Source organism: Pigmentiphaga sp. YJ18 (assembly GCF_038066655.1).
Taxonomy (GTDB): domain Bacteria; phylum Pseudomonadota; class Gammaproteobacteria; order Burkholderiales; family Burkholderiaceae_B; genus Pigmentiphaga.
The window spans coordinates 779949-893989 of the sequence record NZ_JBBUKU010000002.1 but is presented as its reverse complement, the minus strand read 5'-3'; the positions used below and the strand labels follow the sequence as shown (position 1 = coordinate 893989).

The window sequence follows — 114041 nt, the reverse complement described above, 5'->3', positions numbered from 1 at the left end:
GCAGGCCGACCAGGCGGACGTGGTCTTCCTGACGCGCGACGTCGTCTGGCCTTCGACCGACGACTGGCTGGCGCCGGCGACCGCGGCGTTCTACGACGCGATGCTGGCCGCCCCCAGGCTGCGCTGGGTCCACACCTATGCCTCGGGCGCCGACCGGCGCATCTACCACGACCTGCGCGCGCGCGGCGTCCAGGTCACCAACTCCGCCGGCGCCAACGCCGGCGCGGTGGCCCAGACGGCGCTGGCGGGGTTCCTGTATTTCGCCCGCCGGCTGCACACGGCGCGCCGCCAGCAACTGGAGAAGCGCTGGCAGCCGATGGCGCACGACGAGGTCCGCGCGCTGCGCAGCACCGAGGCGATGGTGGTGGGGTGGGGCGAGATCGGCAGCCGCATCGGGCAATACCTGGCCACGCTCGGCATGCCGCTGCGGGTGCTGCGCCAGAGCGCGGAACCGGTGGCGGGCGTGGGCGCCACCGGCGGCTACGAACGCTTTCACGAATGGGTCGGGCAGGTGGATTGGGTGTTCTTCGCCTGCCCGCTGTCGCCGGCCACGCGGGGGCTGTTCAACATGCGCACGCTGGACGTGCTGCGGGCCGAGCGGCCGCTGGGCGTGGTCAACGTGGCGCGCGGGCCCCTGATCGACACGCGGGCGCTGCTGACGGCCCATGAGCGCGGGCTGGTGCGCCATGCTCACCTGGACGTCTTCGACACCGAGCCGCTGCCGCCGGATCATCCATTGTGGGACTGCGACGATTTCCTCGTGACGCCCCACATGGCGGGGACCTCGGACGGCAATCGCGAGGAGGTCGTGGAGCGTTTCCTGGGGCTGTTCGCCCGCTACCTGGAGGCGGGCGGAAGCTGAGGCCGGCGGCCCGGTTCAGGAAAAGAACTGGCGCCGCGCCTCGGCCGACACGTCCACGCCGGCGGCATGGGCGCGTCGCAGCACGTCCCAGTAGTAGCGGTAGCTGGCGCGGTCGTGCAGCCGGCCGGCCTGCGGGTCGCCGTCGCGGATGGGCCCCCAGTCGGCGCGCGCGGCGGCCAGCAGGATGCGCTCGGCATCGGCGACGTCGGCCGCGGTGGGCGACAGGGCCTCGACGATGGGGTCGATCTGCGAGGGATGGATGCTCCACATGCGCGTGTAGCCGAATTCGCGTCCGGCGTGCAGGGCGGCGTGCGAGATGACCTCGGGCGCGTTCAGTTCGGTGACGACGTTATGCGAGGGCACCTTGCCATAGGCGTGGCAGGCCGCGGCGATCTCGAGCTTGGCGCGGGCGATCAGCGGATGGTCGAACTGGCCTTCGGCGGTCAGCGCGTGCGCGGGGATGGCGCCGTGGTGCGAGGACACGAAGTCCATCAGCCCGAAGGACAGGCATTCGATGGCGGGATGGGCGGCGATGCGGAAGACTTCGCGCAGCGCGCCGTGGGTCTCGATCAGGACGTGGACGGGGATCTTGCGGTCCAGTCCCATTTCCATGCCTATGCGTTCGATGGATTCGGCGGCGTTGAGGGCGTCGTTGGCGGAGTTGACCTTGGGGACGGTGATGTAGGCCAGCCTGGCGCCGGCGATGCTGATGAGGATGTCGAGGTCGCTGATGAAGGAGGGGTGGTTGACGTCGTGGACACGGACGCCGACGCGGCCGTGGCGGTTGGCGTCGCTGGCGGCCAGGCGGGCAGCCATTTCGGCATGTTCGGCTTCGCGGCCGACGGCGGCGCCGTCTTCGCAGTCCAGGGTGACGTCGAAGACGGGGCCGGACCGGGCCTGGCGTTCCAGGCTTTTCTGCATCAGCTTTTCGGAGCCGGCATAGTGATCGCAGACGGGAAGCACCGCGGGGGGCTTGGCGGACTGGTGCAGGACTTCGGAGGGGTGTTTCATGGGGCGCTGTTCTGTCTGAGTTCTTGAGACGGCCGTGTCCGGGGCAAAAAAAAAGCACGCGAGACGATATCGTACTCGCGTGCTTCCGCTGCCGCAGCGCCCCCTTCGGGGACGCCAGCGCGCAGAGGGATCAGAGCAGATGCTTGACGCCGTCGCGCTCTTCGGTCAGCTCTTTCAGCGTCAGGTCCATGCGCTCGCGCGAGAAGGCGTCGATCTCGAGGTCCTTGACGACCGCGTATTCGCCGTTCTTCGTGATGACGGGAACGCCGTAGATGATGCCTTCGGGGATGCCGTACGAGCCGTCCGAGGGAACGCCCATCGTGACCCACTTGCCGTTGCTGCCCAGGATCCAGTCGCGGACGTGGTCGATGGCGGCGTTGGCGGCGGAGGCGGCGGAGGACAGGCCGCGAGCGTCGATGATGGCGGCGCCGCGCTTGCCCACGGTCGGGATGAAGGTGTTGCGGTTCCACTCGTCGTCATTGACCACCGACAGGGCGGGCTTGCCGGCCAGGGTGGCGAAGCGGAAGTCGGGGTACATCGTGGGCGAGTGGTTGCCCCAGACGATCAGCTTTTCGATGTCGCCGACGGCGACGCCGGCCTTGGCGGCCAGTTGCGACAGGGCGCGGTTGTGGTCCAGGCGCAGCATGGCGGTGAAGTTGCGGGCGGGCAGGTCCGGGGCCGACTTCATCGCGATGTAGGCGTTGGTGTTGGCGGGGTTGCCCACGACCAGCACCTTGACGTTGCGGCTGGCGACGGCGTTCAGGGCCTTGCCCTGGGCCGTGAAGATCTGGGCGTTGACCGTCAGCAGGTCCTTGCGCTCCATGCCGGGGCCGCGGGGGCGGGCGCCGACCAGCAGGGCCACGTCGGCGTCCTTGAAGGCGGTCATGGGATCGCTGTGGGCGGTGACTTCCTTCAGCAGCGGGAAGGCGCAGTCCTCGAGCTCCATGATGACGCCCTTGAGTGCCTTCTGCGCCTTTTCATCGGGGATTTCCAGCAGCTGCAGGATGACCGGCTGGTCCTTGCCGAGCATTTCGCCGGAAGCGATGCGGAACAACAGGGCGTAGCCGATCTGGCCGGCGGCGCCGGTGACGGCAACACGCATTGCGGGCTTGGTCATATGAGTCTCCGAAGAGGATGGGGGTGAGTGAGAATGACGCGACGCGCAGTGTAACTCCGCAGGGGAAGGTCACGGCGCGATGCACGAAGGGGGATCGGGGATGGGAAGTCGACGGCCACGGCCAGGGAAGGGCGGCTGGGCGCCAGGGTGCTGCGGGCGGCGCGGCAAGCGTGGGTCGGCATGATCGTGGGAGTGTAGAAAAATCGCCGTTGACCGTCAATAAACATATCTTATGTTTTATATAAGACATAAGATTTTTTTACGGGTTGCGTTGGACATCGCGGGTTACGCTGTGACACAATCCCGGCCATGCCGTTCAAGCCCCACCCGCCCTGCCTGTCCGCTTCGACCGACGCGCCCGCGACGGCCGGCCCGGCCGTGGCTCCGGAGCCGGGTGCCCCGGGCGCGGCATTCAGTCCTTTATACAGGCAAATCAAGGGCCTGATCCTGCAAAGCCTGGATCGCGGCGAATGGAAGCCGGGCGAGGCCATTCCTAGCGAACTGGACCTGGCCGCCCGCTTCAAGGTCAGCCAGGGCACGGTGCGCAAGGCCATCGACGAGCTGGCCGCCGACAACATCCTGCTGCGCCGCCAGGGCAAGGGCACCTTCGTCGCCACCCATCACGAGGACCGCGTCCGGTTCCGCTTCCTGCGCCTGGCGCCCGACGACGGGCAGCACGCCCGCTCGCGCAGCCGCTTCCTGGAATGCCGCCGCCTGCGCGCGCCGGCCGAAGTGGCCAAGGCGCTGGAGCTGCGCGCGGGCGACAGCGTGGTGCTGGTGCGCCGCGTGCTGTCGTTCGGCCAAGTCCCCACGGTCATCGACGAGATCTGGCTGCCGGGCTCCCTGTTCCGGGGGCTGACGGCCGAGCGCCTGGCGGAATACAAGGGGCCGATGTACGGCCTGTTCGAAAGCGAGTTCGGCGTGCGCATGATCCGCGCCGACGAGAAGATCCGCGCGGTGCCGGCCGGAGTGCCGGAGGCCGAGCTACTGGATATCGAGGCGGGAACGCCTCTGCTGCAGGTCGAGCGTATCTCGTTCACCTACGGCGATCGCCCGGTCGAGATGCGCCGCGGGCTGTATCTGACTTCGCGCTACCACTACCGGAACAGCCTCAATTGATGCCGTTTTGGGACACGATTTGATACGGTGGCGCTGAATGGGCGAAAATAGCAGGGTTTGCCTTACTCGGCGGCTTTCGGGCGGCTCCACGACGCCGGCTCCTGGAACCCCGACGAAAGCCTGGCCCGCCGGCCCGGCTTTCCTGGACGACTCCTGACGCCCTGTCACGCAACAATGGTTTTTTTCATGGTTCGCTTACTTTACCCGAGGTCGTGATGTCCGACTCTGCCGCAAAACCCCGCCCACAGTTCAGAAATATCAATATCACGCAGATCGCGCGCTACCGCCTGCCGCTGGCCGGCAAGGTGTCGATCCTGCACCGCATTTCCGGCTTCGCGCTGTTCCTGGCGCTGCCGCTGGTGCTGCTGCCGCTGTTCGAGCGCAGCCTGATTTCTGAGATCGGCTTCGCGCAGTTCCACGATTTCGCTTCGCATCCCTTGGTCAAGATCGTCCTGCTGGGCCTGATCTGGGCATACCTGCATCACTTCTGTGCGGGCATCCGGTTCCTGGCGCTGGATCTGCACAAGGGACTGGAAAAGCACGCCGCCCAGCGTAGCGCGGGCATCGTGCTGGTCGTCAGCCTGGCGCTGACCGTCGTCTTCGGTTTGAAACTGTTCGGAGTATTCTGATGTCGGCCCCGCAAAATATCGGTCCCAAGCGCCTGGTCGTCGGCGCGCACTACGGCGTGAAGGACTGGGTCCTCCAGCGCGTCACCGCCGTCATCCTCGTCATCTACACGCTGGTGCTGGGCATCGGCGCGCTGGTCACTCCGGAATTCACCTACGAAAACTGGGTGCGCCTGTTCAATTTCGAAGTGCTCAGCTTCCCCCTGGGCAAGCTGCTGGCCATGCTGGCCTTCATATCGCTTGCCTATCACGCCTGGATCGGCGTGCGTGACATCTGGATGGACTACGTCAAGCCGACGGGCATCCGCCTGGCGCTGGAAGTCCTGACCGTTCTGTGGCTGGTCGGCTCCGTCGTCTATGCCGCTCAAATTCTGTGGAGAATCTAAGTCGTGGCCGCCGTTAAATCTTCTCTTCCGCGCCGCCAGTTCGATGTGGTGGTCGTCGGCGCCGGTGGATCCGGCATGCGTTGCTCGCTGCAGCTGGCCCAGGCCGGCCTGAGCGTCGCCGTTTTCTCCAAGGTGTTCCCGACCCGCTCGCACACCGTCGCGGCGCAGGGCGGCATCGGCGCCTCGCTGGGCAACATGAGCGAGGACAACTGGTTCTGGCACATGTACGACACCGTCAAGGGGTCGGATTGGCTGGGCGACCAGGACGCCATCGAATTCATGTGCCGCGAGGCCACCAACGCGGTCTACGAGCTCGAGCACTTCGGCATGCCGTTCGACCGCAACCCCAACGGCACGATCTACCAGCGTCCGTTCGGCGGCCATACCGCCAACTTCGGCGAAAAGCCGGTGCAGCGCGCCTGTGCCGCGGCCGACCGGACCGGCCATGCGCTGCTGCATACGCTCTACCAGCGCAACGTCGCCGCCCGTACCCAGTTCTTCGTCGAGTGGATGACGCTGGACCTCGTCCGTGACTCCGAGGGCGACGTGGTGGGCGTGACCGCGCTGGAAATGGAAACCGGCGAAATCTACATCTTCGAAGCCAAGACCACCGTGCTGGCCACGGGCGGCGCGGGCCGCATCTGGGCCGCCTCGACCAACGCCTTCATCAACACCGGCGACGGCCTGGGCATGGCGGCGCGCGCGGGCCTGCCGCTGGAAGACATGGAGTTCTGGCAATTCCACCCCACCGGCGTGGCCGGTGCCGGCGTGCTGATCACCGAGGGCGTGCGCGGCGAGGGCGGTATCCTGCTGAACAAGGACGGCGAGCGCTTCATGGAGCGCTATGCCCCGACGCTGAAGGATCTGGCGCCGCGCGACTTCGTGTCGCGCTCGATGGACCAGGAAATCAAGGAAGGCCGCGGTGCGGGCCCCCACGGCGACTACGTGCTGCTCAAGCTCGATCACCTGGGCGCCGATACGATCAACAAGCGCCTGCCGTCGATCCGCGAGATCGCGATCAAGTTCGCGAACGTCGATCCCATCAAGGAACCGATCCCGGTCGTGCCGACCATCCACTACCAGATGGGCGGCATCCCGACCAACTATCACGGCCAGGTGGTCGTGCCCAAGGACGGCAACCCGAACACGGTGGTCAACGGCCTGTACGCCATCGGCGAATGCGCCTGCGTGTCGGTACACGGCGCCAACCGCCTGGGCACGAACTCGCTGCTCGACCTGGTGGTGTTCGGCCGCGCGGCCGGCAACCACATCGTCGGCGCCGATCTCAAGCGCCGCAGCCACAAGGACCTGCCGGCCGACGCCGCGGACTTCACGCTGGGCCGTGTCGACGCGCTGGAAAGCCGCAAGCAGGGCGAGCGCGTGCAGAACGTCGCCAATGACATCCGCAATTCCATGCAGCGCCACTGCGGCGTGTTCCGCACCCAGACGCTGCTGGACGAAGGCGTGGGGCAGATCCTGGAACTGGCCGAGCGCGCCAAGAGCGTCGCCTTCCAGGACCATTCCAAGGTCTTCAACATGGCCCGCGTGGAAGCGCTGGAGCTGGAGAACCTGATCGAAGTGGCCAAGGCGACCATCGTGTCGGCCGCCGCCCGCAACGAGAGCCGCGGCGCCCATGCGCACAGCGACTTCCCCGAGCGCGACGACCAGAACTGGCTGCGCCACTCGCTGTGGTACGCGGAAGGCAACCGCCTCGATTACAAGCCCGTGACGATGAAGCCGCTGACCGTCGACAGCTTCCCGCCCAAGGCAAGAACGTTCTAACCGATATGACCACCCCTTCCCAGGGCGCCGCGGATCCGGCTCCGCCGGTCCGCCAGCGCCGCCCCCTGGGGGGCGCGCGAAGCGCGTAGGGGGGGGACCCCAACTTTTTTGGAGTGCTCTGATGAGTGCTAAACGTGTTGTGAAGTTCGAGATCTACCGCTACGACCCCGACAAGGACCAGCGTCCCTACATGCAGAAGCTCGAGGTCGAGCTGGGTCCCAACGACAAGATGCTGCTTGACGCGCTGGTGCGCATCAAGAACGACGTCGACGACAGCCTGTCCTTCCGCCGCTCGTGCCGCGAGGGCGTGTGCGGGTCCGACGCCATGAACATCAACGGCAAGAACGGCCTGTCGTGCACGACCAACCTGCTCGACCTGAAGCAGCCCATCGTGCTCAAGCCGCTGCCCGGCCTGCCGGTCATCCGCGACCTGATCGTGGACATGACCCACTTCTTCAACCAGTACCACTCGGTCAAGCCGTTCCTGATCAACGACACGCCGCCGCCCGAGAAGGAGCGCCTGCAGTCGCCCGAGGCCCGCGAAGAGCTGGACGGCCTGTATGAGTGTATTCTGTGTGCTTGCTGCTCGACGTCGTGCCCGTCGTTCTGGTGGAACCCCGACAAGTTCGTGGGCCCGGCCGGGCTGCTGCAGGCATACCGCTTCCTCGCGGACAGCCGCGACGAAGCGACCGGGGAACGTTTGGATAACCTCGAGGATCCATACCGTTTGTTCCGTTGCCACACCATCATGAACTGCGTCGATGTCTGTCCCAAGGGGCTGAACCCCACCCGGGCAATAGGCAAGATCAAGGAAATGATGGCCCGGCGGGCGATCTGACGCCGTGGTGCCGGAGTTTTCCCTGCATGACCGGACGCGCCTGCGTTGGCGCGCCCGGCGCGGACTGCTCGAGAATGACCTGATACTGACGCGTTTCCTGGACGCGTACGAATCCCGGCTTACCGACGCCGACGTGGCGGAGTTGACCCGGTTGCTCGAGCTGTCCGACAACGAGCTGATGGACTATCTGTTGGCTCGCAAGGAACCCGAGGGAGACCTTGCTACGCCAGCCATGCGGGACTTGCTGAAGCGGCTGCGCTCGGTGTGAGCGGCCGGAGTCCATGTGAATTGATTTTGATGGAAGAGGAACATCCGATGAAACTGTCCGACAAGAAAGCGACCCTGACGTTCTCCGATGGGAGCCAGGGTGCCGAGTTTCCGGTTTATGAAGGCACGATCGGCCCGTCGGTCGTGGATATCCGCAAGCTGTACGCGCAAACCGGGATGTTCACTCTCGATCCTGGTTTCATGTCGACGGCCGCTTGCTCGTCCAGCATCACCTACATCGACGGCGACAAGGGCGAACTGCTGTACCGCGGCTATCCGATCGAGCAACTGGCGGTCAAGTGCGACTTCCTGGAAACCAGCTACCTGATCCTGAACGGCGAACTGCCCAACGCCAAGCAGAAGGCTGACTTCGACCATCTCGTGACCCATCACACCATGGTCAACGAGCAGCTGCAGTTCTTCCTGCGCGGCTTCCGCCGCGACGCCCACCCGATGGCCGTGCTGACCGGCCTGGTGGGCGCGCTGTCGGCGTTCTACCATGACTCGATCGACATCACCCAGCCCAAGCACCGCGAGATCTCGGCCATCCGCCTGATCGCCAAGATGCCCACGCTGGTCGCCATGGCCTACAAGTACTCGGTCGGCCAGCCCTACGTCTATCCGAAGAACGACCTGTCCTACACCGGCAACTTCCTGCGCATGATGTTCGCCACGCCGTGCGAGGAATACCAGGTGAACCCGGTCATCGAGCGCGCGCTCGACCGCATCTTCATCCTGCACGCCGACCACGAGCAGAACGCCTCGACCTCGACCGTGCGCCTGTGCGGTTCGTCGGGCACCAACCCGTTCGCGGCCATCGCGGCGGGCGTGGCTTGCCTGTGGGGCCCGGCCCACGGCGGCGCCAACGAAGCGGCGCTGCAGATGCTGGAAGACCTGCTGGCCGCCGGCGGCGTCGACAAGCTGGGCGAGTTCGTCGCCAAGGTCAAGGACAAGGATTCGGGCGTGCGCCTGATGGGCTTCGGCCACCGCGTCTACAAGAACTACGACCCCCGCGCCAAGCTGATGCAGGAAACCTGCCGCGAAGTGCTGGAAGCCATGGGCCTGCAGGACGATCCGCTGTTCAAGCTGGCCATGGCCCTGGAAAAGATCGCCCTGGAAGACGACTACTTCGTCCAGCGCAAGCTGTACCCGAACGTCGACTTCTACTCGGGTATCGTCCAGCGCGCCATCGGCATCCCGACCCAGCTGTTCACGGCCATCTTCGCGCTGGCCCGCACCGTGGGCTGGATCGCGCAGTGGGACGAAATGATCTCCGATCCCGACTACAAGATCGGCCGTCCCCGCCAGCTGTTCACCGGCTCGCCCGCGCGCGACGTGCCGGACCTGGGCAAGCGTTGATTCCTCGGCCGGCGGCTTGCCGCCGGTGAGTAAGCGTCATCCCTGAAAACCCGCCTGCTTGCAGGCGGGTTTTTTATTCTCCGATGTTTTACTGTCAACAGTTAAGGAAAGGAAATCTAGGGAAAACCTAGATATGGATACATTGTAAAGCCAGGGTCTATCCATTAATGTGTCAACACATTGGCATGTTGATGGTGATTCAGGACATGGCGTTGGCTACCCCCTCGGCCGCGGAGCGGCCAGAGCAGATCTTTTTCAACGATCCGGTGCTCGATCGCCTCATGGGGGTGACGCTGGCGCTGGCCGCCGAGGTGCACATGCTGCGCGAGCGCGTGCGCGACCTGGAGGAGGCGAGGGGCCCGGGCCTGCCCGATGCCGCCGCGCGGCGGGACGATGCGGCGGCCTTCGCCGCCCATGTGCTGGAGCCGCTGCTGGGACGGCAGTCGGCCAGGGGGCCGCTATGAAGGAAACCAGGCAGGGCCCGGCCGACAGGGACGACGAACGGGACCGGGCCGCCTACCAGCGCTTCGTCGCGGCGGCGCGAGGCTATTGGGCCCGCGAAATGTTCGCCTCGCTGCTCGATCAGGTGGAACGCGACATCCCCGCCTGGAACGCCGCTCGGGCTACCTCCGCCGGGTTCCGCGCCCGGGTCGAGGAACATCCCACGCACCAGGTCTTCGCCTGGATGGAGCGGCACCTGCAGCGGATGCGCTACTCCGGACCGTACGGCCTGGTCGCCGGCGTCGAGGCCTGCCGCGATGCGCTGGGCCGGGTGTTGGACGAACCCCTGCCGCCGGGGCTGCTGAGCCTGGATCCGGACCTGCGGCCGCCCGCCTACTATGCCGAATGGGACATCCACCAGCATCCGGGCGGCCTGGGCGGCGATGCCCTGGCGGCCTTCGTCTACCAGGACGCGGTGGGAGGCGGCGTCGTCGGCAAGCCGGCGCTGCATGAACGTTTCGCGCAGGCGGTGCTCGCCGCCTGCCACCCCAAGCGGGTGCTGGATCTCGGCTGTGGATTCGGCCGCAGCAGCGTGGCGTTCGGCCGGGCGGCGCCCGGCGCCCACGTGCATGGCATCGACCTGTCGGCCAGTTGCGTATCGCTCGCGGCGCACGATGCGCCGCCCGTGCTGCGGTCACGGCTCAGTTTCGCCCAGGCCGATGCGCTGGCCAGCGGGTTGCCGGACGCAGGCTTCGACCTGGTCACGTCCACGATGCTGCTGCACGAGATGCCCGAAGGCGCCGTTCGCGCCTTGATCCGCGAGACGGGCCGCCTGACGGCGGCGGGCGGGATGGTCGCGCACCTGGATTTCCTGCCGCCGGACGATCCGCTGCTGGCGATGCTTTACGCGGGCCATGCGCGGCGCAACAACGAACCCTATCTGCTCGAGCACAGCCGGATCGATCTCGCGCAGGCCTATCGCGAAGCGGGGTTCGAGCGCGTAGAAGTCACCGATTTCGCGGAAGAAGCGGGCGCGCTGTCGCATCCGCCGCACGCCTGGCGCCTGCCGTGGAAGATGATCGTGGCCCGCAAGCCGGCTGCAACCGGCGCGCAAGGAAGGCCGCAATGACGCCCCGCCAGCAGGACATGCAGGCCGCCATCGACGTGGTGGGCGATTACCTGGCCGCGCTGGAAGCGCGCGAGGTGGATCGGGCCCAGGCCCGACTGCACGAAGGGGCGCGCATCGTCGGTCCCGGGGGCAATCCGGCCACGTCGGTGGCCGGGATCGTGGCGAATTCCTCCCGCCGCTATCAGTGGGTGGGCAAGCATATCGAGCGCTACGACGCGATGCCGGCGGACGACGGGAGCGTCATCGTTTACTGCCTGGGCACGCTGCATGGCCGCTGGCCCGACGGCACGGCCTTCGACGGTATCCGCTTCATCGACCGCTTCGAGCTGCGCGCGGGCCGCATCCTCAGCCAGCAGGTCTGGAACGACGCGGCCGAGCACCGGCTCAGGCGCGCGGCGGCCGCCGCCGGCGCCGCGTAGCCGCGCCCACATTTCCCCCCAACTACCGCACGAGTCCCCGCTATGCCGCTCACCCGTTCTCCGAAGTTGCTTGCCCTGTGCCTGGTTCCCGTTCTTGCCGTCGCGGGCCTGCGCGCGGCCGGCGCCCAGCCTTTTCCGTCGAAGCCGATCACCATCGTCGTACCTTACGCGCCGGGCGCCACCGACGGCCAGGCGCGCCAGTTGGCCGAGGTGGCCTCGCGCGAGCTGGGGCAGCCGATCGTCGTCGAGAGCCGGGATGGCGCCGGCGGTGCCATCGGCGCGGGCTTCGTGGCCAAGTCCAGGCCGGACGGCTACACGATTCTTTATGCCGCGCCGGCCGTGGTCACGGTCGCGCCGCTGGTCGGCAACGCACCGTATCGCTACGAGGACCTGCGCGGGCTGGCCCGCGCCAGCGTGACGCCGCATCTGCTGGCGGCCCGCGTCGATGCGCCGTTCAAGACGTTGCCGGAGCTGCTGGCCTACGCGAAGGCCAATCCCGGCAAGGTGACCTTCGGCAGCCCGGGCAACGGCACCGCCGTGCACCTGGCGGGCGAGGCGTTCGCCGACGCCGCGGGCATCAAGCTCAGCCACGTGCCGTACCGAGGGCTGGCGCCGGCGGTAACAGCGGCATCGGGGGGCTTCGTCGACCTGGTCCTGGGCGCGCCGGGAACGATCAATACGCAGATCCAGGGCGGCCGCCTGCGGGCGCTGGCGCAGTTCGGCGCGACGCGCACGGACGAGCTGGCGGCGATCCCGACCTTGAAGGAAGCCGGCGTGGACTTGTCCCTGCGCGCGGATTTCGGCCTGTTCGTGCCCAAGGGCACGCCCGACGACGTCATGAAGAAACTGAGCACGGCTTTCGCCGCGGCCGTCCAGTCCGACTCCTTCCGCAATTTCGTGACGCGCGACCTGGTCGCGCCGGCCTATCTGCCGCCGGCCGAGTACCAGCGCGTGGTGGATGAAGAGCGCGACATCTACGCCCGGGTCGTACCCAAGCTGTCGCTGGGCGCCAAATAGGCCTCAGGCGGCCAGGCCGCGTCGGTTCCACGGCAGCCTGGCCAGAACGCGGGCCAGGCCGCAGAAGCCGGACACGCCGGCGAAAACCAGGCCGCCGCCCACCAGCCCCGACAGCAGGTGAAACCAGGGGCTGACCGCCAGGCCCAGGACCACGCCCAACGTGACCAGCGTGCCGGCAACGATCTGGACCTGCCGCTGGAGTTCCAGCGGCTGGGAGCGGTCCTGCACGACGGGCAGGCCGGCGCGTTTCCAGGCATCGAGTCCGCCTTCCAGGATACGAGCATCGCCAGGGGCGCGAGCGGCCAGCGCCTGCGCATGCATGCGGGTGCGGTTGCCGGACCGGCAGTGAAAGACGACGGGCGTGCCCGAACCGGCCAGCGGCCCGACATCCGCCAGCCGGGCGAACGGAATGTGGCGCGCCCCCGGAATGCGTTCCCGCGCGTGCTCGTCGGCATCGCGGATGTCGACCAGCAGGGCACCCTGGTCGAGCAGGGCGGAGACGGCGTGGGGTTCGAGCAGTCGTGGCGTCATGTCGTGCTGTCCTTGGGCGAGGGGCAGAAGATTCCCTTGAGCGTGGCGATCAGCCGTTCCACGTCGGGATTGGCGATGCGGTAGTGCAGGGTCTGGGATGTCCTGCGGAACGAGATCAGTCCTTCGTCGCGCATCCGGGCCAGGTGCTGGGACAGCGCGGACTGGCTGAGCGGCACCTGCGCCAGCAGTTGGCCCACCGTGAGTTCGCCGTGTTCGATCAGCAGGCACAGCACCAGCAGCCGCGATTCGTTGCCCACCGAGCGCAGCAGCGCCGCGGCCCGGGCGGCTCCTTCCCGCATGAAGCGCTGGTCTTCCGGAGATGAAGGCATGGATGCATAATATTAGAAAATACTAATTTAGAAAATTCTAATTAAATACCCGATGCTTGTCCATCGATGGGGGCAATTCTCGTATCTTGGATCGATTCCGCACATCGCAAAATCGCATTCGCCCAATGGTTGCTCCGCAAAAAAACCGGCTTTCACAAGCCGGTTTTTTGTTTCTCATCATGGAATTTTAATTTCAACTTATTGATTTTATTAAATAAAAAATAATTCTTGTAGAAGACTAAAAGCGTTGATTGCGTTGCAGCATATCTATAGATTGTTTCTTACCCGGCACCGCGGCCGCCAGGATTTCCAACCGTCGTTCACTACCCTTGAAGGAGACATCCATGTCCCAACGCAACGCCGAAATCGAGAAGCTGGAGCAGGAGTGGCGCGAGAACCCGCGCTGGAAGGGCATACGCCGGGGCTACGACGCCGAACGGGTCGTCGCGCTGCGCGGCTCGGTGCAACCCGAGCACACCCTGGCGCGCCGGGGTGCCGAGAAGCTCTGGAAAATGCTGAACGAGGAACCCTTCGTCAATTCGCTGGGCGCGATGACGGGCAACCAGGCCATGCAGCAGGTGAAGGCGGGGCTGCGCGCCATCTACCTGTCGGGTTGGCAGGTCGCGGGGGATGCCAACCTGGCGGGCGAGATGTACCCCGACCAGTCCCTGTATCCGGCCAATTCCGTCCCGTCGGTCGTGCGCCGCATCAACAATGCCTTGCAGCGCTGCGACCAGGTCCAGTGGATGGAGGGAGGCCGGCCGGGCGCGTCGGACTACATCGATTATTTCGCCCCCATCGTGGCCGATGCCGAGGCGGGCTTCGGCGGCGTCCTGAACGCCTTCGAGCTGATGAAGGCCATGATCGACGCGGGCGCCGCCGGCGTGCATTTCGAGGATCAACTGGCCTCGGTCAAGAAGTGCGGCCACATGGGCGGCAAGGTCCTGGTGCCCACGCGCGAGGCCGTCTCCAAGCTGGTCGCCGCGCGGCTGGCCGCCGATACGCTGGGCGTGCCGACGCTGTTGCTGGCCCGCACGGATGCCGACGCGGCCGACCTGATCACCAGCGACGTCGACGAGAACGACCGGCCGTTCATCACCGGCGACCGGACCGTCGAAGGCTTCTTCCGCACGCGGGCGGGCATCGACCAGGCCATTTCCCGCGGGCTGGCCTATGCGGCCTATGCCGACCTGATCTGGTGCGAGACCTCGACCCCCAACCTGGACTATGCGCGCCGCTTCGCCGAGGCCGTCCATAAGCAGTACCCGGGCAAGCTGCTGGCCTACAACTGCTCGCCGTCGTTCAACTGGAAGAAGAACCTGGACGACGCCACGATCGCCAGGTTCCAGCGCGAGCTGGGCGCCATGGGCTACAAGTTCCAGTTCATCACGCTGGCCGGCTTCCATGCGCTGAACTACGGCATGTTCGACCTGGCCTATGGCTACGCCCGCGAGCAGATGACGGCCTTCGTGGCCCTCCAGCAGAAGGAGTTCGCCGCGGCCGAACGCGGCTTCACGGCGGTCAAGCACCAGCGCGAGGTCGGCACCGGCTATTTCGATGCGGTGACCCAGGCGGTGGAGGGCGGCCGTTCGTCCACCACGGCGCTGCACGGCTCGACCGAGGCCGAGCAGTTCGAGGAGCATGCCGAGCAGAAAGTGGCGTGAGCGTGAAGAGGGCGTGATGGCGTCTCCCGATGTGGTGCATGCACCGCATCGGGAGCGGGAGGGCGCTGCGTTGCAGCACCGGAACTTAAGGACATGCGCGGGGTCATCCAGTACAGTGGTTGTCGTCCAAACCGCCACACTGGCTCGGCTTTTCCGAGCAAGGGAATTCCCCAAGTGCTATGCTTTACAGGTTTATTGATTTAATTCCTTCCAACCGAAAGGTTCCATCAACCGCCTTCTGCACTAGCTATCCGCTAATCGGCCAAGCCGTGTCGCGGAAGGTCCGTCCTGCATCGAACGGGTGAAACACCCGGCAAGGTGAAGCGCAAATCATGTCCAGCATCCAAGAATCCAGCACCTCGTATCTGTTCGGGGGTAATGCGCCGTACGTGGAAGAACTCTACGAGGCCTACCTCGACAATCCGGGTTCCGTTCCCGACAACTGGCGCAATTACTTCGACCAGTTGCAGCACACGCCGGCGGTTGACGGCCAGGAATCCACCCGCGACCAGGCCCATGCGCCGGTCATCGAATCCTTCGCCCAGCGCGCGCGTGCCAATGCCTTCCTGCCGCGTACCGCCGAAAGCGACCTGTCGGTCGCGGGCAAGCAAGTCCACGTCCAGTCTATCATCGCCGCCTACCGCTACCTCGGTGCGCGCTGGGCCGATCTCGACCCGCTGCAGCGCCAGGAACGCCCGGCCATCCCCGAACTGGAGCCCAGCTTCTACGGCCTGACCGAATCCGACATGGACAAGGTCTACTCCGCCACCAACACCTACTTCACGACCGCCGAGCACATGACGCTGCGCGAGATCGTGAAGGCGCTGCGCGACACGTATTGCCGCAGCATCGGCGTCGAGTTCATGCACGTGTCCGACCCGGTCATCAAGCGCTGGATCCAGCAACGCCTGGAAAGCACGCAAGCCACGCCCAGCCTGTCGGCCGACCAGAAGAAGCACGTGCTGGACCGCCTGACCGCGGCCGAGGGCCTGGAGCGCTACCTGCACACCAAGTATGTCGGCCAGAAGCGCTTCTCGCTGGAAGGCGGCGAAAGCTTCATCGCGGCCATCGACGAGCTGATCCAGCATGCCGGGGAAGTCGGCATCCAGGAAGTGGTGCTGGGCATGGCCCACCGCGGCCGCCTGAACGTGCTGGTCAACACCCTGGGCAAGATGCCCAAGGACCTGTTCGCCGAATTCGAAGGCAAGTACGACGACGGCGGCCTGGCTGCCGGCGACGTGAAGTACCACAAGGGCTTCTCGAGCGACGTCTCGACCCGTGGCGGCCCCGTCCACGTGTCGCTGGCGTTCAACCCCTCGCACCTGGAAATCGTCAACCCCGTGGTCGAAGGCAGCGCCCGTGCGCGCCAGGAACGCCGCGGCATGGAAGGCGGCAAGCAGGTGCTGCCGGTGCTGGTCCACGGCGACGCCGCCTTCATCGGCCAGGGCGTCGTGATGGAAACCCTGAACCTGGCGCAGACCCGCGGCTACGGCACGGGCGGCACGGTCCACCTGGTCATCAACAACCAGATCGGCTTCACCACCTCCGATCCGCGCGACACCCGCTCCACGCTGTATTGCACCGACGTGGTCAAGATGATCGAGGCGCCGGTGCTGCACGTGAACGGCGACGATCCCGAAGCCGTCGTGTTCGCCACCCGCCTGGCCCTGGACTTCCGCGTCGAGTTCCAGAAGGACATCGTGGTCGACATCGTCTGCTTCCGCAAGCTGGGCCACAACGAGCAGGACACCCCCGCGCTGACCCAGCCGCTGATGTACAAGCGCATCGGCCAGCACCCCGGCACGCGCAAGCTGTACGCCGACAAGCTGGCGGTGCAGGGCGTGATCGGCGCCGACGAGGGCGACGAATTCGTCAAGCGCTTCCGCTCGGCGATGGACGAAGGCCGCCATACGGTCGACCCCGTCCTGACCGACTACAAGAACAAGTACGCCGTCGACTGGTCGCCCTTCCTGGGCCGCAAGTGGACGGACGCCGCCGACACCTCGATGCCGCAGGCCGAGTTGAAGCGCCTGGGCGAGCGCATCACCACGGTGCCGGAAGGCTTCAAGGTCCACCCCATCGTCGAGAAGGTCCTGGCCGACCGCCGTGCCATGGCGCGCGGTGAAATGAACCTGGACTGGGGCATGGGCGAGCACCTGGCCTTCGCCAGCCTGGTGGCCGCGGGCTACCCCGTGCGGCTGACCGGGCAGGATTCGGGCCGCGGCACCTTCACCCACCGCCATGCCGTGCTGCACGACCAGAAGCGCGAGCGCTGGGATTCGGGCGTGTACGTGCCGCTGCAGAACGTGTCCGAGGCGCAGGCGCCGTTCCGCGTCATCGATTCGCTGCTGTCCGAGGAAGCCGTCATGGGCTTCGAATACGGCTACTCGACCGCCGAACCCAATTCGATGGTGATCTGGGAAGGCCAGTTCGGCGACTTCGCCAACGGCGCCCAGGTCGTGATCGACCAGTTCATCAGCTCGGGCGAAGCCAAGTGGGGCCGCCAGTCGGGCCTGGTGCTGATGCTGCCGCACGGCTACGAAGGGCAGGGCCCGGAGCACTCGTCGGGCCGCATCGAGCGCTTCCTGCAACTGTGCGCCGATACCAACATGCAAGTGGTGCAGCCGACCACCGCCGCGCAGATCTTCCACCTGCTGCGCCGCCAGATGATCCGCCAGTTCCGCAAGCCGCTGGTCATCTTCACGCCCAAGTCGCTGCTGCGCAACAAGGATGCCACCTCGCCGCTGTCCGACCTGAGCAAGGGTTCGTTCCAGACGCTGATCGGCGAAGTCGACGAGACCATCGACGCTTCCAAGGTCAAGCGCCTGCTGGTCTGCTCGGGCAAGGTCTACTACGACCTGGTCAACGCCCGCAGGGAGCGAGGCGCCAACGACGTGGCCATCGCCCGCGCCGAACAGCTGTATCCGTTCCCGCACAAGAGCCTGACCGCCGAGCTCAAGAAGTACCCGAACGCCACCGAGGTGGTCTGGGTGCAGGACGAGCCGCAGAACCAGGGCCCGTGGTTCTACGTGCAGCATCACCTGTACGAGAACATGAACGAAGGCCAGAAGCTCGCCTATGCCGGCCGTCCGGCCTCGGCGTCGCCGGCCGTCGGCTACTACTCCAAGCACATGGAGCAGTTGAAGGCGCTGCTCGACCAGTCCTTCGGCCGTCTCAAGGGCGTCGTGCTGACCAAGTGATCCTTACGTCCGGGACCGCCGCTTGCAGGCGGTCCCGGCTCCCGGCCGCCTGGCGCCGGACCCAGAAGAAACTCCCCATACTTGCGGAATAACTGACATGGCCATAGTCGACGTAAAAGTCCCCCAATTTTCTGAATCGGTGTCGGAAGGCACCCTGCTGACCTGGAAGAAGAAGCCGGGCGAAGCCATCTCGCGCGACGAAATCGTGATCGAGATCGAGACCGACAAGGTCGTGCTGGAAGTGCCGGCGCCCGCCGACGGCGTGCTGGCCGAGATCGTCAAGGCCGACGGCAGCACCGTCGTCTCGGAAGAAGTGATCGCCAAGATCGACACGGAAGGCAAGGCCGCCGCCGCTCCCGCCGCCGCTGCTCCGGCGCCTGCCGCCGCCGCCCCGGCTCCTGCCGCCGCACCCGCCGCCGCCCCGGCCGCCGCGCCCGCGACCTCGATCCCGTCGCCCGCCGCCGCCAAGCTGCTGGCCGAGCAGGGCATCTCGCCCGAGTCGGTGCAAGGCACGGGCCGCGGTGGCCGCATCACCAAGGGCGACGCCCTGGGCGCCGCCGCCGCGCCGGCCGCCAAGCCCGCTGCCGCGCCCGTCGTGAACGACGCCGCGACCCTGGTCAACGGCCGTCCCGAGCAGCGCGTGCCGATGAGCCGCCTGCGCGCCCGCGTGGCCGAGCGCCTGCTGCAGTCGCAATCGGAAAACGCCATCCTGACCACGTTCAACGAGGTCAACATGCAGGCCGTGATGGACCTGCGCGCCAAGTACAAGGACAAGTTCGAGAAGGAACACGGCGTCAAGCTGGGCTTCATGTCCTTCTTCGTGAAGGCCGCCGTGGCCGCGCTCAAGCGCTATCCCGTCATCAACGCCTCGGTCGACGGCAAGGACATCGTCTACCACGGCTACTTCGACATCGGCATCGCCGTCGGCAGCCCGCGCGGCCTGGTGGTGCCCATCCTGCGCAACGCCGACCAGCTCAGCCTGGCCGACATCGAGAAGAAGATCGCCGAATTCGGCCAGAAGGCCAAGGAAGGCAAGCTCAGCCTGGACGACCTGACCGGCGGCACGTTCTCGATCTCGAACGGCGGCACCTTCGGCTCGATGCTGTCGACCCCCATCATCAACCCGCCGCAGTCGGCCATCCTGGGCGTGCACGCCACCAAGGACCGCGCCGTGGTGGAAAACGGCCAGATCGTCGTCCGTCCGATGAACTACCTGGCGATGTCCTACGACCACCGCATCATCGACGGCCGCGAAGCCGTGCTGGGCCTGGTCGCGATGAAGGAAGCCCTGGAAGACCCGCAGCGCCTGCTGCTAGACATTTAACCCCCCCTACGCGCTTACGCGCGCCCCCCAGGGGGCGGTACTGGCCGACCGGCGGAGCCGGATCGGCGGTGCCCTGGGTCAATACCCGCGTTGGCACTTGGGGGAGTTGGGTCCTTCTAACTGGAAGAATGAAATGAGTAAGCAATTCGACGTCGTCGTCATCGGTGCCGGTCCTGGCGGGTACATCGCCGCGATCCGCGCCGCACAACTGGGTATGTCGGTGGCCTGCATCGACGCCTGGAGCAACGCCAAGGGCGGTCCCGCCCCCGGCGGCACCTGCACCAACGTGGGCTGCATCCCCTCGAAGGCGCTGCTGCAATCGTCCGAATACTACGAGCACGCCGGCCACCACTTTGCCGACCATGGCATCGAGGTCAAGGGCCTGGGCCTGGACCTGGGCAAGCTGATCAGCCGCAAGGACACCGTCGTCAAGCAGAACAACGACGGCATCCTGTTCCTGTTCAAGAAGAACAAGGTCACCTTCTTCCACGGCACGGGCGCGTTCTCGGGCCAGGTCGACGGCGGCTGGTCGATCAAGGTTTCCGGCCCGGCCGAGGAAGAGCTCGTCGCCAAGCACGTGATCGTGGCGACCGGTTCCAGCCCGCGCGCGCTGCCCGACCTGCCGTTCGATGAAAAGCAGGTGCTGTCCAACGACGGCGCGCTGGCCATCGGCGGCGTGCCCAAGCGCCTGGGCGTGATCGGCGCCGGCGTGATCGGCCTGGAGCTGGGCAGCGTGTGGCGCCGCCTGGGTTCGGACGTGACCATCCTGGAAGCCATGCCCAACTTCCTGCCGGCCGCCGACGAGCAGATCGCCAAGGAAGCCCTGAAGGTCCTGACCAAGCAGGGCCTGAAGATCAATCTGGGCGTGAAGATCGCCGAGGTCAAGGCCGCGGCCAAGACCGTCACGGTCAAGTACACCGACGCCGCCGGCGCCGAGCAGTCGCTGGTCGTCGACAAGCTGATCGTGTCCATCGGCCGGGTGCCCAACACCCAGGGCCTGAACGCCGAAGGCGTGGGCCTGAAGCTGGACGAGCGCGGCTTCGTGGCGGTCGACGAAGACTGCCGCACCGGCCTGCCCAACGTCTGGGCCATCGGCGACGTCGTGCGCGGCCCCATGCTGGCGCACAAGGCCGAGGAAGAGGGCGTTGCCGTGGCCGAGCGTATCGCCGGCCAGCATGGCCACGTCAACTTCAATACGATCCCGTCGGTCATCTACACCTCGCCCGAGATCTCCTGGGTGGGCCAGACCGAGCAGGCGCTCAAGACCGAAGGCCGCGCCTACAAGACCGGCACCTTCCCGTTCCTGGCCAACGGCCGCGCCCGCGCGCTGGGCGACACGACCGGCATGGTCAAGGTCATCGCCGACGCCAAGACGGACGAGATCCTGGGCGTGCACATCATCGGCCCGCAGGCCTCCGAACTGATCTCGGAATGCGTGGTGGCCATGGAGTTCCGCGCGGCGTCGGAAGACATCGCCCGCATCTGCCATGCGCACCCGTCGCTGTCCGAGGCGGTGAAGGAAGCCGCGCTGGCGGTGGACAAGCGTTCCCTGAACTTTTGACCTCTTGAACACTGCCTGAGCAAAAAGAAAACGGCCGCAAGGCCGTTTTCTTTTGCGTGGTGGTCAGGCCGTGGCGCCGCGGTGGGCGGCCACGACGCGGTCCACGAAGGTGCCGGCGGCGCCGGTGTAGGCCTGGGGATCCAGCATGCGGTCGATGTCCTCGGGCTTGAGGTGGCGGGCGATGGTCGGGTTGGCCAGCAGGCCGTCCTTGAAGGTGCCGCCTTGCTCGAACACGTCCATGCAGATCTCGTAGACCAGTTCGTGGGCTTCCTGCCTGCCCAGGTGGTCGCCCAGCTTCATCATGACGGCTTCCGACAGCAGCAGGCCCTTCTGCACGGACAGGTTGCGTTCCATGTTGTTGCCCCGGACGGTCAGGCCGGCGGTGACGTAGGCCAGCTTGGCGAAGGCCGCGTCGGCCATGCAGCACAGGCGGGTGACGAATTCGCGTTCGGTCTGCAGCACGATCTTGTCGCGTTCGTGCTCGGCCATCATCCCTTCCAGTCCCAGCGCCACGGTGCTGCGGACGACGCGCGAGATCGCCACGATGCCCTCGCAGGCGGGCGGATTGCGCTTGTGGGGCATGGTGCTGCTGCCGACCTTGCCCAGGGTGAAGGGCTCTTCAAGCTCGGCGGTCTCGGTTTTCTGCAGGCTGTAGATTTCGTGGGCGATCTTGCCGGCGGTGCTGGTGCAGATCGCCAGCACGCAGGCCAGTTCGGCGATGCCGTCGCGCGCCACGTGCCAGCAGATCTCGGGGCAGGCCAGGCCCAGTTCCTGGAACAGCGCTTCCTGGACCGCGATGCCTTGGTCGCCCAGGGCGGCCAGCGTCCCGACCGCGCCGGAGAACTGGCCGACCAGCACCCGTTCCTTCATCTGCCGAAGGCGTTCCAGGTTGCGGCCGATCTCGGCGGCCCACACCGCGGCCTTGAAGCCGAAGGTGATGGGCAGGGCCTGCTGGCCGTGGCTGCGCCCGGCCATGGTCTGGTCGCGATGCCGTTCGGCCAGCGCGACGACGTGGGCTTGTGCCCGGCGGTAGTTGTTCTCGATCTGCTCCAGCGCTTCCTTGACTTGCAGGATGGTGCCGGTGTCGACGATGTCCTGCGTCGTCGCGCCCCAGTGGATGAATTCCCCGGTGTCGCCGTCGCACACTTTTTTCATGGCCCGCAGCAGCGGAACGATGGGGTGGCTGGTGCGGTCCATTTCCTGCTTCAGCTGCGCCAGGTCGATAAGCTCCACCCTGGCCTTGGCCTGGATTTCGTCGGCGGCGTGCTGGGGAATGATGCCCATGCCGGCTTGCACGCGGGCGAGTGCCGCTTCCACGTCCAGCCATTTCTGGACGGTCTGTTCGTCGCTGAAAATGCTCCGGGTGGCGGCGGTGCTGAACTGGTCTCGGAACAGCGCGCTGTCGATGACGTAGGCGCTCATGGGGCTGGTCTCCTGTCTGGGGGCGTGAATGGACGATGCGTGGCGGGAGCCGCTTTCACGCCGAGGCGTTCTGCTGGAAGGCTTCCATCGCATGCAGCGAATAGACGTAGGCCGCGCCGGCGTTCAGCGCGATGGCCGTTCCCAGCGCGTCGCTTACTTCGGCCTCGGTGGCGCCGGCCTTGACCGCCGCCGCGGCATGCGAGGAAATGCAGCCGTCGCAGCGCGTGGTGACGGCCACGGCCAGGGCGATCAGTTCGCGCGTCTTGGCATCCAGCGCGCCGTTGGTGCCCAGGGCGGCATTCAGGCCCCGATAGGCGTCCAGTACCTTGGGGTTGGTGTTGCCCAGCTTGCCGGACGACTGGCGCAGCGTGCCCAGCAGTTCCTTCCAGTTCTCGAACATGTGTTGCTCCTGTTTAAGGGGATGAGGGGACATCAATCGACTTTGGTGCCGGCGGCGCTGATCACCTTCTTCCAGAGGGCGATGTCGTCGGCAAGGAAAGAGGCGAAGAATTCGGGCGTGCTGTTCATGGGCTCCACGCCCGCCTGCACCAGCTGGGTGCGGAATTTCTCGTCGGCCAGCGCGTCGTTCACCGCCTGGTTCAGGCGCTTGACGATGGCCGGCGGGGTGCCGGCCGGCGCCAGCAGGCCGTACCAGGCGGCCACGTCCATGCCTTGCACGCCGGATTCGGCCAGCGTGGGCACGTCGGGCACGGCCGCCGACCGCTTCGAGCTGGTCAGCCCGACGACCTTGACCTTGTCGCTGCCCATCAGCGCCGACATGGACGGGATGTTGATGAAGGTGAACTGGACTTCGCCCGTCTGCACGCCATTGATGGAGGGCCCGGATCCCTTGTAGGGGACGTGCGTGGCCGAGATGCCGGTGCGCAGCTTGAACAGCTCGGCGGACAGGTGCTGGGTACTGCCGTGCCCCGACGAGGAGAAGTTCAGCGCCCCGGGATGCTGCTTGCCGTAGGCGATGAGCTGCTTGACGTCTTTCACCGGCAGCTTGCTGGACACCACGAGCAGGTTGGGACTTTGTCCGAAGACCGCGATGGGCGCGAAGCTCTTGATGGGGTCGTAGTCGAGCTTGGGAAACAGGCTGACGTTGATCGCCAGCGCCGAGGAACTCAGGAACAGCGTGTAGCCGTCGGGGTCGGCCCGGGACACGTAGGTGGCGCCGATGTTCTGGCCCGCGCCCGGCCGGTTCTCGACGATCACCGATTGGCCGAGTTTTTCCCCCAGCTGCTGTGCGAGCAGGCGGGCCGTCATGTCGGTACCGCCGCCGGGCGTGTAGCCGACCACGATCTTGACCGCGCGGCTCGGAAAGGCCGCGGTGTCGGCGGCCGCCTGGGACAACGGGCTCAGCAATACCAGTGCCGCGCCTGCGGCAAGACGATGAAACATGGAAGTCTCCTGTCGGGCGCCTCTGAGGACGCTTGTTGTGGAAGGGGGTTACTGCTGCCTGGCCGCGCGCACGCGCGCGGCGTACTGCTGGATGCGTTGCTTGAGCCCCGGCCGGGCCGCCGAGCGGGTCAGCAGGGCCAGGTCGAGATCGGCGGCCCGTGGATCCCGCATCGCGAGGTCGAGCAAGGCCTGGGTGCGGGCATCGGGGGTATGCACGGAAGGCGCATCCAGGTTGTCCGCCGCGTCGATGCGCGCCTGGGCAAGGCCGCAGGCCAGGGCCTCGTCGGCGTCGATCCAGCGGCCGGACCGTATCCAGGTCTGGGCCGTGTCGCCGCCCACCAGCGTGGCCAGGCGGCGCGTGCCGAGCACGAGGCCGAAGCCGGCGGCGCCCGGGAAGGCGAACGAGGCGTCGCCGCGCATCAGGCGCCGGCGGCAGGCGGCGAAGAGATCGGCGCCGGCGCCGGCGACGCGGCCGTGGGCGATGGCGATCGTCTCGAAGGGCGCCTGGTGCACGGCCTGCAACAGCAATTCGATGCGGACGAAGCGCGCCAGCAGGGAGTCGTCGGTTTCCTCGTCCAGCGCCGACAGGTCCACGCCGGTGCAGAAGTGGCGGCCCGCGCCTTCGATCACGAGGCGGCGCACGTCGTCGCGGACGCAGGCATCGATGGCCTGGGCCAGCGCGGCGACGAGATCGGCCGACAGGGCGTTGCCGCAGGCCGGGCGGTCGAGCAGGAGGCGACGCACACCCTGGCCGGCATCGGTCTCGATCTGGAGCACGGCCTCAGGCATTGGCGTATCCGGAAACGAAGGACTTGGCGGCGCCCGTTTCGGCGTCGTAGACATGGCGCGACTGCTTGCCGATGTCCGTGCCGTAGACGTGGATGCTGATCGAGACCCGGTCGTCGTAGGCATTGCGCACGAGATGGATGTCGCCGATGGACGGGGACACGCAGGTCGTCTGTCCGGGTTCGATGCGTTCTTCGGTGGAAGAAGGGATCAGGCGCCCATCCTCCCTGGCATAGGCGCGCGAGTATTCGGCGCCGCGCAGCATGCCGATCACGCCCCAGGTGCGATGGTCGTGGACGGGGGTGCGCTGTCCCGGACCCCAGACGAAGCTGACCACCGAGTAGCGGTCGGCGGGATCCCGGTGCAGCAGGTACTGCTGGTAGTGGACCGGGTGGGGACGCGAGCAGTCCTCGGGCAGCCAGTCGTCGTGGGCCACGAGCTCGCGCAGCAGCGCCGCGCAGGTCTCGACGGCGCGAGGCTCGTCCGGTGCGGCATCGAGCGCGGCGTCCATGCCCTGGACGAAGGCGGCCAGCCGGCCGGGAAGGGGGGTCGTGGCCGTCATGCCTGGGTCTCCTGGTTCAAGGTGCCGCGGATTTCATCGCCGTGCTCGCCCAGCGCGGGCGGGGTGCGCCGTATCGGCGGCGATAGTCCGTCCAGCCGGACCGGCGAAGCAAAGGTGCGCGTTTCGCGCCCGCCGGGCAGGCGCAGTCCGCGCACCCAATCCATGTGCTCGACCTGGGGATCGGCCAGCGCCGAGGCATAGTCGTTGATGCGGGCATGGGGGACGCCGGCCTGCCGGAAGACGTCGATCCAATGATCCACGCCGTGCAGCGCGAAGCGGGTCTCCAGCAGGTCCTTCAGCGCCACCTGGTTGCGCGCCCGGTCCAGGATGGTGCCGAAGCGCGGGTCGTGCGCCAGTTCGGGCAGCTCGACGGCGCGCACCACCGCGCGCCACAGATTGTCGTTGCCGGCCGCGATCGCGAAATGGCCGTCCGCGGCGCGATAGGCCTGGTAGGGGGCGTTGCGGGGGTGGGCCGAGCCCAGTTTGCGCGGATTCACGCCGGTGCCGAAATATTCGCTGGTCTGCAGCGCGCCAATGGCGAGCGTGCAGCCGAACATGGGAATGTCCAGGTGCGCGCCACGGCCGGTCCGGACCGCCTTCAGCAACGACGAGGCCACGGTGAAGGCCGCGTACAGGCCCGACGAGAAGTCGGAGATCGGGACGCCGCACTTGACCGGCGCGTCCGAATCGCCGGTCACGCTCATCACGCCGGCGGCCGCCTGCATGGTCAGGTCGAAGCCGCCTTCCTGGGCGCGCGGACCGCTTTGTCCGTAGGCGGAGATCGAGCAATAGACCAGGGCCGGGTTGCGTGCCGACAGCGCGGCGTAGCCCAGCCCCAGGCGGTCCATGACGCCGGGCCGGTTGTTTTCGATCAGGACGTCGGCCCGGTCCACCAGCGACCGGGCGGTGGCGAGGTCGGCGGGATCCTTCAGGTCCAGCACCACCGAGCGCTTGTTGCGGTTCAACGAGGCGAAGTTCTCGCTGTATCCCTCGTTCAGCGGCGGCCAGGCGCGCATCGCGTCGCCCCCGGGCGCCTCCACCTTGACGACCTCGGCGCCCAGGTCGGCCAGCAGCATGCCGCAGAACGGGCCGGCCGCGATCGAGCAGAACTCGATGACGGTGATGCCGGCCAACGGCAGTTCGCGGGGTTCGATGTCGCTCATGAGGGCTATGTCTCCTTGTCGAGTTGGAGAGAGCTTATGGGCGTTCTCAGAAGAGGTACAACTGTTCTAGAATATGGAACGATCTAACGAGATACCGCCATGAACAACACCTTGCTCAAGGGGCTGGCCGTCATCGAATTGCTGGCGCGCAGCCAGGGCGCGATGGGGGTCACCGACATCGCGCGCGCGCTGGGCCTGCCCAAGAGCAACGCGCACCGGCTGTTGCAGGCGCTGGCCGGGCAGCGCTACGTGATCCGCCACGAAGGCGGTTCGTACAGCATCTCGATCAAGCTCTGGGAGCTGGGTTCGGCGGCCTTGTCGGGGTTCGACCTGCGCCGCCATGCCGAAGGCGTCATGGACGCCCTCATGGACGCCACCGGCGAGTCCGTGCACCTGTCGGTCCTGGACCAGAAGGAGGTCGTCTACGTCCACAAGGTCGAAAGCCTGAATCCGGTCCGGGCCTATTCGCAGATAGGCGGGCGCGCGGCCGCCCACTGCGTGGCGACGGGCAAGGCGATGATCGCGTTTCGCACCCAGCAGTGGCTGGCGGCGATGTCCCAGGAGCTGACCGCCTACACGCCCCATACCATCGTCGATCCGGCCGCCTTCACGGCCGAGATGGCGCAGATCCGCAAGCGCGGCTATGCCGTCAATCGCTGCGAGTGGCGCGAGGCGGTCAGCGGCGTGGCGGCGCCGATACGCGACGGCATGGGCCACGTCATCGCGGCCATCGGCGTCTCCGGGCCCGACGCCAGGTTCAAGCCGCGACGGCTGCGCGAGTTCTCCGAGCGCGTGCTGCTGGCCGCCCGCGAGCTGTCGGAGGGACTGTCGGGCGGGCCGCATCACGGCCTGTCCCACGTGGCCAGCGCCTGGCGGCCCTAGCGTCCCCGCGTTCGGCGTTCAGCCGGCGCTGCCGGCCCAGTGGCCGCTGATCAGGCCGTCCGGCCGCTGCCGGGCCTGGATGCGGGCGCTGTCGGCCCAGGCGTCGCGCCTGACCTGGAGTCCGGCATAGATGCCGTAGCCCGCGCCGCAACCGATGTCGCCCCCGGCCTCGACGCCTTCGCCGGCGCGGATCGCGCCCTGGGCCAGGATGTCGCCCAGGGCCTTGATGCCCCATGCCGACTCGATGTGATTGCCGGCCGTGACGTTGCCCCCGGCCAGGATGCCCTGGACGGCCACCAGGTCGTGCCCGGCGCTGATGTCGGTGCCCGCCTTGATGCCGCGGCCGCTGCGCAGCGCGTGGCCGGCCTGGATGCCGCCGTCGGCCTGGAGCATGAGCCCGGCCACGATGTCGCCGCCGGCCTGGATGTCCCACTTGGCGCGGCAGTGTCCGCCCGCGTCGAGCTGGGTGGCCGCTTCGATGCCCCAGCCGGCCGAGACGTCGCCGCCGGCCCGGATGTGGCCGCCGCTGGCCAGGTTGCCGGCCGCCTCGATGTCGCTGCCGGCCACGATGGCGGTGCCGGCCCGTATGCCGCCGCCGGTGCAGAGATGGCGGCCGGCGCGCACCAGGGTGTCGACATTGATGCCGCTGCGGACCTCGAGCGTGCCCGCGAACACGATGGCGTGGGCATCCACGGTATCCAGTCGCAGGACCGTGTCCACCGGCCCGAACTGGTCCAGCAGCCAGCACGCATCGTCGACCCGGCCGTCGGCCACCAGGGCATCCAGGATGGCTTGATAGTCTCCGTGTCCGTTATGGTCGCGAATGAACCAGCGGTAGCCGCCGGTGCAGGGGTTCTTGGCTTTGACGAATTGCTTGGTGAGTTCCATGGTGCCATCCAGGCTGAACGAACGAGCCGGCACGCGCGCGCGAAGGGCAGCGACGTGTCGAGGCGGTGCCGCGGCGCGGCCATGGGGGCGCGCGCCGGTCGGCGTCCGAAGGGGCGGGAGCGGCGCACGGCGCCGCGAGGCCTGGAGTTAGCCCGGTTTGGACCGGGCGTAGGCGCAACGGGCGGCGGCTTCCTGCGCGTCGAGGAAGGTGGCGCGCAGCGGCCTGGAGAATCCTGAAGGCGCGAAATCGCCGTGCATGGCCGTACCTGGCGCAAAGCACCATAGGCGCAGCCCCGTCGGCAGGGGGCCCGGCGGAATCAGGCGGGCGATCTGGGCGGACAACACGGTATCGTCGTGGCAAGGGTTCCGGCCATCCCGGGCCCGGCGGAGCGGGGAAGGATGGCCGACGCGCGGGATGCTACCAGTTATGGGGAATGCGTCAAGTCGGCGGCGTTTCAGGCGTCTTCGCCCGGATCGAAATCCAGGCGCCGCATGGCGTCCGCCAGCGAGATCCGCGACCGTTCGTAGTCGGCCCAGGGCGTGTTGCCCGTGGCCAGCCGGTCGCCCAGGGTGTGCAGCGTCCAATGGGCCGAACCCGACAAGTCGTCCAGTTCCTCCCAGGCCACCGGCACCGACACGGCCAGCCCCGGCCGGGCGCGCACCGACCAGGCCGATACCGTGGTGGCGCCGAAGCCGTTGCGCAGGTAGTCGATGAAGATCCTGCCGACCCGGTTCTTCGGCCCGCTCTTGGCCACGAAATGGCTGGGCAGGGTCTGCGCCAGGTGCTGGACGATGGCGCGCGAGAAGGCTTTGACGGTGTCCCAATCGTATTGCGGCCGCAGCGGCACGATGATGTGCATGCCCTTGCCGCCGCTGGTCTTCAGGAAGGCGGGCAGCCCCAGCTCTTGCAGGAAGGCATGCACGAGCTGAGTGCCTTCGCGGATGCGCGGCCAGTCCACGCCTTCGCCCGGGTCCAGGTCGAAGGTCATGCGGTCGGGCGTGCCGATGGCATCGTCCGTGCCGTTCCAGGTGTGCAGTTCGATGGTGTTCATCTGCGCCGCGGACAACAGGCCCTGCGGGTCGTCGATCTTCATCAGCGGCGGATGGCCGGGATCGATCTCGCGCGGCAGCCGGACCACGCCGGGCAGCGCGGCGCGGTCGGCATGCTTCTGGAAGAAGAGTTCCCCGCCCACACCGTCGGGCGCCCGCACCAGAGCCACGGGCCGGTTCTTCAGGTGCGGCAGCAGCAAGGGGGCCATGGCAGCGTAGCACTGGACCAGTTGCAGCTTGGTGATGCCGCTCTGCTTGTCGATCACGCGTCCCGGATGCGTCACGCGGAAAGAGGCGGGCAGGCCGTTGCTTTGCATGGTGTCGGACTCCTTGGGCGGCGCGGCCGCCTGTTCGCGGGTGACGGCGCCGGCGGGCTTGTCCGTGCGCAGCCCGCGGAAGACGCCCTGGCGGATGTGGCCGCCGCCGGTCCATTCGGCGAAGGAAACCTCGGCCAGCAGTTCGGGACGCACCCAGTGCGCCTTGCCCAGCCCCTTCGTGTTGCGCTCGAACGGCGAGGCGGTCGCGGCCAGTTCGTCCAGGTGCTTCTTCAGGGACAGCAGGGTGCGCTGATCGAATCCCGAGCCGACGTTGCCCGCGTAGCGCAGCCGCCCGTCCTCGTCGTGCACGCCCAGCAGCAGCGAGCCCAGTCCCGCGCGCGAGCCCTGGGGATCGGTATAGCCGCCGATGACGAATTCCTGGCGGTTCTGGCACTTGAGCTTGATCCAGTCGGTGGAGCGGCCCGAGCGGTAGCCGCCGTCCTTGCGCTTGCCGATCACGCCTTCGAAGCCCAACTGACAGGCCGAGGCAACCAGGTCGCGCGGCGCGGCCTCGAACGCGTCGCTGAAACGCACGCGCGCCGGGTCGGCGTCTTCCAGCAGGCTGCGCAGCGTCGTGCGCCGTTCGGTCAGCGGCAGGCGGCGCAGGTCGCGGCCGGCGTAGAAAGGCAGGTCGAACAGGTAGTAGACGGCATGGCGCGCGGAGCCCGTCTCGAAAGCGTTCTGCAAGGCCTGGAAGTCGGGGATGCCGTGGTCGTCGGGCACGATGATCTCGCCGTCCAGCCAGGCGTCGGCCAGGTTCATGGCCGCGATGGCGGCGCGCAGTTCCTCCAGCTTGCGCGTCCAGTCCTTGCCGGTGCGGGTGTACAGGCGCACCTGGCCGCCTTCGATGCGGGCCAGGATCCGGTAGCCGTCGAACTTCAGTTCGTATTGCCAGTGTTCGGGATCGGGCGGCGGCGCGTTCACCAGCGTCGCCAATTGCGGTTCCAGCGTGGCGGGCAGCCTGGCGTAGGCCGGCGCCGGGGCGGACGCCTCCTCGGCATCGGCCTCGGGACCGGTGACCGCGTAGTCGTCCTTTTCCTTGATCAACAGCCAGGCCGGCTGCTTCTCGGCCTTGCGCATCCGCACCAGCGCCCACTGGCCGTGCAGCTTGGCGCCGCGCAGCTCGAACTTGAGCTTGCCGGCCCGATAGCCCTTGCGCGGATCCTCGAGCGGAATCCAGGTCCCGGCATCCCAGATGGCGACGTCGCCGGCGCCATAGTGGCCCTCGGGGATGCGGCCTTCGAAGCTGCCGTAGGACAGCGGGTGGTCCTCGACCTGGACCGCCATGCGTTTGACGCCAGGATCCAGGCTTGGTCCCTTGGGCACGGCCCAGCTCTTGAGCGTGCCGTCCAGTTCCAGCCGGAAGTCGTAGTGCAGGCGCCGCGCCGCATGGCGCTGGACGACGAAGGACAGGGCGTGCGCGCCGGGCTTGCCCCCTTGGGCGGGTTCGGGCGTGTGGGCGAAATCGCGCTTGGCGCGGTAGATCCGCAGGGCATCGTTCCTGGCCATGTCGGGCTCCGGTGGCCGAGGTTAGGCGCTGCGCCGGGACTTGCCGCCGCGGCCGTGCCCGCCGCCGGCGCCCGTGCCGCCCTTGTGCTTGTCCAGGCTGCGCTTGAGCAGTTCCGTCAGATCCACGATGTCGGCGGTGGGGCGGGCTTCCTCCATGGACTCGATGGAGGTGACGGCCTGGGTTTCATCGGCTTCGATCTTGGTCTGCACCAGTTGCAGGATCTTCTCCTTGAACTCGTCGTGGAACTGCTGCGGATCCCAATCGCCCGCCATGTCCTCGATCAACTGGACGGCCATCTTCATCTCGCGCGCCGAGATGCCTTCGGCGTGGCTGCCTTCCTCGGGCAGGTCGAGGTTTTCCCACGACCGGATCTCGTCGCCCCAGCGCAGCAGGTTCAGGACCAGGCCGGGCCCGGCGGGAATCAGCGCGGCCAGGTGCTGCTTGGTCTGGATGACCACGCGCGCCACGCCTATCCGCCCGGTCTTGAACAGCGCCTCGCGCAGCAGCGCGTAGACCTTGGCACCCTTGCCCAGGGGGGCCAGGTAATAGGGGCGTTCGAGATAGATGAACGGAATGGCGTCGGCCGCCACGAAGGTCTCGATCTCTATGGTTTGCGTGGATTCGGGATAGGCGGCGCGGATCTCGTCGTCGGACAGCACGACGTAGCGACCGTCTTCATAAGCGATGCCCTTGACGATGTTCTCGCGCGCGATCTCGCGGCCGGTGCGCTTGTTGACGCGCTTGTAGCCCACCGGGTCCATGCTGCGCTTGTCCAGCCAGTCGAAGTCCAGGTCGTTTTCCTGGGTGGCGGTGTACAGCGCCACCGGAATGTGGACCAGGCCGAAACTGATGGCGCCTTTCCAGAGTGTGCGTGCCGTGGTGGCCATGGCCGTTCCCCTTGTGGTGCGGAATCGTCACGTCCAGCATATCCGAGCCCGGGGCCGGAGGCGGTGAAAATCCTGGGCGAACTGGTAGCAGAGTGTTATCGGGCGGCCCAGGGGCGCGGGGCAGGGCGTCCGCCCGCTGGACGTATACTTTCGTCTTTTGCCCGACCGTAATGAACGTCCGCGAATACTATGAACAAGCCCTGGCCGAGCGCGGGTTCGCCCCGGATTCGGCCCAGCGTGCCGCCATCGAGCGCCTGCAGCGCTATTACGATGATTGGGTGGAGTTCAAGTCGCTGCGTTCCAATGCCCTGAAGCGCCTGTTGAACCGGCCGGGCGTGCCGCGCGGCGTCTACATGTGGGGCGGCGTCGGGCGCGGCAAGAGCTTCCTGATGGACGCCTTCTATGCCACGGTGCCGGTCCAGCGCAAGACGCGGCTGCATTTCCACGAGTTCATGCGCGGCGTGCATCGCGAGCTGGACGAGGTCAAGGGCATGGCCGATCCGCTGGACGAGGTGGCGCGCCGCATCTCGCGCCGCTACCGGCTGATCTGCTTCGACGAGTTCCACGTCTCGGACGTGGCCGACGCCATGATCCTGTACCGGCTGCTGCTGGCGCTGTTCGCCAACGGGACGTCGTTCGTGATGACGTCCAACTACGAACCCTCGACGCTGTACCCCGACGGCCTGCATCGCGACCGCATCCTGCCGGCCATCGCGCTGATCCAGGAAAAAATGGACGTGATGAACGTCGATTCCGGCGTGGACTATCGCCGGCGGGCGCTGGAGCAGGTCGAGATCTACCACAATCCGCTGGGTCCGGAGGCGGACGAGGCGCTGGAGAAGGCCTTCGCCGCGCTGGCCGACACCCCGCCCATCGAGCCGCCGGTGCTGTCGGTCGAGAACCGGCAGATCAAGGCCCGCAAGCTGAGCGGGACGGTGGTGTGGTTCGACTTCGCGACGCTGTGCGGCGGGCCGCGGTCGCAGAACGACTACCTGGAACTGGCCAGCCGTTTCCACGCGGTGATCCTATCGGACGTGCCCAGCATGGGACCGCGGCAGGCGTCCGAAGCCCGGCGCTTTACCTGGCTGGTGGACGTGTTCTACGACCACAAGATCAAGCTGATCATGTCGGCGGCCTGCGAGCCCGAGGAGCTTTACACCGAGGGTGCGCTGGCCAACGAGTTCCACCGGACGGTGTCGCGCTTGCTGGAGATGCAGTCCCGGGAATACCTGGATGCCGAGCGGCGGGAGACGGTGCTCTTGTAGCCGCCCGGAGCCGGCTCAATGGCCGGCTTCCAGTGATCCCAGCGAGGACTCGAGCCCGTCGAGCAGGTTGGCGGCGCTCTCGGGAAGCGCCGGGTCGCGGGCCAGCGACTGCAACAGCAGGAGCAGGCTGCCCGCCGTTGCCGCTTCATAGCCCGCATGCGCGAAATGCGGATCGAGCGACCCGTCGCGCGCATATTTCCCGTGCAGGAAATCGAGCAGGTCGATCTCGAAGTCGGCAACGGTGACGTTGCCGATGCCCATCACGCACGAGCACGGCCCGCCGCGCAGCGGCAGGTGGCGCTGCACCAGGCCCTGCCAGCGGCCGGCCAGGGCAACGGCCTTGAGCCGCGAGGAGGTGGCGCGCGGCGTGTTCACTCGAGCTTGATACCGATTTTCTGCGTCAGGGCGCGGAATTTCTCGACCTCGGCTTTCCTGAAGTCGCCGTATCCGGCCGGAGTCGAGGGCAGCGGCACCTTCGCGGTTTCGGCGAAGGCCTTGAGCAGGTCCGGGTCCTTCAGGATCTTCTGCACCGTGGCGTTGATCGCCGTGACGATGGCGGGAGGCGTGCCCGCCGGCGCTTCCAGTCCCACCCATGACGACAGCGCGAAACCCGGAATGGTCTCGGACATGGCGGGCACGTCGGGCAGGGCCGGGCTGCGATCACGGGTCGTGACGGCCAGTGCCTTGACCTTGCCGGCCTGCACGCTGGGCAGCACCGAGGTGTCGCCGAACAGGTAATCGATCTGTTCCCCCAGCAGCGCGGTGAACGCCGGCGCCGTACCGGGGAAGGGGATGTGCGTGGCCTTGGCCCCCGTGGCCTGGTTCAGCATCTCGCCGGCCAGATGGGGCACGCTGGCTGGGCCCGACGAGCCGAAGTTCATGGAACTGCCCTTGCGCTGGAGCGCCGTCAGCAGGTCGGACAGGCTGCCGTACGGCGAGCGTTCGGGCACGGTCAGGATGAAGGGGCTGTCGGACAGCAGCGCCACGGGGGCCAGGTCCTTGAGATAGTCGTAGGGCAGTTGCTTGAACAGCGATGGCGCGATGGCGTGCTGGGTCACGCTGATCAGGAGCGTGTAGCCGTCGGGTTTGGCCCGCGCGACGTAGCTGGCGCCTATCGTGGTGCCTCCGCCGGCGCGCGATTCGACGACGACGGGCTGGTTCCATTCACGGCCCAGGTACTTGGCGACGGTGCGGGCAAGAATGTCGGCGCCGCCGCCCGGGGCGTAGGGAACGACCAGGATGACCGGCCGTGAGGGAAAGGCGTCGGCGGCCAGGGCCTGGGCCGGGCCGGCAGCCAGGACGGCGCAGGCCGCGGCGCCTATGGCGGCCATGCGGGCCGCTTGCAACGAATCGAGTCTTTCGGACGTCATGGTGTCTCCTCTGGGGTGGAACGGTCAGCCGCGGGCGTCTTGCCTGAGCCGCCTTGTTGCCGTGACGTCGATTCTGTCGTCGTCGATCACGACCTGGTAGATGTCACGCGCGTTGCCGGCGCTGACGTAGCCTTGCCGTACGTCGTCGAGCACGGACTCGGGATCTCTTTCGGCGGGCGGGCCGAAGCCGCCGCCGCCGCCCGCGCGCAGGTGCAGCGTGTCGCCGGCCTTGAGGCGTTCGTTGCGTATCTTGCCGGCCACGGTCTGGGGCTGGCCCGAGCCGTGGCGGGTCACGATGACCTCGTTGGGCAGGCCGGCGTGGCCGCCGTGCAGCCCCCAGGGCGCGCATTGCATGCGGTCGGCCTGGACGTCGACGGACAGGGTCGAGCGCGCCCGGACGACGACCTCGGTGCCCAGCCCGCCCCGGTACTTGCCGGCGCCGCCGGAGTCGGGACGCAGGGCGTGGCGTTCGATCAGGATGGGGTACTTGGACTCGAGCTGTTCGCAGGGGCTGTTGTGGGTGTCGCCGTCGTTGGAACAGACCACGCCGCTCATGCCGTCGGCCGACTGCTTGGCGCCCCAGCCGCCGCCGGTCGGGCCGATGAAGCCGATGAAGAACTGGCCATCCGCCGGGGCGATGCCATGGAACATCGCGATCACGAGATCGGCGTGGTGCGCGGCGATGGTGCGGTCGGGAATCGCGCTTGCCAGCGCCTTGAAGATCGTGTCGACCACGGTCATGGGGAAGGTCATCCACTTGCGCATGGCCGCGGGCTTGATGGCGCTGACCACCGTTCCCTGCGGCACGATCACTTTCAGCGGCCGGAAGCTGCCCTCGTTGATGGGGTAGTCCGTGGGCGAGGTCAGGCACTTGTAGGCGACCTGCGCGCAGGAGTAGCCGGTGCTGGGGCCCGAGTTGAAGAAGCCGCGCACCTGGGGGCTGATGTCGGACAGATCGACGGTAAGCTCGTCGCCTTGCTTGATCACGCGCACCTTGATGGGCACGGGCCTGCCGATGTCCAGGCCGTCGTCGTCCATGAAGGACTCCGCTTCGTAGACGCCGTCGGGAATCGACAGCGTCCGCTGCCGGGCCGCGGCCTCGGACTGGTCCATGATGTTCAGGATGGCGCCCAGGACGGGCCCGCGGCCGTATCGCTCCAGCAGTTCGGAGAATCGCCGCGCGCCGGTGGTGACCGCCACGATCTGCGCGCGCAGGTCGCCCATCGCCCGTTCGGGCAGGCGGACGTTGGTGCGGATGATCTCGACCAGGTCCTCGTTGACGACGCCCGCTCGCTGGTATTTGAGCACCGGGATCTGGATCCCTTCGGCGTAGATGTCCGAAGTGACGCCGCCCAGCGCGCCACCGACGTCGGGCCAGTGCGCCATGCAGCAGGCCCAGGCCGTGAGCCGGCCGTCGAAGAAGATGGGTTGGCTGAAGGTGAAGTGGTTGAGGTGGCTGCCGGTGATGTAGGCGTCGTTGGTCACCAGGATGTCGCCGGGTTCGATGCCGTCGCTGCCGTACCGGTCCAGGTTGGCCTTGATCGTGTTGGCCATGCCGCGGATGAAGCTGGGAAGGCCGATGCCGATGGAGACGGTTTGTCCGTCGGCGGTGAACAGGCCCACGGTGAAGTCCAGCGCTTCATAGATGATCATGTTGTAGGCCGTGCGCATGAGGTTGGTCTTCATTTCCTCGGTCACGGCCAGGACGCCGTTGCGGACGATCTCGGTCAGGACGGCGTCCGGGCGCGGAATGTCCATGTCGGGCAGCGCGGAAGGGGCGGGCATGGTCAGCAGGCTCCAAGTTCGATATGCAGGTTGCCGTAGGCGTCCACGGCAAGGCGGTCGCCGGGAAACACGACCGTGGTGGAGGCGTGTTCCTCGATCAGGGCGGGGCCGTCGATGCCGGCCCCCGCGGGCAGGGCGTCGCGCTGGAACACCGGAGTCTCGACGTCGCGGGCCTCGGCCGAGAAATAGACGCGGCGATATCCCGCGCGCGCGGCTTCGATCGATCTGCCGGGGGACGCGGAGAGCTCCTCCATGGGGGGCTTGGGCATGACGCCGGTGGTGGCGGCGCGCAGCGTCACGATCTCGACGGGTTCGCCGGGCGCGCAGGTGCCGTACCGCTGCTGGTGGACGAGATCGAACTGGGCCTTGATGGCGGGCTTGTCGCCGGATCGCAGCGCGGATTCGTCCAGATCGACCGTCACGGAATGCTCCTGTCCCACATAGCGCATGTCGGCGGAATAGGAGACGGAGGTCGATCGGGGCCGGACGGTGCTGCTTTCCAGGGCCGCGCGGCCTTGGCTGGCGAGTTGGTCGAGCTGTTCCATGACGTCGTCCAGGCCGACGTCGGCCAGCTTCGCGAAACTGGTGCGGACGTAGTCGTAGCGCAGATCGGAGTGCAGCATGCCGAAGGCGCAGAAATGGCCCGGCGCCCGGGGGATGATCACGTGACGCATGCCTATTTCGCGCGCCACGGCGGCGGCGTGCAGGGGGCCGGCGCCGCCGTAGGCGACCAGCGTGAACGAGGCGGCGTCCAGGCCGCGCTCCGTCGATACGCCCTTGACCGCGTAGGACATCTTCGTCGCCGCGATGCGCAGGATGCCTTCGGCCGCCTGTTGCACGTCCAGGCCCAGGGGCGAGGCGACACGGGCGTCGATCGCCCGGCGGGCCGCGTCGATGTCCAGCGGCATCTGTCCGCCCAGGAAGCGGTCGGCGCCCAGGCGGCCCAGGACCAGGTTGGCATCGGTGACGGTGGGGGCCTGGCCGCCGCGGCCATAGCAGGCCGGCCCCGGCGCCGCGCCGGCGCTGCGGGGGCCGACGCGCAGGGCGCCGCCATGATCGAGTTCGGCGATGCTGCCGCCGCCCGTGCCGACCTCGAAGACATCCACCAGCGGGATCTGCACGGGCAAGCCTTCGTTGTAGCCGCCTACCAGCGCCAGGTTGCCGGTCAGGATGCGACCGTCCAGGATGACGCCGGCCTTGGCCGTCGTGCCGCCCATGTCGAAGGCCACGGCATTGGCGATGCCCAGGCGGGCGCACAGCGCGTGGGTGCCGACGACGCCGGCAGCCGGCCCAGATTCCAGCATGCGCACGCATTGCTGCCGGGCCTGGTCGGGGACATACAGGCCGCCGGTCGACTGGACCAGCAGGAACGAGCCGGCGAAGCCCTGGGCTTGCAGATGGCCCTCGATTTCGCCGATGTAGCGGCTGACCGTGGGGCCGACATAGGCATTGGCGACAGCGGTCGAGCAGCGTTCGAACTCGCGGTACTCCTGCGACAGTTCGTGCGACGCGGTCACGAAGGCCTGGGGCAGGCGGGACTGCACGATGGCCTTGACCCGGGCCTCGTGGGCCGGATTGGCATAGCAATGCAGCAGCAGGATGGCAACGGCTTCGACGCCCTGGGCAACCAGGTCGTCGCAGATGCGATGCACCTGGGCCTCGTCAAGCGCGGCATGGACGGTGCCGTCGGCGGTCATGCGCTCGGCGACCTCGAAGCGCAGCGCGCGTTCGACCAGCGGGACATGCTTGGAGAAGAAGAGGTTGTAGGCATCAGGGCGGTTGATGCGGCCGATCTCGTAGATGTCGCGGAAGCCTTCCGTGATCAGCAGCGCCGTGCGCGCGCCCTTGCGCTCGAGCAGGGCGTTGATCGCCACCGTCGAGCCATGCAGGAATATCTCGGCATCCTCGAAGCGTGTGTCCGCCTGGCCGACGCCGCTGGCGATGCCTTCGACCAGATGGTCGGGGGTGCTCAGGGATTTGCCCAGCGACAGATTGCCGGTTCCGGCGTCGAAATAAGCCACGTCGGTGAAGGTGCCCCCGATGTCCGCGGCCAGCCTGCTGCCTGTTCTCATGAAATCCAGCCCTCGTGATGAATCGTTGTCTTTTTTATAAGGTAACCTAGGTTACCTGTAATCGTCAAAGAGATGGATATAAGAAATTAATTCCATTAAAATCAAAAACTTAATGGAGAGTAACTATGGTTTTCATGAAAATTCGAACGGTTGCGAACCATGGATGAACCCCAGCAGGCGCCGGCCCTTAACGACGCGGCGGACGCCGGCGAATCGGCCAAGGTCGAGCAGATCGCCGCCGTACAGCGCGCGTTCGAGGTCGTGGAGGCCCTGGCGGACGCCAGGGACGGGTTGTCGTTCACGGACATCGTCGGCCTGCTGGCGGTGAACAAGGCCATCGCCTTCAAGCTGCTCAACACGCTCGTCGCCTGCCGCTATGTCTTCCGCGATCCCGCGTCCGGGCGGTATTGCCTGACGTTCAAGCTCAGCAACCTGGGCCTGCGGAAGATGTCCCGATCGCTGTTGCTGGACCAGAGCAATTCCATCCTGCGCGAACTGGCGGATGCCACCGGTGAGCTGATCCGGCTGGCCGTGGCCGAAGGCGACAGCATCACCTGGGTCTCTTCCATCCTGGCGCAAAGCCGGCTGTTGCAGCTCAATCCCAGCTATGGCTTCGAAGTGCGGCTGCACCTGCATGCGGCCGGCAAGGCCTGGTTGTCCACCATGAGCAGCGAGCGCGCGTTGGGGCTCGTGCTGCAACGCGGCCTGGAGCCCGCTACCGAGCATTCGCTCGCCACGGTCGAAGCGATCCTGGACGACCTGAAGCTGTCTGCCCAGCGGGGCTATTCGATTTCCTACGAAGAACATTCCCTGGGCGTGGGCGCGATCGGCGTACCCGTGATGGTGCGCCGGTTCGGCGACCACAAGGAATGCGTGGGCGTGGTGACGCTGGCGGCGCCGTGCGCCCGGATGAACCGCCAGGCGCTGGAGGACATCGCCCCGCGGGTCAAGGAAACGGTGGCGCGGCTTGCGGCGATCTGGCCGGTGGGGGACGGCCGCACTTACTCGTGATCTGACAAAAAATGCCCCCACGCTTGCCGCTACGCGGCGGCGCTGCCCCCCGAGGGGGTGCTTTTTGCCTTGGGGCGGCCCGGCGGCAAAAAATGCCCCCACGCTTGCCGCTACGCGGCGGCGCTGCCCCCCGAGGGGGTGCTTTTTTGCCTTGGGGCGGTCCGGCGGCAAAAAAAGGGGAAGCGTGTTCGCTTCCCCTTGGTGAGCCGTCCGGCGTTGCCGTCTACCGCTTCAGCTTCGCGAAGGCCGCGGCCATCGCGCTTTCTCCCGGCGGAGGCGAGCTCATGCCGCGATCGCGCCCGCGACCGCCGCCTCCCGGGCGGCCGGCGCCGGCGCTACCGCCGTCGCCACGGCGCGCGGGGACCGAGTCGTCGTTCAGGCGCATGGTCAGTGCGATGCGCTGGCGCTGCAGGTCGACTTCCTGCACCTTGACCTTCACCGTCTGGCCCACGCGCACCACGTCGCGCGGGTCCTTGACGAATTTCTCGGACAGCGCCGAGATGTGGACCAGGCCGTCCTGGTGGACGCCGATGTCGACGAAGGCGCCGAAGTTGGCGACGTTGGTGACCACGCCTTCCAGGATCATGCCCTGGCGCAGGTCGTTCAGCGTCTCCACGCCGTCCTGGAAGGTGGCGGTCTTGAACTCGGGACGGGGATCGCGGCCGGGTTTTTCGAGTTCGCTGAAGATGTCCTGGACGGTGGGCAGGCCGAAGCGTTCGTCGGTGAACTGCGCGGGCGAGACGCCCTTGAGCGCGGCGCGGTTGCCGATGACTTCGCGGATCTCGGTCTGGAGCTTGGCCAGGATGCGTTCGACCACCGGATAGGCTTCCGGGTGGACGGACGAGCAGTCGAGCGGGTTGTCGCCGTCGGCCACGCGCAGGAAGCCGGCGGCCTGTTCGAAGGCCTTGTCGCCGAAGCGCGGCACGTCCATGAGCTTCGCGCGCGAGGGGAAGGCGCCGTTCTGGTCGCGCCAGGACACGATGTTCTTGGCCAGCGCGGCGTTCAGGCCGGAGACGCGGGTCAGCAGCGGCGCCGAGGCGGTGTTCACGTCCACGCCCACGGCGTTCACGCAGTCCTCGACCACGCTGTCCAGCATGCGGGCCAGTTCGCGCTGGTTGACGTCGTGCTGGTACTGGCCGACGCCGATGGACTTGGGATCGATCTTGACCAGCTCGGCCAGCGGATCCTGCAGGCGGCGAGCGATGGAGACGGCGCCGCGCAGGCTGACGTCGAGATCGGGGAATTCGGTGGCGGCCAGTTCCGAGGCCGAATAGACGGACGCACCGGCCTCGGACACGACGATGCGGGTCAGGTTCAGGTCGGGGTAGCGCTTCATCAGGTCGGCGGCCAGCTTCTCGGTCTCGCGCGAGGCGGTGCCGTTGCCGATGGCGATCAGCTCGATCTGGTGGCGGCGGGCGATGCGGGCCAGGGTCTCGATCGAGCCGTCCCAGTCGCGGCGGGGCTCGTGCGGGTAGACGGTGGCGGTGTCCAGCAGCTTGCCGGTGCGGTCGATGGCGGCCACCTTGACGCCCGTGCGGATGCCGGGGTCCAGGCCCAGCACGGATTTCGGGCCGGCGGGCGCCGCCAGCAGCAGGTCCTTGAGGTTCAGGGCGAAGACGCGGATGGCCTCGGCTTCCGCCTCTTCCCGCAGGCGGGCCAGGTTCTCGGTCTCGAACGAGGGCAGCAGCTTGACGCGCCAGGTCCAGCGGCAGACTTCGCCCAGCCATTTCTGGCGCGGGCTGACGTCCAGGGCGAATACGCCGTCCAGGCCGACCAGTTTGGCGACGCGCGCCACGCAAGGGTGGGGAAGCTGTTCTTCCAGTTCGGGTTCCAGGCCCAGGCGCAGTTCGAGCACGCCTTGCTGGCGGCCGCGCAGCATGGCCAGCACGCGGTGCGAGGGCAGGGTGCGCAGCGGTTCGTTGAAGTCGAACCAGTCGCGGAAATTGGCGCCTTCGGCTTCCTTGCCCTCGGCCACCTTGGAGTAGACCAGGCCGGTGCTCCACAGGTAGCCGCGCAGGTTCTCCAGCACCTCGGCGTTCTCGGAGAAGCGCTCGGTCAGGATGTCGCGGGCGCCGTCCAGGGCGGCCTTGGCGTCGGCCACGCCGGCCTCGGCGTTGACGTAGGTGGCGGCGGCGGTTTGCGGATCGATGGCCGGATCGGCGAGAATGGCATCGGCCAGGGGCTCCAGGCCCGCTTCCCGGGCGATCTGGGCGCGGGTCCGGCGCTTGGGCTTGTACGGGGCGTAAAGATCTTCCAGGCGCTGCTTGGTGTCGGCGGTGGTCAGCGCATCCTTGAGTTCCGGCGTCAGCTTGCCCTGCTGGTCGATCGAGGCCAGGATGGCCGCGCGGCGGGTTTCCATGTCGCGCAGGTATTCCAGCCGCACTTCCAGGTTGCGCAGGACGGTGTCGTCCAGGCCGCCGGTCACTTCCTTCCGGTAGCGGGCGATGAACGGCACGGTCGCGCCGTCATCCAGGAGTTCCACCGCGGCGGAGACCTGCGCCGGGCGCGCGCCGAGTTCTTCGGCAAGCTGGGCGATAATGCGGGATTGGGCCTGGGTGTCGAGTGCCTCGCCCCGGTCGGTGACCATAGCCATCGAGTCCGTCCTACCTTGGAAAATGAAGCCGCGGATTTTGCCACAGTCTGAGAATATGTCCTTAATTGCTTTCCGCCCGGGCGTTACGCAATGTGTCGATGGCCCGCCGGCCACGGGCCGCTGGGCCGCCCGGCTGGCGCGCTGGCTGCTGCCCGCCGCCGTGACGCTTGCCGCCGTGCCGGCGCTGGCGGCCGGGGAGGACGGGCAGTCCGTTCCCGCGCAGGCCTATGCCTCGAAAGAGGCCGCCCAGGCGGCCGCCGACGCCGCCAAGGCCGAGTCCGACCGCATCAAGCGGCAGTACGACATCGATGCCGCCGAGTGCATGCACAAGTTCTTCGCCAATCGCTGCGCCGAAAAAGCCAGGCTCGAGCGCAATGCCGGCGTGACGCGCACGGATTCGGACCGCCGCGCGGCCGAACTGTACATCCGGCGCGAAGAGGCCCGCGAGCGGCACGAGAAGCGCGATCGCGACAATGCCGAGCGCGACGCCAAGGCAACCGACCGCGCCGCACGCAAGGCGGAGGAAGCGGCCAGCCGTCCGCCGCCCAAGGCGGAACCGGCCCCGCCGCCGCGCCCGTCGGCCCCCGCCGCCGCGCCGGCGCCGCGTCCGCCCCGCGACGTGGACGACCCCGCCGTCCGTGCCCGCAACCGCGCCGAGTTCGAGCGCAAGCAGGCCGAGGCGCGCGAATATGCCGAGAAGCAGGCCCGCGATCGCCAGGAAGCCGAGGCCAAGCGCGCCCGGCGCCGGGCCGACCGCGAGGAAGAGGCCGAGCGCCTGAAGGCGCGGCAGCAGGAAGAGGGCGCCCCGGCGCCCGCCGGGAAGCCGTGATGGATGACAGGACCCAGGTGCTGACCGCGCGCATCGTCGAGTTGCAGCTCGAGCACCGCGACCTCGACGCCGCCATCGAGCGGCTGGCGGTCGATACCGCGGTGGACGAACTGCGCCTCAAGCGCATGAAGAAGCGCAAGCTCCAGCTCAAGGACCACATCGTGGCCTTGCAGATGCAACTGATTCCGGACATTCCTGCATGACGGCTTCGATCATGGACATCGGCGCCGACGTGGCCGCCGTGTTCGCTGCCGATGGTCCGCTGGCCGGCAAGCTCAAGGGCTACCGGCCCCGGATCCAGCAGATCGAACTGGCGCAGGCCATCGCGCAGGCCATCGGCGATCGCGGCACCCTCGTGGCCGAGGCCGGCACCGGGACCGGCAAGACCTTCGCCTATCTCGTGCCGGTGCTGATGCATGGCGGCAAGGTGCTGGTCTCGACCGGGACCAAGACGCTGCAGGACCAGTTGTTCGCCCGCGACCTGCCGGCCGTGCGGGATGCGCTGGGGCTGCCCGTCGTCATCGCGCTGCTCAAGGGGCGCTCCAACTACCTGTGCCACTATCACCTGGAACGCACCGTGGGCGACGGCCGGCTGGCCTCGCGCGCGGAGGTCGCGCAACTGCGCAAGATCGAGTCGTTCGCCAAGCACACCCGCAGCGGCGACAAGGCCGAGCTGGCCGAGGTGCCCGAGAACGCGGACATCTGGCACAAGGTCACGTCCACCCGCGACAACTGCCTGGGCTCGGACTGTCCGGCCTTCCGCGAGTGCTTCGTGATGCAGGCCCGCAAGCGCGCGGTCGAGGCCGACGTGGTGGTGGTGAACCATGCATTGTTCCTGGCCGACCTCGCGCTCAAGGACGAAGGCATCACCGACCTGCTGCCGGCCGCCGATACGGTGGTGTTCGACGAGGCCCACCAGTTGCCGGCCGCCGCCACGCGCTTCCTGGGCGAGTCGGTGTCGTCGCACCAGTTGCTGGACTTCGCGCGCGACGCCACGGTCGCCGGCCTGTCCCATGCGCGCGAAAGCGCGGACTGGCCGGTACTGGGGCAGGCCGTCGAACAGGCCACGCGCGAGCTTCGGCTGTCGTGCGCGGCGGTCGAGAAAATGCCGGGCCAGCGCAGCACCTTCGACACGCTGCCCAATCCCCGGGATTTCGGCAAGGCGGTGCAGCAGGTGATCGATACGGTCCACACCCTGGGCCGCATCCTGATGGCCGTGGGCGAACGCCATCCCGACCTGGACATGGTGGCCAAGCGCGGCCCGGACCTGATCGCGCGGCTGGCGCGCTGGACCGAGGCCCATGGCGTGCCGCCGGCGCATGCGGAACAGGCCGCCAAGCCGGCCGAATCCGCCTGGCCGGAACCGGCGCCGGCGTCGTCCTCCGAACCTTCCACCGAGCCGCCCGCGCAACGGGCGGACGACGGCTGGGTGCGCTGGGTGGAAACCGGCGCCAGCCACATCCGCCTGCATACGGCGCCCTTGTCCGTCGCGCAGGCGTTTTCGCAGTATCGGCCGGCGGGGCAGGCCTGGATACTGACCTCGGCCACCTTGTCGGTGCGCGAGGATTTCTCGCATTTCACGCGCCAGCTCGGCCTGTACGAGGCCACGACCGGCCGCTGGGAATCGCCGTTCGACTACGGGGTCAACGGCCGCCTGTTCGTGCCGCACGGCATCCCCGCGCCCCAGGATCCGCGCTTCACCGAAGGCTTCGTCGAGGCGCTGCTGCCCGTGCTGGCGGCCAGCCGGGGCTCGGCGCTGGTCCTGTGCACGACCCTGCGCGCGGTGGACCGGGTGGCCGAGCTGCTGCAGGAAGCCTTCCGCGCGCGAGGGTGGGAATGGCCCCTGTTCAGACAGGGCGACCGTTCCCGCCGGGAACTGCTGGAACGCTTCCGCACCAGCGCGCACGCGGTGCTGGTGGGCAGCGCCAGTTTCTGGGAAGGCATAGACGTGCCGGGCGACGCGCTGACCCTGGTGGCCATCGACAAGCTGCCGTTCGCGCCGCCGGACGATCCGGTGCTGGACGCGCGCATCCGCGCCAGCCGCGAGCGGGGCGGCAATCCTTTCTTCGAATACCAGTTGCCCGAGGCTGCCATCGCGCTCAAGCAGGGAACGGGGCGGCTGATCCGCACCGAAACCGACTGGGGCGTGTTGATGGTGGGCGACCGCCGGCTGGTCGAGAAGCCCTACGGCAAGCTGCTGTGGCGCGGCCTGCCGCCGTTCACGCGCACGCGCAACGTGGCCGACGTCGAAGCCTTCTACGCCGAGCGGGCCGAGGCGGTCTCGCCCGCGGCCTGAGGCCGCTAGCGGACGACCACCGATACGCTGGTCCGGGGCGGGACGGTAATGGTTTCCTCGTACACGTCGCGGATCGCGGGTCGAACGAAAGGAAAGAAGCCGCGCGGCTGCAGATACATCGGCACGCCCGCGGGCAGCCCGTAGTCCGCGTACAGAGAACCGTCCATCGGCACGAGTTCGTAGCCGGCGTCGCTTCTGGCGCCCAGCCCGAAGTTCGGCGGCGAGGCCGCCGGCAGCAGCACGATGGCCGTGCCTATGCGGCGCAGCGTCGTCTGGACGCCGGGGCCGCCCACGTCGCGGATGGCCTTGTCCAGGATGCCCCAGGAATCCGGCGCGCCGGTCTCGTCCAGCAGCCGTCGATAAAGGGCCATGCCGTAGTGGCGCAGCAGGTAGGCGCCCAGGGTCGAGTTGATGTTGTAGCTGTCGCAGCGGTCCACGGCCAGGATGGGGATGGACAGGATGTCGCAGTTGAAGCCCTGGTCGCGCAGCCAGTAGCGGACGAAGAAATCCCGGTTCTCGTGGTGGCGGTTCAGTCCGGGCAGGTAGAGCGCGTCCTCGGCCATCAGCGCCATCAGTTCGACGAACCAGGATTGGTGGAAGTATTCCTGGCCCGGCTCCTGGGCGATGACCTGCCGGTAGCGGGTGGCAAGGTGAGTCAGTTCATGGGCGAAGGTAGCCAGTTCGTCCAGCACCGGATTGTAGAAATTGTCGTCGGAGATGAAGACGACCAGCGCCTCGTTGCTGAGATTGTCCTCCGGCGGGCCGGCCGGGTCGTTCAGCCCGACGTCGTTCCAGTGCACCATCCCGGCCGCCATCATGTCGCGGATGAAGGCCACGTGCAGGTCCTGATCAGGGGCAAGGGCCGGCAACCCGACGTCGGGATACGGCCCCCATGGCGGTCCGGACAGTGCAACGGTTCGATCGTAGACCGCGGTTTCTCCCTGGACCAGGTCGCGGATGAAACCGTCCAGCATCGCGTCCGTCACGCTGCCCGCCGCCTGGGTTTGCGCATCGACCCAGACGTGGATGCCGCGCCCGTCGCGGGCCACGGCCTGGCGGACCAGGGTCGAGCGGCGGAACGCGTCCTCCTCCGTGCCCATCCCGTATCCGGACACCCGCCAGGTGCGCACGTCTCCGAGCCGGGGCGCGGGGCGGCCGCGCGCGGCGCGATGATCCTGGCCGAGGGCGAGGGCTTGCGGCTTTTCAACGCTTGCATCGGATCGGCCGCCATCGGCGGCAGGCCGGGCCGTCGATGGCGGCGCGGGCCTTCGGTCCTGGCCGCGTCCGCGCCGGCCGAAGGGGGCTCCGGCGGCGCGGCGGGCTCGCTGTCGCCGCCGCATCCCGACAGAAGGATCAGGCCGGCGGCCGACAGCAAGGCAGGCACGCGCATGGCGAGGCTCATGGCGGCTCCTAGCGCACGACGACCGACAGGCTGGCATGCGGTGGCACGACGATGTTTTCCCGGTAGGTGTCCCGTACGGCCGGCCGGGCAAAGGGGAAGAAGGCGCGCGGCATCAGGGTCATGATCGTATCGGTCGGCAGGGCCAGTTCGCTCGCGTAGGTAGCGCCGTCGATGGCGGCCAGCGTGTAGGCGCCGTCGGTCCGTTCCGGCAGCCCGTAGCCCTTGGGCGAAGCGGCCGCCGGCAGCAGGGCGATGTTGGTGGCGAAGCGGCGCAGGGCGGCATCCGCGCCTTCTCCGCCCGCCTGCTTGATGGCGTCGTCCAGGATGGCCCAGGAATCGGCAGAGCTGGTGTTGCGCAGCAGTTGCCGATAGAAGCCGATGCCGTACTGCCGCAGCAGGTAGGCGCCGAAGGTCGCCTGTGCGCCAAGGACATAGCAACTGTTGTCGGCTGCGTCCCGCGCGGTCTTCAGGCCGCAGTTGAAGCCGCCCGTGGCGCCCATCGACAGCCAGTACCAGCGGTAGATGTCGCCGACGGGTTGATACGCATCGCTGCCGGGCAGATACAGGATGTCCTGCATCATCAGGGCCGTCATCATGTCGAGCCAGGGTTCGAAGGACTGGTCGTTGGCGGGTAGCGCCGAGCGGTGATAGATGTTGGCCAACTGTGTCAGCAACAGCGCCATGGCTGCGGGCGGTTCGCCGGAATCGTAGTAGTCGTCCGGCTGATAGAAGCGCTCCGTGGTCAGGTACACGGCAAGTGCCTCGTTGCTGGTGCGGACGTATTCGTCGAAGTCGGGATTGCCCGTCTGCTGGCGGATGCGCAAGTCCCGGCTGCCCGGGTAGGACACGTAGGCCAGCTCCTTGCCCAGCACGATGTTCAGGTCCTGCGCCGGTGGTATCGCTCCGGCTGTTTCATGTTGTCCCCACGGTTCGCCAGCGAGTTCCGTGGCTCGTGTGTAGACGGACCGCGGGCCGGCCGCGACGCGTTGCAGGAGGGTGTCCAGCATCGCGTCGTCGACCAACCCGTCGCCGTATTGATCGTCCTCCAGCCAGATGTTGACCCGGCGCGAGCCATCCGGTCCCTGGGCCTGGCCCTGGCGATGCAGTGTGAAGGGACGTTCGACCCGGCCCTCGGTCCACGTATCGACCCACCACAGGCGCGTGGCGCCCACGACGGAGGCAGGGGCGACGGCCCGGCTGGCGGTGGCCTGTTTTTCCGTGGCCAGATTCTCCGCAGCCTGTTTCGAGGCGACCGGCATGGCCAGGGAAAAGGCGGGGGCGCGCCGCGCGGCCGCGGGCACATCCGCCGGATAAGGCGAGCGCTCGAACAATTCGATGCCGGGCATCTTCAGCGGCGCGTCGTCGTGGTTCGTCATGATCAACTGCACGTCCTTGCCGGCCAGGCCCGAGATGTCGATTTCCACCTCGCGCCGTTCGCCCGTCGTGTTCGTGTATTGCCAGATGCCGACGCCGGAGCCCAGGTAGCGATGGGCGTCGACCGCGCCGCAATGGGGGCCGCTGCAATCGACGGCCAGCCGGGCGACGGCCGGGGGCGGCGGCTCGGGGGTGTCGGGCGTCACGGCGCCGTCGCCGCCGCAGGCCGACAGCACGAGCGCCGGACCGAGCAAGGCCAGCCGGAGGGGAAGGGTACGCATGCGTAGCGAAAAGGAGAGCATGGCTTTTCCTTGAGACGATTGCCGGTGATGTCCGGGCCTATCGGATGACCACCGACAGGCTGGTGTGGGGCGGTACGGTCACGGTTTCCCGGTAGGTGTCCTGGATACCCGGGCGCACGAAGGGAAAGATGCCGTAGGGGGCGAGCTGCATGGGCGTGGCCGTGGGGAGTTCGCTGACGGCGGCGTAGCGGGCGCCGTCCATGGGGACCAGCGCATAGCCGCTCTCGTTGCGCGCCGGCATGCCAAAGCCCGCCGGCACGGCCGAGGCGGGCAGCAGGGCGGCGGTCGTCGAGAACCGCTGCCAGGCCTGGGCGAACCCGGCTCCGCCCGCCTGCCGGATGGCATCGTCCAGGACCTCGAACGAATCCTGCGAACTCGTGTTGTGCAGCAGCCCGTGGAAGAACTGCACGCCGAACTGGCGCAGCAGGAAGCCGCCAAAGCTTCCCACCCGGTCATAGCCGTAACAGGCCTGGGTGTAGTCCTGGGCCGAGACGGAACGCAGATCGCAGTTCAGGGAGCCCCATCTGACCAGCCGGAGCCAGCTCGCGAGCCGGTCGTCCCGTATCGGGTGCGCCGGATCGAGATCTTCCCGGTATTGCACGTCCTGCATCATGGTGGCGACCATTTCTTCCAGCCATGTGTCGTTGGTGTAGGAAGTCGTGCGGCTGAAGTCGCGCCCATAGGCGGTGGCCATGTGGGTCAGTTCGTGCATCAGCATCGAAGGTCCGTAGCCGGAAATGCCGAGCGGGTCGTACAGCGCGGCGGCGTGGAGGACGACAACGAGGGCTTCGTTGCTGAAGCGCAGCAGGCTGTCTAACTCCGGAATGCCGGTGGGTACGTCGCGCTTGAGCAGGTTGATCTGGCCGAAGTAGCCGCCGCTGTCGAATCCGCCGGCAATGACGATGTGGAGATCCTGGTCGGGCGGGATGGCGTTTTCGTACGGGCTGGGACCCCAAAGCGGTCCGGCCAGCGCGGACAGCCGGGCGTAGGGTGCATCGTCCCCGGCCAGGACGCGGTCGGCCAACTGGTCCAGCATGGCATCGGTGATGCGATCCGGACCTTCCACCGGATCGGCGACCCACAGGTTCACGCGGCGAGGATCCGTACCCGAGGCCATGACCTGCTTGCGCAAGGTGGCAGGGCGCAAGAGGGGAGGATTCTGTTCGCTGAAGCGGTTGCCTATCCACCATTCCCGTCGGTCTCCGGTCCGGGGCGGGACATAGGCATCGGGAACGGTCCGCAGTTGCGGCGAGACGCGTGGCTGCGCACGCAGTTTTCGCCAGGCAGCCGCCGGAATGCGCTCGTGGTCGAGGGAGCGGGACGGAAGGGGCTTGCCGGGATCTGGAGGGGGGCCGCTCAGGGCTGCCATGGGCGCCTCCAACGGATAGGGCGAGCGGACGAAGAGTTCGAGCGCCGGCAGTTTTTGCGGCACGTCGGAATGGCTGGCGTAGATCAACTGGACATCCTTGCCCGGGATGCCGGCTATCCGTATGGGCAGCGCCACCCGTTCGTCCGTGTCGTTCGTGTATTGCCACAGGCCGATGCCTTGGCCGTCGTAGCGGTCGGAGGCGATCGCGCCGCAATGAGGGCCCGCGCAGTCCACCGCCAGGCTGGCCGCGGGAGGCTCGACGGGCGGGGCCGGCAGGGCTTGGTCGCCATCCCCGCCACAGGCGGCCAGGAGCAGCCACACGCCATGGATGGCCAAAGAACTGATCGGGGCGCGTGTTCGTGCAGAGGTGGTTGTCATGGCGGATCCTTGCTATCGGATGACGATGCTCAGGCTGGAGCGCGGCGGAACGAGCAGGGTCTCGCGGTAGCTGCCCTGGATGCGGGGCCGCACGAACGGGAAGAAGCCGTAGGGTTCCAGGTAAAGCGGCACGCTGTTGGGCAATGCGGTGGTGTCGGCATACCGCGCGCCGTCCAGCGGAATGAGCGAAATCTCTCCTTCATGCCTCTCGGGATAGCCGAAGCCCGAGGGCGAAGCCGCCGCGGGAAACAGGGCCGCGCTGCTGCCGAAACGGCGCAGCATGGCCTGGAAGCCGTCGCCCCCCACCTGCCGGATAGAGTGGTCGAGGACCTCGAAAGAGTTGGTCGAGCTGAAATCGTTCAATAGCGAGACGAACAGATCGGCGCCGTGCTGGCGCATCAGATAGGCCGCCAGCGTATTGACCGTGTTGTAGCCATAGCAGGCCCGGTCCGGCGACGGGATCGGATACATGTCGCGCAGATCGCAGTTGAAGCCACCGCGCTGGCCCCAGATCATCCAGTCTCGGAAACGCGACGCGGTGTCGGAGGGCGCCGGGTCGTCGGGATGGTAGACCAGGTCCTTCATCGCTTCGGCGACCGTTTCGTTCAGCCAGGAGTCGAGGGTGTACTCGTTGCCGCCGAGAATGCCTCGATAGAACCAGAATACGATGTGTGTGAGTTCGTGCGAGAAATTCTGGATGAAGTCGGTGTAGACGTCATCGGGGGCGTAGATGGTCCGGGCGTGCATGTACACCGCCAGGGCTTCGTTGGACTGCTGGATGCGGGGAAGGTCCGGATAGTAGTGACGCACGTAGGAGTCGGTATAGCTGACGTAGCCCAGGACCTCCATCCGCTCGACGATCACCACGTTCAGGTCTTCGCCGGCGCCGATGATGTCTTCGTAGGGATTCTCGTTCCAGATCGGCCCGGCGATCCTGGTCACCCGGTCGTAGGTGGATCGGATCCCTTGCTGTAGTTGGTCCAGGGCTTCGTCGGTCAGCACGCCGGCGTCCGTGACCGCGTCCTCGACCCAGATGTTCAGGGTCCTGGGATCGGCGCCATCGACGCGGAAAGTGCGTCGCAGCGTGGTCGGACGCAGCGCCTTGGCGTCGTCCCGGTACGAAAAGTCATTCACCCACCATTCCTTCGTGTCGCCCACCCGATGGGACGCCGCGGCGGCCATGCGGGTCAGGGCCGGTCCGGAGGCGGTTTTCACGCGCGGGCGGGGCAAGGCACGCATGTCGTAGGGCGCATGAGGCGCACGAGGGAGCCGGCTTTCCGCCGGATTCGAGGCGGGGCCCGCCGCGCGCAGCAGCGCGGTCGATGCGGCCGCGTCGACGTAGGGCGAGCGCGGGAACAATTCCAGCGGTGGCAGCTTCTGCCGCGCATCCGACTGGTTCACGTAGGAAAGGTGCACGTCCTTGCCCGGTATGCCGTCGATGCTGACAGGTACTTCCACGCGTTCGTCGGTGTCGTTGGTGTACTGCCAGACGCCTACGCCGGAGCCGGCATAGCGATGGGCGTCGATCGCGCCGCAGCGTGGCCCGCTGCAATCGACGGTCAGCCGCGGGCCGGTCTCGGGAGGCGGCGGCACGGGGGCGGCGCCGTCTTCCCCTCCGCCGCAGGCGGCCAGGGCCAGGATGGAAAGCAGCGACAGCACGCGCGGCAGCCGGGCGCGGAGTCGTGGGAGCATGGGCGATACCTGTCGGGTGGGGAACTTGGCCGCAAGCGTATCGGAGTGTCCCGCAGCGCGCATTGGCCTAAGGTCCAATGCCTGGGTCTTCCGTCCGTGATAGCGTTGTGCCAGTTTCCGGAATTCCGAGCCCGATGTCCGCCTCCCGCCTTCCCCTTGCCGAACAGCTCCAGGCCGAACAGGCGGCGATACTTCGCCGCAACCTGCCGTTTTCGCTGTGCGGCGCGCTATTGACGGTGGGCCTGGTGTGGGCGGCGCTGCGCGATGCGGTGCCCGTGGGCCAGTTGCTGGCCTGGTTCCTGGCGCAGGCAGCCTGGACGCTGGTTCGTGCCTGGGGCGTGTCGCGGTACAAGCGGGCGGCCGGCAGCGCGGCGGGCCTGGCGCGCTGGCGCCGGGCCGCCATCGCCACGACCGGGGTGGCCGGACTGCTGTGGGGAATTCCCTTCGCCTACTGGATGCTGCACGTGGATCTGCCGCATCAGATGTTCCTGATCGTCGCGCTGCTGACCCTGGGCACGGGGGCGATCTATGCCTATTGCATCGACCTGCCGCTGCTGTATGCCTTCGAACTGCCGTATTTCTCGCTGCCTTTCGTCGCCATCCTGGCGATTCCGGGCACCATGCATACCGTGCTGGCGCTGGCGGCGGCGCTGTACCTGGCCGTGACGCTGGTGTTCGCGCAGCGCATGTCGCGCACGCAGATCGATTCGCTGCGACTGCGCTTCGAGAATCTTTCCCTGGTCGAGAGCCTGCAACGCGAGAAGGAAGCGGCCGAACGCAGCGACCTGGCCAAGTCGCGCTTCCTGGCCGCGGCCAGCCACGATCTGCGCCAGCCGGTCCATGCGCTCAGCCTGTTCATCGGCGTGCTGAAGGAACAACCGCTGCCCGACGAGAGCCGGCGCCTGGTGGACAGCGTGGGCAAGGCCGCCTCGGCGCTGGGAACGCTGTTCGAGGCGCTGCTGAACATCTCGCGCCTGGACGCCGGCGTGGTGCGTGTCAACCGGCGGACCTTCGCGTTGACCGCGCTGTTCGACCAGTTGCTGCTGGAGTTCACGCCGCAGGCCGATGCCAAGTCGCTGGTCCTGCGCGTGCGGCCCACGCGGGCGGTGGTCTACACCGATCCGGCGCTGCTGGACCGCATCCTGCGCAACCTGGTCGAGAACGCCATCCGCAACACCTCGCGCGGCGGGGTGCTGCTGGCGTGCCGGCCGCGGCGGGGGGCTTGGCGCATCGAGGTCTGGGACACCGGGGCGGGCATCCCCGCATCCGAACAGGACAAAGTGTTCTGGGAGTTCCATCAGTTGAACAATCCCGAGCGGGACCGGAGCAAGGGGCTGGGCCTGGGGCTGGCCATCGTGCGGCGTACGGCCAAGCTGCTCGGGCATGCCGTCGGGCTGCGCTCGCGCCCGGGGCGGGGCAGCGTGTTTGCCATTACCGTGCCCCGGATGGCGGAACAGCTCGGCGGCCAGCCCGTCGCGGCGCCGGCCGGCCGCACCGCCGGCGCGCTGCGGGACCGGCTGGTGTTCGTGATCGACGACGACACCGAGAACCGCCAGGGATTGCAGCTGCTGCTGGAGGCCTGGGGCTGCCGGGTCGTGGCCGGCGGCAGCGGCCGCGAGATCCTGCTGGCCGCGGCCCGTCACGACCAGCGGCCGGACCTGATCATCAGCGACTACCGGCTGCGCAACCATGAGACGGGAATCGAGGTGATCGACGCCCTGCACGAGGAATACAACGACGAGAACATCCCCGCGATGCTGGTCAGCGGCGACACCGATCCCCAGCGCCTGGCGGAGGCGTCGGCGCGGACCTGGCCGCTGATGCACAAGCCGGTCGAGCCCGCCGAGCTGCGGGAAGTCATGGTACGGCTACTGGGTTAGCGTCGGCAGGCCCGAGGCTTTACCTGGGTTTGCCGAACAGGCCGGCGCGGCGCGCGGCCAGCACCGCCTGGGTGCGGTTGACCACGCCCAGCGCGGCGAAGATGGCCGAGATGTGGGCCTTGACGGTTTTCTCGGTGGTGGCCAGCCGCTCGGCGATCTCGCCGTTGCGCAGGCCCTCGCACAGCAGGCACAGCACCTCGGTCTGGCGCGGCGTCAGGCGGCCCGGCGGCTGCTCGGACAGCACGGCCAGCGAGGCGGGCAGGGGGCTTTCCGGGGGCCGCACGACCTGTCCGGCCAGCACCCGCCGCATGGCGTCCAGCAACTGCCCGACGTCGGCCGACTTGTGCAGGAAGCCGTGGGCACCGGCGGCCAGCGCCGCCTCGGCGTCCTCCTGGTCCTCGGAGGCGGACAGCACCATGACCCGCAGGCCGGCGCCCGCGCGTCGCAACTGGCGCACCAGCGCCGCCCCACCGAGATCGGGCAGGTAGTAATCCATCAGCGCGATGTCGGCCGTGGCGTCTCTGAGCAGGGCCAGGGCCTCGGCGCCGTCGGCGGCGGTGCGCAGATGCAGCGAGGGGCCGGCCGCTTGCCGCAGGGCAAGCGCCAGCCCCTCCCGGAACATGGCGTGATCGTCGATCAGCAGGGCACTGGTCACGGGCGCGGTGCCCTTACCAGATCTTCCACCACGGGCCGCTTTCCTTCTGGAAGCCGCTCTTGACGAAGGTGCTGTCGGGATAGTTCATGCTTAGCACGCGCGAGGCATCGTCGCGCAGGTCGGTCATGCCCATCTTGTCGTAGGCCAGCACCATGATGTAGAGGGCTTCCTCGACCGCGGGGGCGCCCTGGAAGTCGCGTACGGCGGTCTGCGCGCGGTTGACCGCGGCCACGTAGGCGCCGCGATCCAGGTACAGCCGGGCGACGTGGACCTCGTTCATCGCGATGGAGTTGACGAGGTAGTTCAGCCGCAGGCGGGCGTCGGGCGCGTACTTGCTGTCGGGGAAGCGGGCGACCAGGGTCTTGAACGCGTCGAACGACTCGCGCGCGCCCTTGGGGTCGCGCTCGCTGGGGTCCTGCCGCGTCAGGTTGGCCAGGAAGGCGCTGTCCTGGTAGAAGTTGATCAGCCCCTTCAGGTAGAGCATGTAGTCCAGGCTGGGGTGGTTGGGGTGCAGGCGCTCGAAGCGGTCGATCGCGGCCAGGGCCTGGGCGTTCGAGCCGTCCTTCCAGTAGACGTAGGCGATGTCGATCTGCGCCTGCTGGGCAAAGACGCCGAACGGATAGCGCGATTCGAGCTTTTCCAGCAACTTGGCCGCCTGGGTCCAGTTGCCGGTGTCCATCTCGTCCTTGGCCTCCTTGTACAATCTTTCGGCAGTCCAGCCCACCGTGGGGTCGGGTTCCTTGCCGGTATTGGCGCAACCCGCCAGGACGAAAAAGGCCAGCAGGCAGGCCAGGGCCAGGCCCAGGCCCAGCCGCGTAACGAGGCTCTGCCGCCGGGCCGGGGCCGGATGCCCGCAGGCTGCTTGCATTGCCAGGGAATTCAACTGCATGGTGGTGTCCCTCACCAATAGACTATCCATGATTATATTCGGGCTTCGCGGCCACGCCCTCCAGAAACATGTCATCTTCGCTGCCGTCCCAAGATATCGAAACCCAGGAAGCCGAACCGCGCCTGCTGGACCTGCCTCCCGGCACCCGCGCCGGCCGCCTGGACAAGGTCCTGGCGCAACTGCTGCCCGAGCATTCCCGCAGCCGCCTGCAAGGCTGGATCGAGCGCGGCGGCGTGCTGGTCAACGGCAAGGAAGCGTCCGTGCGGCAGGTCGTCGGGCCGGGTGACCAGCTTACGGTCTGGGAGGAAGCGGCGCCCGAGTCGCTGGCCTTCACGCCGGAAGCCATCGATTTTCCGGTCGTGGCCGATAGCGCCGACTGGATCGTGGTCGACAAGCCGGTCGGCCTGGTCGTGCACCCGGGGGCGGGCAACTGGCACGGAACGCTGCTGAACGGCCTCCTGCACCGCTACCCCGAACTGGCCCAGGTGCCGCGTGCCGGCATCGTACACCGGCTGGACAAGGATACCTCGGGGCTGATGGTGGTGGCGCGCACCATCACGGCGCAGACCTCGCTGGTGCGGCAGCTGCAGGCCCGCACCGTCGGGCGGCGCTATCTGGCGCTGGTGTCGGGCCACGTGCGGCGCGGCGGCACCGTCGACCGGCCCATCGGCCGGGATCCGCGCGTGCCGGTGCGCATGAGCGTGGAGCGGCCCATCGCCGCCAAGCCGGCCATCACCCATTTCGAGCCCCTGCGCCTGGGCCGCTCGCCCGGCGGCATGCCGGTGACCGAGGTCGAGTGCCGCCTGGAAACCGGCCGCACCCACCAGATACGGGTGCACATGGCCAGCATCGGCCATCCGCTGCTGGCCGACACGCTGTACGGCGGCAAGGCGGTGGAGCCCGCCGCGCGGCAGATGCTGCACGCGGCCCGGCTGCAGTTCGACGATCCGGTCCTGGGCCTGTCCCGCGTATTCCGCGCGCCGGTGCCGGACGACATGCAGGCCGTCGTGCGCGTGATCGCCTGGGACGATGACGGACAGGACGCGGACGACTACCTGGACGAGGAGGACGAGGAATGAATGCCGCCGAGCCGTTCGTGCAGGAAGGTCCGGCCTGGCCCGGGCTGCGCATCGTCGCCACCACCCGCGGCGGTGGCGTCAGTACCGGGCCGTACGCTTCGTTCAACCTGGGCGCCCACGTGGGCGACGCACCCGAGGCCGTGGCCGCGAACCGCGCGCGCCTGCGCGCGGTACTGCCGTCCGATCCGCTGTGGCTGGAGCAGGTGCATGGCACGCGGGTGGCCGACGCCGACCGCGAAACGGATCCCGCGCCGGCCGACGCCGCCGTCACGCGCGCGCCAGGCAGGGTGCTGGCCATCATGACGGCCGACTGCCTGCCGGTCGTGATCGCGGCGCCCGGCGCCGGCGTTCTGGCCGTGGCCCATGCCGGCTGGCGCGGGCTGGCGGCCGGTGTGCTCGAGAACGCCGTGGCGGCGATGGCCGTGGCGCCGGGCACGGACCTGCGGGCGTGGATAGGGCCGGCCATCGGCCCGGCGGCATTCGAGGTGGGGGACGAGGTCCGGGCCGCCTTCGCGCGCATGGCCGAACCGCCGGCGCATGCCTTCGTCCCGACGGGCGGGCGCGACGCGGCGGGGGCGCCCAAGTGGCTGGCCGACCTGCCGGCGCTGGCCGAGCAGCGGCTGCGTGCCGCGGGCGTGGCCACGGTCGCGCGCAGCAATCTGTGCACGGTGGCCGGCAACGACCGCTTCTACTCCTACCGGAAGGAAGGCGTCACCGGACGCTTCGCGACGCTGGCCTGGCTCGTCCCCTGACCGCCAGGCGCTCAGGGCGGCGCATGGCCGCCATCTCCATCAGGGTTTCTCTTGATCAGGGTTTTCCGGGGTGTCGCGCGCCGCTTCGCGCGCGCGGCGCAGCCGCTTGCGCATGGGCGCGGTGAAGATGTACAGCAGGATCGCGACCGGCAGCAGGCCGTAGAACAGCAGGGTCGCGATACCCGCCAGAATCGTGGGCTGCGCCAGGGACATCAGCAGTGTCACGTAAAGCCAGCCGATGGCGACGAGGAAGGAAAAATGCATGGGTCGGCGAAGATGAAATATGAGTGAAACGTCGGTCCGATCGGCGCGCCGCGCAGGCATTGGCGCGGGTCTTGCGCGATTTGACAGCCGCAGGCGCGCTATGCACTATGGCATCTAGCGTAATCGAATCAACAAGGTGTTCTAGTGAGTCAGTCCAGGCAGGATTCTACGAACCCCTTGGCGTGGCTGGAAGCATGGCAGCAGATGTTGGATCAGAGGGTCGACATGCCTGGGTCGTCGGCGCCTTCGAGTCGCATGCTGTCGGGCGGGCACGCCATGGCCCCCGAGAAGCTGCTGGAGATCCAGCAGGAGTTCGCGCAGGAATGGGCCGATCTGTGGCGGGCCGCCAGCGCCGGCGAGCTCGAACCGTTGTCCGATCAGCGCTTCGCCGGTGAAGCCTGGGGTGCCAGCCCCGGACATGCCTTCATGGCGCATGCCTACCTGCTGTCCGCGCGCACCATGCTCAAGATGGCCGACAGCATCGAGGCGCCCGAGCACGTCCTGAACCGGCTGCGCTTCGCCACCATGCAATGGGTCGAGGCCATGTCGCCCTCGAACTTCCTGGCGCTTAATCCCGACGCGCAGCGCCGGCTGCTCGAATCCGGCGGCGAAAGCCTGCAGCAGGGCATCGCCAACCTGATGGCCGACCTGCAGAAGGGGCGCATTTCCCATACCGACGAATCCTCGTTCGAGGTCGGGCGCAACCTGGCCACCACCGAAGGTTCGGTGGTGTTCGAGAACCGGCTGTTCCAGCTTATCCAGTACAAGCCGCTCGCGCCGCGCACCTATGCGCGCCCGCTGCTGATCGTGCCGCCCTGCATCAACAAGTTTTACATCCTGGACCTGCAGCCGCACAACTCCTTCGTGCGCTTCGCGCTCGAACAGGGCATGCAGGTGTTCATGGTGTCGTGGCGCAATCCGCTGTCGGCCGACGCCGACGGCGTGCAGCATGCCGACTGGGACGCCTACCTGCAGGAAGGCGTGCTCGAGGCGATCGGCGCGGTCTCGTCCATCTCGCGGCAGCCGCAGATCAATGCGCTGGGATTCTGCGTGGGCGGCACGCTGCTGTCGTCGGCGCTGGCCGTGGCGAAGGCGCGCGGCCAGGACCCGGTGGCCTCGCTCACGCTGCTGACGACGCTGCTGGATTTCGCCGACACCGGCGTGCTCGACGTGTTCATCGACGAAGCCCAGGTGCTGATGCGCGAACAGCAGTTCGCCGCGGGCGGCGTGCTGGCGGCGCGCGAACTGGCCACCACCTTCGCCTTCCTGCGCCCCAACGACCTGGTCTGGAACTACGTCGTCAACAACTACCTGAAGGGACAGGCGCCGTCGGCCTTCGACCTTCTGTACTGGAACGCCGACAGCACCAACCTGCCGGGACCGTTCTACGCCTGGTACCTGCGCAACACCTATCTCGAGAACAACCTGCGGGTGCCCGGCAAGGTGCGCGCCTGCGGGGTGGGACTGGACCTGAGCGCGCTCGACATGCCGGCCTACGTGTACGGCTCGCGCGAGGACCACATCGTGCCCTGGACCTCGGCCTACGCGTCGACCGCGCTGCTGCGCGGGCGGATGCGCTTCGTGCTGGGGGCCTCGGGCCATATCGCGGGCGTCATCAATCCGGCCTCGCGCAACCGGCGCAGCTACTGGGTGCGCGAGGACGGCAAGCTGCCGGCCGACGCCGCCGCGTGGATGGGCGGGGCGCGCGAAGTGCCGGGCAGCTGGTGGAACGACTGGGCAACCTGGATCAAGGAGCACGGAGGGCGCCAGGGCAAGGCGCCGGGCGCGCTGGGCGGCGCCGATCATCCCGTCATCGAACCCGCACCGGGCAAGTACGTGCGGACCAGGGCGGTATGACAGGAGACATACGTATTCTGCGGGTCAAACGGCGGGGGGTTCCGCCGTTTCATAAGGAGGCATCATGAGCGGAAAGATAGCGTACGTGACGGGCGGCATGGGCGGCATAGGCACCGTCATCTGCCAGCGGCTGGCCAAGGCGGGGTTCACCGTCATCGCCGGCTGCGGGCCCAATCGCGATTCTCAGCAGTGGCTGAACGAACAATCGGCGCTCGGTTATACGTTCCACGCCTCCGTGGGCAACGTGGCGGACTGGGATTCCACCGTGACCGCGTTCGCCAAGGTGCGAGAGGAATTCGGTCCGGTCGACGTGCTGGTCAACAACGCGGGCATCACCCGCGACGGCGTCTTTCGCAAGATGACGCTGGAGGACTGGCGGGCCGTCATCGACACCAACCTCAACAGCCTGTTCAACGTCACCAAGCAGGTCATCGGCGACATGACCGAGCGCAAGTGGGGGCGCATCATCAACATCAGTTCGGTCAACGGCCAGAAAGGGCAGTTCGGGCAGACCAACTATTCCACGGCCAAGGCCGGCATCCACGGCTTCACGATGGCGCTGGCGCAGGAAGTGGCGTCCAAGGGCGTGACGGTCAACACGGTCTCGCCCGGCTACATCGGTACCGACATGGTGCGCGCCATCCGTCCCGACGTCCTCCAGAGCATCGTCGACACCATCCCGGTGAAGCGGCTGGGCACGCCGGACGAGATCGGCTCCATCGTGACCTGGCTGGCCTCCGACGACGCGGGATTCTCCACCGGCGCGGATTTCTCGCTGAACGGCGGCCTGCACATGGGGTAAGCCCCGATCCGGCCCGAGGCGTTCCACGCCGGGTTGGACTAAACTTGATGGCTGGTGCGGTCGGCGGACCGCACCGGTTTCATACAAATCTAAGTTGGGGGCAAGCATGGCGCAGCAAGCGGGAGCCGGCAACGCGTTGCGGTTGATAAAAAAATATCCCAATCGCCGGTTATACGATACGCAGACCAGCACCTACATCACCTTGGCCGACGTCAAGCAGCTCGTGCTGGACAACGAGACCTTCGAGGTCGTCGATGCCAAGTCCGGCGAGGACCTGACCCGCAGCATCCTGCTGCAGATCATCCTGGAAGAGGAAACCGCCGGCGCGCCCATGTTCACGTCCACCATGCTGGCCCAGATCATCCGTTTCTACGGCCATGCGATGCAGGGCATCATGGGTTCGTACCTGGAAAAGAACATCCAGGCCTTCATGGAGATCCAGAACAAGCTGGGCGAGCAGTCCAAGGGCCTGTACGGCGGCCAGTTCGGCCCCGAGGCCTGGGCGCAGTTCATGAACGTCCAGACGCCGATGATCCAGAGCATGATGAGCAACTACATCGAGCAGAGCAAGAACCTGTTCGTGCAGATGCAGGACCAGATGCAGAACCAGACCCGGTCCATGTTCACCACTTTTCCCTTCACCTCCGCGTCCAAGGACGACGAGCGCAAGTAGCGCGGGGGGCGGCTGCCGTAACCCGGTAAAATGCCCCCATTCCGCTAATTCCGGCCGCGAGTCGCGCTCGCGGTGCGCCCGATGTCCATCCATTCATCCGATTCCCCGATCAACACCGCCATTCCCCGCGTGGCCTTCGCCAGTCTGGGCTGTCCGAAGGCGGCCTCGGACTCCGAGCAGATCCTGACCCAACTGCGCGCCGAAGGCTACGAGACCTCCAAGACCTACGAGGACGCGGACCTGGTCATCGTCAATACCTGTGGCTTCATCGACGATGCGGTCAAGGAAAGCTTGGACACCATAGGCGAGGCCTTGCAGGCCAACGGCAAGGTCATCGTGACCGGCTGCCTGGGCGCCAAGAAGGAGTCCGACGGCGAGGGCGTGGTGCAGAAGATGCATCCCAAGGTCCTGGCCGTGACGGGGCCGCACGCGACCCACGAGGTCATGCAGGCGGTGCACCAGCACCTGCCCAAGCCCCACGATCCCTTCAGCGACCTCGTGCCGCCGCAGGGCGTGCGCCTGACGCCCAAGCACTACGCCTACCTGAAGATATCCGAGGGCTGCAACCATCGCTGCAGCTTCTGCATCATCCCGTCCATGCGCGGCGACCTGGTGTCGCGGCCCATCCACGAGGTCATGCGCGAGGCCGAGAACCTGGTCAAGGCCGGCGTCAAGGAAATCCTGGTCATTTCGCAGGACACCAGCGCCTATGGCGTGGACGTGAAGTACCGCACCGGCTTCGTCGACGGCCGCGCGGTGCGTACCCGGATGACCGAGCTGGTGCGCGAACTGTCCAAGCTGGGCGCCTGGATCCGCCTGCACTACGTGTATCCCTATCCGCACGTGGACGAAGTCCTGCCGCTGATGAACGAGGTCCACGAGAACGGCGGCCGCGTGCTGCCGTACCTGGACGTGCCGTTCCAGCATGCCAGCCAGCGCATCCTGAAGCTGATGAAGCGTCCGGCCTCGTCCGAACGCAACCTGGACCGCATTCGCGCCTGGCGCGCGATCTGTCCGGACCTGACGATACGCAGCACCTTCATCGCCGGCTTCCCAGGCGAGACCGAGGCCGAGTTCGAGGAAATGCTGGACTTCCTGCGCGAGGCCGAGCTCGACCGCGTGGGCTGTTTCGCCTATTCGCCGGTCGAAGGCGCGGCCGCCAACGAACTGCCCGATCCCGTGCCCGACGACGTCCGGCAGGAGCGCCAGGCCCGCTTCATGCAGGTCCAGGAAGCGGTGTCCCGCAAGCGCCTGGCGCGCCGCGTCGGCAAGGTCATCAAGTGCGTGGTGGACGAGGTGGGCCCCGAAGGCGGCATTGCCCGCTCCATGGGCGATGCGCCCGACATCGATGGCAAGGTCTATGTGGCGCCCGTGGACAAGCCCTGGAAGCGCTACAAGGTGGGCGACATCATTTCCGTCCGCATCGCCCGCTCCGACGATCACGACCTCTGGGGAAGTGTAGGGTAGCCCCGGTTTATCGCTTTATCAGCAGCGGGGCGATTTCCGCCGCCAGGCGTTTCAGCGTGGGCGCGACGGTGGCGGCGACGTGGGCGTCGGTGAACAAGGCGTCCGAGGCGCCGCAGGTCAGCACCAGCGTGCGGTGCCGGTCGGCGGGTTGGACCGGGACGCCGATGGCGGTGAAATGCTCTTGCGGATAGCGCATGAGCACCGCGCCATGCCGTTCGTAGTCGTCCAGCGCCGCCCGCAGCCGGCCGGGGGCCTGGCCGGCATCCCATCGCCCGTCCGCCTGCAACCCGGCAATGATGCGTTCGCGCTCGGCCGGCGGCTGGGCCGCCAGGTATGCCAAGCCCAACGATGAATCGGTCAGGCCCACGGTCGAGCCGATGTGCAGCATCACGCGCCGCACCTGGGCGGGCTCGCAACGCTGGATGACCACCATGCTGGCTTCGTGCCGCTCGGCCAGCAGCACCGTGGTGCCCAGGGTATCGGCGGCGGCCTTCATGAGCGGCACGGCATAGTCATTGATCCCGGTCTGCGCGACCACGGCATAGCCCAGCAGCAGGGCGGCCGCGCCCACGCGCAGCTTGTCGTTGGCGGTGGGCACCAGATAGCCCAGCGCCGCCAGCGTCTTGCACAGCCGCCAGACGGTGGGCTGCGGCAGACCGGTCAGCCGGGCGATTTCCGTGGTGCCCAGTTCGCCGCGCGCGGGCGTGAAGCAGCGCAGGATTTCCAGGCCCCGGGCCAGCGCGGTAACGAACAGCGGATCGGTTTCTTTCATGGCGCGGGCGGGCCTTGACACCCTTCAAGGTGAAGCCCAGAATAAATTCATAAAACGAATTATCAATTCATATAATGAATTATTCAAGCCCCATGCAGCAAGATTGCACGCCGGAGCTGGCCGAAATGCGTCCCGCCATCCGCCGTTTCGTCGGTGAACGGCTGGAGCCCCTGGCCCGCCAGATGGACCAGGACGGCCAACTGGCGCCTTCCGCGCTGGCCGAGATGCGCCAACAGGGCTACCTGGGCATGCGCCTGCCGGCCGAATACGGCGGAGGGGGATTCGACCTGGCCACCTATTGCCTGGTGATGGAGGAAGTGGCGCGCTCGCACCGCGTCTTCACGGTCATGCTCGATTGCACCAGCGGGCTGACGCCTATCGGCATCGCGCGCCATGGGACGCCGGCGCAGCGCGGCAAATACGTCGCCCGGCTGGCCAGCGGCGAATGGCTGGGCAGCTTCGCGCTGACCGAGCCCGAGGCGGGGTCGGACGCGGCCGCCTTGCGCACCACGGCGGAGAAAACGGCGGGGGGGTGGGTGATCAACGGGCTGAAGCAGTTCATCAGCGCCGCGCATCGTGCGCAGGTGGTCATGGTGCTGGCCGTGACCGATGCGGCGCGGCGCGCGCGGGGCGGCATCACGGCCTTCCTGGTGGACCAGGGCACGCCGGGCATGCACATCGCGCGAGTGGACAAGACCATCGGCTCCGATCCCATCGAACTGGCCGAGATCCGCTTCGACGACTGTTTCGTACCCGACGAGGCGGTGCTGGGCGAGGTCGGCGGCGGATTCGGCATCGCCATGGGGTCGCTGGCCAGCGGCCGCATGGGAGTGTCGGCCGCGTGCATAGGCACGGCCGACCGGCTCTTGGAAGAAGCCGTGGCCTACGCCAAGACCCGCGTCACCTTCGGCCAGCCACTGGCCGACAGGCAGGCCATTCAATGGATGCTGGCGGATTCGGCCACCGAACTGGCGCTGGCGCGGTCGCTGGCCTACGACACCATGCGGCGTATCGATGCAGGCCAGGACGCGGGCACGGCCACCAGCATGGTCAAGCTGTTCTGCTCCGAGATGGTGGGGCGGGTGGCCGACCGGACGGTGCAGATACTGGGCGGCTCGGGCCTGATCCGCGGCGTGCCGGTCGAGCGTTTCTATCGCGACGTGCGGCATTACCGCATCGGCGAAGGCGCATCCGAGATCCAGCGCATGCTGATCGCCCGGGCGTTGTTGAAATGACGGCCCGCCCGCCGAACGTCGACGGGGAAAGCCGGCCGCTGGCGCGGCGGCTGGCGGCGTTCGCGCTGGGCCTGCGGCGCGCGGACCTGTCGCCGGCCCGGCGCGGGAAGGTCGCGCTGATCCTGGCGGACTTCCTGGGCTGCGTGCTGGCCGGATCCAGCCTGCCCGAGGCCGAATCGGCCTTCGTGCTGGCGCAGCCGGGCGAAGTTCGGATTCCCGGCGCGCCGGCCGGCCTGAGTCCGGAGTCGGCCGCCATCGCGATGAGCACCCTGGGCTCGCTGCTGCAATGGCACGACGGCTACGGCAGTGGCGGCAATCATCCTTGCAACACCATCATTCCCGCGGTGTGGTGCATGCGCGAGGACCGGAGCATGGCATCGGTCCATATGGCCATCGCGGTCGGCTACGAGGTCGCGAACCGGCTGGCGGCCAGCGCGCATCCGGCCCTGACGCTGGCGGGGCTGGCGCCGACCTCGTGCACCGGCGCGATCGGGGCGACCGCCGCATTGGGACGCCTGCTGGAACTGGACGAGGACACCCTGGCGCGCGCGATCGGCAACGCGGCCTTCTCGTTTCCCGCGGCGGCGCTGCGCGGCCTGACCGAACACGGTTCGGCGGTGCCGCTGCATGGCGGCCTGGCGGCGCGCTGCGCCATCGAATCGGTGAAGCTGGCGCGCGCCGGCCTGGGGGCGGGCGCACGTGTCTTCGAGGGCGGCGCCGACCCGGGCGTCCTGGACGTGCTGCGCAGCCGGGGGCTCGCGCAGGATCCGGAAACCTGGCGCGGCGAGACGCTGGACGGCGTGTACTTCAAGCCCATTCCCGCCTGCCGCCATGCCCAGCCGGCCATCGACGCCATCCAGGCCATCTGGAGCGGCGGGGCGTTGGCCGCGCGGGACATCGAACGCGTCGACGTGCACACCTATCCGGTCGCGCTGCGCTTCGGACAGGCGCCCGGACCGTCGCACGAGCTGTACGACCGCCTGATGAGCGTGGTGTGGACCGTGGCCAGCGCCTTGTGCCACGGCCGGTACGACCTGTCGAACGTACGGCGGCCCGCCGTCGAGCCGGAGGTGACGCGGCTGTATCCCCGCATCCACCTGCATGTGGACGAGGCGTATGCCGCGCTATATCCGCGCTACCTGCCGGCGCGGGTCGAGATCGCGCTGCGCGGGGGCGGCCGGCGCACCGGCACCTGCATGATGGAGTACGGCACGCCGTCCGAACACGGCCCCTATTCGCCGGGCGGCACGCACGTACCGCCGCTGGACAAGGCGGGAGTGGAGCACAAGTTCCGCGAGCTGGCGCGCGCCGCGCTGGACGACGGACAGGCGGACGCGCTGTGGCGCGAGGCGAGGGCGGTGGAGGACTTGACCGGCCAGGCGGCGGCCGAGGTTGGCTGATGCGGCTTTCTAATTGTCCTATTGACAGAACAATAGATCATAAATAAAGTCCTCCGGAGTATCTTGAATGCAAGAGGGGCGCATGTCGGAAGTCAAGCTCGATCCGGTCACGCTGGCGGTCCTGAAGGGGCGGCTGGAGCAGATCGCCGATGAAATGGACGCCACGCTCTACCGCAGCGCGTTCAATCCCATCATTGCCGAGGCCCACGATGCCTGCCATGGGATCTACGACGGCGCGACCGGCGATACGCTCGTGCAGGGCAAGTCGGGCCTGCCGGTGTTCGTCGGGGCGATGGCCTTCGCCGTGCGCGCTGCGGTCCAGGCGGCGCAGCCCCTGGGCGGCATGCGCGAGGGCGAGGTCTGGCTGTTCAACGACCCCTACGAAGGCGGCACGCATGCCAACGACTTCAAGCTGGTCAAGCCCTTCTTCCTGGAGGGGCGGCTGGTTTGTTTCCTGGCCTCGGCGGCGCACTGGCACGACGTGGGCGGCAACGTCCCCGGCAACTACAACCCGGCCGCCACCGAGTGCTGGCAGGAAGCGGTCCAGATCCCGCCGGTGCGCATCGTGCAGCAAGGAGAGGTGAATCCCGACGTGCTGGCCATCCTGCGCGCCAACACGCGGATGCCCGACAGCCTGTGGGGCGACCTGAACGGGCAGCTCGCGGCGCTGGAGCTGGGCGAGCGCCGCCTGGCCGAGCTGTTCTCGGCCTATGGCGAACCGCGGGTGACCGGCGCCATGGGCGCCCTGCGCGAACGGGCGCGCAGGCTGATGCGGGCGCACATCGCGTCGCTGCCCGACGGCTGCTATTCGTTCGAGGACTATCTCGACAATGACGGCATCCGCGACGAGATGCTGCGCGTCGCGCTGGATATGACGGTGGAGGGCGAGCGGCTGGTGCTTGATTTTTCGCGCACCTCGGGTCCCTGCGCGGGCGCGGTCAACATCTCGCGCGCCACCGCGGTGGCGGCCTGCTATGTCGCGCTCAAACATCTGTTTCCCGATGTGCCGGCCAATGCCGGCGTGCTGGACGCGGTCGAGTTCGTGATGCCCGAGGGGCTGCTGATCACGGCGCAGCGGCCCCGGCCGGTCGGCGGCTACACCGAGACCATCCTGCGCATGATAGACGTGGTCTTCAGCGCGGCGGCGCAGGCCGATCCGACGCGCGCCGTGGCCCAGGCCTACGGCACGATCAACGCGCTTTCCATCGCCGGGCTGCGCAGCGACGAAGGGCGCCAGGGCCAGCGCTGGGTGATGTTCAGCTTCTTCGGCGGCGGCCACGGCGGCCATGCCGGCGGCGATGGCCTGAGCCACGGCAACGCGCCCATTTCCACGGCCACGATACCGCCGTTGGAAATCATCGAGGCCGCGTATCCCGTGCGCTTCACGCAGTGGTCGCTGCGGCCGGATTCAGGCGGGCCCGGCATGCACCGGGGCGGCCTGGGCGCGATCTACGAGATCGAACTCCTGGAGCAGTCGGCGCAGGCCTTCGTCTTCGGCGAACGCGGCAAGTCGGCACCCAAGGGCATCGCGGGAGGCGGCAACGGCGCGCTGAACCGGTTCAGCTACCGTGTGGACGGCCAGTGGCGGACCCCGCCCATGGTGTCGAAAATGATGGGCATACCGCTGTCCCGCGGCGACCGGGTCAGGCTGGAGACGCCGGGCGGAGGCGGTTATGGCGATCCCGCGCGGCGCGACGGCGCCGCCGTGGAGCGCGACCGGGCCATGGGATATGTGACGGAGGGTGGGCAGTGAGCGGGCAGCAGCGGGTCGTCGGCGTCGACGTGGGAGGGACATTCACCGACTTGTTCGTGCTGGACGAGGCGGACCAGTCGGTGGCCGTGGTCAAGGTCCCGTCCACGCGAGGCGAGGAAGCGGTGGGCTTCATGAATGGCATCGCGCGGCTGGACGATGCCGCCGACGGCGCGGCGGGTATCGCCACCATCATCCATGGCACCACCGTCGGCACCAATGCGCTGCTGGAGCGCAAGGCCGCGCGCACGGGACTGATCACCACGCGCGGCTTCGCCGACGTGCTGGAGATGCGGCGGCGCGACCGGCCGCATACCTGGGGGCTGCGCGGAGAATACCTGCCGCCGGTGCCGCGCGACCTGCGCAAGGAAGTGGACGAGCGCGTGCTGGCCGACGGCTCGGTCCATACGGAAGTGGACCTGGGCCAGGTCGCGGCCTGCGTGGGCGAACTGCTGGCGCAGGGGTGCGAGGCGGTCTGCGTCTTCTTCATCAACACCTATGCCAACCCGGCCAACGAAGCGGCAGCGGTGGCGCGCGTGCGCGAATTGTGGCCCAACGACTGCGTGACCTCGTCGGCCGAGGTCCTGCCCGAGATCCGTGAATTCGAGCGCGTCTCCACGGCCAGCCTGAACGCGGCATTGCAGCCCGTCGTGGGCGGCTACCTGCGGCGGCTGGAAGGCGACCTGCGCGAGCGCGGCTTCGACGGGCAATTGATGATCGTGCAGAGCAACGGCGGCGTGATGTCGCGGCAGACGGCTTGCGAGCTGCCGGTGCGCACGACGCTGTCCGGACCCGCGGCGGGCGTCATCGCCTGCGCCGCGATCGCGCGGGCGGCGGGCCATCCGGACGTGATGACGGGGGACATGGGCGGAACCTCGTTCGACGTCTCGCTGGTGGTGGACGGGCGGGTGGCGCTGGCCGAGCAGACCAGCATCGCCTTCGGCATGGTCGTGCGCTCGCCGATGATACAGATCGAGACCATAGGCGCCGGCGGCGGGTCGATCGCCAAGGTGGATGCCGGCGGCATGCTGCAGGTGGGGCCGGAATCGGCGGGCAGCCGTCCGGGGCCGGCCTGCTACGGGCATGGCAATCCCTACCCCACGGTCACCGACGCCAACCTGCTGCTGGGCCGCATCGACGCCGCGCGGCCGCTGGGCGGCGGGCTGTTGGGCAAGCTGGACGTGGAACTGGCGCGCGCCGCCATCCAGACCCATGTGGCCGAGCCGCTGGGCCTGGACGCGCTGGAAGCGGCCGAGGCCATCCTGACCGTGGCCAACGCCAAGATGGCCGGCGCCTTGCGCCTGGTGTCCATCGAGAAGGGACACGACCCGCGCCGCTTCGCCTACATGCCCTTCGGTGGCGGAGGCGGGTTGCACGTGTGCGCGATGATGCGCGAAACCGGCGTGGAAACGGGCATCGTGCCGCGCTATCCCGGCGTGACCTCGGCGCTGGGATGCGTGATGGCCGACTTGCGCCACGACGCGGTGCGGACCATCAATCGCGGTCTGGGCGACGTGGATTTCGAAACCCTGCGCGCGCTGGTGTCCGAGTTCCGCGAACGCTGCGACACGCACCTGGCCTCGGCCGGCGTGGCCATCGCCTCGGTGCGCGAGGAACTCTTCCTGGACATGCTCTACCAGGGCCAGACCCATACGGTGATGGTGCCGGTCGAGGCCGACCGCCTGGACGCGCAGGCCGTGGCGGCCGCGTTCGAAGCGGCGTACCGGACCGAGTTCGGAAGGCTGCTGCCCGGCATCCCCGTACGCATCATGAACCTGCGCTACGCACGGGTGGGCGTGCGGCCGAAGTTCGACCTGCGCCTGCTGGCGCCGCCGGGCGACGTATCGTCCGGGCCGGCCGGCACGCAGCGCGTCCACGTCGATGGCGCCTGGACGGACGTGCCGCGCCATGCGCGCCTGGACCTGCCCGTGGGTACGCGGGTAGAGGGGCCGGCCATCTTCGAGCAGCCCGATACCACCGTGTGGCTGGAGCCGGGTTTCTCGGCCACGACCGACGAGCACGGCAACCTGATCCTGAAACCGGTTTGACCCGGGCGGGATGGCCCGCCCGGCATGCGATGCAAGTCCTGTAGACGATGAGGTAGGCGAAATGAGATCCCGCATCAAGCTTCGTGAGCATCTGGCCATCCTGTGCGCCGCGCTGGCGGCCGGCGCCCCGGCCGCGGTCCGTGCGCAGGACTATCCGTCGCGCCCGGTCATGATGATCAATACCTGGGCGCCGGGCGGCCCGTCCGACGCCATCATCCGGCCGCTGCTGGAGAAGTTCTCGCAGAAGTTCGGCCAGCCCTTCGTGCTGGAGAACCGCAGCGGTGCCAACGGCAGCATAGGCACCAGCTACGTGGCGCGCTCCCGCAACGATGGCTATACGCTGTTGTTCGCCAACGTCGGACCGATCGCCATCAGCCCCTGGCTGCCCGACAAGCCCAGCTACGATTCGATCAAGGACTTCCAGCCCATCGGGCAGATCGTGTCGGGGTCCACGGTGCTGGTGGTGGCGCCGTCGTTCCCGGCCGGCAACATGCGCGAGTTCATCGACTACGCGAAGAAGAACCCCGGCAAGATCACCTACGGATCGGTGGGCATAGGCAGCAGCACGCACGTGGCGGGCGCCACGCTGGCCAAGATGGCCGGCATCCAGATGGTCCATGCGCCGTACCGGGGGTCCTCGCAGATCCAGGTCGACATCATGTCCGGCCAGATCCAGTCCGCCTTCGTGAGCCTGGGCGGGGCGCTGGAACTGATCCGCGCGGGCAAGCTCAAGGCGATCGCGGTCAGCACCCAGTCGCGCTCGTCGGTGCTGCCCGAGGTGCCGGCGGTGTCCGAGACGGTGCCGGGCTTCGACTTCAATGTCTGGTACGGGCTGATGGCGCCAGCGGGCACGCCCAGGGACGTGGTGCAGACGCTGGCCGACGCGCTGAAGGAAACGATGGCGATGCCGGACATCAGGAACCGGCTGCTGGCCAGCGGCCTGGATCCCCATCCGACCGGCCCGGCCGAGTTCGCCAGGAAGATCGAGCAGGACCTGGCGGCCTGGAAGCAGGCCGTCGCCAATGCCAACCTGACGCCGTAACCGAGGACGCGATGACCTCACACAGCTACGACATCCCGGCCATCGACGCCGTGGTCAACATCTGGACGCCGGAGCTGCTGGCGCAGCGGCCCAAGCGCGATGCCTTCTACAGCGGCAAGATGAACGTCGATACCGCCGTCATGCAGGGCTTGTCGCACGAAGACATGCTGCGTCGCATGGATGCCGCCGGCATCGAGCAGGCCTTTCTGATCGCCGCCAAGGTCGGGCCCTGGCAGCACCGCGCCAGTTATCACGTGCCCTACGAGGCGGTGGCCGAGGCGGTCAATCGCCATCCGGACCGCTTCCACGGGCTGGCCGGACTGGATCCCACGGAAGGCATGCGGGGCGTGCGCGAACTGGAGAAGGGCGTGCGGGAGTACGGCTTCATCGGCGCGCATTTCTACCCCCATTGGTTCGAACTCGCACCCGACCATGCGAAGTGGTATCCCTTCTACGCCAAGTGCGCGGAGCTGGACGTGCCGGTACAGCTCCAGGTGGGGCAGTCCATGATCTACGATCCCTCGCACCGGCTGCGCAGCGTGGGCCGGCCCATCTGCCTGGACGCGGTGGCCTGCGATTTTCCCGAGCTGAAGATCATCGGGATACACGTGGGCATACCCTGGACCGAGGAGATGATCGCCATGGCCTGGAAGCATCCCAACGTCTATATCGGCACGGATGCCCACAGCCCCCGGTACTGGCCCGAGGCCTTCGTGAAGTACATCGACAGCTACGGCCAGGACAAGGTGATATTCGGCACCGATTTCCCCATCCTGGACTTCAAGCGGGCGCGCGACGAAATCGAGGCCCTGGGCCTGCGCCCCGGCCCGCGCGAAAAGCTGCTGCGCGCCAACGTGCTGCGCGTCTACGGGCTGGACCGATGAGCGCGGTCATGCCGATGCGCGGCGCGAACGTCGCGGACCAGCTGGCCCTGCACGCCAGCCAGCGGCCCACCAAGCCCGCCATCATCCATTGCGAGCGGGTCATCGACTACCGGCGGCTCGACCTGCTCGTGCGTCAGTGGGCCTCGCTATTGCTGGAGACCGGCGTGCAGCCCGGCGACGTGGTGGGCGTGGCGCTGAAGGACACGCCCGAGCACCTGGTGATGCTGTATGCCGTGGCGCGGGCGGGGGCGGTGATCCTGCCGGTGGACTGCCGCTGGCAGGCCGGCGAGAAACTCAGGGTGGCGCGGCATTTCGGCGCGCGCTGCGTATTGGTCGAGCCCGGGGACGATTTCGCGCCCGGGTTGTGCATGGCGGTCGACGAGGCCTGGCTGGCCCGCTCGGAACGGGTGGTGGCGCGCGACCGCTATGCGGACGAGGACCGGGGCTTCTGCCTGTCGCTGTCGTCGGGGACCACGGGGCGCCCCAAGGGGCCGCTGCTGTCGCACGCGCAGTTCATGAGCCGCTTCTTCACGCACTACGCCGACCTGGGGTTCGGCAGCCGCGAGACTTACATCAACGCCACGCCGCTGTACTTCGGCGGCGGGCGTGCGTTCTCGGTCTCGTCGCTGTACGTGGGGGCCACGGCGGTGCTGTGCCCGCCGCCCTACAAGGTCGAAGAACTGGCCGCCGAGGTGGCGCGGACCGGCGCCACGATCACCTTCCTGGTGCCCACGCTGCTGCGCCGCGTGTTGCAGGCCGATCCGCGCGACGTGGCGCCGCTGCGCGGCCTGCGCACGCTGATCTCGTCGGGCTCGCCGTTGACGGCCGAGGAAAGGCGCCGGATCCGCAACGAGGTCTGTCCCAACTTCATCGAGTACTACAGCTCCACCGAGGGCGGCGGCGTGACCGTGCTGTCCAACCAGGAACTGGAGGCGCATCCCGCCTCGGTCGGCCGCCCGGTGTTCGGCGTGCGCCTGGAAATCGTCGACGACCAGGACCGGCCGCTGCCGCCGGGGGCGGTCGGACGCATCCGCTATGACGGCGCCACCGTGGCGCAGGGTTTCCACCGCGACGAGGAAGCCAGCATCGAGGCCTTCCGCGACGGTTTCTTCTACCCGGGCGACCTGGGCTACCTGAACGAAGAAGGCTATCTGTTCCTGTGCGGCCGGGCCAAGGACATGATCATCCGCGGCGGCGTGAACATCTATCCGCTGGAGATCGAGTCCATTCTGATGACGCATCCCGACGTGCAGGAGGCGGCGGTGGTGGGCGTGCCTTCGAAGGAGTTCGACGAGGAAGTGGCGGCCTTCGTGACGACGCGCGGTACGCGCGACGCGGCGGCCCTGGCGGCCTGGTGCCGGGAACGGCTGGCGCCCTACAAGGTGCCGCGCCATTTCCATTTCGTCGACGAGTTCGAGCGCAACTCGGCCGGCAAGATCATCAAGCAACGCCTGGCCGAGGGGTTGGTCCCCCGTTAGCGCGGCATTGCCCATTTTCGCATCATCGCCCGCAAACCCGCATGCTTGCTGGCGCCGGATGATTTGTCCGCAGCCTTTCCCCAGGGTTGTTCACAGTGAGTGGGGATAAGTCCGCCCTCCGGTCCGGGGGCCGGGTAGTATATGCGGGTCCTTCCCGCCTTCCGGGAGATCCCGTGAACCCCGACCGTTCCCCGACCGCCGCCCGCTTGCGCCGGGTACTGATGGATACCGGCGCCTACAGCCTGCACCAGTCGTTCGACTACGGAGGACGGCTGGCCGGCAGCGTGGTGCATTGCAGCTTCGATGCCCATGAGCTGTCGTGTCCGGCGCTGCCTCACATGCTTCTGCTCGTCTCGCACGAGTACCGGCTGAGATCGGCCAGGTTCGATCTGGGCTGGGGATACCGCGACCACTTCGTCAATTTCGCCAATCCGCTGCACCTGATTCCGCCCGGTACCGCCTTTCGCTGGGTAAAGGACGGCCCGGCGCGGGTGTCGCTGCTGACGTTCGACCAGCAGGCGGCGCTGGAGATGTTCGACGAGCTGGGGTGCCGGCGGCCGGTGGACGGCATGTGGTCGCTGGCCCAGCGCGGTTTCGTCAGTCCGCTGATCTACACGGCCCTGGGGGCGTTTTCCCAGGACCTGGGGGCCGGGCACGGGTCGCGCCTGCTGTCCGACAGCTTCGGCGCCCTGGTGCTGAATGAACTGGGCAAGAAATGGCGGGCGGAGCCCGCAGGCGCGACGGCCTCGCGCCTGGGTCCCCAGGCGCTGCGCAAGGTCACCCGGTACATGGACGAACATTTGGCCGAGGATGTTTCTCTGGCCGAGCTTGCTGCCTTGTGCGGTTTGAGCCGCTACCATTTCCTGCGCTGTTTCAAGGCCGCGCAAGGCGTGTCGCCGTATCGCCATCTGACCGCGATGAGGGTGGAGCGGGCGCGCCACCTGCTGGCGACGACGGACCAGCCCGTCTCATATGTCGCCAGCGTCTGCGGCTTCGCGTCGGCGGGCGCAATGGGCCGGGCCTTGAAGAAGGCCCTGGGCAGTTCGGCCTCGGCCTACCGCGCCACGGCCGGCCACTACGACGCCTGAGCCTGCGCGCCGGCCTCGACCTTGCGCGGCGCCGTTTCCTTCAGGAACAGCGACACCACGGTACCGAGCGCGATGCCCCCCAGCGCCAGGTACAGCGTGTACTGGATGCCGTGGTGCTGGGCGATGTAGCCGGCCACCACCGGCGCGACCCCGCCGCCGAATATCTCGCCCAGGCCGCTGACCGTGCCGATGGCCGAGGCCACCATGCCGGGAGGCGCCGCTTCGGTAGCGATGGGGCCCGTCATCAGGGCCAGCAGTCCGAAGCAGAAGAACGACACCACCAGCAGCACGCCGAACAGCGCCCAGGGCGAGGCCTCGGTCCGGATGAAGGCGTACAGGGCCAGCGCGGCGCCTATGAAGGCCAGGAAGGCGGCCGCGCGGCGGCCGATGAAGTCCGAGATGCCCGGCACGGCGAATTCTCCGAAGAACCCGCCGATGCCGATGGCCGAGACCACCAGTCCCATCTGCTGCGGCGTCAGCTTCAGATAGTCGGTCAGGTAGTTGGGCACCATGGCGCCCACCACGAAGATGCCGGTCATTGCGCACAGGATGGAGCCGACCGCGAGCAGCAGGTTGCGCCGGCGCAGCAGCTCTTTCCAGGACAGCGTGGCCCCGGCCGCCGGCGCGGCGGGCAGTCCGGCCTGGACGCCCTTGCCGGGTTCACGGATGACCTTGTACATGAACCACGCCAGGATCAGGCCCGGCACCGCCGACAGGAAGAACACGTAATGCCACGAGGGCAGCACGTCCATCAGCTGGGTCGCGATGATGGGCGCCAGGCCCAACCCGAACAGCGGGAAGGCGCTTTGCTGCAGCCCCTGGTTCAGGCCGCGGCGCCGGGGATGGGACGCTTCGCCGGCCGCGGCCACGCTGGCAGGGCAGAAGGAGCCCTCGGCAACGCCCATGACCGTGCGGATCAGCATCAGGCTGATCAAGCCGGTGGCCAGCCCCGACAATCCGGACAGGCAGGAAAACGCGATGGCGGCCGGGATCAGGACCTTGCGTCGGCCGACGCGGTCCGAGACGCGGCCCATGGTGATGGAGAACACGCCCCAGGCCAGGCCCAGCACCCCGATCAGCAGGCCGAGGTCCTGGTAGGACAGGTCCAGGTCCTTCATCATGAAGGGGAACATGGGGGCGAGCAGCCAGCGGTCCAGGCCCATCAGGCCGAAGCCCAGCGCCAGGATGGTGACGGCCTTCCATTCATAGGCGGTGTCGTGCGCGGATGTCCGGGCCATGGTCATGCTCCGCCCAGCGCGTCCAGGACCTGGCGCGTGGAGACGACCTTGCCGAACACGCGGTCGATGGTGGTTAGCGTGGCGAGGTGCGAGGCGTCGTCGAAGCCGCCGGTGGCGTCGTCAACGAAGAAGACCCGCAGGTCGCGCATGAAGGCGCTGCGCGCGGTCGACTCGCAGCACACGCTGGTGACCGTGCCGGTGATGATCACGCTGTCGACCGCGTTGCGGCCGCGGATGTTGCGTATGACGGTTTCGAGCCGGGTGTTGTAGAACGCGTCGTAGCGATGCTTGGGGATGACGACTTCGCCGGGACGGGGCGCCAGTTCGGCGATGATCTCGACCCCGGGCGTGCCCGCGCGCATGCCGGCCGTCTTCAGGTGCGGCAGCTGTGTCGTTTCCAGCGGCGATACATCGAACTCGTCGTACAGCACATGCTGGGTGTAGATGACCGGAACGCCGGCTGCGCGGGCCTGGGCGACCAGCGCGGCCATGGCGGGGATGCGCTGGCGCGCGGCGGGAACCTCCATGGGCGCGTCCTGCAAGACGAAGTCGTTCTGCATGTCGACGACCAGCAGGACGGCCTTGGCGGGATCCAGGGAAAGGGAAGAGGGCATGCGGTTGGCCTCCGTGGCGATGGGTGGAAGGCCGAACATAGCGCCGGCGGCCGCGGGCCAAGCGCAGGAAATTGCGGTGATCGCGCAAAAGTTGCGCAGCGGAAGAGGAACTTGCCCATTTTTGCGTCACAGCCCGGAAACCCGCATGGAATCTGGGTGGAACGGGGTTGTGCCCGCGCTGTCCCCAGGGTTTTCCACATCGGCTGGGGATAAACCGGGTCAGCCCGGCGGCCGCGGGCAACTTTCCGGCCGGTCGGGCCAGGTGCCGTCGCGCGCCAGCCGTGCCGAGGTCGCGACGACCAGATCCCGGATGCCGGCCACCGCGCTGTGCGAGGCGCCATGGGAGGTCGCCAGCACCACCCGCGCGGCGGTGCGCAGGTCGGACACCGGGGTGGCCTGGACGCGGCCGGCCAGCCATTCCTCGATGAAGGACGAGACGATCATGACCGAGCTGCCGTTGCCCGCGGCGATCAACTGCACGGTCTGGGCCATGGAGTCCAGCTCGTGCTTGATCCTGAGTGCCAGGCCGCGCTGCTCGGCCTCGCGCGACAGCATCTGGCGCACACGGTGGCGCAGCGTGGGCAGCACGAGGTCCATGCGGGCCAGCTCGGGAAAGGGGACGGCCCGAGCGGGGGGCGTGGAGCCATCCGCCGGGGACACCAGGTACAGGGGCTCGTCGCGCAGGGGATCGATCAGATGGGGGCTGCCGGTCTCGCCCACGGTGAACAGGATGGCCATCTCGAGCCGGTTCTGCTTCAACAGCGTTTCGAGTTCGTCGGTCATGGCTTCGACCACGTGCAGCGTCACGTCGGGGTGCGCTTGCTCGACCGTCTGCAGCAGGGGAACGGTCATCATGCGGCTGATGCTGCTGGGAATGCCGATGCGCACGATGCCGCGCGGCGATTCGGCGTCCTGCCGCAGATCGTGTTCGGCGGCCGCCACCATGTCCAGGATGCGGCGGGCGTGGCCGAGCAGCTTGCGGCCGGACGGCGTGGGCTGCACGCCATGGGCATCGCGCACGAACAGGCGGGTACCCAGCGAATCCTCCAGTTTCTGTATCTGCGCGCTAAGCGCGCTCTGCACGACGTGCAGGCGTTCGGCCGCCTGCGAGAAGCTGCCGGTTTCCAGTATGGTGACGAAGTAGCGCAGGCGTCGCAGATCCATGGCGGGCGTGGCCCGGGGGGCATCGCGGATCCAGATGGGGGCATCTGAAAAAACCGTTACCCGGGCTGGGGAACGACTGCCATTATAGGTGGCTGTCCCACCCGTCCTGGTCCCATGTACGCCGCTCCGCCCGATCTGCCCACCGAGGTCTACGCCGCGCTGCCGCCATCCCTGCACCTGACGCAGTCCACGTCGCCCTGGGTGCGCGCGCGGGGAGCCGGCCCGCTGCATTCCTTCCTGGAAGGCCCGGCTTTCGATCGGGACGGGGCGCTGTACTGCACCGACCTCGCCCATGGGCGGATCTTCCGCATCGATCCGGCGGGACGGTTCTCGCTGGCCTGCCGCTACGACGGCGAGCCCAACGGCCTGACGCTGCACCGCGACGGCCGCCTGTTCATCGCCGACCGGCGCCACGGCATCATGGCCATGTCGCCCCGGGACAGCCGTCCACGGACGCTGCTGGCGCCGGACGAGGCGCGCCGGCTCCAGGGCGTCAACGACCTTCTGTTCGCGGCCAATGGCGATCTGTATTTCACCGACCAGGGCGACAGCGCGCTGAACCGGCCCACGGGCCGGCTGTGCCGGCTGCGGCGCGGCGCCAGCCAGGTGGAAACGCTGGTCGACAGCCTGGCGGGCCCGAACGGCCTGGCCTTCGCGCCGGGCGAGCGGCTGCTGTACCTGGCCGTGACCCGCGACAACGCCATCTACAGCGTGCCGCTGGACGAGGCGGGGCGCGTCGGCAAGGTGGGGCGCTTCATCCAGCTGTCGGGCAGCCCGACCGGCCCCGATGGCCTGGCGACGGACATGCGCGGCAATCTGGCCGTCGTCCATGCGGGACTCGGTTCGGGATGGCTGTTCAGCGCGATGGGCGAGCCGCTGCTGCGCATCCGTTCGTGCGCGGGCCGCCGCACCACGAACGCCGCGTATGGCGGGCCCGACCGGCGCACGCTGTACGTGACCGAGGCGGAGCAGGGCGTGATCCTGGCCGCCAGGATGCCCGAGCCCGGCCTGCCACCGTACGCACACATGAAGAACGACAACGAGGAGACTCCATGAAACGCATTGCGTTTGCGCTGGCCATCCTGGCCGGCGCGCCGGGCGCCGTGCACGCCCAGGACTACCCGTCCCGCCCGATACGCCTGATCGCGCCGTTCGCGGCGGGCAGCTCGGTGGACATCCTGGCGCGCGCGCTGGCGCAACCCTTGTCACGGCATCTGGGCCAGCCCGTGGTGGTCGAGAACAAGGGCGGCGCGGGCGGCAACATAGGCGTGGACATGATCGCGAAGGCGCCCAAGGACGGCTATACGATAGGGATAGGCACGACGGGGCCGATGACGGTGAACCCGGCGCTATACGGATCGAAGATGCCCTTCGACACCCGCAAGGACCTGGCCATGGTGGGCGTGATCGCCAGCAGCCCCAACGTGCTGCTGGTGCATCCCTCGGTGCCGGCGCGCAACCTGCAGGAGTTGATCGCCTACGCCCGCGCGCATCCGGGCAAGCTGAACTTCGCCTCGTCGGGCGTGGGCAGCACCAACCATCTGGCCGGGGAGCTGTTCAAGTCGCTGGCGCGCGTCGAGATCGTGCACGTGCCCTACAAGGGCAACCAGGACGCGCTGACCGACCTGCTGGCCCAGCGCGTGCAGATCCTGTTCAGCGGCGTGCCGCCGGTGCTGTCCTTCATCAAGTCGGGCCAGTTGCGCGCGCTGGCGGTGGCGGGGCCCGAGCCTTCGTCCGCGCTGCCGGGCGTGCCCACGGTGGCCCAGGCCGGGCTGCCCGGCGCCGAGGTCGTGGCCTGGTACGGCCTGATCGCCCCCGCGGGCACGCCGCGTCCGGTGGTCGAGCGGCTGAACGCGGAACTGCGCAAGGCCCTGGCGCTGCCCGAGGTGCGGGCGCAACTGGCGTCGGCGGGCGCCGATCCTTCCAACGACGGGCCCGAGGCCTTCTCCAGGCTGGTCGATAGCGAGTTGCAGAGATGGCAGCGCGTGATCACCGATGCCAACATCAGAATGGAATGACCATGCAAGCAACCGGTTTGATCGCGGTCTGGCTACACGTGCCGCCGCATCGCGAGGAAGAGTTCCATGCGTGGTACGAACTGGAGCACATACCCCAGGTCGTCGGGCTGGAGGGGTTCGTCAGCGGGCGCCGCTACTACTGCGACGACGCGTTCCCCAAATTCCTGGCGCTTTATGAGACGCGGGATGAAAGCGTGGAGGACAGTCCCGGTTTCCAGCACGTGGTGACGCATCCGACGCCGTGGTCGGGCCGGATATGGACTTTCTTCGGCAAGGACCGCATCCGGCGGAACCTGGTCCGGCTGGCGGCGGTGGCGCACGGCGAACAAGCGGAGCCCGGTGCCGTGCTGCTGCGGGCCTTCCGGCCGCCGCGGCCCCTGGCCGAGGCCGATGGGCTGGAGCAGGGAAGGGCCAGCGGGGATATTCCCGGCTGCACCCGATACCGGCTGTTTCACCAAGTCCGCGATCCCGGGCGCTACCTGGAGATCTTCGATTTCGCCACGCCGGAGCACGCGGGGGAGCCGGCGCTGGCGACCTTCTTTGATCGACCCGCGCGGCGCCGCTTCGACGACGGCGCCCAGGATGCCGTGCGGCATGTCTACACGGCCACCGGGACGCCGCTGGTGAAGGGCGGGGCGGTCAGGGGCGCAGGTAACCCAGGATGACGTCGACCATGTGGGCCAGCCGTTCGTCCAGCGCGGGGGGCGCCATCAGGTCGCGGCCGAAGATTTCCGACAGCGTGTACTGGTTGGACAGATAGAAATAGGCCACGCTGGCGATGGAGATGTAGAGCTGCACCGGATCGACGCCGGCGCGGAACAGGCCTTGCGCCTGGCCGCGTTCCAGGATGTCGGCCAGCCATTGCACGAAGGGCGAGTGCATGTCCCGCACCTGGGACGAGCGCTTCAGGTGGGTGGCCTGGTGCAGGTTCTCGTTATTGAGCAGGCACAGGAACTCCGGGTTTTCCAGGTAGTAGTGCCAGGTGAACTCGACCAGCCTGCGCACGGCGTCGGGCGGATTCAGCGCTTCCAGGTGCAGTTCCCGTTCGGCCTGGCGGATGGCGGCATAGGCGCGTTCCATCACGGCCAGGAACAGGTCGTCCTTGTTGTTGAAGTAGTAGTAGATCAGCCGCTTGTCGACCTTGGCGCGTTCGGCAATGCGGTCCATGCGGGCCCCGCCCAGGCCCAGCGACGCGAACTCGGCGGTCGCGGCTTCCAGGATGGTCTGGCGCGTGCGCTCGGCATCGCGGGTGCGGGGCGCATCCGCCGAGGCCTTGGCTGGGCGTGGTGACATGGCGGGCAAATCCTGAAAATGGGGCTGGACCGTAACACTACAACAGAAGCGGCCGCGGATCAGCCCAGGGTATCCTCGAACCAGTTCAGGATGCCGTCCAGGCCGCAGACGTTCAGCGCGCGGCTGGTCTGCTCGCGCACCACGGGCTTGGCGTGGTAGGCCACGCTCAGGCCGGCCAGTCCCAGCATCTTCAGGTCGTTGGCGCCGTCGCCCACGGCGATCGCGCGCGCCAGCGGCGCGCCGTGGCGCTGGGCGAACTCGCGCAGGTGGCGGGCCTTGGCGTCGGCGTCCAGGATGGCGCCCTGCACCTTGCCCGTGAGCCGGCCGTTCTCCACTTCCAGCGTGTTGGCGTGCGCCTCGTTCAACTGGAGCCGCTGCTGCAGGCGGCTAGTGAACCAGGTGAAACCGCCCGAGACCAGCAGGGTCTTGATGCCCACCCGCTGCGCCGCCAGCAGCAGGCGCTCGGCGCCCGGGTTCAGCCGCAGCCTTTCCACGTAGACCTGTTCCAGCGCGTCCAGCGGCAGCCCCTGGAGCAGCGCCACGCGGCGCGTCAGGCTTTCGCTGAAGTCGGCGATCTCGCCCCGCATCGCGGCTTCGGTGATGGCCGCCACCTGCGGCTTGAGGCCGGCCATGTCGGCGATCTCGTCGATGCATTCGATGTTGATCAGGGTCGAGTCCATGTCCATGGCCAACACCTTCCAGTCGGCCAGCCGGGCACCCGGTTCGACGTAGGCCCAGTCCACGCGGGCCTCCTGGCAATAGGCGGCGACCCGGGCGCGCGCCGCGGGGGCATCGTCGGCCTCGGTCAGGCGGACGGCGCCGGGCGCGAGTTCGACGATGCGCCGGGCATGGGCCAGGGCCGAGACGTGTTCGATGGCTGCCTGGGCGAGGTCGGGGGCCTGGATAACGAGATGGGTCATGGGTAGGGAATGGAAAGGGGAAACGGGTTCAGACCAGCGAGCGCAGCACCGTGCGCACAGCGTCCACGCGCGCCTTCAGGTCGGCGCCCTTGATCTCGATGCGCAGCTTGTCCTGGCCCGACAGGCGCATGTGGCGGTTCTTCTGGACCAGGCTGATGACGCGCATCGGATCGATGGGAGGATTGGGCTCGAACTGCAGCACGGCGGCCGATTCGCTGGCATCGATCTTGATCACGCCCACCGACTTGGCCGCCAGGCGCAGCCGGTGGATCTCGATCAGGGCGCGCGCCGCCTCGGGCAGCTTGCCGAAACGGTCGATCAGCTCTTCCTGGATCGTGTCGATGTCGGCGGCATCTTCGCAGTTGGCCAGGCGCTTGTAGATCGCCAGGCGCGCATGGACGTCGCCGCAATAGTCCTGCGGCAGCAGGGCGGGCACGTGCAGGTTGATCTCGGTGGTGGCCGACAGCGGCGCGTTCAGGTCGGGTTCGCGGCCGTTCTTCAGGGCCCGGACCGCTTCGTTCAGCATGTCGGTGTACATCTGGAAGCCGACTTCCTGGATGTTGCCCGACTGCGATTCGCCCAGCACCTCGCCCACGCCGCGTATCTCCAGGTCGTGCATGGCCAGGTAAAAGCCCGAGCCCAGTTCCTCCATGGCCTGGATGGCTTCCAGGCGCTTCCTGGCGTTGCTGGTGATGGCGTCCTCGCCGGGCGTCAGCAGATAGGCATAGGCCTGGTGGTGGGAGCGCCCGACGCGGCCGCGCAACTGGTGCAGCTGGGCCAGGCCGAAGCGGTCGGCGCGGTGCAGCACGATGGTGTTGGCCGTGGGCACGTCGATGCCGGTCTCGATGATGGTGGTGCAAAGCAGCACGTTGTACTTCTGCTGGTAGAAGGCCTTCATGACCTGCTCCAGCTCGCGCTCGGGCATCTGCCCGTGCGCCACCGCGATGCGCGCCTCGGGCACCAGTTCCTCGAGCTTGGCGCGGCGGTTGTGGATGGTCTCGACCTCGTTGTGCAGGAAGTACACCTGGCCGCCGCGCTTGAGTTCGCGCAGCAGGGCCTCGCGTATGGTGCTGCCGTCCTCGCGCCGCACGAAGGTCTTGATCGCCAGCCGCTTCTGCGGCGCGGTGGCGATGACCGAGAAATCGCGTATGCCTTCCAGCGACATGCCCAGCGTGCGGGGGATGGGCGTGGCGGTCAGCGTCAGCACGTCGACCTCGGCGCGCAGCGCCTTGAGCGCCTCTTTCTGGCGCACGCCGAAGCGGTGTTCCTCGTCGATGATGACCAGGCCGAGGTTCTTGAACCTGACCTTGTCCGACAGCAGCTTGTGCGTGCCGATGACGATGTCGACCCGGCCATCGTTGATCTGCTCGATGGACGCGCTGATGTCCTTGGCCGACTTGAAACGGGACAGCTCGACCACGCGGACCGGCCAGTCGGCGAAGCGGTCGGCGAAGTTCTGCGCGTGCTGCTCGGCCAGCAGGGTGGTGGGGCACAGCAGCGCGACCTGCTTGCTGTTGGCCACGGCGATGAAGGCGGCGCGCAGCGCCACCTCGGTCTTGCCGAAGCCCACGTCGCCGCATACCAGCCGGTCCATGGGCTTGCCCGAGGTCATGTCCTGGATCACGGCCTGGATGGCGGCCGCCTGGTCCGGCGTTTCCTCGAAGCCGAAGGTTTCGGCGAAGGCTTCGTAGTCGGACATGGGCAGCTTGAACATGTGGCCCTGGCGCAGCGCGCGGCGGGCGTACAGGTTCAGCAGCTCGGCGGCGGCGTCGCGGGCCTGGGCGGCGGCCTTGCGGCGGGCCTTCTCCCACTGGCCGGAGCCGAGCTGGTGCAGCGGCGCGGTCTCGGGGTCGGCGCCGCTGTAGCGCGCGATCACGTGCAGCTGCGACACCGGCACGTACAGCGTGCTGCCGCCGGCGTACTCCAGGTGCAGGAACTCCATCTCGCCTTCGCCGATGTCCATGCTGACCAGGCCCTGGTAGCGGCCGATGCCGTGCTGGACGTGGACGACCGGATCGCCCACGCGCAGCTCGGACAGGTCGCGCACCATGGATTCGACGTTGCTGGCCCGCTCCTGGCCGCGCTTGCCGCGGCGGACGGCGTGGCCGGAGAACAGGTCGCTCTCGGTCAGGAACAGCAGCTTGGGGTCGGCCAGGCCGAAGCCCGAGGACAGCGGCGCGATGCCGATCGCGAAGGACGAGGTCCGGCCCAGGAAGTCCTGTACGGACTCGACCGGTTCGGGGTCCAGCCCGAACTCGGCCAGCATCTGGGCGATGGTCTCGCGGCGGCCGGCCGATTCGGCGCACAGCAGCACCCGCTGGTCCTGCCGGGCCGCCAGGGCGCGCAGGCGCGCCACCGGGTCGTCGGCCTTGCGCTGCACGGCGACCTCGGGCGGAGAGGTGAAGGCCGGATGCGGGCGGTCGCCGGACAGCGCCAGGCGGGCGAAGCGCTTCAGGTGGCCGAACAGGCCATCGGTGTCCAGGAAGATCCGGGACGGGGGCAGGATGGGGCGCTCGCGGTCGCTCTTGAGGAATTCGTAGCGGCTTGAGGTGTCCTGCAGGAAGCGCCGGATGGTGTCCTCGGCGTCGCCCAGCGTGACCGCGACGGTCTGTTCGCCCAGGTAGTCGAACAGCGTGGCGGTCTCGTCGAAGAACAGCGGCAGGTAGTATTCGACGCCCGGGAAGGCGATGCCGTTGCCGATGTCCTTGTAGGGCGTGGCGCGCGACGGGTCGCCCTCGAATTCCTCGCGAAAGCGCGCGCGGAACTCGTTGCGCGCGGTCTCGTCCATCGGGAACTCGCGGCCCGGCAGCATCTGGATCTCCTTGACGGGATACAGGCTGCGCTGGGTGTCGATGTCGAAGCTGCGGATGGACTCGATGGTGTCGTCGAACAGGTCCAGCCGGTAGGGCAGGGCCGAGCCCATGGGGAAAAGGTCGATCAGGCTGCCGCGGATGCAGAATTCGCCCGGCGCGGTCACCTGCGTGACGTGCGTGTAGTTGGCCAGCGTCAGTTGCGCGCGCAGCGCGGCCTCGTCCAGCCGGTCGCCCTGCTTGAACGAGAACGTGTAGGCCGCCAGGAACGCGGGCGGGGCCAGCCGGTACAACGCGGTCGTGACCGGTATCGTCAGGACGTCCACGTCCTGGCGCAGCAGGGCATGCAGGGCCTTCAGGCGCTCGGAGATCAGGTCTTCGTGGGGCGAGAAGGCGTCGTAGGGCAGGGTTTCCCAATCGGGGAACTGGTGCACCCGCAGGCCGGGCGAGAACAGGCGGATTTCCTCGGCCAGGCGCTGGGCGTCCAGCGGATCGGCCGTGAGCACCGCCAGCGGCTTGCCGGCGCGGCGCGCCAGGTCGGCCAGCAGCCAGGCGTCGCCGGCGCCCGGGGGGCGGGGCTGGGCATAGCGTTCGCCGGGCCGGAGCGCGGCCAGCACGGCTTGCGTCAACGCCGAAGGCAGGCAGGCGGCGGGCGTGCTGGCGGAAGGGGAAGACGTGGAGGCGGTACTGGCTGGGAGGGACATCGGTTTCGCGGAAAGAGCGTCGCCCAGGGGCCGGCGCGGGCGTGGCGGCAATTCCGTATTATAGAAGCCATGAGACCGATTTCCCGATTGATCGCCATCGTGCCCGCCGGCGGCGTGGGCGCGCGCGCCGCCGATCCCGAGCCGGATCCGGTGGCCGCCGCGGCGGTGCGGCCCAAGCAATACCGGCTCCTGGGCGGCCAGCCCATGCTGCGCCATGCGGTCCAGGCACTGTTGCGCGACGACCGCATCGGCCAGGTGGTGGTGGCCGTCGGCCCGGACGACACCTTGGCCGGCGCCGCGCTGGCGGGGCTGCCCCGGGTGACCTGCCTGCCCTGTGGCGGCGCCACCCGCGCCGACACCGTCACCAACGCGCTGGCGCGCTGCGGGGCCGAGGCCGACGACTGGGTCCTGGTGCACGACGCCGCGCGCCCGGGCCTGCCGCCGGCGGTGCTGCGGGCGCTGATCGACGCCTGCCTGGACGACGAGGTGGGCGGATTGGTGGCCATGCCCGTGGCCGACACCATCAAGACCCAGGGCGGCGGCGCCGTGCCCCGCGTGGCCGGCACCGTGCCGCGCGACGGGTTGTGGCAGGCCCAGACGCCGCAGATGTTCCGGGCCGGCCTCCTGCGCCGCGCGCTGGCCCATGCGGCGGTGCGCGGGCTGGCCGTGACCGACGAGGCCAGCGCGGTCGAGGCGCTGGGGCTGGCGCCCCGCCTGGTGGCGGGCACGCTGTCGAATTTCAAGGTGACCTGGCCCCAGGATTTCGCCTTGATGGAAAAACTGCTGGACGCAACATGAACAAAGACAAGGACATCGACCCCCGCACCTATCCCTACCGTATCGGGCAGGGCTACGACGTGCACGCCCTGGTCGAAGGGCGGCCGCTGATCATAGGCGGGGTCCGGATCGAGCATACGCATGGCCTCCTGGGCCATTCCGACGCCGACGTGCTGCTGCACGCGGTCACCGACGCCATCCTGGGCGCGGCCGGGCTGGGCGACATCGGCCGCCATTTTCCCGATACCGACCCCGCCTATGCCGGCGCCGACAGCCGGCTGCTGCTGCGCACCGCGATGCAGCGCGTGCGCGAGGCGGGCTGGCAGGTCATCAACGTCGATGCGACGGTCCATGCCCAGGCGCCCAAGATCGGCCCCCACGCGGCGGCCATGGTTGCCAACATCGCCCAGGACCTGGGCGTGCCCGGCGCGTGCGTCAACATCAAGGCCAAGACCAACGAGGCCCTGGGTTTCCTGGGGCGCAAGGAAGGCATCGCCGCGACCGTGGTCGCGATGCTGGCGCGCAAGCCCGACCCTTTCCTGTACAAGGACCTTTACGCGGGGGATTGACCCTGCCTGGATGGAGTTGCCGGACATGACCGAACCCCGAGTTTCCACCGAGGCCGTGCGCGCCTTCTGCCATGCGCTGCCCAAGGCCGAGCTGCACTGCCACCTGCTGGGCGCGCTGCGCCGTTCCACCTTCCACGAACTGGCGGGAGGCAAGGGCGGGTTGTCCAGCGAGCAGATCGACGGTCTGTATGCCCATGGCGAGAAGCGCCAGGGGGCGATTCCGGGGCTGCGCGCGCTGGAGGACTACGGCCTGCGCACGCTGGACGATTTCTACCGCGTGACCCGCGAATACCTGGAGGATGCCCGCGCGCACAACGTGCTGTACGCGGAGTTCTTCTGGAATCCGACGGGTTCCGTGCGCGGCTCTGGACTGTCCTACGCCGCGATCCAGGACGCCATGGTGCGCGCCATCCACGACGCCGAGCGGGACCTGGACATCGTGGGGCGCCTGGTGCCCGCCATCGACCGCGAGGCGCCGCCCGCCGCCGCGGTGGAAATGGTCGAATGGATGGCCGCCGCCCGGCGCGACGAGGTGCCGGGCATAGGCATCGACTACCGCGAGGCGCTGGGCCCGCCGGAATGGTTCGAGCAGGCCTATGCCGACGCCCGCAGGGCGGGGCTCAAGACCACCGCTCACGCCGGCGAATACGGCCTGCCATGGACCAATGTGCGGACCGCGCTGGACGTGCTCAAGGTCGATCGCATCGACCACGGCTACACGGTGGTCGACCAGCCGGAGCTGGCGCAGCGCTGCGTCGAGTCGGGCATCGTGTTCGCGGTCGTGCCCGCCAATTCGTACTACCTGCGGACACTGCCGCCGGACCGCTGGGCGCTGGACCATCCCATCCGCAAGATGCGCGCGATGGGCTTGCGCATCCATCCCAACAGCGACGATCCCACGCTGCACAACATCACCCAGACCAAGGCCTGGACCATGATGGTCGAGGACTTCGAGTTCCCCATTGCCGACCTGCGCGGCTTCATGCTGAACGGCCTGGCCGGCGCCTGGGTAGACGCGGGCCAGCGCAGCGCCTGGGGCGCCGACTGGAATCGCCGCTTCGACGCATTGCACCTGCAGCACTTCGGCATCCCCGCCACGCCCTCCCACTCCGCTTCCTGACGACCATGACCGCCACTCTACGACGCGCTTTCCTTGTTTCGGCCCTGGCGCTGGGATACGCCGCCACCGCGCAGGCCCAGTCCCCCTGGCCGGCCAAGCCCATCCGCCTGATCGTGCCGTTCACGGCCGGCGGCAGCACCGACGGCATCGCGCGCCTGGTGGCGCAGAAGCTGGGCGAGCGCCTGGGGCAGTCGGTCATCGTCGACAACGTCGGCGGCGGGGGCGGCACCATAGGCACCTACCGGGCGGCGCAGGCCGAGCCCGACGGCTACACGCTGCTGCTGGGCGTGGACAGCCCGGCGGCCATCGCGCAGTACGTCAATCCGCAGTCGGTCAAGTACGACACCGCGCGCGACCTCGTCGCCATCGGACTCATCGCGACCCAGCCCATGGTCATCATGGGCCGGCCGGGCCTGCCGGCGGACTCCTTCGCCAAGGTGCTGGAGATGGCCAAGGCCCAGCCCGACTCGCTGACCTACGCCACCTCGGGCATAGGCACCGTGCTGCATCTGGCCATGGAAATCATCCAGCAGCAGGCCCAGGTGCGCCTGCGCCACGTGCCGTACCGCGGCGGCGCGCAGGCCACCACCGACCTGCTGGGCAACCAGGTCGACCTGGCCATCCTGGCCTCGGGTTCGGCGGTGCCGCTGGTGGCCGCCAGGAAGGTCAAGGGCCTGGCCGTGACCACCGCCCAGCGCCTGCCCACGCTGCCCGACGTGCCCGCCATCGGCGAGCTGCCGGCCCTGAAAGGCATGGCGATGACGGCCTGGATCGGCCTGTTCGCGCCCGCGCGCACGCCGGCCAACGTCGTCGCCAGGCTGAACCAGGAACTGAACCAGGTCCTGCAGCAGCCCGAGGTCAAGGCCAAGTTCGCCGAGCAGTCCGTGGTGCCCGGTACGGGCAGCGCCGCGCAATTCGGCGATTTCGTCAAGAAAGAGCAGGCGCGCTACCAGCGCATCGTGAAGGACGCGAACATCAAGGAATGAGGCCCCGGCGCCGTTTGACACATCTTCGAAATTACATGTAGAATTTAATTCTTCGCTGCACAAACAGCAGGCGCGTAGCTCAGTTGGTTAGAGCACCACCTTGACATGGTGGGGGTCGTTGGTTCGAATCCAATCGCGCCTACCAGATTCAAAGGCCCGGTACGAATATTCGTACCGGGCCTTTTTGCATGGTTTTTGCCTCTGCGCGCATTGCGGCGTTGTTGCCGGACGGAGGTCAGGCGGTGGGGCCGTTGCCCCGCTGGACGTGCCTGGCCGGCGAGTACCCGGCCCAGCGCGCAAACGCGCGCGAAAACGCCTTCTCCGAGGTATAGCCCACATGCTCGGCAACTTCGATCAGGGGCATGCGGCGCTCTTCGAGCAGGCCCGCGGCCACCGCCATGCGGTGGCGAAACAGATAGTCCATGGGCGTCATGCCTACGAGGGCCGCGAACAGCGCGCTGAAACGCGAGCGCGACATATGGACGGCATCGGCCAGAGAAGCCAGGGTCCAGTCTTGCGCGGGTTCCCGATGCATCAGCGCAATCGCGCTCGCGATGGACTTGTGCGTGAGTCCGCGCAGCCAATTGGCCCGGTGCGGATGCCTGCTTTCCAGGTGCTCGCGCAGAATGTGGACCAGCAGCAGGTCGGCCAGGCGCGCGGCGGCAAGCTTCCAACCGCTCCTTCGCGCCAACGATTCATCGACCAGCAGGTGCATGGCGCCGGCCAGCCCGCCGCCTACGCTGACATCGCTTGCGCGCAAGTGAATGAACTTGGGCAGGATGGCCATCACCGTGCTGCGGCAGTAGGTAGAGAACCAGGCAAGCGTGGAAAACATCGTCGACACCTCGCCGCCTCCGCCCCACGCCATGACGAAGGGAGTGTCTTCCTCGGGCCCTCCGCGGTAGCGCTCGATCAACTCTCGGAACGGTGTCGGGGGCAGCCCGGGTTCGGAGCACATTACATGCGCGCTGCCGTGCGGCAGCATCACCAGGTCGCCTGGCTGAACCAGAAAGGGGAGATCGTCCTCGACCTGCATCCAGTACGGCCTGCCGGCGACCATGCGGATCATCGCGCCGCTCACGCCGGTCGATTGCAGCGACCATGGCCCGGACAGCGTGAACCGCGCCGTGACGGCGCGCTCACAGCGGCAGATGGCCAGGACTTCGCTCAGAGCATCCACGATGCGCCTTGTTCTTGAATCGAGGGCCGAGCAAGTTGAGACGCTCGGTGCCTTTGTTCGATCGCCTGAGTTGTTGTCGGACAGTCATTACAGCAGAAGAATGCCGGCAGGCGCCGAGTCCGGCGCATCAAGGAAGCCTCATGAAATTGCGTCTGTCCCGATTGTCGACCGCTGCGGCCCTGGCCGCCTTGCTGCCCGTTGCCGCCGCGCCGGCGCTGGCGCAGCCGTTCCCCACCAAGACCATCACGATGGTCGTGGCCTATCCGGCCGGAGGGGACACCGACGTGCTGGCGCGCATCCTGGCCGAGAAACTCACCGCGCGCACGGGCCAGCGCGTGATCGTGGACAACCGGCCGGGAGCCAGCGGCGCCATCGGCGCGGCCGGTGTGATGCGCGCCGCGCCGGACGGCCACACCTTGCTGCTGGCGCCCCAGACCATGGCGATCACGCCCCTGGTGCTCAGGCTCGGCATGGGGGTGAACTACGATCCGAGCAAGGATTTCACCCCGGTGGCGAAGCTCGGGATCAATCCCTTGCTGTTGCTCAGCCGTGCCGGCGATGGCCCCCGGGATCTCAAGCAGCTCATCGACATGGCTCGCCACGACAAGGCCGTCAGCTACGCCAGCCCAGGCATCGGATCCCCCATGCATGTGGCCGCCGAGGTGCTCAACCACGATGCCGGTGTCCAGATCCGCCACGTTCCCTATCGCGGCGTGGCGCCCGCCGTGGTCGATCTCATGGGCGGGCAGATCACCGTGGCCTGGCTCTCTCCGGGGGCCGTCGCGCAGCAGCTCGGCACCGGCAAATTGCAGCCGCTGGCGGTATCGGGCGAGCGCCGCTGGCCCACGTTGCCGCAAGTTCCGACTTTTGCCGAGCTGGGGTACAAGGGCGTGGACATCGTACCCTGGTACGGCCTGTTCGGTCCCAAGGGCATGCCCGCCAGCACGGTGACCAGCTTGAATCACCATGTGAACGAAGTGCTGCGCCTGCCGGACGTGGCGGAGAAGCTGCGTGGCCTGGGGATCGAGCCGCAGGGAGGCGAGCCCGCCCGCCTGCGGGAGTCCGTCGATGCCGACTGGCGCAGCTTCTCGCAGCGTGTGAAGGCCTTCTCCATCCAGGCGGAGTGAGCGCGGGGCATCGCGCCCGCACTCATCCCGCGGCGTCGCTGGACATGACCAGATAGCCGCCGTCCACGGGCAGTACCACCCCCGTGACGAAGGCGGCGGCCGGCGACGCGAGAAACATCACGGGGCCGATCATGTCTTGCGGCTGGCCCCAGCGTTTGAGCGGAGTCCGCGCCTCGATCGCGCGCGAGCGCTCGGCATTGTCGGTCATGTCCTGGACCATGGGGGTCTGCACGAAACCCGGTGCGATGGCATTGACGCGAATGCCATCGGCCGCATAGGCGATGGCCAGGGATTTCGTCAGCTGTGCGACGCCCCCCTTGGACGCCGAGTAGCCCGGCACCTGGGCGCCGCCAAAGACGCTCAGAATGGAGGTGGTGTTCACGATCGTGCCGCGCCGTGCGGCCAATGCCGGTCGCAGCGCGCTGCACATGCGCATGGTGCCGTTGAGATTGATGTCCACGACATCGGCGAAAACCGCCGGATCCGTGAGTTCGGCCCCGCGCCTGATCACCCCGGCGCAGTTCACCAGCACGTCCAGGTTCTGGAACCGGGCGGCGAACCGTTGTACTGCCTGCGCATCGCGCACGTCCAGGACGACGCAGTCCACCAGGGCGAGGTCCGCGGCGCCGTTCGCGCGCTCCACTTCATGCCGTGTCGCGCCGGTGGCCGTGACGCGGGCGCCGCCGGCGGCGTACGCCGCGGCGATGGCACGGCCGATGCCCGATGTGCCGCCGGTGACGAGAACCCGGGTATCCGGGGAGAAAGAATGTTCGAACGGTACGGTCACGCTGTTCCTTCGCTGCTTCATGGGAAATGCCCGAGGCAATGCGTGCGGGCAGGGGTCCATGCTAGGGAGCGCCGTGCCGGCGTTCAACCTCCAGCCTGTTCAATGTGAGGTACCGTCCGTCCCAAACGCGCCGTGACGGGGCATGTTGGAAAATTATGAACACGTTCAAAGAAAGTGGCATTTGCGCCACCCATCCGCTAGCATGGGGAGCCGGCGCCGGGCGGCTGTCAGGCGGCCCGCGCCACGGCAGGTAGCCGCGACTATTCCAAGGAGGAGTCCGTGATCGAGTTCATGCTCAATGGCAAGCAGGTGTCGGCCGACGTCGCCGACGACAAACCCCTGCTGTGGGTGCTGCGGGAGGATTTCCAGCTTACCGGGACCAAGTTCGGCTGCGGCATGGCGCAGTGCGGCGCCTGTACCGTGCATTTCAACGGCCAGGCCACGCGTTCGTGCGTGCTGCCGGCGGCGGCGGTGAAGGAGGCCTCGGTTACCACGATCGAAGGGGTGATGGATACCCGCGCGGGCCAGGCGCTGCGCCAGGCGTGGATCGCCCACCAGGTGCCCCAGTGCGGCTATTGCCAGTCGGGACAGATGATGACCGCCGCCGGCATGCTGGCGGGCGCGGACGGGCCGATGTCGCGCGAACAGGTCCTGGAAGGCATGGCGGGCAATCTGTGCCGCTGCGGGACCTATAACCAGATCGCCGACGCGGTGGTCAGCGTCGCCCAGAAGCCCGCGGCCTAGGAGGCGCCATGGAAACGAACAAGCTCACGCGCCGCGCCTTCATCGCCGGATCCGGCGCCGCCGCGGTCGGTATCGTGCTGGGCGGCTGGAGCGCCGCGCGCGGCGGCCTGGCCGGCCTGCTGCCCGAGGCGCACGCCGCCGCCGCCCGTTTCAGCCCGGTGGCCTGGGTCGCGCTGTCGCCGGACAATACCGCCGTGGTCTATTCGCCCGCCTCGGAAATGGGGCAAGGCACGATGACGGCGATTCCGCTGATCCTGGCCGAGGAAATGGAGCTGGACTGGAGCACGGTCCGGGTCGAGCAGGCGCCCGCCGATCCCAGGCGGTTCGGCAATCCCGGCTTCGGCGGCGCGATGGTGACCGGCTCCTCGCGCACGGTGAAGGGCTACTACGAGGCGCTGCGCCTGGCCGGCCTGCAGGCCCGGCTGGTGCTGGCGCAGGCCGCCGCCGAGCAATGGGGCGTGCCGGCCGCCGAGATCCGCGCCGAGCGCAGCACCCTGGTCCATGGGCCCAGCGGCCGCCGCATGACCTACGGCCAACTGGTCGAGGGCGCGCGCGCGCCGCAGTCCCTGCCCAAGGTGGACAAGAGCATGCTCAAGCCCATGTCCGCCTTCACCCTGATCGGCAAGGAACTGCCGCGCGTGGACGTGCCGGAGAAGTCCGGCGGCGGCGCCCGGTTCGGCATCGACGTGCGCCTGCCCGGCATGCTGTGGGCCGCGGTGCTGCACACGCCGGTGCAGGGCGAGCAGCCGCTGGAGGTCAAGGACGCGGCGGCGCTGGCGGTGCCGGGCGTCCGGAAGGTGGTCCGCCTGCCCGGCGGAGTGGCGGTGGTGGCCGATTCGTTCGCCACGGCCCGCAAGGCGCGCGAGCTGCTGGAAGTGAAGTGGAGCGAACAGGCCAAGGCGCGCTCCTACGACAGCGAGGCCGCGCTGGCGGCGTTCACCGCTCGGGCCGAACGCCTGGACGAGGCGGGCGCGGTCTGGCACAAGCACGGCGACGCGGCCGGGAAGATCGCCGGAGCGGCGCGCGTCTTCCGCGCCACCTATACGACCGACCACGTCGCCCACGTGACCATGGAACCCATGAACTGCACGGCGCGTGCCCAGGGCGAGGCCATCGAGATCTGGGTGCCCTCGCAATCGCCGTCGGGCGTGATCGGCACCGTGGCCGCGGGCGCGGGCTACAAGCCGGAAAACATCAAGGTCCACATCACCTTGCTGGGCGGGGGCTATGGCCGGCGCGCCGAGGCCGACTACAGCCTGCATGCGGCGCTGCTGGCCAAGGCCATGCCCGGCGTGCCCATCCAGGTCATCTGGACCCGCGAGGACGATTTCCTGCGGGCCCGGCCGCGTCCGATGACGGCCCAGCACCTGGTGGCCGGCGTCGACGCGCAGGGACGCATCGTCGGCTGGCACCATCGCCTGGTGTCCGAGAGCATCATGGCGCGCACGGCGGCGGCCGCCTACGAGAAGTCGGGCGGGCGGGATTCGCCCGTCATGGAAGGGGCCGACGGCGTCTATGGCATTGCCGACCAGTTGATCGAGCACGGCCGCGAACAGCGCGGCGTGGACGTCAGCTTCTGGCGCGCCGTGGGGGCGGGCTACACGAAGTTCTCCATGGAGTCCATGATCGACGAGATCGCCACGGCCTCGGGCAAGGATGCGCTGCAATACCGGCTGGACCTGACAGCCGACCAGCCGCGCGCGCAGGCGGTGCTGCGCGAGGCCGCCGCGATGGCCGGCTGGGGCCGGGGAAGGGAGGCGGGGCGCGCGCTGGGCCTGGCTTTCTCGGATGCCTGGAACACCTTCATCGCGATGGTGGCCGAGGTGTCGCTGCGCGAGGGCCGGCCGGTGGTGCATCGCATCTGGGCCGCGGTCGATTGCGGCCATGCCATCAGTCCGGCCAACATCCGGGCCCAGGTCGAGGGCGCCGCGCTGTTCGGACTGTCGGCGGCGCTGGGCGAACGCCTGGTCTACAAGGGCGGGCAGGTGCAGCAGCACAACCTGGACACCTACACGCTCCTGCGGGCCAACCAGGCGCCTGCGGTGCAGGTGAAGGTGATGCCGACCGACAATGCGCCGGGCGGCATGGGCGAGGTCGGCCTGCCCCCGGTGGCGCCGGCGGTGGCCAACGCGGTGGCCCGATTGAGCGGCAAGCGGCTGCGCAGCCTGCCGTTCCCGCAAATCACCTAGTCCGGCGGGACGGATCCGGCCGGGCGGCATGGTGCCGCCCGGCCAGGACTCAGCCTTCCATCGCCTTCTTCTTCCACAGTTCCCAGGGGCGGAACATCACGCCGGCCATCATGGTGTCGGCCTTCAGGGCTTCCTCTTCGTCCAGGTAAGTGATCTCGCCGCCCAGGCCGATGGCCTTCTGCTGCAGGGCCGCGTTGCTCTCGGTGTACATCGCGCGGTAGACCGCGATGCGCACGTCGCTGCCGACGGTGACGAAGCCGTGGCCGCGCATCAGCGAGATATTCTGCTGCCCCAGGATCTTCGCCAGTTCCTTGCCGTGCTCGCGGTTGCGCACCAGCAGGTCGGTCGCGCCGAAACAGCAGCGGATGTCGAACACGGGCGCGCCGCCCGACAGGAAGCCGGCCATGTGGTAGATGGGCCGCAGCCGCACCGATGAGCTGGCGAACGGGATGACCGACGGCGAGTGGCTGTGGACGACCGCGTTCACGTCGGGCCGGGCGCGGTAGATCTCGCCATGGATGTAGCGTTCGAGATAGGGCGTGCGCGTTTCGCCGGCCACCGGCTCGGATTCGGCGTCGAATTCCATGATGTCGGCGGCGGTGACCAGTTCCGGCGCGAGCGAGCGCGACAGCAGGAAGTGGCCGGGCCGTTCGGGATGGCGGACACTGACGTGGCCGAAGCCGTCCAGCACGTTGTACTTGGCCAGCACCCGGTTGGCGACGACGAGATCGTCGATCACTTGCTGCAGCGAGCCGGCGGTCGGGGTAGAGGTGGACATGGCGATACCTGGCGAGAGAAGTAAAAGGGAAGAGGGGCGGCGGCGCGGCTATTCGAGCTTGATGTTGGCCCGCTTGGCCAGTTGCCCGTACATGGACAGGTCCTTGTCGACCTGCCGGGCCATGCCATCGGCGCCCAGGGCGTCGACTTCGTAGTAGCGCGACTGGAAGTCCTGGCGCAGCTTGAGGTCCTTGAGCGTGGCCATCACCGCCTGCTCGATGCGGCCGCGCACCTCGGCCGGCGTGGCCGCGGGAGCGAACAGCCCGAACCAGACACTGATGTCCAGGTCCTTGAACTCCGGCGTTTCCGCGATGGCCGGCACGTCGGGCATGAAGGACAGGCGCTTGGCCGAGGCGACGCCCAGCATGCGCAGCTTGCCGGTCTTGGCATGGGGCGCCATGTTGGGAATGGTGCTGAACAGGATGGGCACCTGGTTGCCCAGCGCGTCGCTGACGGCCGGAGCGCAGCCGTTGTAGGGCACGTGCACCATGTCGACCTTGGCGCCCTGGTTGAAGGCTTCGCCGGCGAAGTGCTGGGGCGAGCCGTTGCCGCAGGACGAGTAGTTGGCCTTGCCCGGGTTCGCGCGCAGGTGGCTGACGAGTTCGGCCACGGTGCGGGCGGGATAGCCGCTGTTGACCCCGACGGCGACCGGCGAGGACACGAGCTGGGCGATGGGCCGCAGGTCCTTCCTGATGTCGTAGCCCTGGGTGAAGTTCAGCGCGGCATTGATCGTGATGGTGCTGTTGGTCAGCAGCAGCGTGTAGCCGTCGGCGGCGGCGCGCGCGACGTAATTGGCGCCGATGTTGCCCGAGGCCCCGGCGCGGTTGTCGACGATGACGCTTTGTCCGTTGAACTGGCCGGCGATGTGCGTGGCCAGCAGGCGGGCGACGGTATCGGCGCCGCCGCCGGCCTGGAACGGCACGACGATGGTGATGGGGCGGGACGGATAGGCGCCGGGCTGGGCGTGGGCCGGCGGGGCCAGGGCCGCGGCCAGGGCAAGGGCCAGGAAGGCCCGGCGGGGGCGGGGCATGCGCGGGGTCATGGTGAGGTCTCCTGTCTGCGCCGGCGCTGGCGTGCCGGCGGCAATGATATGTGCAGCGGAGTGTATGGATCGATTTACATCGAATCAATCTCGATTGCATAATCGATGTATTGTCGATTCGACGGGTGTCCGAGGCCCGCCATCAACACCATGGATCCATCAGAGAACGGCGCGGCCGGGCAGGCCTGGGAGGCCGGCGGCTTCGTCGATTCCAAGGAAGCGTGCCGCCTGCTGCAGGTCAAGGCCGCCACGCTGTACACCTACGTCAGCCGCGGCCTGCTGCATCCGGTCGCGCAGCCGGGCCGCAAGACGCGTCTGTACCTGCGCGACGAGGTCGAAGGGCTGCGCACGCGCAGCCAGGCGCGGATGGGCCACGGCCCGGTGGCGGCGACCGCGCTGCGCTGGGGACAGCCCGTGATCGATACGGGCATCACGGAAATCACGCCGGCCGGGCCGCGCTACCGGGGGCGCCTGGCGGCCGACCTGGTCGAGTACCCCGGGGCGTTCGAGAACGTGGCCGAACTGCTGTGGACCGGCGTGCTGCCCGAGGGCGCCAGCATCTGGCCGGCCCAGCCGCTGCCGGCACGCGCCCGCCGCGCGCTGGGCGCCTTCGGTCCGGAGCCGGGCGAGACGCCGCGCATGGTCCGGGTGTTCCAGGCCGCGGCGCTGGCCCTGGGCGGCGGATCGGTGGACGAGGAGGTGCGCGGCGGCGGGGCCGTCCCGGCGGCGCGGCAACTCGTGCTGGCGTTCGCCGGCTGCTGCGGCCTGCTGTCCGTCCCGCGCCGCTACCGGCCGCCGGCCGGCGCCAAGCCGCTGGCCCAGCACCTGGCCGAGGCGATGGGCAAGGAGGCCGCTCCCGATCTGCTGCGGGTGCTGAACGCCATGCTGATCCTGAGCGCGGACCACGAGTTGTCGCCGCCCACGTTCAGCGCGCGCATCGCCGCCTCGGTCGGCGCGGAACTCCATGCCTGCGTGGGGGCGGCGCTGGCGGCTTTGTCCGGCACGGGCCTGGCCGGCGGGTGTGACCGCATCGAGGACACCTTGGCCGCGGTCCGCTCGCGCAGCCAGCTCGACGCGTGGGTGGCGCGGGTGGTGCGCGACCGCGCTCGTTCGTCGGCCTTCGGCATCGAATCCTATCCGCAAGGGGACCCGAGGGCGGCGCTGCTGATACGCATGGCGCGCGAGCATCCGCGCCCGGGCCGCCGGGCGGGGACGCTGCTGCGCTTCCTGGACGAGGTCCAGGCCAGGGTGGGGGTGCCGCCCCGGATCGAGCTCGGCCTGGTCGCGGCCTGCGCGGCCTGGGACCTGCCGCCAGGCGCCGCCAGCGCGCTGTGGGCCATGGGCCGGACCTCGGGCTGGATCGCCCACGCGCTCGAACAGCGCCTGAACGGCTTCTTTCTCCGCCCGCGCGGGCAGTTCCACGCTGGGCCGCAAGGGGGCGCTGTGCTAAAATCCCAGGCAACGTAGACCCTTACTGCAACACGAACGGACAACGGCATGCGCGTCATTTCCATGCTCGATCGAACTACCTCGGGGAACATCGCCGGCTAGCCGCGTTGGTTTCCTGGATCGCATCGTCCGTTCCCGCCGGGCCCCTGGGCCCGGGATCCTGCAGAAAGCAAGAAACGCGGCCCGGTGCCGCGTTTTTTCGTTTCAGGTTCGTCCAAGGGTTTTTCTTCATCTCTTTCGAGGTCGCTTCAATGATCAAGGTAACGCTGCCCGATGGTTCCCAGCGTGAGTTCCCGGCCCCCGTCACGGTGGCAGACGTCGCCGCGTCCATCGGCGCCGGGCTGGCCAAGGCCGCCCTGGCCGGCCGGGTCACCTACCAAGGCAGCGAACCCACCCTGGTCGACACCAGCCACACGATAGACCGCGACGTCCAGCTGGCCATCATCACGGGCAAGGACGCCGACGGGCTGGACCTGATCCGCCATTCGACGGCGCACCTGCTGGCCTATGCGGTCAAGTCGCTGTTCCCCGAGGCCCAGGTCACGATCGGTCCGGTCATCGACAACGGCTTCTACTACGATTTCTCGTACTCGCGGCCGTTCACGCCCGAGGACCTGGCCGCCATCGAGAACAAGATGCTGGAGCTGGCCAAGAAGGACGAGATCGTCACGCGCGAGGAATGGAAGCGCGACGACGCGGTGGATTTCTTCAATTCGATAGGCGAGAAATACAAGGCCGAGATCATCGCCTCGATCCCGGACAACCAGACGATCTCGCTGTACCGCGAGGGCGACTTCGTCGACCTGTGCCGCGGCCCGCACGTGCCGTCCACCGGCAAGCTCAAGGTGTTCAAGCTGATGAAGGTGGCCGGCGCCTATTGGCGCGGCGACAGCAAGAACGAGATGCTCCAGCGCATCTACGGCACGGCCTGGGCGAAGAAGGAAGACCAGGACGCCTATCTGACGATGCTGGAAGAGGCCGAGAAACGCGACCACCGCAAGCTGGGCCGCGAGCTGGACCTGTTCCACTTCCAGGACGAGGCGCCGGGCCTGGTGTTCTGGCACCCCAAGGGCTGGACGATCTGGCAGCAGGTCGAGCAATACGTGCGCGGCGTCTATCGCGACAGCGGCTACCAGGAGGTCAAGGCGCCGCAGATCCTGGACCGCTCGCTGTGGGAAAAGACGGGGCACTGGGACAACTATCGCGACAACATGTTCACGACGGAGTCCGAGAACCGCTATTACGCGCTCAAGCCCATGAACTGCCCGGGCCACGTGCAGATCTTCCGCGCCAACCTGCATTCCTACCGCGACCTGCCGCTGCGCTACGGCGAATTCGGCCAGTGCCACCGCAACGAACCCTCGGGCGCGCTGCACGGGATGATGCGCGTGCGCGGCTTCACGCAGGACGACGGCCATATCTTCTGTACCGAGGACCAGATCCTGGGCGAGTGCGTGGCCTTCACGGCGCAGCTGCAGCGCGTCTACCGCGACTTCGGCTTCACCGACATCCTGTACAAGATCGCCACGCGGCCGGAAAGCCGGATCGGGTCGGACGAGGTCTGGGACAAGGCCGAGCAGGCCTTGATCGAAAGCCTGCGCCGTTCCGGCTGCGAGTACGAGATCAGCCCGGGCGACGGCGCCTTCTATGGCCCGAAGATCGAATACACGCTGAAGGACGCCATCGGCCGCCACTGGCAGTGCGGCACGATCCAGGTGGACTTCTCCATGCCCGGCCGCCTGGGGGCCGAATACGTGGACCAGCACGACCAGCGCGTGACCCCCGTCATGCTGCACCGGGCCATCCTGGGTTCGATGGAGCGGTTCATCGGCATGCTGATCGAGAATTTCGGCGGCGCCATGCCGCCCTGGCTGGCGCCGGTCCAGGCCGTGGTCTGCAATATTTCGGAATCCACGGCCGAATACGCCCAAAGTGTCGCGCAAACCCTGAAAAAACAAGGGTTTAGAGTGGAATCGGATTTGCGCGGTGAAAAGATCACCTATAAAATCAGGGAGCACAGCTTGCAAAAAATTCCCTATATCCTCGTGGTGGGGGAAAAAGAAAGGCAAGCTGCATCGGTGGCCGTACGCGCCCGCGGCGGCATCGACCTGGGGGTTCTCCCGATCGATGTGTTCTCGTCGCGGCTCGCTGCCGACGTGGCCGAGCGCCGCAACCCGGAAGCCCCTGCCAATCCGTCCTGATCGCGTGGTTGGCCGTTCCGGGGGCCGGGCACGGCTCGTGCTGGCGGCGGGGCAACCCGCCGCACGCGGCCGTTTCAATCAAATTCAGGAGTTTTAGACATCGCTACCGACAAGCCGAATCGCATCAATGGTGAAATTACCGCACTTGAGGTGCGCCTGATTGGGGTCGACGGCGAACAGCTTGGCATCGTCAAGCTGGCCGAAGCAGTTAGGCTTTCCGAACAGAATGATGTTGATCTGGTAGAAATTGCCCCCAACGCGCAGCCTCCGGTCTGCCGCCTGATGGACTACGGCAAGTTCAAGTACCAAGAGCAGAAGCGACAGCACGAAGCCAAGCTCAAGCAGAAGATCATCCAGGTCAAGGAAGTCAAGTTCCGTCCCGGTACCGACGAAGGCGATTACCAGGTCAAGCTGCGTAATCTGCGCCGGTTCCTGGAAGAGGGCGACAAGGCCAAGGTCACGCTGCGCTTCCGCGGCCGCGAGATGGCCCACCAGGAACTGGGCATGCGCGTGCTGGAACGTGTGCGCGACGATCTGGTCGAGATCAGCGCTGTCGAGGCGATGCCCAAGCTGGAAGGCCGCCAGATGGTGATGGTGCTGGCGCCCAAGAAAAAGGCCCTGCCGCCCGGCAAGGGCGCAGCGGGCGAATAACGCGGTATAATCTTCGGTTTTCCGGGATGACCGTACCCTTTATGGGGGCATCCCGGCGAATCCCGGTGCGAAATTCCTGGCACCGGGCAATCCGGCTTCCTTGCGACGCCTTCAAATCCGCCAGGCGGGGTACGACCCGCGCCGGCGGTGCGCCGCAGGATCCGGAGCAGGTAAAACAAGTGAATGCGGGTCGTCAAGTCCGGCAGGATATCGCCGGCACCCGTGAGCATGTAAACGTACAGGAAGCAGTCATGCCTAAGATGAAGACCAAGAAAAGCGCCGCCAAGCGCTTTAAGGTCCGCGGTAGCGGTTCCATCAAGCGGGGCCAGGCGTTCAAGCGCCACATCCTCACGAAGAAAACCACCAAGAACAAGCGTCAGTTGCGCGGCTCCACCGCGGTCCACGAGGCCGATGTGAAATCCGTGCGGGCAATGATGCCGTTTGCCTGATCCCAACCCGCTGATATTGGAGTTTTCAAATGCCTAGAGTCAAACGTGGGGTAACCGCCCGGGCCCGTCACAAGAAAGTCATCAGCGCCGCCAAGGGATACCGTGGCCGCCGCGGCAACGTCTTCCGCGTCGCCAAGCAAGCGGTCATGCGCGCCGGCCAGTACGCCTATCGCGACCGCCGCGCCAAGAAGCGCACCTTCCGCGCGCTGTGGATCACGCGTATCAACGCCGCCGTCCGCGAGCATGGCGTGTCGTACAGCGTGTTCATCGCCGGCCTGAAGAAGGCTGCGATCGACCTGGACCGCAAGGTGCTGGCCGACCTGGCTGTGCGCGACAAGGCCGGCTTTGCCGCCATCGTGCAGCAAGTCAAGAACGCCCTGGCCGCCTGAGCTCGCTAGCGACGTCCGCGGGGCGTGGCCGGATCGCCGGCCATGTCCGGGCGCGCGTCGCGAGCCACGAGTGCAACACCCGAACGGGGCTTCTCTTGAAGCCCCGTTCGTGTTTGTGGCGACCCATTTTTTTCCTTACTGATACGAATCCGCCATGTCCCAGAATCTGGACGATCTGATACGCCAAGCCGGGGAGGCCTTCGCGGCCGCGTCCGACCCCAACGCGCTGGAGAACGAAAAGGCCCGGTTCCTGGGTAAGCAGGGCGCCTTGACGGCGCTGCTCAAGGGGTTGGCCAGCCTGACGCCGGAGCAGAAGCGCACCGAGGGCGCGCGCATCAACGAGGCCAAGGGCCGGATCGAGGGGCTGCTGAACGAGCGCCGCCAGGCCCTGGCCGATGCCAAGCTGAACGCTCGCCTGGCGGAGGAAACCATCGACGTCACGCTGCCCGGCCGCGGCCGCAGCCGGGGCGGCATCCATCCGGTCATCCGTACCTGGGAGCGGATCGAGCAGATTTTCCGTTCCATCGGCTTCGACGTGGCCGACGGCCCGGAAATCGAGAACGACTGGACCAACTTCACGGCGCTGAACAACCCCGAGAACCATCCGGCCCGGTCGATGCAGGATACGTTCTACGTCGACATGAAGGACGACAAGGGCCTGCCGCTGCTGCTGCGCACGCACACCAGCCCGATGCAGGTGCGCTACGCGCGCGCCCACCAGCCGCCCATCAAGGTGATCGCCCCCGGGCGGACCTACCGCGTCGACAGCGACGCCACGCATTCGCCCATGTTCCACCAGGTCGAGGGCCTGTGGATAGACGAGAACATCTCGTTCGCCGACCTGAAGGGCGTCTACACCGATTTCCTGCGTGCCTTCTTCGAGACCGACGACCTGGTGCTGCGTTTCCGCCCGTCGTTCTTCCCCTTCACGGAGCCCTCGGCCGAGATCGACATGATGTTCACCTCCGGCCCCAACAAAGGCCGTTGGCTGGAAATCTCCGGTTCGGGCCAGGTGCATCCCACCGTGGTGCGCAACTTCGGCCTGGATCCGGAACGCTACATCGGCTTCGCCTTCGGCTCCGGGCTGGAGCGCCTGACGATGCTGCGCTACGGCGTCAACGACCTGCGCCAGTTCTTCGAAGGCGACCTGCGTTTTCTCAAGCAATTCAACTGATGGAGGCCCCCCCTACGCGCGAAGGGCGTAGGGGGGGACTGACAGACATGCAATTTCCCGAATCCTGGTTGCGGGCGCTGACGAATCCCGCCATTTCGACCGACGAACTGGCTCATCAACTGACCATGGCCGGCCTCGAGGTCGAGGAAGCCGAACCGGTGGCGCCCGCCTTCAGCGGCGTGGTGGTGGCTCAGGTGCTGGCGCTCGAGCCGCATCCCAATGCCGACAAGCTGCGCGTGTGCAAGGTCGACGCGGGGCAGGGCGAGCCCTTGCAGATCGTGTGCGGCGCGCCCAACGTGGCGGTCGGCATGAAGGTGCCGCTGGCCACCGTGGGCGCCCGGCTGCCCGGCGACATCAAGATAGGCGTGGCCAAGATGCGCGGCGTCGAGTCGGCCGGCATGCTGTGTTCGGCGCGCGAACTGGGCCTGTCGCAGGACCACGCCGGCCTGCTCGACCTGGGCGCGGACGCCACGGTCGGCGTGCCCGTGCGCGAATGGCTGCAACTGGACGACACGGTCTTCACGCTCAAGCTCACCCCCAACAAGGCGGACTGCCTGTCGGTGCTGGGCGTGGCGCGCGAGGTCTCGGCCCTGACCGGCGCGCCGCTGGCCGCGCCGCGGCTGGATCCGGTGGCGGTCGCCATCGACGATCGCGTGCCGGTGACCGTGCACGCGCCGGACCTGTGCGGCCGCTACGTGGGACGGGTCGTGCGCGGCGTGGATGCATCCGTTCCCACGCCGGAATGGATCAAGCGGCGCCTGGAACGCGCCGGCCAGCGTTCGATTTCCGCGCTGGTCGACATCTCCAACTACGTCATGCTGGAACTGGGCCGCCCCAGCCACGTGTTCGACCTGGCCAAGGTGCGCGGCGGCCTGCACGTGCGGTGGGGCCAGCCGGGCGAGCAGGTCCTGCTGCTGAACGGCCAGACCGTCGAGGTGGACGAGCAGGTCGGCGTGATCGCCGACGACAACGGCCCCGAGTGCCTGGCCGGGATCATGGGCGGCGAAACCACCTCGGTCTCCACCGAGACCCGCGACATCTATCTCGAGGCTGCCTTCTGGTGGCCCGCCAGCATCGCCGGCCGCGCGCGCCGCTACAACTTCAGCACCGACGCCAGCCACCGCTTCGAGCGCGGCGTGGATTACGCCAACATTCCGGCCGACCTGGAATACCTGACCAGCCTGATCGTGCGGGTATGCGGCGGCCAGGCGGGCCCGGTGGACGACCAGGTCGTCAATCTGCCCGAGCGCAAGCCCGTGCGCCTGCGCGTGGCGCGCTGCCACCAGGTCCTGGGCGTGGATGTGCCGGAAGACGAGATCGCCGACATCTTCACCCGCCTGGGCCTGCCCTTCGTGCGTGAGCCCGGCGTCTTCGTCGTGACGCCGCCGTCCTTCCGCTTCGACATCGAGATCGAGGAAGACCTGATCGAGGAAGTCGCGCGCGTGCACGGCTTCGAACGCATTCCCGATCTGCCGCCGCTGGCGCGGGCCGCGGTCAGCGCCATGCCGGAAGAGCGCCACTCCTTCCATGCGCTGCGCCACACGATGGCCGACCTGGACTACCAGGAGGTGATCAACTTCAGCTTCGTGGAAGCCGAGTGGGAACGCGACTACGCGGGCAATGCGGATCCGATCCGCCTGCTCAACCCCATCGCCAGCCAGTTGTCGGTCATGCGCAGCAGCCTGATCGGCGGCCTGGTGGCCAACGCCCAGTACAACGTGAACCGCAAGACCAGCCGCGTGCGGGTGTTCGAGCTGGGCCGGGTTTTCTGGCGCGATGCGGCCGTGGCCGACGGTCCGCTGGCGGTGGCCGGCGTCAACCAGCCCATGCGCCTGGCGGGGCTGGCCCACGGGCCGGCGGTGGAAGAGCAGTGGGGGACGCAGACCCGGCAGGTCGATTTCTACGACGTGAAGGCGGACGTGGAGGCCCTGCTGGCCGGCGGTTCCAGCCAGGCGCCGCGCTTCGTGCCCGACGCGCATCCGGCCCTGCATCCCGGCCGCAGCGCGCGCATCGTCATCGACGGCGAGACGGTCGGCTGGATAGGCGAACTGCATCCGCGCTGGCTGCAGCGCGCGGAACTGCCGCACGCCCCGGTGGTGTTCGAGCTGGACGCCGACCGCATCGCCGTCCGTCCGCTGCCGTCGCTGCGCGAGATCTCGCGCCAGCCGGTGGTGATCCGCGATCTGGCGCTGTGGGTGGCCGAGGCGGTGACGGCGCAGCAGATGCTGGACACGGTGCGCCATCTGGTGGCCAAGGAGCCCGAACTGGCGGTCGTCCAGGATGCACGGATTTTCGATGTTTGGCGGGATAAGTCCTTGTTAGAAAAGGAAAAAAGCCTTGCCTTCCGGTTCTGGCTACAGGATACTTCGGTAACCCTGGACGACGCCCGAGTCGAGGCGTGCCTGGCCCGTATCCGCGCCGCGCTGGAATCCGAGCACGGTGCGCGGCTGAGGGTTTGATACCGCTTCCCATCCGTGTCTATGCATTCTCTCGTTTCCGATAGCTACGCTTCCCCGGACGCCTTCGACGCCGATTCCGACGCCGACCTGCCGCAAGGCGGGCTCGATGCGCGTACCCTGACCAAGGCTGAACTGGCCGACCTGCTGTTCGAGCGGGTCGGCCTGAACAAGCGCGAGGCCAAGGACATGGTCGAGACCTTCTTCGAGGAAATCCGCGACGCCCTCGAACGCGGCGACATGGTCAAGCTATCGGGTTTCGGCAACTTCCAGGTACGCAACAAGCCGCAGCGGCCGGGACGCAATCCCAAGACGGGCGAAGAAATCCCCATCGCCGCCCGCCGCGTCGTCACTTTCCATGCGAGCCAGAAGCTCAAGAGCATGGTCGAGCAGGTCGCGCTGCGCGAACAGAATCCGTCCTGAGAGGTCCTATGGCGCGCATCGAGCCACCCGTCGTTCTTCCGCCCATTCCCGCCAAGCGCTATTTCACGATAGGCGAGGTCAGCGAGCTTTGCGGCGTCAAGCCGCACGTGCTGCGCTACTGGGAACAGGAATTTACCCAGCTCAAGCCGATCAAGCGACGGGGCAACCGCCGCTACTACCAGCACCACGAAGTGCTGCTGATCCGCCGCATCCGCGAACTGCTGTACGAGCAGGGCTTCACCATCAGCGGTGCCCGCAACCGGCTGGACGAGTCCCGTGGACACGTGGACGATACGCCCCAGGTGGCCCTGGTCTCCATCGAAGAGCCCGAACTGCAGGCCATCCGGACCGAACTGGCCGACATCGTCGGCCTGCTGCAGTCCGCCCGCGAGACCAGCCTGGCGCGATAGGGCGGTTCAATCCATGTGGCCGTAGGTCAGCTTGCGCACCAGGTCGACGAGCTGGCTTTGGCGCGCGGTCTGGGTGCGGCGGAACAGCGACCTGAGCTGCGTCCTGACTGTCTCCTGCGAGACGCCCAGTTGCTGGGCGCATTCCTTGACCTGCCGTCCCTGCATCAACAACAGCAACAACCGGTATTCCGCGGGCGGAATGCCGAACAGCGCATGCAGCAGGCGATGCGCGCTGATGGGGGCGGCCTGGTGGGTATGGACTTTCACCAGGGCCAGGGGCTCGCATCTGGACAGCGGAAACGACATCGGTTCCGGCAGGGGCGTGACCACCACCGCGTAGCGGACCGTGGGCGTACCGAATTCGACATGGGCGCCGGTGGCCAGCCGGGCCTGCCGGGTGCAGGCCGTCACGAGGGCTTCGGCAAGCCGGGAACGCGCCCCCGTTCGCGATGACTTCAGGCCCGAGGCGCCGAAGGGATTGCCGGGCAGGGAAAGCCAGCTCGCGCCGGCCCGGTTGGCAACGTGCACGCGGCCCCGTGCGTCGGTGACCAGCAGCGGGAAGCTGAAATCGTCGAGCAGTTGCTGCGCCAGTTCGGCCCGCTGCTGCAAGTTCAGGAATTCATGGCGCAATGCCGCGGCCTGTTGCAGGTGCGGCGCGAGCAGGCGCAGAAGCGGGGACCTGGACGGCGCGTCGGTGTCGGGCCGCGACAGGGGAAATTGGAGTGAAAGACAGCATTCGGCCACCCCGTTCTTCAGGATGGGGAGCGCATGGACGGAGCCCAGTCCATAGGACCGCATGAATTCCTGATAGAACGGATCACGGTCGAGAGCGTGGCGGCCGAACCATTGCCAGTCGATGTACCAGTGGCCCAGCTGCAGCCGATGGCGCACGTTTTCCGCGGGGTCGTGGCGGCTGTAGTGGTTGCTGTAGTCGTTGAACGCCCGTTCGTCGCCGCCGCTGTGCTCGCCGACTGCGGCGGCCGGCGTGCGCCGGTCCAGGATGACCGTGCAGGCCGATTCGGCTCCGGTCAGGTCCCGGATGCGTTTGAGCGCCGCATGCCATCCCTCCTGCCCAAGGACGCCGCCGTACAGGTCGTGGGCAATGCTAAGGGCCAGTTTTTCCATTCTCGTTTTAGCCGACCGCTCGATTTCCGGAAAGGATATTACGGCGGTCAGCGGCGGAGCAAACGATGGCGGGGCCCGGCCCGGGGCAGTGTATCTTCCGCGCGTCAGGCCTCCCAGGACGGACGAGGATCCGTCCGTATCGGATAGCGGGCGAGAGCTTGCGCGCACAGCTCGCGCGGGCATGCGCCGGCATCGGCCAGCGCATGCAGCGCGGCCAGGACGATGTGGAAGCGGTCGACCTCGAAGAACTGGCGCAGGGCGCTGCGGGTGTCGCTGCGGCCGAAACCGTCCGTTCCCAGTACCGTCATCCGCGCGGGGCAATGGGGCGCGATCAGCGACGGCCAGGCGCGGACGTAGTCGCTCGCGGCGACCACGGGCGCGCCGCCCGCCAGGCACTGCTCGACGTGGCTGCGCCGCGCGGGCTGCTCCGGATGCAGGCGGTTCCAGCGTTCGACCTCGCGTGCGTCGCGGGCCAGTTCCGCGTAGCTGGTGGCGCTCCAGGCCTCGCTGGCAATGCCCCAGTCGGCGGCCAGCAGTTCGCCAGCGGCGATGGCTTCGCGCAGGATGGCGCCCGACCCCACGAGGCGCACGGCGGGTTCGCCCCGGCCGTACGCGCCGTGCCGGTAGAGTCCCTTGATCACGCCCTCGTGGGCCTCGGGCGGCAGGCTGGGCTGAGGTACGTTCTCGTTGACCAGGGTCAGGTAGTAGAAGACGTCTGCCTGTTCCTCGAGCATGGCGCGCATGCCGTGGTCGACGATGACGGCGACTTCCGAGGCGAACGCGGGATCGTAGGCGCGGCAGTTGGGGACGCCTGCCGCGGTGACCAGGCTGGCGCCGTCCTGGTGTTGCAGGCCTTCGCCGCCCAGCGTGGTGCGGCCGGCCGTGGCGCCCAGCAGGAAGCCCCGGGCGCGCTGGTCGGCGGCCGCCCAGATCAGGTCGCCGACGCGCTGGAAACCGAACATCGAGTAGTAGATGTAGAACGGCAGCATCGCGGTGCCGTGCACGGCGTAGCTGGTGGCGGCCGCGGTCCAGGAGCTGATCGCCCCGGCCTCGCTGATGCCTTCTTCCAGGATCTGGCCGTCCAGCGCCTCGCGATAGCTCAGCACCGAGCCGATGTCCTCGGGCTCGTAGCGCTGTCCCACGCTGGAATAGATGCCGATCTGCCTGAACAGCGCCGCCATGCCGAAGGTGCGCGCCTCGTCGGCGACGATGGGCACGATGCGCGGGCCGAGCCGGCTGTCCTTGAGCAGGCTGGACAACAGGCGCACGAAGGCCATGGTGGTCGACATTTCCTTGCCGTCGGCCTGGAGCGCGAAGCCGGCGTAGCGCTCCAGCGGCGGGACCGGGACGGGTTCGGCCTGCGGCGAGCGGGCGGGCACGGGGCCGCCGAGTTCGCCGCGCCGGGCATGCAGATAGCGGATCTCGGCGCTGTCCGCGCCGGGGTGCAGGAAGTCCAGGGATTCGGCCTGCTCGTCGCTCAGCGGCAGCGAGAAGCGGTCGCGGAAAGCGATGAGCGCGTCGCGATCCAGCTTCTTCTGCTGGTGGGTGGTCATCTTGCCCTGACCGGCTTCGCCCATGCCGTAGCCTTTCTTGGTCTGGGCCAGGATGACGGTGGGGCGCCCGGTGCTGCGGGCGGCCGCGTGATAGGCGGCATGGATCTTCACCAGGTCGTGGCCGCCGCGCCGGAGCCGGTCGATCTCGTCGTCCGTCAGGCCCTGCGCCAGCCGGGCCAGTTGCGGGTCTTGCCCGAAGAAGTGGTCGCGGTTGAAGCGGCCGTCCTTGGCCGCGAAGGTCTGCAATTGGCCGTCCACGGTCTGGGAGAAGGCGCGCCGCAGGGCGCCGCCGGTGTCACGCGCGAACAGGCCGTCCCAGTCCGAGCCCCACAGCAGCTTGATCACGTTCCAGCCGGCGCCCGCGAACAGGGATTCAAGCTCGTCGACGATGCGGCCGTTGCCGCGCACCGGACCGTCGAGCCGCTGGAGGTTGCAGTTCACGACCCAGACGAGATTGTCGAGTCCCTCGCGGGCCGCGAGTGTCAGCGCCGACATGCTCTCGGGCTCGTCCATCTCGCCATCGCCGAAGATGCCCCAGACTTTCCGGCCCGTGGTGTCGAGCAGGCCGCGATGGGCCAGGTAGCGCATGAAGCGCGCCTGATAGATGGCGTTGATGGGGCCGATGCCCATCGAGCCGGTGGGGAATTGCCAGAAATCGGGCATGAGCCAGGGGTGGGGGTAGCTGGACAGGCCGCGCGCACCCCGCGCCCGTGCGGTGATCTCCTGCCGGTAGTGCGCCAGGTCGGCTTGCTCGAGCCGGCCTTCCAGGAAGGCCCGGGCGTAGACGCCGGGCGCGGAATGGGGCTGGCAGAACACCAGGTCCGCCTGGCCGGCGGGGCCGCCGCGGAAGAAGTGGTTGAAGCCGACCTCGAACAGATCGGCGGCGCTGGCGTAGCTGGCGATGTGGCCGCCCAGCTCGCCATGCGCGAGGTTGGCGCGGACGACCATGGCCAGCGCGTTCCACCGCATCAGCGCGGCCAGCCGTTCCTCGATGGCCAGATCGCCGGGGAAGGGGGGCTGTGCCTCGACGGCGATGGTGTTGACGTAGGGGGTATTGCGCGACGGGCGCCAGCCGACGGCCGAATCGCCGGCGGCCTCGGCCAGCATGTCCAGGATCTGCCGCACGCGTTCCGGCCCGCTGGTCTCCAGCATCGACAGCAGGGCGTCCCGCCATTCGGCGGTTTCGATGGGATCGGGGTCGGCCGGCAGGCCATCCTGCCGCGCCAGATGCCGGGATTCGTCGTACATGCGTGTTTCTCCTCGTCTTGTGATGGAAAATTCTACGCTTGAGTGCTCGGCATTTTTCTCCGAAAATTCTTTGAAAACAGCAATTCAGCGGTAGAAAATTCTTTCAATGAAGAGAAATAAAGCATGATCGATCTCGATGAAATCGACCGGCGCATCCTGGCCGAACTCCAGGCCGATGCCAGCATCTCCAACGTGGAGCTGGCCCGCCGGGTGCACTTGTCGCCATCGCCGTGCCTGACGCGGGTCAAGGCCCTGGAGGCGGCCGGCCTGATCCGCCAGTACGTCGCCTTGCTCGACCCGCAACAGCTGGGCCTGCACCTGAACGTCTTCATCTCGATCAGCCTGAAGCAGCAGAACCGCAAGGCGCTGCAGGTGTTCGAGGACGCCATCTGCGCCCGCGAGGAAGTCATGGAGTGCTACCTGATGACGGGGGATGCCGACTACCTGCTGCGGGTGGCCGTGCCGGACATCCAGGCGCTGGAGAGCTTCATCCTGGAACAACTGTCGCCCATCGCCCAGGTCGAGAAGATCCGCTCCAGTTTCGCGCTCAAGCAGGTGCGCTACAAGACCGCGCTGCCGTTGAGGTCGGCGGGCGTGCGCTAACGCGACCCCATGACGGTTGACGCCGCCGGTAACGAGAAATACCGGGGATTACGTTTGTGGGTTGTGGTGACAATTGTCACCGACGCGGTGGCGAGGCGGTTCCGGAAAAACAAAAAGCCCGGCGGCTTGTGGCCACCGGGCTTTTTTTTCTTCGGTTCCGACAAATACAGGTCAAGAACTTGTATATGGTCGGGGCGGCGGGATTCGAACTCGCGACCCCTTGCACCCCATGCAAGTGCGCTACCAGGCTGCGCTACGCCCCGAAAGAAAAAAAGTATAGCAAATTTTCGGGGGTGTGGGAAAGAGGCGCTCCGTTTTATTTTGCATGGGGTTGCGACGATCGAAAGGGATGAAACGTGGTGTGCAGTTTGCGGAACTCTGCGCATCGGTTGACAGCCTTAGGAGTGTATACCCCTAGGAGAGACGCCAAAAAAATATCGTGCGTGCGCAACAGAAAGCGAATCGTCCGTGCAGATGCGCCGTATGATGTTTGCAAGGAGGTCGTCCAAGGAGCGTTCCGAATCAGATCGAACATGTCGAGGCAGGATCGGGAGTTGCTGGTTTCGATCGGCCCCGGGCATGGCAGGAAGTTCATCCGGCAGGAAAGAACCGGAAGCCGGCTCGACCGGCACTAACAACAACAGAGTCGTGTAGGCAGTTCTCATTCACTCGCTGTTGGAGGTTGTCCGTGCTGAACATCGTCGAAGGGTTCAAGTCTCAATACGCCAAGACGCAGGAAACCGAACTTTCTCTCGAGGAGTACCTGGACCTCGCCCGCCGGGATCCCATGACCTACGCCAGCGCGGCCGAGCGCATGCTTGCCGCGATCGGCGAACCCGAGCTGGTCGATACGCGCAACGATCCCCGGTTGTCGCGCCTGTTTTCCAATCGCCTGATCCGCCGCTATCCGGCCTTCAAGGAATTCTTCGGCATGGAGGACGTGATCGATCAGATCGTGGCGTTCTTCAAGCACGCGGCGCAGGGGCTGGAAGAACGCAAGCAAATCCTCTATCTGCTGGGACCCGTGGGCGGCGGCAAGTCGTCGATCGCGGAGCGCCTGAAGGCCTTGATGGAAGCCCACCCCATCTATGCGCTGAAAGGTTCACCCGTCAATGAGTCGCCGCTGGGCCTGTTCCACCCCGACCGCTTCGGCGAGCAGCTCGAGAAGGAATACGGCATTCCACGCCGCTACCTGACGGGCATCATGTCGCCATGGGCCATCAAGCGGCTGCGGGAATTCGACGGCGACATCTCGCAGTTCCGCGTGGTCCGGCTCCAGCCTTCGGTGCTGCGGCAACTCGCCATCGCCAAGACCGAACCGGGCGACGAGAACAACCAGGACATCTCCTCGCTGGTCGGCAAGGTCGATATCCGCAAGCTGGACCGCTACTCGCAAGACGATCCCGATGCCTACAGCTATTCGGGAGGACTGTGCCTGGCCAACCAGGGCATGCTCGAATTCGTTGAAATGTTCAAGGCGCCCATCAAGATGCTGCATCCCTTGCTGACGGCGACCCAGGAAGGCAATTTCAAGGGTACCGAAGGGTTTTCGGCCATCCCGTTCAACGGGATCATCCTTGCGCATTCCAACGAGTCCGAATGGCAGACCTTCCGCAACAACAAGCACAACGAGGCGTTCCTGGACCGTATCTACATCGTCAAGGTGCCGTACTGCCTGCAGGTGTCGGAAGAGGTCAAGATCTATCGCAAGCTGCTGCAGAACAGCTCGCTGGCCGACTCGCCATGCGCGCCGGGCACGCTCGACATGATGGCCCAGTTCTCGGTGCTGACGCGCTTGAAGGAACCCGAGAATTCCAGCATCTATTCGAAGCTGCGGGTGTATGACGGCGAGAGCCTGAAGGATGTCGACCCCAAGGCCAAGGTCCTGCAGGAATACAAGGACTACGCCGGCACCGACGAGGGCATGACGGGTGTCTCGACGCGCTTCGCCTACAAGATCCTGTCCAGCGTCTTCAACTACGACCAGACCGAGATCGCCGCCAATCCGGTGCACCTGATGTACGTGCTGGAGCAGCGCATCGGCCGCGAGGACTACCCCGACGAGATCCGCCGGCGCTACCTGGAGCACATCAAGGGCTACCTGGGGCCGCGCTACGCGGAGTTCATCGGCAAGGAAATCCAGACCGCGTACCTGGAGTCGTATTCGGAGTACGGGCAGAACATCTTCGACCGCTACGTCACGTTCGCCGACTGCTGGATCCAGGACGAGGAATTCCGCGACCCCGAAACGGGCGAGAGCTTCGACCGCTCGGCGCTGAACGCCGAGCTCGAGAAGATCGAGAAGCCGGCGGGCATCGCGAATCCCAAGGACTTCCGCAACGAGATCGTGAACTTCGTGCTGCGCGCGCGCGCCAACAACAGCGGCCGCAATCCCGCGTGGACCAGCTACGAGAAGCTGCGCGAGGTGATCGAGAAGAAGATGTTCTCCAACACCGAGGATCTGCTCCCGGTCATTTCGTTCAATGCCAAGGCCTCGGTCGAGGACAAGCGCAAGCACGAGAGCTTTGTCGAACGGATGGTCGAGAAAGGCTATACCGAAAAGCAAGTCCGCTTGCTGTGCGAGTGGTATTTGCGGGTGAGGAAGTCTTCGTGAGCTAGGTGAATATGAATTCACTCATCGATCGGCGGCTCAACGGCCGTAACAAGAGCGCTGTCAACCGGGAGCGCTTCATCAGGCGGTACAAGGACCAGATACGCAAGGCGGTTCGCGAGCTGGTCCAGGAACGGTCCATCGAAGAGATGGACCAGGGCGGCGAAATCAACCTCCCGGCCAAGGACATCTCCGAACCCAGCTTCCGCTACGGCAGGGGCGGGGATCGCGAGATCGTCCATCCCGGCAACCGGGAGTTCGCCAAGGGCGACAAGATCGACCGGCCCCGGGGGGGCGATGACGGCGACCCCTCCGAGCCGGGCGAGGGCGACTCGGTGGATCCGTTCACGTTCAGCCTGTCCCGGGACGAGTTCCTGAACCTCTTCTTCGAGGACATGGAGCTGCCCCACCTGGTCCGTACTCAGTTGGGCGAGATCAACCAGCAGAAGTGGCGGCGCGCGGGCTATACCACCACGGGATCGCCCAGCACGCTGAGCGTGGGACGCACGCTCAAGACCTCGCTGTCGCGGCGCATCGCGCTCAGCGGCGGTTCGCGGCTGGGCCTGCAGGAGGCGCAGCAGAAGCTGGAGGAGTCGGAAGAGGCGGGTGCCCCGGAAGACGAACTCGATGCCCTGCGCGCCGAGGTCGAGGCGCACCGGTCCAGGCTGGCGCGGGTGCCTTTCCTCGATTCGCTGGACCTGCGCTACCGGCACCGCGTGGTCGAGCCTTCGCCGGTGGCGCGCGCCGTGATGTTCTGCCTGATGGACGTCTCGGGGTCCATGGACGAGAACAAGAAGGATCTGGCCAAGCGCTTCTTCACGCTGCTGTACCTGTTCCTGTCGCGCAAGTACGAGCGCGTGGACCTGGTGTTCGTGCGCCACACGGACAACGCCGAGGAAGTGGACGAGCAGACCTTCTTCCACGATCCCAAGAGCGGGGGCACGGTGGTGCTGTCGGCCCTCGAGCTCATGCACGAGATCGTGACCGAGCGCTATTCGCCCGCCACCTGGAACGTCTACGCGGCGCAGGCCACAGACGGCGATTCCTTCGGCGCGGACGCGGCCAAGAGCGCGCGCTTCCTGTCCGAACACCTGCTGCCGCTCACGCGCTACTACGCCTACATCGAGATTCCGGACGTGGACGAGATGCGCAAGAGCAGCCTGTGGGCCGAATACGAGCGCGAGACGGCGCCGCACTTCGCGATGCGGCGCATACGCGAGCGCCGCGAGATATTCGGCGTGCTGCACGACCTGTTCAGGAAGGAGACCGCATGAGCGCCGTCTATCCGCCGCGCGAAGCGCCGCCCGCCCGGGCGGTCCAGCCCATCTCGACGACCTCGGAATGGACCTTCGAACTGATCCAGCGCTATGACGAAGCCATCGGCCAGGTGGCCCGGGAGTTCGGGCTGGACACCTATCCCAGCCAGATCGAGGTCATCACGTCCGAGCAGATGCTGGACGCGTATGCCTCGGTCGGGCTGCCGATCGGCTATCCGCACTGGTCCTACGGCAAGGAGTTCATCCGCAACGAGCAGGCCTACCGGCGCGGCGTGCAGGGGCTGGCCTACGAGATCGTCATCAACTCGAACCCTTGCATCGCCTACCTGATGGAAGAGAACTCCATGGCCATGCAGG

At 67.7% G+C, this 114041-nt stretch carries 98 protein-coding genes and 2 tRNA genes (2 of these 100 cut by a window edge); 61 read left to right on the top strand and 39 right to left on the bottom strand.

The features are described from left to right. Positions 1 to 862 carry the 3' portion of an NAD(P)-dependent oxidoreductase gene (locus WKR98_RS17965; RefSeq protein WP_341434256.1) on the top strand. The gene continues 95 nt to the left of window position 1, outside the view, so only the last 862 of its 957 coding nucleotides appear in the window; its start codon lies off the left edge, out of view; it ends in the stop codon at positions 860 to 862. A 15-nt stretch (positions 863 to 877) separates the two neighbouring features. Here WKR98_RS17965 and WKR98_RS17960 read toward each other — a convergent pair whose 3' ends face one another. After that, a complete protein-coding gene (locus tag WKR98_RS17960) occupies positions 878 to 1873 on the bottom strand; it encodes an HpcH/HpaI aldolase/citrate lyase family protein (protein WP_341434255.1) in 996 nt (331 codons plus the stop codon). A gap of 130 nt (positions 1874 to 2003) precedes the next feature. Beyond that, positions 2004 to 2990: a malate dehydrogenase gene (locus WKR98_RS17955; RefSeq protein ID WP_124689353.1), complete on the bottom strand. Its 987-nt coding sequence runs from the start codon at positions 2988 to 2990 to the stop codon at positions 2004 to 2006. 309 nt (positions 2991 to 3299) lie between these two features. Between WKR98_RS17955 and WKR98_RS17950 the strand changes: the two genes are divergently transcribed. The 11 genes from WKR98_RS17950 (at position 3300) to WKR98_RS17900 (ending at position 12373) form a co-directional block, all read left to right on the top strand. Continuing rightward, a complete protein-coding gene (locus WKR98_RS17950; protein ID WP_124689354.1) occupies positions 3300 to 4109 on the top strand; it encodes a GntR family transcriptional regulator in 810 nt (269 codons plus the stop codon). 215 nt (positions 4110 to 4324) lie between these two features. Further along, on the top strand, positions 4325 to 4738 hold the full coding sequence (gene sdhC / locus WKR98_RS17945) for a succinate dehydrogenase, cytochrome b556 subunit (RefSeq protein WP_124689355.1): 414 nt from the start codon (positions 4325 to 4327) through the stop codon (positions 4736 to 4738). Further along, positions 4738 to 5121 carry a succinate dehydrogenase, hydrophobic membrane anchor protein gene (gene sdhD / locus WKR98_RS17940; RefSeq protein WP_124689356.1) on the top strand — a complete coding sequence of 128 codons (384 nt, stop codon included), beginning with the start codon at positions 4738 to 4740 and terminating at the stop codon, positions 5119 to 5121. Before sdhC ends, sdhD begins: the two co-directional genes overlap by 1 nt. A gap of 3 nt (positions 5122 to 5124) precedes the next feature. After that, positions 5125 to 6903 carry a succinate dehydrogenase flavoprotein subunit gene (sdhA, locus tag WKR98_RS17935; protein ID WP_341434254.1) on the top strand — a complete coding sequence of 593 codons (1779 nt, stop codon included), beginning with the start codon at positions 5125 to 5127 and terminating at the stop codon, positions 6901 to 6903. 121 nt (positions 6904 to 7024) lie between these two features. Beyond that, a complete protein-coding gene (locus WKR98_RS17930) occupies positions 7025 to 7741 on the top strand; it encodes a succinate dehydrogenase iron-sulfur subunit (protein ID WP_124689358.1) in 717 nt (238 codons plus the stop codon). 7 nt (positions 7742 to 7748) lie between these two features. Next, on the top strand, positions 7749 to 8009 hold the full coding sequence (locus WKR98_RS17925) for an FAD assembly factor SdhE (RefSeq protein WP_192901812.1): 261 nt from the start codon (positions 7749 to 7751) through the stop codon (positions 8007 to 8009). Positions 8010 to 8056: 47 nt separating this feature from the next. Beyond that, positions 8057 to 9367, top strand: a complete 1311-nt coding sequence (gene gltA, locus WKR98_RS17920; protein WP_124689360.1) for a citrate synthase — start codon at positions 8057 to 8059, stop codon at positions 9365 to 9367. 206 nt (positions 9368 to 9573) lie between these two features. Beyond that, positions 9574 to 9831, top strand: a complete 258-nt coding sequence (locus tag WKR98_RS17915; RefSeq protein ID WP_124689361.1) for a hypothetical protein — start codon at positions 9574 to 9576, stop codon at positions 9829 to 9831. Then, positions 9828 to 10937: a class I SAM-dependent methyltransferase gene (locus WKR98_RS17910; protein ID WP_341434253.1), complete on the top strand. Its 1110-nt coding sequence runs from the start codon at positions 9828 to 9830 to the stop codon at positions 10935 to 10937. Before WKR98_RS17915 ends, WKR98_RS17910 begins: the two co-directional genes overlap by 4 nt. Then, positions 10934 to 11356, top strand: coding sequence for a nuclear transport factor 2 family protein (locus tag WKR98_RS17905; RefSeq protein ID WP_124689363.1), 423 nt, complete (start codon positions 10934 to 10936; stop codon positions 11354 to 11356). The genes WKR98_RS17910 and WKR98_RS17905 overlap by 4 nt, the downstream gene beginning before the upstream one ends. A 42-nt stretch (positions 11357 to 11398) precedes the next feature. Next, positions 11399 to 12373 carry a Bug family tripartite tricarboxylate transporter substrate binding protein gene (locus WKR98_RS17900; RefSeq protein WP_341434252.1) on the top strand — a complete coding sequence of 325 codons (975 nt, stop codon included), beginning with the start codon at positions 11399 to 11401 and terminating at the stop codon, positions 12371 to 12373. 3 nt (positions 12374 to 12376) lie between these two features. On the opposite strand, the gene WKR98_RS17895 is transcribed toward WKR98_RS17900, so the two are convergent. Both WKR98_RS17895 and WKR98_RS17890 read right to left on the bottom strand, forming a co-directional pair. Next, entirely contained in the window at positions 12377 to 12904 is a 528-nt protein-coding gene (locus WKR98_RS17895; protein WP_341434251.1) for a rhodanese-like domain-containing protein, read from the bottom strand. Beyond that, a complete protein-coding gene (locus WKR98_RS17890; protein ID WP_341434250.1) occupies positions 12901 to 13233 on the bottom strand; it encodes an ArsR/SmtB family transcription factor in 333 nt (110 codons plus the stop codon). The genes WKR98_RS17895 and WKR98_RS17890 overlap by 4 nt, the downstream gene beginning before the upstream one ends. Before the next feature lie 344 nt (positions 13234 to 13577). Between WKR98_RS17890 and aceA the strand changes: the two genes are divergently transcribed. The 4 genes from aceA (at position 13578) to lpdA (ending at position 20982) form a co-directional block, all read left to right on the top strand. Beyond that, positions 13578 to 14897, top strand: coding sequence for an isocitrate lyase (gene aceA / locus WKR98_RS17885; RefSeq protein ID WP_124689367.1), 1320 nt, complete (start codon positions 13578 to 13580; stop codon positions 14895 to 14897). A 332-nt stretch (positions 14898 to 15229) separates the two neighbouring features. Continuing rightward, positions 15230 to 18097 carry a 2-oxoglutarate dehydrogenase E1 component gene (locus WKR98_RS17880; protein ID WP_341434249.1) on the top strand — a complete coding sequence of 956 codons (2868 nt, stop codon included), beginning with the start codon at positions 15230 to 15232 and terminating at the stop codon, positions 18095 to 18097. Positions 18098 to 18194: 97 nt separating this feature from the next. Next, on the top strand, positions 18195 to 19421 hold the full coding sequence (gene odhB / locus WKR98_RS17875) for a 2-oxoglutarate dehydrogenase complex dihydrolipoyllysine-residue succinyltransferase (protein WP_124689369.1): 1227 nt from the start codon (positions 18195 to 18197) through the stop codon (positions 19419 to 19421). 133 nt (positions 19422 to 19554) lie between these two features. After that, positions 19555 to 20982 carry a dihydrolipoyl dehydrogenase gene (lpdA, locus tag WKR98_RS17870; protein WP_124689370.1) on the top strand — a complete coding sequence of 476 codons (1428 nt, stop codon included), beginning with the start codon at positions 19555 to 19557 and terminating at the stop codon, positions 20980 to 20982. A 63-nt stretch (positions 20983 to 21045) separates the two neighbouring features. Here the strand turns inward: lpdA and purB are convergent, their stop codons facing one another. From purB to WKR98_RS17840, 6 genes are read right to left on the bottom strand one after another with little or no spacing between them, the layout of a single operon-like run. Next, the gene (gene purB / locus WKR98_RS17865; protein ID WP_341434248.1) at positions 21046 to 22404 is read right to left on the bottom strand and encodes an adenylosuccinate lyase; all 1359 of its coding nucleotides are present in this window, start codon (positions 22402 to 22404) and stop codon (positions 21046 to 21048) included. A gap of 55 nt (positions 22405 to 22459) precedes the next feature. Continuing rightward, positions 22460 to 22804, bottom strand: coding sequence for a carboxymuconolactone decarboxylase family protein (locus WKR98_RS17860; RefSeq protein WP_124689372.1), 345 nt, complete (start codon positions 22802 to 22804; stop codon positions 22460 to 22462). Positions 22805 to 22836: 32 nt separating this feature from the next. Beyond that, on the bottom strand, positions 22837 to 23808 hold the full coding sequence (locus tag WKR98_RS17855; protein ID WP_341434247.1) for a tripartite tricarboxylate transporter substrate binding protein: 972 nt from the start codon (positions 23806 to 23808) through the stop codon (positions 22837 to 22839). A 48-nt stretch (positions 23809 to 23856) separates the two neighbouring features. Continuing rightward, positions 23857 to 24597 carry an enoyl-CoA hydratase/isomerase family protein gene (locus tag WKR98_RS17850; protein ID WP_341434246.1) on the bottom strand — a complete coding sequence of 247 codons (741 nt, stop codon included), beginning with the start codon at positions 24595 to 24597 and terminating at the stop codon, positions 23857 to 23859. Next, complete coding sequence (locus WKR98_RS17845; RefSeq protein WP_445936125.1) at positions 24590 to 25105, bottom strand: cysteine dioxygenase family protein; 516 nt, start codon at positions 25103 to 25105, stop codon at positions 24590 to 24592. Before WKR98_RS17845 ends, WKR98_RS17850 begins: the two co-directional genes overlap by 8 nt. Positions 25106 to 25152: 47 nt before the next feature. Continuing rightward, entirely contained in the window at positions 25153 to 26319 is a 1167-nt protein-coding gene (locus tag WKR98_RS17840; RefSeq protein WP_341434244.1) for a CaiB/BaiF CoA transferase family protein, read from the bottom strand. Positions 26320 to 26418: 99 nt separating this feature from the next. On the opposite strand from WKR98_RS17840, the gene WKR98_RS17835 reads away from it, so the two are divergent. Next, positions 26419 to 27201 (top strand): IclR family transcriptional regulator, encoded by a 783-nt coding sequence (locus WKR98_RS17835; RefSeq protein WP_124689377.1) that lies wholly within the window; start codon positions 26419 to 26421, stop codon positions 27199 to 27201. A gap of 18 nt (positions 27202 to 27219) precedes the next feature. Here WKR98_RS17835 and WKR98_RS17830 read toward each other — a convergent pair whose 3' ends face one another. The 3 genes from WKR98_RS17830 to ku all read right to left on the bottom strand — a co-directional run bounded on the left by WKR98_RS17830 (position 27220) and on the right by ku (position 31853). After that, positions 27220 to 28089, bottom strand: coding sequence for a hypothetical protein (locus WKR98_RS17830; RefSeq protein ID WP_341434243.1), 870 nt, complete (start codon positions 28087 to 28089; stop codon positions 27220 to 27222). 455 nt (positions 28090 to 28544) lie between these two features. Further along, a complete protein-coding gene (gene ligD / locus WKR98_RS17825; RefSeq protein WP_341434242.1) occupies positions 28545 to 30965 on the bottom strand; it encodes a DNA ligase D in 2421 nt (806 codons plus the stop codon). 21 nt (positions 30966 to 30986) lie between these two features. After that, positions 30987 to 31853, bottom strand: a complete 867-nt coding sequence (gene ku, locus WKR98_RS17820) for a non-homologous end joining protein Ku (RefSeq protein ID WP_341434241.1) — start codon at positions 31851 to 31853, stop codon at positions 30987 to 30989. A gap of 170 nt (positions 31854 to 32023) precedes the next feature. On the opposite strand from ku, the gene zapE reads away from it, so the two are divergent. Further along, entirely contained in the window at positions 32024 to 33118 is a 1095-nt protein-coding gene (gene zapE / locus WKR98_RS17815) for a cell division protein ZapE (RefSeq protein WP_341434240.1), read from the top strand. A gap of 15 nt (positions 33119 to 33133) precedes the next feature. Here zapE and WKR98_RS17810 read toward each other — a convergent pair whose 3' ends face one another. From WKR98_RS17810 to WKR98_RS17795, 4 genes are read right to left on the bottom strand one after another with little or no spacing between them, the layout of a single operon-like run. Beyond that, a complete protein-coding gene (locus WKR98_RS17810; protein WP_341434239.1) occupies positions 33134 to 33493 on the bottom strand; it encodes a hypothetical protein in 360 nt (119 codons plus the stop codon). Continuing rightward, a complete protein-coding gene (locus WKR98_RS17805) occupies positions 33490 to 34488 on the bottom strand; it encodes a tripartite tricarboxylate transporter substrate binding protein (protein WP_341434238.1) in 999 nt (332 codons plus the stop codon). The genes WKR98_RS17810 and WKR98_RS17805 overlap by 4 nt, the downstream gene beginning before the upstream one ends. A gap of 24 nt (positions 34489 to 34512) precedes the next feature. Further along, complete coding sequence (locus WKR98_RS17800) at positions 34513 to 36273, bottom strand: hydantoinase B/oxoprolinase family protein (RefSeq protein ID WP_238160386.1); 1761 nt, start codon at positions 36271 to 36273, stop codon at positions 34513 to 34515. Positions 36274 to 36275: 2 nt separating this feature from the next. After that, positions 36276 to 38345, bottom strand: coding sequence for a hydantoinase/oxoprolinase family protein (locus WKR98_RS17795; protein ID WP_341434237.1), 2070 nt, complete (start codon positions 38343 to 38345; stop codon positions 36276 to 36278). A gap of 159 nt (positions 38346 to 38504) precedes the next feature. Here WKR98_RS17795 and WKR98_RS17790 point away from each other — a divergent pair, with 159 nt between their 5' ends. Then, on the top strand, positions 38505 to 39356 hold the full coding sequence (locus tag WKR98_RS17790; RefSeq protein WP_124689385.1) for an IclR family transcriptional regulator: 852 nt from the start codon (positions 38505 to 38507) through the stop codon (positions 39354 to 39356). A gap of 223 nt (positions 39357 to 39579) precedes the next feature. Here WKR98_RS17790 and WKR98_RS17785 read toward each other — a convergent pair whose 3' ends face one another. Beyond that, on the bottom strand, positions 39580 to 41949 hold the full coding sequence (locus WKR98_RS17785) for a Tex family protein (RefSeq protein WP_341434236.1): 2370 nt from the start codon (positions 41947 to 41949) through the stop codon (positions 39580 to 39582). A 55-nt stretch (positions 41950 to 42004) separates the two neighbouring features. Between WKR98_RS17785 and WKR98_RS17780 the strand changes: the two genes are divergently transcribed. Genes WKR98_RS17780 through WKR98_RS17770 form a run of 3 tightly spaced genes read left to right on the top strand, consistent with a single transcriptional unit; the run spans position 42005 to position 45074 of the window. After that, positions 42005 to 42778, top strand: coding sequence for a hypothetical protein (locus tag WKR98_RS17780; protein ID WP_341434235.1), 774 nt, complete (start codon positions 42005 to 42007; stop codon positions 42776 to 42778). Continuing rightward, a complete protein-coding gene (locus tag WKR98_RS17775; protein WP_341434234.1) occupies positions 42778 to 42981 on the top strand; it encodes a YdcH family protein in 204 nt (67 codons plus the stop codon). The genes WKR98_RS17780 and WKR98_RS17775 overlap by 1 nt, the downstream gene beginning before the upstream one ends. Continuing rightward, positions 42978 to 45074, top strand: coding sequence for an ATP-dependent DNA helicase (locus WKR98_RS17770; RefSeq protein WP_445936108.1), 2097 nt, complete (start codon positions 42978 to 42980; stop codon positions 45072 to 45074). The genes WKR98_RS17775 and WKR98_RS17770 overlap by 4 nt, the downstream gene beginning before the upstream one ends. Before the next feature lie 5 nt (positions 45075 to 45079). Here WKR98_RS17770 and WKR98_RS17765 read toward each other — a convergent pair whose 3' ends face one another. The 4 genes from WKR98_RS17765 to WKR98_RS17750 form a co-directional block, all read right to left on the bottom strand. Further along, entirely contained in the window at positions 45080 to 46174 is a 1095-nt protein-coding gene (locus tag WKR98_RS17765) for a M30 family zinc metallopeptidase (protein ID WP_341434233.1), read from the bottom strand. Positions 46175 to 46484: 310 nt separating this feature from the next. Continuing rightward, a complete protein-coding gene (locus WKR98_RS17760; protein WP_341434232.1) occupies positions 46485 to 48152 on the bottom strand; it encodes a M30 family zinc metallopeptidase in 1668 nt (555 codons plus the stop codon). Positions 48153 to 48189: 37 nt separating this feature from the next. Beyond that, entirely contained in the window at positions 48190 to 49899 is a 1710-nt protein-coding gene (locus WKR98_RS17755; protein ID WP_341434231.1) for a M30 family zinc metallopeptidase, read from the bottom strand. A gap of 12 nt (positions 49900 to 49911) precedes the next feature. After that, positions 49912 to 51591 carry a M30 family zinc metallopeptidase gene (locus WKR98_RS17750; protein ID WP_341434230.1) on the bottom strand — a complete coding sequence of 560 codons (1680 nt, stop codon included), beginning with the start codon at positions 51589 to 51591 and terminating at the stop codon, positions 49912 to 49914. Positions 51592 to 51725: 134 nt separating this feature from the next. On the opposite strand from WKR98_RS17750, the gene WKR98_RS17745 reads away from it, so the two are divergent. Next, the gene (locus tag WKR98_RS17745) at positions 51726 to 53471 is read left to right on the top strand and encodes an ATP-binding response regulator (RefSeq protein ID WP_341434229.1); all 1746 of its coding nucleotides are present in this window, start codon (positions 51726 to 51728) and stop codon (positions 53469 to 53471) included. Positions 53472 to 53490: 19 nt separating this feature from the next. Here WKR98_RS17745 and WKR98_RS17740 read toward each other — a convergent pair whose 3' ends face one another. After that, positions 53491 to 54126 carry a response regulator transcription factor gene (locus WKR98_RS17740; protein WP_124689394.1) on the bottom strand — a complete coding sequence of 212 codons (636 nt, stop codon included), beginning with the start codon at positions 54124 to 54126 and terminating at the stop codon, positions 53491 to 53493. A 13-nt stretch (positions 54127 to 54139) separates the two neighbouring features. Then, complete coding sequence (locus tag WKR98_RS17735; RefSeq protein WP_445936124.1) at positions 54140 to 54937, bottom strand: outer membrane protein assembly factor BamD; 798 nt, start codon at positions 54935 to 54937, stop codon at positions 54140 to 54142. 146 nt (positions 54938 to 55083) lie between these two features. Here WKR98_RS17735 and WKR98_RS17730 point away from each other — a divergent pair, with 146 nt between their 5' ends. Beyond that, a complete protein-coding gene (locus tag WKR98_RS17730) occupies positions 55084 to 56094 on the top strand; it encodes an RluA family pseudouridine synthase (protein WP_341434227.1) in 1011 nt (336 codons plus the stop codon). Then, positions 56091 to 56846, top strand: a complete 756-nt coding sequence (gene pgeF / locus WKR98_RS17725) for a peptidoglycan editing factor PgeF (RefSeq protein ID WP_124689396.1) — start codon at positions 56091 to 56093, stop codon at positions 56844 to 56846. The genes WKR98_RS17730 and pgeF overlap by 4 nt, the downstream gene beginning before the upstream one ends. A 39-nt stretch (positions 56847 to 56885) precedes the next feature. On the opposite strand, the gene WKR98_RS17720 is transcribed toward pgeF, so the two are convergent. Then, entirely contained in the window at positions 56886 to 57110 is a 225-nt protein-coding gene (locus WKR98_RS17720; RefSeq protein WP_124689397.1) for a hypothetical protein, read from the bottom strand. 225 nt (positions 57111 to 57335) lie between these two features. Here WKR98_RS17720 and phaC point away from each other — a divergent pair, with 225 nt between their 5' ends. The 4 genes from phaC to rimO all read left to right on the top strand — a co-directional run bounded on the left by phaC (position 57336) and on the right by rimO (position 61909). Next, a complete protein-coding gene (phaC, locus tag WKR98_RS17715; protein WP_341434226.1) occupies positions 57336 to 58967 on the top strand; it encodes a class I poly(R)-hydroxyalkanoic acid synthase in 1632 nt (543 codons plus the stop codon). 64 nt (positions 58968 to 59031) lie between these two features. Next, a complete protein-coding gene (gene phbB, locus WKR98_RS17710) occupies positions 59032 to 59769 on the top strand; it encodes an acetoacetyl-CoA reductase (RefSeq protein ID WP_124689399.1) in 738 nt (245 codons plus the stop codon). A gap of 106 nt (positions 59770 to 59875) precedes the next feature. Further along, positions 59876 to 60442: a polyhydroxyalkanoate synthesis repressor PhaR gene (gene phaR, locus WKR98_RS17705; protein ID WP_087841135.1), complete on the top strand. Its 567-nt coding sequence runs from the start codon at positions 59876 to 59878 to the stop codon at positions 60440 to 60442. Between the two features lie 81 nt (positions 60443 to 60523). Continuing rightward, entirely contained in the window at positions 60524 to 61909 is a 1386-nt protein-coding gene (gene rimO / locus WKR98_RS17700) for a 30S ribosomal protein S12 methylthiotransferase RimO (RefSeq protein WP_124689400.1), read from the top strand. Between the two features lie 7 nt (positions 61910 to 61916). On the opposite strand, the gene WKR98_RS17695 is transcribed toward rimO, so the two are convergent. Continuing rightward, positions 61917 to 62681, bottom strand: a complete 765-nt coding sequence (locus WKR98_RS17695) for an IclR family transcriptional regulator (RefSeq protein ID WP_341434225.1) — start codon at positions 62679 to 62681, stop codon at positions 61917 to 61919. Between the two features lie 92 nt (positions 62682 to 62773). On the opposite strand from WKR98_RS17695, the gene WKR98_RS17690 reads away from it, so the two are divergent. The 8 genes from WKR98_RS17690 (at position 62774) to WKR98_RS17655 (ending at position 73606) form a co-directional block, all read left to right on the top strand. Next, entirely contained in the window at positions 62774 to 63916 is a 1143-nt protein-coding gene (locus tag WKR98_RS17690) for an acyl-CoA dehydrogenase family protein (protein ID WP_341434224.1), read from the top strand. Continuing rightward, positions 63913 to 65316, top strand: a complete 1404-nt coding sequence (locus WKR98_RS17685; RefSeq protein ID WP_124689403.1) for an MmgE/PrpD family protein — start codon at positions 63913 to 63915, stop codon at positions 65314 to 65316. Before WKR98_RS17690 ends, WKR98_RS17685 begins: the two co-directional genes overlap by 4 nt. Positions 65317 to 65398: 82 nt before the next feature. Then, positions 65399 to 67069: a hydantoinase B/oxoprolinase family protein gene (locus WKR98_RS17680; protein WP_341434223.1), complete on the top strand. Its 1671-nt coding sequence runs from the start codon at positions 65399 to 65401 to the stop codon at positions 67067 to 67069. Beyond that, complete coding sequence (locus WKR98_RS17675; RefSeq protein ID WP_341434222.1) at positions 67066 to 69114, top strand: hydantoinase/oxoprolinase family protein; 2049 nt, start codon at positions 67066 to 67068, stop codon at positions 69112 to 69114. The genes WKR98_RS17680 and WKR98_RS17675 overlap by 4 nt, the downstream gene beginning before the upstream one ends. A 61-nt stretch (positions 69115 to 69175) precedes the next feature. Then, entirely contained in the window at positions 69176 to 70156 is a 981-nt protein-coding gene (locus tag WKR98_RS17670; protein WP_161567813.1) for a Bug family tripartite tricarboxylate transporter substrate binding protein, read from the top strand. An 11-nt stretch (positions 70157 to 70167) separates the two neighbouring features. Beyond that, entirely contained in the window at positions 70168 to 71040 is an 873-nt protein-coding gene (locus tag WKR98_RS17665) for an amidohydrolase family protein (RefSeq protein WP_124689407.1), read from the top strand. Next, positions 71037 to 72518: a class I adenylate-forming enzyme family protein gene (locus tag WKR98_RS17660; protein ID WP_341434221.1), complete on the top strand. Its 1482-nt coding sequence runs from the start codon at positions 71037 to 71039 to the stop codon at positions 72516 to 72518. Before WKR98_RS17665 ends, WKR98_RS17660 begins: the two co-directional genes overlap by 4 nt. 173 nt (positions 72519 to 72691) lie before the next feature. Then, positions 72692 to 73606 carry an AraC family transcriptional regulator gene (locus WKR98_RS17655; RefSeq protein ID WP_124689409.1) on the top strand — a complete coding sequence of 305 codons (915 nt, stop codon included), beginning with the start codon at positions 72692 to 72694 and terminating at the stop codon, positions 73604 to 73606. Here WKR98_RS17655 and WKR98_RS17650 read toward each other — a convergent pair. The 3 genes from WKR98_RS17650 to WKR98_RS17640 all read right to left on the bottom strand — a co-directional run bounded on the left by WKR98_RS17650 (position 73594) and on the right by WKR98_RS17640 (position 76622). After that, positions 73594 to 74844, bottom strand: coding sequence for an MFS transporter (locus WKR98_RS17650; RefSeq protein WP_341434220.1), 1251 nt, complete (start codon positions 74842 to 74844; stop codon positions 73594 to 73596). The genes WKR98_RS17655 and WKR98_RS17650 overlap by 13 nt on opposite strands. 2 nt (positions 74845 to 74846) lie before the next feature. Continuing rightward, positions 74847 to 75458: an isochorismatase family protein gene (locus WKR98_RS17645; protein WP_161567814.1), complete on the bottom strand. Its 612-nt coding sequence runs from the start codon at positions 75456 to 75458 to the stop codon at positions 74847 to 74849. Between the two features lie 219 nt (positions 75459 to 75677). Then, positions 75678 to 76622: a LysR family transcriptional regulator gene (locus WKR98_RS17640; RefSeq protein ID WP_161567815.1), complete on the bottom strand. Its 945-nt coding sequence runs from the start codon at positions 76620 to 76622 to the stop codon at positions 75678 to 75680. A 114-nt stretch (positions 76623 to 76736) separates the two neighbouring features. Between WKR98_RS17640 and WKR98_RS17635 the strand changes: the two genes are divergently transcribed. Genes WKR98_RS17635 through WKR98_RS17625 form a run of 3 tightly spaced genes read left to right on the top strand, consistent with a single transcriptional unit; the run spans position 76737 to position 79305 of the window. Then, on the top strand, positions 76737 to 77678 hold the full coding sequence (locus tag WKR98_RS17635; RefSeq protein ID WP_341434219.1) for an SMP-30/gluconolactonase/LRE family protein: 942 nt from the start codon (positions 76737 to 76739) through the stop codon (positions 77676 to 77678). Continuing rightward, complete coding sequence (locus WKR98_RS17630; RefSeq protein ID WP_341434218.1) at positions 77675 to 78640, top strand: Bug family tripartite tricarboxylate transporter substrate binding protein; 966 nt, start codon at positions 77675 to 77677, stop codon at positions 78638 to 78640. The genes WKR98_RS17635 and WKR98_RS17630 overlap by 4 nt, the downstream gene beginning before the upstream one ends. Positions 78641 to 78642: 2 nt before the next feature. After that, a complete protein-coding gene (locus WKR98_RS17625; protein ID WP_341434217.1) occupies positions 78643 to 79305 on the top strand; it encodes a hypothetical protein in 663 nt (220 codons plus the stop codon). Here WKR98_RS17625 and WKR98_RS17620 read toward each other — a convergent pair. From WKR98_RS17620 to mfd, 3 genes are read right to left on the bottom strand one after another with little or no spacing between them, the layout of a single operon-like run. Then, entirely contained in the window at positions 79280 to 79933 is a 654-nt protein-coding gene (locus tag WKR98_RS17620) for a TetR/AcrR family transcriptional regulator (RefSeq protein WP_124689416.1), read from the bottom strand. The two genes, WKR98_RS17625 and WKR98_RS17620, sit on opposite strands and share 26 nt — an antisense overlap. A 59-nt stretch (positions 79934 to 79992) precedes the next feature. Then, positions 79993 to 80853 carry a phosphoserine phosphatase SerB gene (gene serB, locus WKR98_RS17615; RefSeq protein WP_124689417.1) on the bottom strand — a complete coding sequence of 287 codons (861 nt, stop codon included), beginning with the start codon at positions 80851 to 80853 and terminating at the stop codon, positions 79993 to 79995. A gap of 28 nt (positions 80854 to 80881) precedes the next feature. Then, complete coding sequence (mfd, locus tag WKR98_RS17610) at positions 80882 to 84367, bottom strand: transcription-repair coupling factor (protein ID WP_341434216.1); 3486 nt, start codon at positions 84365 to 84367, stop codon at positions 80882 to 80884. A 69-nt stretch (positions 84368 to 84436) separates the two neighbouring features. Here mfd and ispD point away from each other — a divergent pair, with 69 nt between their 5' ends. From ispD to WKR98_RS17585, 5 genes are all read left to right on the top strand, one after another. Continuing rightward, positions 84437 to 85165: a 2-C-methyl-D-erythritol 4-phosphate cytidylyltransferase gene (gene ispD, locus WKR98_RS17605; RefSeq protein WP_124689419.1), complete on the top strand. Its 729-nt coding sequence runs from the start codon at positions 84437 to 84439 to the stop codon at positions 85163 to 85165. Next, the gene (gene ispF / locus WKR98_RS17600) at positions 85162 to 85713 is read left to right on the top strand and encodes a 2-C-methyl-D-erythritol 2,4-cyclodiphosphate synthase (protein ID WP_124689420.1); all 552 of its coding nucleotides are present in this window, start codon (positions 85162 to 85164) and stop codon (positions 85711 to 85713) included. Before ispD ends, ispF begins: the two co-directional genes overlap by 4 nt. Positions 85714 to 85738: 25 nt before the next feature. Next, positions 85739 to 86833, top strand: a complete 1095-nt coding sequence (locus WKR98_RS17595; protein WP_341434215.1) for an adenosine deaminase family protein — start codon at positions 85739 to 85741, stop codon at positions 86831 to 86833. A gap of 5 nt (positions 86834 to 86838) precedes the next feature. Beyond that, entirely contained in the window at positions 86839 to 87819 is a 981-nt protein-coding gene (locus WKR98_RS17590; protein ID WP_341434214.1) for a Bug family tripartite tricarboxylate transporter substrate binding protein, read from the top strand. A gap of 68 nt (positions 87820 to 87887) precedes the next feature. Beyond that, positions 87888 to 87964 (top strand) — tRNA-Val (locus tag WKR98_RS17585). A 90-nt stretch (positions 87965 to 88054) separates the two neighbouring features. Here the strand turns inward: WKR98_RS17585 and WKR98_RS17580 are convergent. Continuing rightward, the gene (locus WKR98_RS17580) at positions 88055 to 88999 is read right to left on the bottom strand and encodes an AraC family transcriptional regulator (protein ID WP_124689423.1); all 945 of its coding nucleotides are present in this window, start codon (positions 88997 to 88999) and stop codon (positions 88055 to 88057) included. A 140-nt stretch (positions 89000 to 89139) separates the two neighbouring features. On the opposite strand from WKR98_RS17580, the gene WKR98_RS17575 reads away from it, so the two are divergent. Beyond that, a complete protein-coding gene (locus WKR98_RS17575) occupies positions 89140 to 90126 on the top strand; it encodes a Bug family tripartite tricarboxylate transporter substrate binding protein (RefSeq protein WP_341434213.1) in 987 nt (328 codons plus the stop codon). Between the two features lie 22 nt (positions 90127 to 90148). Here WKR98_RS17575 and WKR98_RS17570 read toward each other — a convergent pair whose 3' ends face one another. Further along, on the bottom strand, positions 90149 to 90934 hold the full coding sequence (locus WKR98_RS17570) for an SDR family NAD(P)-dependent oxidoreductase (RefSeq protein ID WP_445936107.1): 786 nt from the start codon (positions 90932 to 90934) through the stop codon (positions 90149 to 90151). A 258-nt stretch (positions 90935 to 91192) separates the two neighbouring features. Between WKR98_RS17570 and WKR98_RS17565 the strand changes: the two genes are divergently transcribed. Beyond that, entirely contained in the window at positions 91193 to 91657 is a 465-nt protein-coding gene (locus WKR98_RS17565) for a (2Fe-2S)-binding protein (RefSeq protein ID WP_341434211.1), read from the top strand. A gap of 8 nt (positions 91658 to 91665) precedes the next feature. Further along, positions 91666 to 93846 carry a xanthine dehydrogenase family protein molybdopterin-binding subunit gene (locus WKR98_RS17560; RefSeq protein ID WP_341434210.1) on the top strand — a complete coding sequence of 727 codons (2181 nt, stop codon included), beginning with the start codon at positions 91666 to 91668 and terminating at the stop codon, positions 93844 to 93846. Between the two features lie 49 nt (positions 93847 to 93895). On the opposite strand, the gene WKR98_RS17555 is transcribed toward WKR98_RS17560, so the two are convergent. Continuing rightward, a complete protein-coding gene (locus WKR98_RS17555; protein WP_124689428.1) occupies positions 93896 to 94624 on the bottom strand; it encodes a class II aldolase/adducin family protein in 729 nt (242 codons plus the stop codon). Positions 94625 to 94672: 48 nt separating this feature from the next. Then, complete coding sequence (locus tag WKR98_RS17550; RefSeq protein ID WP_341434209.1) at positions 94673 to 95665, bottom strand: tripartite tricarboxylate transporter substrate binding protein; 993 nt, start codon at positions 95663 to 95665, stop codon at positions 94673 to 94675. 150 nt (positions 95666 to 95815) lie between these two features. Here WKR98_RS17550 and WKR98_RS17545 point away from each other — a divergent pair, with 150 nt between their 5' ends. The 9 genes from WKR98_RS17545 (at position 95816) to WKR98_RS17505 (ending at position 105267) form a co-directional block, all read left to right on the top strand. Next, positions 95816 to 97132 carry a citrate synthase gene (locus WKR98_RS17545; RefSeq protein ID WP_341434208.1) on the top strand — a complete coding sequence of 439 codons (1317 nt, stop codon included), beginning with the start codon at positions 95816 to 95818 and terminating at the stop codon, positions 97130 to 97132. Between the two features lie 233 nt (positions 97133 to 97365). Further along, positions 97366 to 99315 carry a threonine--tRNA ligase gene (thrS, locus tag WKR98_RS17540; RefSeq protein ID WP_341434207.1) on the top strand — a complete coding sequence of 650 codons (1950 nt, stop codon included), beginning with the start codon at positions 97366 to 97368 and terminating at the stop codon, positions 99313 to 99315. Positions 99316 to 99414: 99 nt separating this feature from the next. Continuing rightward, complete coding sequence (infC, locus tag WKR98_RS17535; RefSeq protein WP_124689432.1) at positions 99415 to 99966, top strand: translation initiation factor IF-3; 552 nt, start codon at positions 99415 to 99417, stop codon at positions 99964 to 99966. Positions 99967 to 100217: 251 nt separating this feature from the next. Further along, a complete protein-coding gene (gene rpmI, locus WKR98_RS17530; protein ID WP_087840245.1) occupies positions 100218 to 100415 on the top strand; it encodes a 50S ribosomal protein L35 in 198 nt (65 codons plus the stop codon). 29 nt (positions 100416 to 100444) lie between these two features. Then, complete coding sequence (rplT, locus tag WKR98_RS17525; RefSeq protein ID WP_087779861.1) at positions 100445 to 100804, top strand: 50S ribosomal protein L20; 360 nt, start codon at positions 100445 to 100447, stop codon at positions 100802 to 100804. A gap of 154 nt (positions 100805 to 100958) precedes the next feature. Then, positions 100959 to 101978 carry a phenylalanine--tRNA ligase subunit alpha gene (pheS, locus tag WKR98_RS17520; protein ID WP_124689433.1) on the top strand — a complete coding sequence of 340 codons (1020 nt, stop codon included), beginning with the start codon at positions 100959 to 100961 and terminating at the stop codon, positions 101976 to 101978. 47 nt (positions 101979 to 102025) lie between these two features. Beyond that, on the top strand, positions 102026 to 104437 hold the full coding sequence (pheT, locus tag WKR98_RS17515; RefSeq protein WP_341434206.1) for a phenylalanine--tRNA ligase subunit beta: 2412 nt from the start codon (positions 102026 to 102028) through the stop codon (positions 104435 to 104437). A gap of 21 nt (positions 104438 to 104458) precedes the next feature. Continuing rightward, entirely contained in the window at positions 104459 to 104857 is a 399-nt protein-coding gene (locus WKR98_RS17510) for an integration host factor subunit alpha (protein WP_305037043.1), read from the top strand. Between the two features lie 8 nt (positions 104858 to 104865). Further along, the gene (locus WKR98_RS17505) at positions 104866 to 105267 is read left to right on the top strand and encodes a MerR family transcriptional regulator (protein WP_124689435.1); all 402 of its coding nucleotides are present in this window, start codon (positions 104866 to 104868) and stop codon (positions 105265 to 105267) included. Positions 105268 to 105273: 6 nt separating this feature from the next. On the opposite strand, the gene WKR98_RS17500 is transcribed toward WKR98_RS17505, so the two are convergent. After that, positions 105274 to 106392, bottom strand: coding sequence for a helix-turn-helix transcriptional regulator (locus WKR98_RS17500; protein ID WP_341434204.1), 1119 nt, complete (start codon positions 106390 to 106392; stop codon positions 105274 to 105276). A 104-nt stretch (positions 106393 to 106496) separates the two neighbouring features. Next, complete coding sequence (gene mdeB, locus WKR98_RS17495; protein WP_341434203.1) at positions 106497 to 109193, bottom strand: alpha-ketoglutarate dehydrogenase; 2697 nt, start codon at positions 109191 to 109193, stop codon at positions 106497 to 106499. A 126-nt stretch (positions 109194 to 109319) separates the two neighbouring features. Between mdeB and WKR98_RS17490 the strand changes: the two genes are divergently transcribed. Continuing rightward, positions 109320 to 109796, top strand: a complete 477-nt coding sequence (locus tag WKR98_RS17490) for an Lrp/AsnC family transcriptional regulator (RefSeq protein ID WP_124692334.1) — start codon at positions 109320 to 109322, stop codon at positions 109794 to 109796. A gap of 186 nt (positions 109797 to 109982) precedes the next feature. Here WKR98_RS17490 and WKR98_RS17485 read toward each other — a convergent pair. Beyond that, positions 109983 to 110059: transfer RNA gene (locus WKR98_RS17485), tRNA-Pro, on the bottom strand. A 428-nt stretch (positions 110060 to 110487) separates the two neighbouring features. On the opposite strand from WKR98_RS17485, the gene WKR98_RS17480 reads away from it, so the two are divergent. The 3 genes in view from WKR98_RS17480 to WKR98_RS17470 are tightly spaced (at most 11 nt apart) and all read left to right on the top strand, a layout consistent with a single transcriptional unit that may run on beyond the window. Continuing rightward, complete coding sequence (locus tag WKR98_RS17480; protein ID WP_192901828.1) at positions 110488 to 112410, top strand: PrkA family serine protein kinase; 1923 nt, start codon at positions 110488 to 110490, stop codon at positions 112408 to 112410. An 11-nt stretch (positions 112411 to 112421) separates the two neighbouring features. Continuing rightward, positions 112422 to 113681 (top strand): YeaH/YhbH family protein, encoded by a 1260-nt coding sequence (locus tag WKR98_RS17475; RefSeq protein WP_124689439.1) that lies wholly within the window; start codon positions 112422 to 112424, stop codon positions 113679 to 113681. Further along, positions 113678 to 114041 carry the beginning of a SpoVR family protein gene (locus WKR98_RS17470; RefSeq protein WP_341434202.1) on the top strand. 1172 nt of this gene lie beyond the right edge of the window, so 364 of the gene's 1536 nt are visible here — the first part of the coding sequence; its start codon is at positions 113678 to 113680; the stop codon falls past the right edge of the window. The genes WKR98_RS17475 and WKR98_RS17470 overlap by 4 nt, the downstream gene beginning before the upstream one ends.

Bases quoted from the DNA above. Each gene is read 5' to 3' on its own strand.
- pheT (WP_341434206.1), top strand. From the start codon at position 102,026: ATGCAATTTCCCGAATCCTGGTTGCGGGCGCTGACGAATCCCGCCATT.
- gltA (WP_124689360.1), top strand. From the start codon at position 8,057: ATGAAACTGTCCGACAAGAAAGCGACCCTGACGTTCTCCGATGGGAGC.
- pheS (WP_124689433.1), top strand. From the start codon at position 100,959: ATGTCCCAGAATCTGGACGATCTGATACGCCAAGCCGGGGAGGCCTTC.
- WKR98_RS17795 (WP_341434237.1), bottom strand. From the start codon at position 38,345: ATGAGAACAGGCAGCAGGCTGGCCGCGGACATCGGGGGCACCTTCACC.
- WKR98_RS17845 (WP_445936125.1), bottom strand. From the start codon at position 25,105: ATGGACGCCGCGCTCGATGCCGCACCGGACGAGCCTCGCGCCGTCGAG.
- WKR98_RS17840 (WP_341434244.1), bottom strand. From the start codon at position 26,319: ATGAGCGACATCGAACCCCGCGAACTGCCGTTGGCCGGCATCACCGTC.
- WKR98_RS17670 (WP_161567813.1), top strand. From the start codon at position 69,176: ATGAGATCCCGCATCAAGCTTCGTGAGCATCTGGCCATCCTGTGCGCC.
- ispF (WP_124689420.1), top strand. From the start codon at position 85,162: ATGAACAAAGACAAGGACATCGACCCCCGCACCTATCCCTACCGTATC.
- lpdA (WP_124689370.1), top strand. From the start codon at position 19,555: ATGAGTAAGCAATTCGACGTCGTCGTCATCGGTGCCGGTCCTGGCGGG.
- WKR98_RS17550 (WP_341434209.1), bottom strand. From the start codon at position 95,665: ATGACCCCGCGCATGCCCCGCCCCCGCCGGGCCTTCCTGGCCCTTGCC.
- WKR98_RS17890 (WP_341434250.1), bottom strand. From the start codon at position 13,233: ATGCCTTCATCTCCGGAAGACCAGCGCTTCATGCGGGAAGGAGCCGCC.
- WKR98_RS17690 (WP_341434224.1), top strand. From the start codon at position 62,774: ATGCAGCAAGATTGCACGCCGGAGCTGGCCGAAATGCGTCCCGCCATC.
- WKR98_RS17730 (WP_341434227.1), top strand. From the start codon at position 55,084: ATGTCATCTTCGCTGCCGTCCCAAGATATCGAAACCCAGGAAGCCGAA.
- WKR98_RS17545 (WP_341434208.1), top strand. From the start codon at position 95,816: ATGGATCCATCAGAGAACGGCGCGGCCGGGCAGGCCTGGGAGGCCGGC.
- WKR98_RS17900 (WP_341434252.1), top strand. From the start codon at position 11,399: ATGCCGCTCACCCGTTCTCCGAAGTTGCTTGCCCTGTGCCTGGTTCCC.
- rimO (WP_124689400.1), top strand. From the start codon at position 60,524: ATGTCCATCCATTCATCCGATTCCCCGATCAACACCGCCATTCCCCGC.
- zapE (WP_341434240.1), top strand. From the start codon at position 32,024: ATGAACGTCCGCGAATACTATGAACAAGCCCTGGCCGAGCGCGGGTTC.
- WKR98_RS17695 (WP_341434225.1), bottom strand. From the start codon at position 62,681: ATGAAAGAAACCGATCCGCTGTTCGTTACCGCGCTGGCCCGGGGCCTG.
- WKR98_RS17905 (WP_124689363.1), top strand. From the start codon at position 10,934: ATGACGCCCCGCCAGCAGGACATGCAGGCCGCCATCGACGTGGTGGGC.
- WKR98_RS17915 (WP_124689361.1), top strand. From the start codon at position 9,574: ATGGCGTTGGCTACCCCCTCGGCCGCGGAGCGGCCAGAGCAGATCTTT.
- WKR98_RS17745 (WP_341434229.1), top strand. From the start codon at position 51,726: ATGTCCGCCTCCCGCCTTCCCCTTGCCGAACAGCTCCAGGCCGAACAG.
- WKR98_RS17790 (WP_124689385.1), top strand. From the start codon at position 38,505: ATGGATGAACCCCAGCAGGCGCCGGCCCTTAACGACGCGGCGGACGCC.
- thrS (WP_341434207.1), top strand. From the start codon at position 97,366: ATGATCAAGGTAACGCTGCCCGATGGTTCCCAGCGTGAGTTCCCGGCC.
- serB (WP_124689417.1), bottom strand. From the start codon at position 80,853: ATGACCCATCTCGTTATCCAGGCCCCCGACCTCGCCCAGGCAGCCATC.
- WKR98_RS17650 (WP_341434220.1), bottom strand. From the start codon at position 74,844: ATGGCCCGGACATCCGCGCACGACACCGCCTATGAATGGAAGGCCGTC.
- WKR98_RS17955 (WP_124689353.1), bottom strand. From the start codon at position 2,990: ATGACCAAGCCCGCAATGCGTGTTGCCGTCACCGGCGCCGCCGGCCAG.
- WKR98_RS17635 (WP_341434219.1), top strand. From the start codon at position 76,737: ATGTACGCCGCTCCGCCCGATCTGCCCACCGAGGTCTACGCCGCGCTG.
- WKR98_RS17590 (WP_341434214.1), top strand. From the start codon at position 86,839: ATGACCGCCACTCTACGACGCGCTTTCCTTGTTTCGGCCCTGGCGCTG.
- odhB (WP_124689369.1), top strand. From the start codon at position 18,195: ATGGCCATAGTCGACGTAAAAGTCCCCCAATTTTCTGAATCGGTGTCG.
- ku (WP_341434241.1), bottom strand. From the start codon at position 31,853: ATGGCCACCACGGCACGCACACTCTGGAAAGGCGCCATCAGTTTCGGC.
- WKR98_RS17765 (WP_341434233.1), bottom strand. From the start codon at position 46,174: ATGGGCACGGAGGAGGACGCGTTCCGCCGCTCGACCCTGGTCCGCCAG.
- WKR98_RS17880 (WP_341434249.1), top strand. From the start codon at position 15,230: ATGTCCAGCATCCAAGAATCCAGCACCTCGTATCTGTTCGGGGGTAAT.
- WKR98_RS17625 (WP_341434217.1), top strand. From the start codon at position 78,643: ATGCAAGCAACCGGTTTGATCGCGGTCTGGCTACACGTGCCGCCGCAT.
- WKR98_RS17475 (WP_124689439.1), top strand. From the start codon at position 112,422: ATGAATTCACTCATCGATCGGCGGCTCAACGGCCGTAACAAGAGCGCT.
- sdhD (WP_124689356.1), top strand. From the start codon at position 4,738: ATGTCGGCCCCGCAAAATATCGGTCCCAAGCGCCTGGTCGTCGGCGCG.
- WKR98_RS17805 (WP_341434238.1), bottom strand. From the start codon at position 34,488: ATGACGTCCGAAAGACTCGATTCGTTGCAAGCGGCCCGCATGGCCGCC.
- WKR98_RS17960 (WP_341434255.1), bottom strand. From the start codon at position 1,873: ATGAAACACCCCTCCGAAGTCCTGCACCAGTCCGCCAAGCCCCCCGCG.
- WKR98_RS17910 (WP_341434253.1), top strand. From the start codon at position 9,828: ATGAAGGAAACCAGGCAGGGCCCGGCCGACAGGGACGACGAACGGGAC.
- WKR98_RS17570 (WP_445936107.1), bottom strand. From the start codon at position 90,934: ATGAAGCAGCGAAGGAACAGCGTGACCGTACCGTTCGAACATTCTTTC.
- WKR98_RS17720 (WP_124689397.1), bottom strand. From the start codon at position 57,110: ATGCATTTTTCCTTCCTCGTCGCCATCGGCTGGCTTTACGTGACACTG.
- WKR98_RS17645 (WP_161567814.1), bottom strand. From the start codon at position 75,458: ATGCCCTCTTCCCTTTCCCTGGATCCCGCCAAGGCCGTCCTGCTGGTC.
- phaR (WP_087841135.1), top strand. From the start codon at position 59,876: ATGGCGCAGCAAGCGGGAGCCGGCAACGCGTTGCGGTTGATAAAAAAA.
- rplT (WP_087779861.1), top strand. From the start codon at position 100,445: ATGCCTAGAGTCAAACGTGGGGTAACCGCCCGGGCCCGTCACAAGAAA.
- WKR98_RS17630 (WP_341434218.1), top strand. From the start codon at position 77,675: ATGAAACGCATTGCGTTTGCGCTGGCCATCCTGGCCGGCGCGCCGGGC.
- WKR98_RS17665 (WP_124689407.1), top strand. From the start codon at position 70,168: ATGACCTCACACAGCTACGACATCCCGGCCATCGACGCCGTGGTCAAC.
- WKR98_RS17660 (WP_341434221.1), top strand. From the start codon at position 71,037: ATGAGCGCGGTCATGCCGATGCGCGGCGCGAACGTCGCGGACCAGCTG.
- WKR98_RS17860 (WP_124689372.1), bottom strand. From the start codon at position 22,804: ATGTTCGAGAACTGGAAGGAACTGCTGGGCACGCTGCGCCAGTCGTCC.
- WKR98_RS17555 (WP_124689428.1), bottom strand. From the start codon at position 94,624: ATGTCCACCTCTACCCCGACCGCCGGCTCGCTGCAGCAAGTGATCGAC.
- WKR98_RS17750 (WP_341434230.1), bottom strand. From the start codon at position 51,591: ATGCTCCCACGACTCCGCGCCCGGCTGCCGCGCGTGCTGTCGCTGCTT.
- phaC (WP_341434226.1), top strand. From the start codon at position 57,336: ATGCCTGGGTCGTCGGCGCCTTCGAGTCGCATGCTGTCGGGCGGGCAC.
- phbB (WP_124689399.1), top strand. From the start codon at position 59,032: ATGAGCGGAAAGATAGCGTACGTGACGGGCGGCATGGGCGGCATAGGC.
- pgeF (WP_124689396.1), top strand. From the start codon at position 56,091: ATGAATGCCGCCGAGCCGTTCGTGCAGGAAGGTCCGGCCTGGCCCGGG.
- WKR98_RS17505 (WP_124689435.1), top strand. From the start codon at position 104,866: ATGGCGCGCATCGAGCCACCCGTCGTTCTTCCGCCCATTCCCGCCAAG.
- rpmI (WP_087840245.1), top strand. From the start codon at position 100,218: ATGCCTAAGATGAAGACCAAGAAAAGCGCCGCCAAGCGCTTTAAGGTC.
- WKR98_RS17620 (WP_124689416.1), bottom strand. From the start codon at position 79,933: ATGTCACCACGCCCAGCCAAGGCCTCGGCGGATGCGCCCCGCACCCGC.
- aceA (WP_124689367.1), top strand. From the start codon at position 13,578: ATGTCCCAACGCAACGCCGAAATCGAGAAGCTGGAGCAGGAGTGGCGC.
- WKR98_RS17830 (WP_341434243.1), bottom strand. From the start codon at position 28,089: ATGGAACTCACCAAGCAATTCGTCAAAGCCAAGAACCCCTGCACCGGC.
- WKR98_RS17800 (WP_238160386.1), bottom strand. From the start codon at position 36,273: ATGCCCGCCCCTTCCGCGCTGCCCGACATGGACATTCCGCGCCCGGAC.
- mfd (WP_341434216.1), bottom strand. From the start codon at position 84,367: ATGTCCCTCCCAGCCAGTACCGCCTCCACGTCTTCCCCTTCCGCCAGC.
- WKR98_RS17930 (WP_124689358.1), top strand. From the start codon at position 7,025: ATGAGTGCTAAACGTGTTGTGAAGTTCGAGATCTACCGCTACGACCCC.
- WKR98_RS17780 (WP_341434235.1), top strand. From the start codon at position 42,005: ATGTCCTTAATTGCTTTCCGCCCGGGCGTTACGCAATGTGTCGATGGC.
- WKR98_RS17775 (WP_341434234.1), top strand. From the start codon at position 42,778: ATGGATGACAGGACCCAGGTGCTGACCGCGCGCATCGTCGAGTTGCAG.
- WKR98_RS17850 (WP_341434246.1), bottom strand. From the start codon at position 24,597: ATGCCTGAGGCCGTGCTCCAGATCGAGACCGATGCCGGCCAGGGTGTG.
- sdhC (WP_124689355.1), top strand. From the start codon at position 4,325: ATGTCCGACTCTGCCGCAAAACCCCGCCCACAGTTCAGAAATATCAAT.
- WKR98_RS17835 (WP_124689377.1), top strand. From the start codon at position 26,419: ATGAACAACACCTTGCTCAAGGGGCTGGCCGTCATCGAATTGCTGGCG.
- WKR98_RS17575 (WP_341434213.1), top strand. From the start codon at position 89,140: ATGAAATTGCGTCTGTCCCGATTGTCGACCGCTGCGGCCCTGGCCGCC.
- purB (WP_341434248.1), bottom strand. From the start codon at position 22,404: ATGAGCGCCTACGTCATCGACAGCGCGCTGTTCCGAGACCAGTTCAGC.
- WKR98_RS17680 (WP_341434223.1), top strand. From the start codon at position 65,399: ATGTCGGAAGTCAAGCTCGATCCGGTCACGCTGGCGGTCCTGAAGGGG.
- WKR98_RS17770 (WP_445936108.1), top strand. From the start codon at position 42,978: ATGACGGCTTCGATCATGGACATCGGCGCCGACGTGGCCGCCGTGTTC.
- WKR98_RS17500 (WP_341434204.1), bottom strand. From the start codon at position 106,392: ATGGAAAAACTGGCCCTTAGCATTGCCCACGACCTGTACGGCGGCGTC.
- ligD (WP_341434242.1), bottom strand. From the start codon at position 30,965: ATGGCCAGGAACGATGCCCTGCGGATCTACCGCGCCAAGCGCGATTTC.
- WKR98_RS17595 (WP_341434215.1), top strand. From the start codon at position 85,739: ATGACCGAACCCCGAGTTTCCACCGAGGCCGTGCGCGCCTTCTGCCAT.
- WKR98_RS17510 (WP_305037043.1), top strand. From the start codon at position 104,459: ATGCATTCTCTCGTTTCCGATAGCTACGCTTCCCCGGACGCCTTCGAC.
- WKR98_RS17855 (WP_341434247.1), bottom strand. From the start codon at position 23,808: ATGTTTCATCGTCTTGCCGCAGGCGCGGCACTGGTATTGCTGAGCCCG.
- WKR98_RS17560 (WP_341434210.1), top strand. From the start codon at position 91,666: ATGGAAACGAACAAGCTCACGCGCCGCGCCTTCATCGCCGGATCCGGC.
- WKR98_RS17755 (WP_341434231.1), bottom strand. From the start codon at position 49,899: ATGACAACCACCTCTGCACGAACACGCGCCCCGATCAGTTCTTTGGCC.
- ispD (WP_124689419.1), top strand. From the start codon at position 84,437: ATGAGACCGATTTCCCGATTGATCGCCATCGTGCCCGCCGGCGGCGTG.
- WKR98_RS17785 (WP_341434236.1), bottom strand. From the start codon at position 41,949: ATGGCTATGGTCACCGACCGGGGCGAGGCACTCGACACCCAGGCCCAA.
- WKR98_RS17950 (WP_124689354.1), top strand. From the start codon at position 3,300: ATGCCGTTCAAGCCCCACCCGCCCTGCCTGTCCGCTTCGACCGACGCG.
- WKR98_RS17640 (WP_161567815.1), bottom strand. From the start codon at position 76,622: ATGGATCTGCGACGCCTGCGCTACTTCGTCACCATACTGGAAACCGGC.
- WKR98_RS17895 (WP_341434251.1), bottom strand. From the start codon at position 12,904: ATGACGCCACGACTGCTCGAACCCCACGCCGTCTCCGCCCTGCTCGAC.
- mdeB (WP_341434203.1), bottom strand. From the start codon at position 109,193: ATGTACGACGAATCCCGGCATCTGGCGCGGCAGGATGGCCTGCCGGCC.
- WKR98_RS17685 (WP_124689403.1), top strand. From the start codon at position 63,913: ATGACGGCCCGCCCGCCGAACGTCGACGGGGAAAGCCGGCCGCTGGCG.
- WKR98_RS17760 (WP_341434232.1), bottom strand. From the start codon at position 48,152: ATGCTCTCCTTTTCGCTACGCATGCGTACCCTTCCCCTCCGGCTGGCC.